The organism is Undibacterium sp. Ren11W (assembly GCF_049340485.1).
Classification (GTDB): Bacteria; Pseudomonadota; Gammaproteobacteria; order Burkholderiales; family Burkholderiaceae_D; genus Undibacterium.
The window spans coordinates 1,151,429-1,266,771 of sequence record NZ_JBMPPB010000001.1; the positions used below are offsets into that span (position 1 = coordinate 1,151,429).

The window sequence follows — 115,343 nt, forward strand, 5'->3', positions numbered from 1 at the left end:
CATCGCCAACGTCAACATCGGTCCCTCTGGAGCTGAAATCGGCGGTGCCTTCGGCGGTGAAAAAGATACGGGCGGCGGCCGTGAATCGGGCTCCGATGCATGGAAAGCCTATATGCGCCGCTCCACCAACACCGTCAATTACAGCAACTCCTTGCCACTGGCGCAGGGCATCAGTTTTGATATCTGATTAATTGCTCTCTGATGTAAATAGTCAAATCGCCACTTATGTGGCGATTTTTTTATCAGGAAAATATTCAGCGCCAGACCATCATAGGATTAAAAATTCCACTAACTTAGATAAATCGACCGGATATAGACCTGATTGATGCTTTCAAGTCTGAGCATCCCTATCAAGTTTCTGCAAATACGCTAACTTATCTGCGATCTTTATTTCCAAACCCCGTGGCACAGGGTGATACCAATGTTGCCCTTCTAGACCTTGCGGCAAATAAGTCTCACCGGCGGCATAGGCATCCGGTTCATCGTGCGCATACCGATAAAGTTTGCCATATCCCAGTTCTTTCATCAGCTTGGTCGGCGCATTGCGCAAATGCTCGGGAACGGCTCTGGAGCTATCTTTAGCCACCAAGGCTCGCACCGCATTGTAAGCCTTATAGGCCGCATTTGATTTCGCGGCACAGGCCAGATAAATCACTGCCTGCGCCAAGGCTAACTCGCCTTCAGGTGAACCAAGACGTTCGTAGGTTTCGGCCGCATCCAAAGTAATGCGCAAGGCGCGCGGATCAGCCAAGCCTATATCTTCACTCGCCATTCTGACGATGCGCCGGGCCAAATAACGCGGGTCGGCACCGCCATCGAGCATTCTGACCATCCAGTAAAGAGCTGCATCCGGGTTAGATCCGCGTACCGATTTATGCAAGGCCGATATTTGATCGTAAAATGCATCGCCACCTTTATCGAAACGACGTAAGGCATCCCCCAAGCATTCGGCGAGCAAAGCAGCATCAACCTGCGTTAAATTTTTAACGCTTGCCGCACGCGCAGCAATATCAAGGTTATTCAATAGTTTGCGACCGTCACCATCAGCACTGCTGATCAAACTGGTTTTAGCATCCGGCGTGAAACTCAGGCCCGCCAATTCAGTTTCACAGGCCTTATCGACCATGGTGGCAAGATCTTCTTCGCTTAAGGATTTGAGCACATACACGGAAGCGCGCGACAACAGGGCGCTATTGACTTCAAATGAGGGGTTTTCTGTAGTCGCACCGATGAACGTGAATAAGCCACTTTCCACGTGCGGTAAAAAAGCGTCTTGCTGACTTTTATTAAAGCGATGCACCTCGTCGACAAACAAGATGGTACGGCGTTGGGAATTTGCCTGCAAGATCTGAGCGCGTTCGACCGCCTCGCGTATGTCTTTAACGCCAGAGAGAACCGCAGACAAAGCGATAAACTCAGAATTAAAGGCGTCCGCCATCAGTCTGGCCAAGGTGGTTTTTCCTACGCCTGGCGGCCCCCACAATATCATGGAATGCGGCTCGCCCGACTCAAAGGCGACTCGTAAAGGCTTGCCTTGACCTAGCAAATGCTGCTGACCAATGACATCCTCTAGCGTTGCCGGTCGCCGCCGTTCAGCTAGTGGGATATTCCGTGTTACTGGCCTCATTGCCGAAACACTTCCGCACCGGATGGAAGCATAAATTTAAATTGATCTATCTTAAAACTAGGATTTTTCTCGACATTTATTAAAGTCACCAGAGAAATCTGTCCAAAACTATCGCGTAACTCCAGCGCCATAGGCAAGCCGTCTTTCATGCCGATACCGATATGTTCAAACTGGCTATCTTTGGCTTTGGGAGTAGCATCTAACCATTCCACGCCTTGTTTAGTACCTGCGTCCTTAAGATGAAAGTTCTTTTCCAAATCGCTATTGCCAAATAAAATCGCCGCAGGACTAGCACCGAGCGCGCCGTTCAAGTCTTTGATTGTCACCTGATTCAAGTCTTTATCGTAGATATATAATTTGTCGCCATCCGTTTGCAAACTTTGCTCGTAGGGCTTGATATAGGTCCAAATGAATTTACCTGGGCGGGAAAAGCTAAAAGTTCCGCTAGCCGTCTTGCTAATTTTCGCTTTGCCATCGACCAACTTAATCTGCTGTTGCGAGAATTCGCCTTTGGCACCTTTGGTATTGGCGACGAATGCCTTAAATTGCTCTAAGGCATTGGCATTAGCAATCAATGGCGCGGCCAATGTCAGCATCATCAAGCGCATCAAGATCTTTTTACTCAATACGCGACTTAGCACTAAGTGCCTTGCTGTTGGTTGACTCATCTTTTGTTCTGCACTGTTCATATTTTTCCAGCTTAATTCATGTCTGGGTCAAGATTGACCCTCGTTTCAGGACCGTAAAGATAAGGATTTCGCCGATTATTCGGAATTCCCAACTGGCACCAGAATCTCACGATTTCCATTCGATTGCATGGTAGACACCACACCGCTTTGCTCCATTTGCTCCAGCAGACGGGCGGCGCGATTGTAGCCTATGCGTAAATGACGCTGCACCAAGGAGATCGAAGCGCGTCGATTTTTCAAGACTATCGCCACCGCCTGGTCATACAAAGCATCGGCTTCATTCCCGCCCTCGCTGACGGGAGCACCGTCGCCCCCCTCTTCTAATACGCCACCTTCTAAGATACCCTCGATGTAATTTGGTTCCCCTTGCGCTTTCAGATGCTTGACGACACGATGAACTTCCTCATCTGAGACAAAGGCACCATGCACACGTACCGGCAGACCAGTACCGGGTGGCATGTACAGCATGTCCCCCATACCGAGTAAGGACTCCGCCCCCATTTGATCAAGAATAGTCCGGGAATCAATTTTACTACTCACCTGAAAAGCGATACGGGTAGGAATATTTGCCTTAATCAAACCGGTAATGACATCAACCGATGGGCGCTGCGTTGCGAGAATCAGATGCAAGCCCGCGGCGCGCGCTTTCTGGGCGATCCGGGCGATCAGTTCTTCCACCTTCTTACCGACGACCATCATCAGATCCGCCAATTCATCAATAATAATCACGATGGTCGGTAATTTTTCCAGTGGTTCTGGCGCATCAGGTGTGAGACTAAAAGGATTAGGGATGTGTTCTTCGCGTTTTTCTGCCTCAGCAATTTTAACGTTGTATCCCGCCAGATTTCTTACCCCTAGCTTGGACATTAACTTATAACGTCGCTCCATTTCGGCAACCGCCCAGTTAAGCGCATGGGCCGCCTGACGCATGTCTGTGACCACGGGTGCCAATAGATGAGGAATACCCTCATACACAGACATCTCCAGCATTTTAGGATCGATCAAGATCATGCGTACATCGTTAGGATCAGACTTATACAGCAGTGAGAGTATGGTCGCGTTAATCCCCACGGACTTCCCTGAGCCAGTGGTACCCGCCACCAATAAATGCGGCATTTTAGCCAGATCCGCGACCACCGGGTGTCCAGCGATATCCTTACCCAAGGCAACGGTCAGACTAGAACTGCTATCATTATAGACTTTAGACCCCAAAATTTCGGTCAATCGCACGATCTGACGCTTGGGATTAGGCAACTCCAATCCCATGAAATTTTTACCTGGTATTGTCTCAACCACCCGTATCGAAGTCAAAGATAATGAACGCGCTAAATCGCGCGCCAAACCGACTATCTGACTGCCTTTAACGCCGGTCGCAGGCTCGATCTCATAACGAGTAATAACTGGACCTGGATAAGCCGCAATGACCTTAGCCTCCACCCCAAAGTCTGAGAGTTTCTTCTCGATCAAACGACTGGTAAATTCCAAAGTCTCAATACTGACAGTCTCCTGCGTGACAGGGGCCTCGTCCAACAGCGACAAGGGAGGTAAATTACTGTCAGGCATATCGTTAAATAACGAGACCTGTCTTTCCTTCTCTATACGTTCGGATTTTTGCACTGCCACCACCTGTGGTTCAATCCGGACCGGAGGCGCTTCGATGATTTTCGCACGTTCCTGAACGACGACTTCCTGTCGTTTTACTGCTGCAGTCTGCCCGACCCGTCGATCTTGCCGTGCAGTATATTTGTGAAGAACGAACTCAAATGCCACTTCTATAGACTTACCGACATTTTCGGCAATCTGCAACCAGGACATCTGAAAATACAAACTGAGACCTAAAGCGAATAACAGTAACAACACCAAAGTCGAACCGGTATTGCCAAATTGGGTTAGTGCAAAGTGCCCGATAACTTCACCAAGAACACCTCCAGGTGCCAAAGGCAAAGGGATACTCATCGTATGCATACGTAAATACTCTATCGCCATGCTCCCCATTAACAGGAAAGCAAAACCAATTATTTGTATATATTTTTCATATTCATGAGCATCTTCGGTTTTTTCCTCCGACAAGATTTGCCGGGATAATTGTCGGTAATCCTTCCAGACCAATCTGAGCAAAACCACGCTAAACCACCATGCTGACAATCCAAACACATACAAGAGAACATCTGCAAACCAAGCCCCCGCTCGTCCACCTATGTTATTGAATTTAAGCACTTCGCTGGCATGCGACCAACCTGGGTCAAGCTTAGAATAGGTAAATAAGATCAGGACTAAATATGTACTCAATGCTGCGAACGCTATCCATCGCACCTCAGCCAATAGATTGACGAGACGATTTGGCAAAGGTGGCGCAGGTTTATTGTTGCGATTGCGAGTATAGGCTTCGTTGGTATTAGTCATAAATCGTAAAGAAAACAGCCAGCCACGATTGTAGGGCAAAAAGCCAGATAAGATACATCTGTAATTTATTATCTTATTGAAACTAAAATAGTTCCAGCAAACGCTTTAGCCTCGCGCCACGCGCCTGAGTCATGGTATTCGTCTATAATTGCGCTCAACTTTAAACAGCGATTCAGATTCAAAGGAACATCTTGGAACCATGAAGATGGTCGCTATCTATTTGTTGAGTTGTCTGCACTTACTCGTTAATTTAATCTCCTTTTCAGGCTCTATCATGTCGACTCCGAAACACGCTCATGTCTTAATTCTTGGTTCTGGCCCAGCAGGCTACTCTGCCGCAGTGTATGCCGCCCGCGCCAACCTAAAACCTGTGCTGATCACTGGAGTCGAGCAAGGTGGTCAATTAATGACAACGACGGACGTAGAAAACTGGCCAGCAGACCCAATGGGGGTGCAAGGTCCAGAGCTAATGCAAAGGTTTTTGCAACACGCTGAACGTTTTAATACAGAAATTATTTTCGACTATATTCACACCGCAAAATTAGATGAAAAACCAATACGATTGATCGGTGATCAAGCTCAATATACCTGTGACTCGTTGATTATTGCCACTGGTGCCTCGGCACAATACTTAGGCCTGTCTTCCGAACAGGCATTCATGGGTAAAGGCGTCTCTGCATGCGCAACCTGTGATGGGTTTTTCTATCGAGGCAAAGAAGTCGCCGTTGTAGGGGGCGGGAATACTGCGGTAGAAGAAGCCTTATACCTGTCCAACATCGCCAGCAAAGTTACCGTTATTCATCGACGCGACAAATTCCGTGCTGAAGCTATTTTAATTGATCGATTAATGGCAAAAGTGGCCGAAGGCAAGGTAGAAATCAAATGGAATCACACCTTGGACGAAGTCACTGGTGACGATAGTGGTGTCACCGGCATCCGCATCAAATCAATGATCGATGAAGAGACTAGCTCGATACAATTGCACGGTGTTTTCATCGCGATTGGCCACAAGCCTAACACCAGCATTTTTGACGGCCAATTAGAAATGCATAATGGCTACATCAAAACAAAAACCGGCACAGAGGGCATGGCAACCGCCACCAGCGTTCCAGGCGTATTTGCGGCTGGCGACGTACAAGACCACGTCTACCGTCAGGCAATTACGAGCGCGGGTACCGGATGCATGGCTGCGCTCGACGCTCAGCGCTTCCTCGAAGAATAAGTTTTTTCGACTCGCCTTATGTCAGCCGCAATAAAGACATTTGCTGACCTGAAAAATTTGGGTCAGCAATTAAAACGCCAACAAGAGCTGCAGCAAAAAGTTGAACTCGAAAGAGTAAAAAACTTAGCTCAAGCGAAGCGAGAAGCGAATATTTTTCGCGCAACCGTTGGCGCTACCAAGCCAATAAAAAGTGAAGCAAAACACATCCCTTTAGTTAAGCGACCAGCCCCCCTTCCCTTTCAGCATTTGGCAGACGAGCGTTCAGCTTTACTGGAATCCTTGTCGGACGATTTTGACGCAGACTCATTACTCGAAACAGATGATGATCTCAGCTACACCCGACAGGGCATAGGAATAGACGTAGCAAAAAAATTAAGGAAAGGCCATTGGGTGATTCAGGCCGAACTAGATTTACATGGTATGCGGCGTGACCAGGCCCGCGACGCCTTAGCTGATTTTCTACGTCAATGCGGGCGAACTGGTAAGCGCTGTGTCCGCATCATTCACGGGAAGGGACTCGGCTCCGTCAATAAAGAGCCAGTACTGAAGAAAAAAGTCAGAAACTGGCTAATACAAAAAGACGAAGTTCTCGCCTACAGCCAAGCCACAGCCGCAGATGGTGGCTCAGGTGCATTAATCGTATTACTGAAAGGCTAGACAAACAACCTGCCAGTTAATTACGGAACTTCCCATCCTTACTAATCACAGTCATGTCGACGTATTTAGAACCATTGTGACTGCTAGGTGAAAAAGCCACATCAAAGCCACCAGTATCGTAGTTACCAATATTGATAGTCTCCAGGGCAGAAATTAACCGATCTCTACTGAGATTCCGACCAGCGCGCTTCAAGCCCTCAACAAGTACTTTGGCAGCAATAAACCCTTCAAGACTAGAAAAATTTAATTCTTGTATTCCGGCTTTATTCATCGCTTTCGTGTACTCCGCAACCACCGGAGTAGCCAGATGCCAGGGAAATGGAACTACTTGTGAAATAACAACCCCGGGTCCCTCAGCACCTAAGGTATCGGCCAAGGCTTTACTTCCTACAAACGAGACATTGTAAAACTGCCCAGTATATCCCGCCTTACGCATGTCCTTAATGTAAGCAGAACATGAAGCATATGCGCTAATTTGTATGATTACATCGGGCCGCTTTGGCAGTATTTTCTCTACAGCCTTAGCGACCTCAGTGCTGTTTCGCTCTACCGTTGCCACCTCTAACATCGGTACATTCAACTTTTTCAAGGCGCGCTCTACGCCAGCAAGGCCAGCCTTACCGTATGCATCGTTTTGATAAAAAACGGCAATATTTTTTAAGCCAGTCTTGACCAAACGATCAACCAAGTGTTCAGTCTCATCAAAATAACTGGCTCGAATATTAAAAATTTGCTTATTAAATGGCTCGCGCAGTGACTGAGCACCTGTAAAAGGCGCAAAAAAAGGGACTTTTGCTTGCGTAAATATCGGCAGAGCAGCATTACTAGTCGGAGTTCCGACATAACCGAACAGGGCAAAAACCTCATCAACTTCAATTAATTTTTTAGTGTTCGCAGCAGCCAGATCTGCTTCGTATTTGTCATCGAGTTTTATTATCTCGATTTTCCTACCAAATACCCCTCCCTGTGCATTCACCTGATCAAAGTAAGTTTTCGCGCCGGCATGTAGCTGAATTCCTAGTTGAGCAGCGGGACCAGAAAAAGCAGCGGACTGACCTAAAATTATTTTGTGATCAGTAATTCCTACCTCCGCTGATGCTGGGATCGCCATAGATGTTGCGGCAGCACCAATTAAAAGTCTGGACAAAAAAATACGTCTATTGTTCATAAGTTAGTACCCATCGATTAGAATATTAAACGGCCTCGGGTCCGGTTTCGCCAGTGCGAATACGAATAACTTGCTCAACATTTTGCACAAAAATCTTACCATCGCCGATTTTTCCTGTATGAGCAGCCTTAATAATCGCATCCACGACCTGGTCGCAAATTTTGTCGTCAACGACTACCTCAAGTTTAATTTTAGGCAGAAAATCGACGACATATTCGGCACCACGGTACAGTTCAGTATGTCCCTTTTGACGCCCAAAGCCTTTTACTTCTGCCACGGTTAAGCCAGTCACACCGACCTCAGCTAAGGCCTCGCGAACTTCATCTAATTTAAAAGGTTTGATTACGGCAGTAATCTGTTTCATCTCTACTCTCCAGGAAGATTCACACCCAGCATAGGTACTTCATAAAAATAAGCATTAACGGCATTGAGCCTGTAGACCCAAATAACAAGCCGAGCTATTTATTTACTACAAAAAATTAATCGAGAAATTTAGAGGTAATAGGATATCGCCAATCGCGCCCAAACGCACGATGGGTCACCCGTATTCCAACCGGCGACTGTCGCCTTTTATATTCATTAATCTTAATCAAACGTGTAATGCGCTCGACATCTTCAATCCTATATCCAGCCTCAACAATCTCGGATCTCGATCTATTTTCTTCCATATACAAACGCATAATGCCATCCAAAATATCATACGGAGGCAGAGAATCCTGATCAGTTTGATCCGGCCTCAATTCGGCAGAAGGAGCTCGGGTTAGAATACGTTCCGGTATCACTGAGGACAGACTATTCCGATATTCGCAAAGACGATATACAAGTGTTTTGGCAATATCCTTAATCACTGCAAAGCCACCCGCCATATCACCATATAAGGTGCAATATCCAACCGCCATCTCACTCTTATTACCCGTCGTCAATACAATTGCGCCATGTTTATTCGACAGCGCCATCAAAATCGTACCACGTATCCGCGCCTGGATATTTTCTTCGGTGGCATCCATCGGCAACCCGGAAAACTCTTGTTTGAGCGTTGCATTAAAAGAGGCGAAGCAGTCATTAATAGAAATTTCATCATAACGTACACCAACACGCTGAACCATATCGCGGGAATCAAACAAAGAAATATCCGCGGTATATGGTGATGGCATCATTATCGCTCTAACCTTTTCCGCTCCTAGTGCATCAACCGCAATCGCGAGTGTCAACGCCGAATCGACCCCGCCAGACATTCCAATCAAGACATGTGGGAAACCGTTTTTCGTAACGTAATCACGCACGCCTAACACCAAGGCTTGATAAATCTGCGCCTCGACATTTAGAACAGTTGAGATTTCTCCGGTCATCGGTGTTGCGCCATCGAACTCTATAACTTGCAGATCTTCCTCACAATGTTTAAGGCTGGCGCAAAGCACTCCGTCTTGGCGCATTACAAAAGAATTCCCATCGAAAATGAGTTCATCCTGACCACCGACCAAATTTGCGTAGACTAATGACATTCCCTGCATCGCTACATTTGCTCGCATGATATCCAAACGTTGATGCGGTTTACTCATATGGAAAGGGGACGCATTCGGCACCAATAAGACTTCAGCTCCGGCCATCTTAGCTTTACTCGGAGCATGAGGATGCCATGTGTCTTCACAAATATTAATTCCGAATTTTGTTCCCCTTACTGAGAATACGACAGGCTGATCCGACTCGACAAAATACCGTTTTTCGTCAAATACCATATCATTCGGAAGATGGTTCTTACAATAGGTAAAAGACACATCACCGTTTAACAAAACCGAAACCGCATTAAAACGTAATCCATTTTTCTCAAATGGATGTCCAACCAAAACATGGACATTAAGAAACTGCTGTAATTTAGCAGCTAATTTCAACATAGCCTCTGCAGTTTTCTCATAAAACGCAGGACGTAACAATAGATCTTCCGGCGGATAACCGACCAAGGAAAGTTCCGGCGTCACAACAATGTCGGCACCCTGCTTAAACGCAACTTGTACGGCTTGAAAAATTTTTTCAGCATTGCCGGGTAAATCACCAACAATACTGTTAACTTGGGCAATAGCAACTTTTACTGTCATAGTGGCTTACATCGTCTTTAATCAGATATTTAATAATAGAAATGAACATTCCTACCGTGCAGACATATTATCGCATGAGCATCATCAATTCTCTGAATGATGTTGGTCAGAAACAATGGGATGCATTAATACAATCACAAAATAATGCGAATCCTTTTCTCTCATTTGCATTTTTAAACGCTCTCCACGAATCAGGCTCGGCGTGTGAAAAAACGGGGTGGAAAATGTCCTACTTGTGCCTATGGCAACAAAATCAGCTGGTTGCTGCTATCCCTTTATATGAAAAATACCATTCCTACGGTGAATATGTTTTCGACTGGGCCTGGGCGGATGCTTACCATAAGAGCGGTCTCAATTATTATCCAAAATTACTCAGCGCCATCCCCTTTACACCAGTAAGCGGAAATCGCCTTATTGCCAAAGACCCTGATGCGCGGCGCGCTTTATTGGTCGAACTTGTAAAATATCAACAATCTGAGAATTTTTCGTCAACACATATACTGTTTCCATCTAATCAAGAAACAGAGTTATTGGGTAAAGCAGGATACTTAATACGAGAGGGGATACAATTTCACTGGAAAAACAATACTTATTTAAACTTCGAAGAGTTTCTTTCTACGCTTGAGCCCAAAAAAAGAAAAAATATTCGAGCTGAGAGACGCAAAATCAAACAAAGCGAAATTGAATTTGAACATATAAAGGGGAGCGAAATGACGCAACTCAACTGGGAAATTTTCAAACAATGTTATGACCAAACTTACATCGATCATCACTCATCACCCTATTTGAACCTTGACTTTTTTTATCGCATTGGTGCCACTATGCCAGAAAACATTCAACTCGTTTTCGCGAAAAAAAATGGACGCACAATTGCAGCATCTTTATTGATACACGATGAGACAACAGTTTTTGGCCGATATTGGGGTTGCCTGGAATCTATTCCTTGCCTTCATTTTGAGACAGCTTATTACCAGGCAATAGACTTTTGCATCAAGAATAAAATCGAAACATTTGAGGGGGGAGCACAGGGGGAGCATAAAATGGCACGCGGTTTTCTCCCGCAAAAAACATATTCAGCACATCATCTGAGAGAACCTAGATTCTCAAATGCTGTCGCAAAATTTTTAGAAAGAGAAAAAATAGGTATTGCTCATTATTTGTCTGACCTAAACGAGCATACACCGTATAAACTCATGCTCAGAGATGAACTTACATAAGCTCACAAACAAAAGCTTGAATTTTCATGCTCGTCAGGGCATGCTGTAGAAATGATACCGAACACCAGCCTCCCAACTTCTTACAACGCAACTAGCCCACAAATACGAAGAGTAGGACGGTTCTCCATTACTGAGAAATTGGGTAATGGTTCAAACGGCACTGTATATTTAGGACATGATCCGGTAATCGACCGTGCTGTTGCAATAAAAGTATTATCTCCGGGTGTAGGCATAACCGATAAAAAGCAGCGCGAACAGCAATTCATCAATGAGGCGCGAGCAGCCGGAAGACTCTCACATCCGAATATTGTTACTATTTACGATGCATCCACTGAGGGCGGCACCACTTTTATCGCGATGGAATTCCTGCATGGCAAAGACTTAAGAGAGCTAATGGAAAGCGGTAACCGTTTCGATATCATCGAGACGGTTAATATCATTTGTAAAGTTGCCGAAGCATTAGCATATGCACACGAACACGGCGTAATTCATCGCGACATTAAACCCGCAAATATTTTCATTCTTCCTAATAAGCAACCAAAAGTGCTTGATTTTGGAATCGCGCGCGCACCGAATCGTGTACTTGACGACAAAGGCAATCCCGCCGAGACCTTATTCAATAACAACATACTTGGAACCCCCAATTACATGTCACGTGAACAGGCATTAGGGCAACAAGTCGACGCCTTAACTGACGTTTACTCACTCGGTGCCGTCATGTACGAAATGCTGACTATGCAGAAACCATTTCAGTCCCACAACATCGATAAACTTCTGTATCAAATTGCCAATAAAACGCCTAAAGCACCAATAGAAATTCGACCAAGCATTCCTGAAAAACTATCGTATATTACAATGAAAGCAATGCAAAAAGATCCGGCAGCACGGTATAAAAATGCTGCCGAGATGGCACAAGCATTGCAAAAAATAATCGATCGAGATAGTCGCCTTAAACGCAGGAGACCAAATAGTGACAAGTCAGCTGAACTCGATGCACCAGTAAAACAAGCGAAAACCAAGCTATTTTGGTTAAGCTGTATTGCACTAGTAATTGCGATTGGTGCATTAATTATAGTGACGCTCCGTTGACACTTCTCTAGAAATGAAAAAAGGCACAGGTATTGTGCCTTTTTTCATTTCTTTAAATGCCAGTACAAATCAACAAGCACTCAGAACCATTTAATTATTCTTTGGATTTTTTGTAATTCGCGACACCATCAAGAATTTCTGTTTTTGCATCTTCTGGTCCGCCCCATCCTTCGATCTTGACCCATTTTCCTTTTTCCAGATCTTTATAATGCTCGAAAAAATGCTGAATTTGGCGCAAGCGCAATTCATTCATATCCTCAGGCTTTTGCCAATGAGTATATATCGGCAATATTTTATCAATGGGAACCGCCAGGACCTTACCATCGCTACCAGCTTCGTCCGTCATTTTCAGTATCCCGATTGGGCGACACCGCACAACGACTCCAGGTATTAGTGGAAATGGTGTAATTACCAAAACATCAACCGGATCACCATCGCCAGCGATCGTTTCAGGGACGTAACCATAATTACATGGGTAATGCATTGCGGTACCCATAAAACGGTCAACAAAAATCGCGCCGGACTCTTTATCAACTTCGTATTTAATCGGATCGGCATTCATCGGAATTTCGATGATCACGTTAAAATCGTTGGGGAGATCACGACCAGCTGGGACTTTATTCAAGCTCATATTGCTCTTTCAATGTAAAAATTCGGATAATATTGGGAAGATTATATCTAGTTTTCTGTGTAAATTGTGCATTGCAGCAGCAACCAAGCTATTACATGGTCGCAATCGCACACAAGCGGTAATGTTTTGCGGCTTCATCGGACTGTCCTAAAGCCTCATGCAATTGTCCCAATTTGAGGTTTGCTTCTCTCACAGTTCTTGATTCAACTGCATCAGATAAAGCTTGCTCAAGATGCCTTTGAGCTTTACCCCATAATTTTTGTTTAAAACATAAAACGCCAAGCGTCAGCGCCAACTCTGGATCATTTGGTCGTTCTTTTTTCCAATTTTCACAATGCTCAATTTGAGTTAATAAAGAGGCAGCACCCTCTGACGAACATGCGTCACGATATGCTCGCATTAATCGATCATCCCAATTCTCAGCTAACGCTTTTTCCACAATTACTCTTGCATCGTCGTGCAAACCGCTCGCATTGAAAAATGTCGCTGCAGTAAACGCAACGAATCGCGTTTTACGATCGGAAGCAGGTATCTCAAACCAAACGCGACGCAATGACTCTGCATCATGGCTTTGATTTCTAAGCATATCTTCATAAGCCAATTCTCGCAGGCGGCTAGATAACGCAGGATGCAGAGCATGATGCTTATCCAGTGTCCGTACCAATTTCAAAACCTCGGGCCATTTCTTGGCTTGCTGATTCGCCTTCAAAGACCAGCGTAAAACCTGAATGTGTCGAGTGCCACTCGCATTGAGTTCTTTTACAGCAGCCAATGCATCTTCTGCCTTATGTTGATCGACCAACAACTCAGTCATACTGACCAGACGAGCGGTCTTGTAGTTCGTATCGTTTTCTATACTAGAAAACCAAGTATCCCGCCGGTCAAACTGACTCATAAAATGAGCCGCTCGGGCACCAATCAAGGCTGCCACTGCCGCATTCTCAGGCAAATTTATAGCATTTGTTGCCGCTTTTTCTGCGCGGCCAAAACGCCCCTCAAACAGCGCTTTTAATGCCTCACGTAGAGCCTTATTGCTATCCCTCTCGCGTTTATTTTTACGATATGCTGCAACCTTCTCCGGCATTTCTTGTGTCGCCACTAGCGTACGCAACAAAAAATAAGTCATGACAAATATCAATAGCGTTAAGAACAAGAAAAAGTTCAGAGACAAATCAACTCTATATGGCGGGTAAAAAAACACTACATTGCCCGGGTTAAAACGAGCACCTATCGCCAGACCAACTGCCAGGGAAAACAGAATCAGAAGCCGAATAAAAATGCGCATATTATGGCTTCACCTTATAGTTTCGAACAGCGTTAAGGCTATCTGACAAAGTTGGCATTTCTATCGACAAATTACTCGCTTGGACCTGGCGAAGTAAGGATTGAACTGTTTGCGCTTGCTTAGCCCGGGTATCAAAATATTTGGATAAGGCATCTTGGGCGGCAATCATGTCACTGCGAAATGCATCTTCATTGCGTGACAACAGAGCTAGACGCGCATTCAATAAACGCAATTTAAGATTTTCACGTGCAAAATAGCCCTGTGACGGTGTCAGTAACAAAGCATCAGGCGTTTCGACGTTACGAACCCGCATCAACTGTTTAACTTCTATCATAATCTCACTAAAAAAACTCTGCCACGCATCCTGAAGACGCATGCTCCATGTATTTTCGGAGATATCGTCGTTGCTTTGTTTCGGATCATTTTTTGAATTTGAGCTCGACGACTTAGGCAACACACGTAGTGGTGCCTTCGGTGCAAGCCCTGTCGCAACGACCTTTTCGTCTGCCCATAAAGGAATATGATCAACCTGTGCGATCACACTATCGAGACGTAATGCCACCCCTGTCAAATCCAAGGCAGGCAAAGATTTTAGTTTATCTACATCCTTGGCAATCGCACGGCGGATAGAAATAAACTGAGGTTTCTCAGATTTTGCTAAGCGGCTATCTGCGTTTTGCAATGCAATAATAGCTCCCTGCACATTTCCAGCCAATTGCAATTGCTGACTAGCCGTCGCCAACACCTGCTCAATTTCTGCCAAGGCCCACTCATCACGATTTTTTGATAAATCTTGATATAACTGTTCGAGTGCTAACTGTTGGCTCTGAGCCTCATTTTGTTTACTCTCTAAAATCGCAACTTTACCCTGAATTTCTTTTGAGCCGTCATACACGGTTTTGGCAAGCAGTTTAGTTTCGCTACTATTAGTTTCAGCGCGCTGCAAACGCAAGGCGACCTCTTCCCGCAAACTTGAGATCTGCGTTTGTGAGGTCCACCAGTGTATGCCCAAAAAGACGGTCACGGCCCCCAACATGAGGTAAACGGGTTGCGTCCAAACTATTTTTTGGCTAGTTGTAGGCTCAGATAAAACAGATGCTGGCAGTTGTTTTAAATCCGAGTCAGTCGAATTTGCCGTCGATGCGGCGTCGTGGGGTAATTGCTGTTCGCTCATAGTTAAGATTGTAACGCGACAAGCAGACGTTCGTCGCCTGATCCTGTCAGGGTAATGGATATAAATCCAAGTATTTTCGCAGTTTCTGCAATACGAGCATGCGGAACAAGTATATGTTGATGTTGCATTTTTGCCACGCCACCCACCAAATCAATTTGGCCGGCCCACAACAACATGGTTTTAAGTACCTCAGAACTAGTCACTACCCATGTATTTTGTTGAGACAGAAAATCGTTCAAACACTGCTGCCGTGGCACACTAAACTCAGGCGTCACGCGGCAATAAGCGGCAACCTGAACCACCGCAATCGATTTGGATCTAAGCGCATCCGCCAACAATTCACGACCAGTCTCACCTCGAACAATCAATACACTGCGATCTTTCAGTTCAGCTATATCGAGTTCATCTAACAAGGTTTCCGAGTCCGTGCGCTCTGGATTAGTCGGACTAATAATACGTGCATTGATATCGGTAATGCCGTGCGCTGCCAACGCGGCACGGCTACCAGCCCCCATAACGGCAATTGTTACTTTTTGCGGCCAGCTCTGTATATAAGAAAATACGACATTGACTGCATTCGGACTAACGAAAGCGACCATTGCGAAATCCGATAACCGAGCAAGACACGCTTTCAATTCTGTGTCATCAGACAACGTCCGAATTTCCAGCATAGGAAATATTTCTGGTTTGCGTCCAATCGCGGCTATCTGCGCGGCAAATCCGCTGGCTTGCGCCAACGGTCTGGTAATGATGACCGACTCAGCTTGCACAATATTTTGCTTAATCTCTTGCATTAAACCGCGGTTCAATTCGGGCATTGATTTCAATTCACTCTGTAATTTGCTCTTTGCACACCGCCAATATCGCCTCTGCATCTTGCGACGACAAGGCCTGAACCACGCTTAAACCAAGCTCCAAATACGACTCAGCCCGACCACGAACTTCAGCACTAACAACCCGCTTACCGTCCGGGGTAGCAACCATGGCACGCAAATGCATATGGCCATCGAGCACGGTGGCAAAAGCTGCTAGCGGAATCTGACAACTACCACCAAACGCCTTCGATACCGCACGTTCTGCACTTACCGCTTGCGATGTAGGCAGATGATTAAGCGGGGCCAGACAAGCCACTAAGTCGGGGCGATTGGCAGCGATCTCAATTGCCATCGCGCCTTGGCCAGCGGCTGGCAAACTTTGCTCTGGCGCTAGAAATGCACGTATTCTTTCTGGCAGCCCTAGCCGCTTCAATCCAGCTGCAGCCAAAATAATTGCCGCGTAATCACCTTGATCTAGCTTGCGCAAACGCGTATCGAGGTTACCTCGAAGAGGATGTATAACTAAGTGCGGATACCGCGCAGTAATAAGTGCCTGACGCCTTAAGCTACTAGTGCCAACCACAGCACCAACCGGCAAATCATCCAGAGAAGCATACTCATTCGAAACAAAAGCATCACGGGGATCCTCACGCTCCAGAATTGCAGCCAATGCGTAGCCTTCCGGTAAATCCATAGGGACGTCCTTCAAGGAATGCACTGCAAAATCTGCGCGCCCTTCTGCCATGGCAACTTCCAGTTCTTTTACAAAAAGCCCTTTGCCTCCGACCTTAGAGAGCGCTCGATCGAGAATTTGATCACCACGCGTGGTCATACCCAAAATTTCTATAGTGCATGCCGGATACAAAGTAGCTAATTGATCTCGCACATATTCGGCCTGCCACATAGCCAAACGACTTTCACGGGAGGCAATGATCAATTTTGTCGGCGGAGAATAGGTCAGTACGGCTGCTGTCATTTTTCAATTAAAGTATAAATATTTGAAACGTAATTTTAGCACGCAGCACCATCCTTTCCTTGACAAAAAAGCGCTACAGACGGCATTATGCGGATATGAATCAAGCAAAACTACTTTCAAATTTGTGCTGGCGCAGCGTTTAAGCCTAGGGGCGGCGCACCCGGTTACAAAGTAATTAAAAAATCAGATCCTAGCGATCTAATCAATGCCGCCACACTGAGCGGCATTTTTTTCGCCACTCCACTCAAAAAAACGACTAATTAAGCCTCAACCCTTACGGAATATACGCATGAGCGACGATAAAAAACCCTCTTCTACACCGACAGAAAATACGCAACATCTCATCCTGACTGGTGACCGACCGACCGGCCCCCTGCATTTGGGGCATTTCGTTGGTAGCCTTCGTAATCGGGTTCTGTATCAGCACCAATATCAGCAGTACATCATGATCGCTGATGCCCAGGCACTGACAGACAATATGGATGATCCTGCCAAAGTACATAACAATGTGCTCGAAGTCGCATTGGATTATCTGGCGGTTGGCATAGACCCTTGCAAATCGACTATTTTTATACAATCGCAAATTCCTGAACTGACCGAACTTACTTATTACTATATGAATTTGGTCACCGTAGCCAGACTAGAGCGCAATCCAACCATCAAACAAGAAATAGTATTACGCAATTTCGAAAGAGATATTCCAGCGGGATTTTTCACCTATCCGGTCAGTCAGGCGGCCGACATCACAGCCTTTAAGGCCACCTTAGTGCCGGTGGGAGACGATCAGATCCCGATGATAGAGCAAACTAATGAAATCGTAAGGCGCTTTAACCGTTTGGTTAAACAAGACATCTTGCTCGAATGCGAAGCCCTGGTGCCGGAAATCGGACGTTTGCCAGGCATAGATGGCAAAGCGAAGATGAGTAAATCACTAGGCAATAGCATTAATCTAGGTGCGAGCGCTGCCGAGATCAAAGCCGCGGTTAAAAATGTCTATACCGACCCTTTGCATTTACGAGTAGAAGATCCAGGTCACTTAGAAGGCAATGTTGCATTCATTTATTTGGATGCATTTGATCAGGACAAGATCAGCTTGCAGGACATGAAGGATCATTATGTGCGCGGTGGGCTTGGTGACAGCAAGGTCAAGCAAAGACTTGAGGCTGTCTTACAAGATATGCTGACACCGATACGTGAACGCCGTCAAGAATATGAAAAAGATCGCGCACAGGTTCTGCAAATGCTAAAAATCGGCACCGAAAGGGCCAGAGAAATCGCTGCAAAAACCACCGATGAAGTGAAAGCTGCACTAGGATTAAAGCACTTCTAATAAAACGATCAACAAATGGAACTCACCCTCGCTTCGGCCCGTGCTCTGCACCTCGCAGCGCAGGGCTTATTAAATTCCACGCAAAAAATCGCCACCAAAGCCGATGTGCTGCAATGCATACGCCAAATGTCAGCACTACAAATCGACACCATCAGCGTGGTGGCGCGCAGTCCGTATCTGGTGTTATGGAGCCGGCTCGGCCAATATCAAAACAATTGGCTCGATGAACTGTTGGCAGAAGGTGCTATTTTTGAGTACTGGTCACACGAAGCCTGCTTCCTCCCCATCGAAGATTACGCTTTGTACCGACATCAGATGGTGTCGCCACAAGGCTTAGGCTGGAAATACAACCATCGTTGGATGTCTGAAAACGCCAGCCAGGTTGAGCATATACGTCAGCACATTCTTCAACACGGAGAGACGCGCTCAGCCGACTTTGAACGCAAGGATGGTAAAGCAGGAGGCTGGTGGGAATGGAAGCCGGAAAAACGCTCCCTGGAAGTACTCTTCACCACAGGCGAACTAATGGTCGCCAAACGCCATAATTTCCAACGTATCTATAACTTGCGAGAACGAGTCCACCCTCAATGGAGCGATAGCCGCGATTTACCAGAGCAAACAACTTGCCAGCAACAGCAAGTCTTAAACGCAGTCAAAGCCATGGGGATTGCAAAAGCTGCGTGGGTTGGAGACTACTTCCGCATGGATAAATTAGCATCCGCAATCCTCGCCGAACAGCTGGTGCAACAAGGACGCTTAATCAGCGTGCAGGTGACTAACTGGGATCAAGCTGCGTATGTTCATCCTGAGCATGAAAAATTATTGCGACTAGCCGACCAAGGCCAACTTAAAGCGAGTACTACCCGCATACTGTCCCCCTTTGACCCAGTGGTCTGGGATAGAAAACGTGCGCTAGAATTATTCAATTTTGAATACAAGCTCGAATGCTATACACCAGAGGCTAAACGCCGTTATGGCTACTTTAGCTTACCAATCTTGCGACGTGGCGCCCTTATCGCACGTATGGACGCCAAGGCACACCGGCGTGACGGCAGATTCGAAATTAAGGCATTACATCTCGAACCGGGAACACGCATCAGCCAAAGTTTGATCAAGGATTTATCCATTACCATCAAAGACTTCGCAGCCTGGCATAAATGTACGAGAATCGAACTGCACGATTGCAACTCTGCGCAATGTTTAGTCTTACTCAAACAAGCAATCTAAGCCACTACGAAGCCGCATGAAAGTCAACGATCGCAAACATCCGCTGCCACTCACCAGGCTTTCCGCCCACTAGCTAGCCTGACGCGCAATACCCATGCGGCTGACACAAGTGGCATGCCTGGGAGCCGCACCGCATATACCTGAGCGGGCCGATAGGCCGGAAACCCGCATGGGCTATGCGCGCTTGGCCGGTTATACATGCAAAATCTATACATAGCCATCACCACTTAGCCCACGATTGAACAAGTTAAGACTCTTCAAATCTGAGACGGCTTCGCTTAGGCAGATTTCGCACTCGTCTGCGACACCATTTACGCTCAACACTGCGCCGGCAGCAACAATAAAAAAGGGAAGCAAGTTGCTTCCCTTTTTAATCAAAGATCAGATCAAAAGATGATCAATATTCGACTTTCACCTTAACGCCTGAGTAGGCACTTTGACCATACAGGCTGACATAGATATACCCTACCGGTGGATTTGTGACCAGGATGGACTCATTATTACCCGCTGTATACGAGCCATAATTGTAGTAATCACGGGTAGCCCAAGCTCCTAGGGTATTGACAAACAGATCGGCATTCCCCGTTCCGCCTGAAGTCGTAATCCGTATCTGCTTGGTACCGGCAGGAACATACAAATACATGTAAGAATAGTCGCCAGCGCGCCCGGATAAATTACTTCTGACGCAGTTCTTATCGAGTGCCTGTGCCGCTCCCGGACATTCAGGCAAACTACCGCCTGACTGAATCACAATGTTCTTACTAGTAATCGCTTTACCGCCGCTATTATCCGTCACCGTCAATGTTACCGGATAGGTACCTGCTGTCGCATAGGTTTTCGAAGGGTTGGCAGCACTAGAGCTAGTGCCATCTCCAAAAGTCCATGCTCTGGATGCGATCGTACCGTCACTATCGGTCGATTTATCGTTGAATGCCACTGTCATGCCAGATACGACGTTGCTGAACTGAGCAACCGGCAAAACATTGACCGGAGTACTGCCGACAATCGTGACTGTTTTACTAGTCGCTGACTTGCCACCACTATTATCGGTGACAGTCAAACTCACAGTATAAGTCTTTGCTGTCGCATAGACATGACTAGGACTAGCCAGAGTGGAACTAGATCCATCACCGAAATCCCACACGCGGGAAGCGATCGTGCCATCACTATCAGTCGATGCATCAACGAAACTAGCCGCCATATTGGACACCGAACTACTGAAATTAGCGATAGGCAAGACATTTCCACCTGTGCCACTTGGGCAACCGGGCAAAGATGCATTATTCACACATGGCAACCAGGCTTTGAAATCCGCATCCATACTGGTATTCATTGCCGAGCCGTTCATGTAACTGGTGTATCCGCTATAGTTACCGGGACGGAAATAGCCCAAAAGATTGGACACCTTGGTGCGCTGCTTCTCAAACATGTAACGCACTGCCAGGTAACCCCAGTAATAAACACGCGTTTGCCCAACACTGTAATCATTCTGGAAGATTGTGCTCAGTGGAAAAGTGGCCTTTGCTGCTTCTGTTTGAGCACCAGTATCGGCCAGATTGCGATATGAGTAAGAAACATACTCAGCAAAACCCTCGGTCCACCAAGTCGACTTTACCGACATGCCTAAATCAAAGTCCCCATACATATCGAAACGACCGTCTAGGTAATGGATGTACTCATGCGTCAAATTCCAGATCTCAAATTTCGGCAACATCCATTCAGCTTGATACGCAATGAAACGCGGCTGATTTCCAACTACGTCTGGGCTACCTTCCAAATACATACCGCCATTGTTTGTATCAATACCGTAGATCGCGCCAGCATAGCGTTTGTAGTCGGCGCTACTATTAAATACCACCATCTCTAATTGGGTATTATTATCTTTCGCCACCGGAATATTGCCGCTGGCAACCATTTTATGGAAGTAACCTTCTTCGCCACCAACGATATTACAAGCTTCAGTCATTTGGGCATCGGTCAACGCTTGCGCACGCAGACGTAAGGTCGGGCTGCATGACTTAGACTTAGGCAAGACTTCTTTGTCTAAGCGCGCTACAAAATCGCAAAGATTGTAGTAACTGCAGTTTGCCTTATCGAAATAGTCAATCATCTCACCAACCCCCACCCATAAGGATGCGGTAGTACCAGTGACATTGCTACGATCTATTATTAGCTTAGCCTTAGATTTGGCGGCCATCTTAATTGCGCTGGTGTCAGCATATTGCAAGAAACGACCTAACTCACGTCCTGCATTGGCGACCAGATATTCATTATCTCCGCCTAACTGTGCGAAGTTAGCGTTAACGAAGTTGTACAGAGTATCAACGATAGAAGTGTCTTTTGCGATCAAAGCCTTAAAATCATCATTTTGATGAGCCCGAAACAAGACAGCAAAGGTGCCGTTTACGGCCGAACGCATCCACCAATAAGCGTTATAAGTAGAATTATACGAATTTAATAAACGTTTAACGACTGGCCCCAAGAAATGGGCATTCTCCCCGGCACTATCAATGAGGGTAACGAATTCTGACAACACTTCGCCGTGAAGATCATTAACCAGGCCAAAATTACCGTTATTCACAAACGCATCCATGGCCGGCACGATTGCAGCCTTCATTTTTGCACCATAGACCCCCGTGTCAGCGCTGTTATACCAATTCACAAAATAACCAGCCCGCAGGAACAATACCAATTGCAAAGTACTCGCTGAGTTAGTGCCGTTATAGCTAGCGGCGTTCGCCTTGAGTCCATCGGCGATCGTTACCATTTGCGCTTCATTAAAGACCTTTCCAGCCATTGCGCCTTTTAAATTAAACAAGTCATTAATGCAAGCGGTGCTAGAGCCGGTCACCGCATTGAGCAAAGCCGAACCGGTCACGATATAGAGATTCGGATCACACGCAGCCACTGCCCCTTGTGCGCCCAAAATACCTCTGGCACCTTTGGCCAATACCGCTGTCGATGTATTTTTTGCCAAAACTGAAGGACGCTTCAAAAAATCAGGCCCATGAGTGGCCAAGGATCCATAACTCTCGCGTGCGTTCGCTGCGTGTGGCATTTTAGGGCCGCGTTCGTTTGCCTTCATTGATTTATGCTGATGATGCTCGCCACGATAGAGATTTTCCGAGCTTCCCGCGGTGCCAGCGACACCAGCACGCAGTGTGGCACCGGATGGCGCTGCCATTGCGGAGTCTGAATAGGCCATAAATGCTGCTGAAATCGCAGCAAAGCAGATCGCCAGATTCAAATTCGGTTTGATTAAAGTAGTTGATTTCACTAATGATTCTCCAGTTATTTTTATATCGTTTTTGGTCCAGACCTATCTCAGAAAAACTGCAGCATACTTTTCGGATAGGACAAACCGGCCTGTTGGATCTTGTTTTTATTTGGCAGAATTTTTCCCCAAAAAAACTTCCTGGGTTTACAGATAAAGACATCACTCAGCTGCCATACCTCATTCAATTCAAGCTTGATCTGCTCAAGAGGGTACTTACTTATCTCTCACAAGGAGCTTGAATCTAACGGAGTCGCGACGCAGAAAATTCATACAGCGGCTCGTCGCAAACTTGATGTCTAAGTTCTGGCATGGAAATAAATCACTCGCCAGCAAGAACAGAAAAACTAATCAAAACCCCGTTGAAATATATTATCAATATTTTTAATGGATATCGAAAGAATATTGTAAGCATGTGTTTCGACTGTCTTATTTACAACGCAAAAATTCGTTCTTTCACAATAGTCAATGCTTTATAGATAATCATTTACAATGATATGTACGGATTAAATTCCATTGAGAAATAAATTTCGTATTGACTGCCTCGCCGGTATTCTCTGGCCGAACAAATAGCACTCAAAGGCGCACTAAAACAGCGTTTATGAACCTCAACAAAACGAAAATGATGCCTAGTCCGGCGCGCAATCTGCATGCGGCTTACTGGCTAGGCATGCTAGAAACCCGCGTAAACAGTGCGCGTTGGCGGCATAAACGTGCGTCTTATTTGGAGGCGTCGATTAGTCTGCATCTTGCTCTAAAACCATTTCACAGCAACATGCGTACTCTTTTTTGGATTTCCAACTCAAACAAACCGAACAAAAGCTGTCCCACTCTCCACCCTGCTTCAGGTTGTATCTAAAAAACAATCATCACTACAAGGAAATATCTCGCAATATCAATGCCTTAGCACGGAGATTTTTCATTTCAGGTAAAATCGCGCCCATGAATCCTTTACCGCAAAATCTGTTCTCGTTTCCCCGTTTTCGTCCCGAAGTGGGTGGTAGCAATGCCGCGCCCTTTTTACCTATGTCGCGCGCCGAAATGGATGTGCTCGGCTGGGAAAGTTGTGACGTTATTTTAATCACCGGCGACGCCTACATCGACCATCCAAGTTTTGGTATGGCACTGGTCGGCCGCCTGCTCGAGCAGCAGGGTTTCCGGGTCGGCATTATCAGTCAGCCGGACTGGCATTCAGCCGAGGCTTTTCGCGCCTTGGGCCGCCCGAATCTATATTTCGGCATCACCGCTGGCAATATGGACTCGATGGTCAATCGCTATACGGCCGACCGCAAGATCCGTTCTGACGACGCGTATACGCCCGATGGCGAACCGGGCAAACGCCCCGATCGTGCGGTAGTCGTGTATGCGCAGCGCGCGCGCGAAGCATTTCCTGACAGCACCGTGGTGATAGGCAGTATAGAGGCGAGTTTACGACGTATTGCCCATTACGATTATTGGTCGGACAAGGTTAAGCGCTCGGTGTTGCCTGACTCTAAAGCCGACATTCTGTTGTTCGGCAATGCCGAACGCGCACTGGTCGACCTGACACACCGTTTGGCCGCTGGCGAACCAATTAAGTCTATCCGCGATTTACGCGGCACCGCCTTCATGACGCCACCAAACTGGCTGCCAGACGAGGACTGGGCCGAAATCAATTCTATCAAGATAGACACCCCCGGCAAGGTGGAGAGTCACACCAATCCTTACGAAATGATGCCGGAAAAAGATGCCAAATGCGCCACCGGTGAAGCTGGTATTGATGCTGTCGATGATACTAATGCAGCCGATGTCGTCAAGCAGCAAGCGGTACGCATCATGAGTCGCGAAGAACGCCAGCTCATGCTACGCGACAAGCACAACAAAACCGTGATACGCCTGCCGTCGTTTGAAGCGATCAAGGATGATCTGGTGATGTACGCACACGCCTCCCGGGTCTTCCATCTGGAAGCCAATCCTGGAAATGCGAAGGCGCTCTCTCAAGGCCACGGTGAGCGTGATGTCTGGATCAATCCACCACCATTGCCACTGGCGATGGATGAGATGGATGGTGTGTTTGATCGCCAGTATGCGCGCGCACCTCACCCAAGTTACGGCAAGGCACGCATCCCGGCCTGGGAAATGATACGTTTCTCCGTCAATATCATGCGTGGATGTTTTGGTGGTTGCACCTTTTGCTCGATTACCGAACATGAGGGACGAATAATCCAAAGCCGCTCCGAGCCTTCCATCCTGCGCGAGATTGAAGAAATCCGCGACAAGACCAAAGGCTTTACCGGCACTATTTCTGATCTTGGCGGCCCTACCGCGAATATGTATCGTCTAGCTTGCAAAGACAAAAAAATTGAAGAAACATGCCGCCGGCTATCCTGCGTCTATCCTTCAATCTGCAGCAATCTGGGTACTGATCACAGCAAACTAATTTCGCTGTACCGCAAGGCGCGTGCCGTACCTGGTGTGAAAAAAATTCTGATCAGCTCAGGCCTGCGTTACGATCTGGCAGTACGCTCGCCCGAATATGTCAAAGAATTGGTAACGCACCATGTCGGTGGTTTGCTCAAGATCGCACCTGAACATACCGAAGCGGGTACTTTATCGAAGATGATGAAGCCTGGCATCGGCGCCTATGACGAGTTCAAGGCGATGTTTCATAAATACTCGAAAGAAGCCGGCAAAGAACAGTATCTGATCCCCTACTTCATCGCGGCTCATCCTGGCACCACCGATGAAGACATGGTCAATTTGGCCTTATGGCTGAAGAAAAATGATTTTAAGCTCGATCAGGTACAAACCTTCATGCCAACCCCGATGGCGCTGGCAACCACCATGTATCACACCCGCAAAAATCCCTTGAAAAAGGTGACGCAGGATTCGGAAGTGGTCGAGACTGCCCGCTCAGGGAAAATCCGTAAATTTCACAAAGCCTTGCTGCGTTATCACGCCCCTGAAAACTGGGAAATGATCAAAGAAGGCTTGCTGCGTATGGGGCGTAGCGACTTGATAGGCAGTAGCGAAAAACATTTAATTTCATCGCGCCCACCAGTAATCCCGGTAGCGACGAACACGCATACCAAACCGGGTATCAAAACTGGACGAACCGTCAACGCCACGCCAGGTAATGGCACGCGCAGTGTGGCACCGAAGATGAATACTTACGGCAATAAACCAGGATCGCAACTGGCACTTAAAACGTCCAGCAAGGTCTCGCCTAAGTCGAATCCAAATTCAGCGAACAAAACAGCTCACCAAGCTACAGCACGCCCCGCTCTCGCCTATAACTCCGCCAAAGCAAAACCAGCGAGTGCGCGAACCGGGCGAAAATAGAATAAAAATTATTCAAAAACCGCTTACGCAGTATCCATGCGGCCTCCAGGCCGAAATGCCTTGGAAAGGCGCATGGATACTGCGCATTAAAAAATAGAATACTCTAAAAATACTAGGCGCAATGACTACTCGCGCTCACCGTTTCTTTGTACTGTTTTAAATAGAGCGCACATTCAATCGATATTGATTTTTATTTGCCAAATTTTGGCCACGCATAGTCAAGCATAGATGACATCAATAGCCGGTTTTCATGACGAATTCGAGCGCCTTAAGCGTTCGCAATAAATCAATATGGCGAGTCAATACAGGCGCGAATCCAAATTCTAAAATGTGCTGAAAATTAAACTCACCAACCGCGCCCTCATAGGCCATAGACTGAACGATCAAATAGCCGTGTTTGTGAACGACGGCGATTCTTTTCTGGCTCTGATCCTGGTGATTATCCAATAGCGCAATTTCCAGACTATATACGAGCAATCGGTCTCGTATCATCTCGGTTAGGCTGTTCCAGTTTGCCTCATTCGTATCTTGTGCTTGATATACAAAGACAAATTCATGAGGGCGGACAATTTCACCTTGGGGCGCATCACCTCCGATTAATGCTGTATCAAACAATGCATTACCAGCATTCGTAAAGTGATAAGAAAATACTGTATTTCCGTGCATGAGATAGCTTTGTATAAATTGAGTAGCGATGCCTTAATTGAGATACATCGTCACTTAGAATTAGCGAGAAAATGCGCCCTCATCAATAGTTGATGCGGGCGCAAAGTTGGTTCAGATTAAAATGGATATGCTGGCGATAGCGTTTCGATATCTAGCCATGCACCGGTGCTCAACTGATTCCCTTTTCCAGCTGCTAGTGCATAAAAAGTCAAAGGCGCAATATCGAGTTTAAGGTCGCTGATGGAATCCAAAGATTTTTGATCCAAAGGTATGCCATAGGCAGAAAAATACTTGCGCATATCCTTGCCGATAATCTTAGAGCTCAGTACATATAGCAGGTCGTGATTAGTGATGGCATTGGTGGTATAGCGCCCCATGCCATACTTGGTGGCGTTCGCCACGGTCCAATCCTTAGACACCAAACGATCGCCCTTGGTCAGTAAAGTCAGGTACTCGAGCGTCGCATCCGGTGTTGGCAAAGCCATGCCACGACGGTATTTGGTGTATAAGAATCCCAATTGAAAATGCACCGCACGCATGGCATTCTGACCGCCATTCCAAAGCTTGTTTTGCATGTCCAGACGCAGCGCTTCATCAGTCTTGCCTGTGGCACGGCTATCTAATATGAATTGATACAAGCCTCTATGATCGATACGATCACCATTTACATCGGATCCGATCATACCGTACTGACGTAAGGCCGAGGCACTGGACAATATATTGTTATCGCATTCGACCACGCAGCCTGCCGTACCTGGTGGCACGATGTGATGCACCCTTTGCACGGTATTGTGACCCAATTCATGCCACCAGCCCCAACCAGCGGACAAGCCAGCAAAACCATCTGAAGGATTGCCTGAGCAAAGGAAGCCGCAAGCCGCGATCCAACCAATGAAATGCTGCACGCCAGGCGCCCTATGCATCACACCATCACAAGTCCACGTGAGATCAACACACAAGCCACTGACCGCCGGCGACATAGACATATTGCTGTAACCATTGGCGACATGATTCGAATCAAAAAGGCGCGCTCTGAGATTATTCAGGACATAGTCTTTAGGCTCGACATTACCAATTACACTCAATGCATAGGCATTGGTCTGGTGCACTTCACCACCGACAAATTTGTTGGTCTGCCAGCCAAAGGTTTTTGACTTAATTGCGGCAGAAGCGGCATCTATTTCGGCCTGACTCATATCTTTAGTAAAGTCAAAATGACCATACTTAGCCACACCCTTGACCTTCAGTTTGACGACACTACCAGCGCTAAGGCCGCTGTAATTGAGATATAAAGGGCCGCCAAACGGTGTCACAAACAGATTATCATTGGCAGCTGCAAGCGGTACATTAAATGACATAGGACGACGCGGGCGTGCATATTTCGTACCATCGCTAAGCGGGTTACCGTAAGAACGGGCATAGCCAGATTGTACGCCTAGAGTCCCGCCGGCAGCATCGAGTATCTGCACGGTGACGGTCTTGCCTGGAATCGCCGCCCGACCAATCGCAGTAATGCCACTGCCCTGGGCGATCGTCACGTCAATCACTTCCCAGTCAGTACTTACTGGAATATTTTGCGCCTCTTTAGGCATGAAATCACCATAACCTAGCGGGGCAATCGAAGTCTTGTTGCGGTTGAAAACCACCCAGGAATCGGAGGCATAAGCACGTAAAAAGTCGGTCGCCGTGGCGCGCTGCGCCGGCGGCATTTTGCCGTATTTATCAATACTCGGACGCCAGAGATCGGCCCAGAGCACAAGTTTTTTATGTAAATCCATGGTAGGCATCTGAAACAGATTTATGCCCTTGCCATGCAAGCTGGCCAACTCGCTGTTAATTTGTAAAATGGGATTGGTCGGCGATGCATCCGCTACAAAATCCCAATCCAGCTTGTCATCCATGAGTTTTTGTATCGTGACGATCAAAGTCCCCATCTTGTCAGCGCGCGCCATGCTATCGGCAACCGTCCGGCTGGCACTAATGGCTAGACCGGTCGCGCCCTGAAAATAATTACCTGGATAGCCGCCCAACTCCATCCCCATGGCATTGGCCACCTTGCGCCCAGCCGTAGATTCTACCCAGCTCGGAGCCATATAGATCACTGACTTACCAGCGGCAAGATACTTTTGCACGAGCTGAGTCAAGCCCGCTGTGTCTTTGGTGCTACCACCAAAGACCATTAAATCGGCGTTTTGCCAGCATGTGTTATTGACATCGGTCAGATCACAGCTCTGCTCGGCACCAGCGCTCCCCAGACGCGTCAACAGCGCACGTACATTATTCGCGCTATAGCCAGCAGTGGAAAACTTTACCGTGCCTGGTAACGCGGTATCAGGGGCGCCATTTATCAACCAAGTGACGGCACGCGTAAATAAAGGGAAATGTTGCTGTTGATTGGTCGTGCCAGCCATCCAGGCAAGCACGTCAGCACCATACGCCATGGCGCGACCACTACCAACCTGGGATAAGGCCGCCATGCCATTCCCGCTATCGGCCGCGAGGAAGCTCATTCCTGAAGTGGAGTTTTGTAAGGAGACCGAAATACTGCTATTGCCAAAGGTCAGCGCCTGAGTCAGATCCGTGCCATTTTTTTGCAATATCTTGGTCAAAGTGGAAGTCTGAAAAATTCTTACCTCGAGCGCGATGTTTTGCGCCTGCTGCAACAAGGTCAACTTTGCCGAGGCATCGAGACCGCTAGCATCACCACTGATCATCGCTTTTGCAATGCTATCATCGACGACAACCGGTGGTATGCCGACAGTAGGAGGGATAACTACTGGTGGCACTGCCGTAGGTGGCGCTGTCGTAGGTGGCACTGCCGTAGGTGGCGCTGTCGTAGGCGGCACTGTCGTAGGTGGCACTGTCGTAGGTGGCACTGTCGTAGGTGGCACTGTCGTAGGTGGCACTGTTGTAGGTGGCACTGTTGTAGGTGGCACTGTCTCTGGGGGAACAAAATTTGGCGGTGTGATACCCGGTGGACTATTTGGATCGACCGCTGGAGTCGTTGGCACTACTGTCACCACGTGCGCAGGTTCATCACTAACACTATCTGGGTTTGGAGCAGGAGTCGCTACATTGGCTGGGTCCGCATTGAAAATATGCAGTGCGTCACCGCTACCACAGCCAGTCAGGAAAATTGTCGCCGCAAGCAGCGAAAAAAGAATTTTATTATTCATGTCTACTTTCTAAGTCCAAAAGCAGGGCACAGAACTACCTCTGGCCCCAAATCAAAGCAAATTCTAAAATCCTATAAACGGAGTGCAAGCGATTTGCGGCGCCTGTGATATTAGACAAATGTTTTTTTCGATAAAGGCAGGAGAAGACCGCGCATTTATGAACACGCGAGTTTATGCAAGGCAATTTTTTACGTCAATTGCCCTTTGGTGCAAATCAGATGGCTACTTTGTAAGCATTTGTTACTGCATTGTTTAAAGGCGGGCAGTGAGAAATACGTGTATTGACGACGAACCTGTCGTTGATGGCTGATCGAGGTGCGAGTCACAATCATGTGGCTCAATTTTTATCGATGAGAAGTATTCACCTTCAAAAATTAATGGCAAGTGATGTCAATTATGCGAGGAAATTAATAACCGGATGGATATAATTGGGGCTTACACAAGACCGTTCCAGCTAGGCGTGCAGCCGAAAATATAAAGCGAGTCCAACAAGGTGAGAAAAATGACGCTTGGGCCATTTTTGCGTAGATCAAAGTCTTTTAACAAAACCATCCAAACATTTTATATTGCCCCCAATTGTCTCGCTGCAAGGACTAATTGCGCAACTGAAGACACTTCCATTTTCTCCATGATGCTTGCGCGCTGAGACTTAACGGTGCGTTCAGAGTTACCCAATAGAAAAGCGATTTGTTTATTCAATTGTCCTCGCACCACCATATTAAATACTTCAACTTCCCGCGCGCTTAATTTTGCATACCGCAAACGCAACGTGGATAAATCGCCACGTTCACCCACGAACTCTCGATAACGCTCTAGTGCGCCTTCGATCGCGGAGACTAGCTCATCCTTTTGCACTGGTTTGCTTAGAAAATTATCGGCACCAGCCTTCATCGCCCTGACGCTCAAACCGATATCACCGTGTGCAGTCAAGAAAACAATCGGTATATGGCTATGATTTTTGTTTAAATGTTCCTGCAATTGAAATCCATTTGTAGTGGGCATATTCATGTCCAATAATATACAACTGAGTTCATCGGGTATTGGCGCTTCAAGAAACTCCGCTGCAGACTCATAGGTAACAACCCGGTATCCACAAGCGCTTAACAATCGATACAAGGCGATTCGCAACGGCGTATCGTCATCAATCACGTGAACTAATGGCAACGACATATCATTCATCAGGCTCAATCAATTGCAAAGGTAAAGAGAAATGAACGACGGCTCCATCGACACCATTTTCGGCCCAAATTTTACCGCCATGCGCCTGAACAATGGCTTCTGTAATCGTCAATCCCAAGCCCATACCCTTTGTTTTCGTCGTAAAGAAAGAGTCAAATACTCGCTCAATATTTTCATCAAAACCGATACCCGTATCCACCACGGAAACACGTGCATTGGTTTCATCAAGTGTAGTAAAAACCGAAATACTACGCCTGACTCCGTCAGCCTCATCGATAGCATCCAAGGCATTCAGAATCAAATTTACCATTACCTGTTGTAACTGCACGGGATCTGCACTAACGATCAAAGTGGTGAGAGCAAGTTCCTCGATTAGTTGAACTTGCCGCATCTTCGCTTCACCAGACAAAAATTTTAATACTTTTTGCACCATGGTATTGATGTTCACGCTTTTATTTTTTGACTCGGACTTGGTCAACAAACCTCGCATACTATTAATCAAATCACCTGCCCGAAGATCATCTCGTTTGATATTCTCCAAAATTTCTTGAATCATGTCGAGTTGAGGCGGAGTGTGAGTTAAAAACACTTGCGCCGCTTCGGTATTACTCAAGATAGCAGCCAAAGGTTGTATCAACTCGTGCGCTATCGCTTCTGAATAAACGGTTGCTGTGAGCTGCCTGTTCATAAAAGCAATTTGTGCCAGGCGATGACGAGATTGAGCAACTGCTACTGTGCGACGCTTCCTCTCCACAAGCAAAGCGCCCAAAAGACACAGCAAGACAATAATGACACCAAGCGTAACAATAATCTGCGTGCGATAAAGCTCCCATACATTGGGTGCATAGAAGCGCAATTCACTATCCTTCGGATAGTTTTTCTTTTGAATACTCCAGTGTTTTAGCTCTCGCCAATCAAGCAAAGAGATGAAACTTGATTTACTCACAGAAAGCGAAGATATTTTTTCTCCTGCCAGTACTTTATTGAGTAACTCTGCGGTTTCCTGCCCTTGAATACTAGCCTCAAACGAAATCGCCCCCAACGTACCCGAACCAATTAAACTGGGATTATCTACCAATACTGGGGTATTGCTACTCTTGAGTATGGCCTGCAGAGCGTCACTGTTGGAGACGTTTCTTAAACTGCCATCAATAGTAAGCATCGTAAAATAAACCACCGTATTCTTAGGTAAGCTCCTCGTCCTCTGCTGAAGCTCCTCCAAGCCTAAACCACGCAGGTCAATAATATCTACCTGCGCAGCCAAACGGGCTATTTCATCCGGCAAATCGGTTCTATAGACATCATGCGCAGGTGTGTTTCCTATAATTGCAATGTGCGTTGTTTCTGGTAAAAGTGTCTTTGCCAACTTCACGATATCTGAGAAGCCAGCTTTGAGAGTTTTACCTCCTACGTTGTCAGGTAAGGAAATTTTTTTTATCTCGCTATCACTTGCAAGCGTGAATAAAATGGGCGTCTCTGGCCACAGGCTTTTCTGACGCTCCAAAAAATAATTGAGTACCGTTTGTCCTATCACGACAACCGCATCAATTTTAATATTTTTGTATTTTTCCTTGAGCCAGGCATCAAGGCGATGTTGATATTCTAAGGAATGAAAACGAGATAAATCCAAATTCTCTTCATAGATAATGACAGGATCGCCACGCCCTGCATTTAATTTAATCTTGAAGGAAGTGTAAAAATCGTAAAGATAGGGGGAATTCATCATGTCAGGACTGACAATCAAAATCGATTTTTGATCTCGGCTCTCAGCGTGTACCAAGATTGAGCAGCAAAGAAAACTCAACACCACATAAACTAGTCGACGCAACAAAAATTCCGTCATAACTGATACCATTTAGTGAGCAGTTTTCGAGAAAAGTGATGTGAGCATTTCGACTCTGAGCAAATAATTATTCAGAGTCGAAATATAAGGAAAGTCTACACCAGGCCTAGTCTTTTTATCGGTTCTGTTACGTGATGAATAAAATCAAGCCACCCAAAGGCGGGCATTTCTAAACATGCGCATCCACGGGGAATCCTCACCCCAACCCTCTGGATGCCAGGAATTGAGTACCGAGCGGAATACCCGTTCGGCATGCGGCATCATCACGGTAAAACGACCATCCTCATTGCTCACCGCGGTAATACCCTGCGGTGATCCATTTGGATTATAAGGGTAAGCTTCGGTCGTCTGGCCCTGATTGTTCACGAAGCGCATTGCTACTTGCGCCGCCTTGATGTCACCGGTAATCGAGAAATCGGCAAAACCTTCACCATGCGCAATCGCGATCGGTGTTTGCGTGCCGGCCATGCCTTGCATAAAGATAGATTTGGACTCCATCACTTCGACCATGGCAAAACGGCCTTCAAATTGCTCCGATTTATTCTTGGTAAACTTCGGCCACGCTTGAGCTCCCGGTATGATGGATTTCAGATTACTCATCATCTGGCAACCATTGCAAATACCTAAACCAAAGGTATCGGTACGATTAAAAAATTCTGAGAACTGCTCGGCCATCATGGCATTAAACAAGATCGTTTTCGCCCAGCCTTCACCGGCACCCAACACGTCGCCGTAAGAGAAACCACCGACCGCAATTAAGCCTTTAAAGTCAGACAAACGGGCACGCCCAGAGATCAGATCGCTCATGTGGACGTCGACCGCGGTAAAGCCGGCCTTATGCATCACGTAAGCCGTTTCGATATGAGAATTGACGCCCTGCTCGCGCAAGATCGCGATCTTAGGCCGCACCCCGGTGGCGATATACGGCGCAGCAATATCGAGTTGCGTATCAAACGTAATCTTAGGTTGCATACCTGGATCAGTCAGATCAGCCAAACGCGCATACTCGGCATCGGCACAAGCGGGATTGTCACGTATACGGGCGATTTGCCAGCTGGTTTTGCTCCAGATCTGATGCAAGGCGCTGCGTGACTGCTTGTATATTTCTTTGGCGTCGCGCGTGAATGCGATGTTACCGCTAGTATTTGGCTTACCTATGATGTGGCTGCAAGCGCCCAGATTGTGTGTGCGCAAGACATCCATGACTTCTGAACGTTGTTCAGTACGTACCTGTATCACAGCCCCGAGTTCTTCATTAAACAAGGCACGCAAAGTGAGGTCATTACGACGCTCGGAAACTTGTCCAGCCCAGTTTTTGGCATCACCTTGATCAGCAGCATGCTCGCTTTCCATGGTCAGGATATCGAGGTTGATATCGAGACCGCTGCGACCGGCAAATGCCATCTCACACAAACTGGCATACAAGCCGCCATCTGAGCGATCATGGTAAGCCAAAAGTTTGCCTTCCGCATTCAATTGCTGTATCGAGGCAAAGAATGCTTTCAAGTCTTCCGCGCTATCAACGTCCGGAGTCTGATCACCGAGCTTTTGCATAACTTGCGCAAAACAGGATGCGCCAAGACGATTTTTACCACGGCCCAGATCGATCAGGATCAGACTAGTATCGCCGGCATCGAGCTTGATTTGCGGCGTCAGTGACTTACGCACATCGTAGACAGGCGCAAAAGCAGAAATAATCAGAGATACCGGTGAGGTCACTGATTTATCGACGCCTTCATCTTTCCATGTGGTACGCATCGACAAGGAGTCTTTACCGACAGGAATACTAATACCCAGTGCTGGGCACAAATCCATACCAATCGCCTTGACGGTATCAAACAGAGCTGCATCTTGGCCAGGTTGACCGCAAGCGGCCATCCAGTTAGCGGATAATTTAATCTCAGAGATATCTTTGATTGGCGCAGCTGCGATATTGGTGATCGACTCACCTACTGCCATACGTCCGGAAGCCGCGGCATTAATAACCGCCAGAGGTGTGCGTTCGCCCATAGACATGGCTTCGCCCAGATAGCCTTCCAAACTCATCGCTGTGACTGCACAATCAGCCACTGGCACCTGCCAAGGACCGACCATTTGATCACGCACTGAAGTAGCACCGACAGTGCGGTCACCAATGGTAATCAAAAAAGATTTATCGCCGACGGTAGGCAAACTTAGTACGCGCTGCGCTGCCTCTTGTAAATCCATACCGGTAAGGTCGATTGCTGGGAAGTCATTGGCGACGTGTTTAACATCCCTGTGCATCTTAGGTGGTTTACCTAACAGCACATCCATCGGCATATCGACCGGTGTACTATCTTGCTCCGGATCGATGACCTTGAGTTGACGCTCTTCAGTCGCAGTACCAACTACCGCGAACAGGGCGCGCTCACGTTCACACAAATACTTAAATAACGGCAGACTTTCTGGTGCAATTCCCAAGACGTAACGTTCTTGCGATTCATTGCTCCAAATTTCTTTCGGTGCCATGCCGCTTTCTTCCAGCGGTACTTTGCGCAAATCAAAAATCGCACCGCGTTTGGCATCATTGGTAATTTCCGGGAAGGCATTCGACAAGCCACCAGCACCAACATCATGAATCGACAAGATAGGATTATCGTCGCCCATTTGCCAGCAAGAGTTAATCACCTCTTGCGCCCGGCGCTCCATCTCTGGATTGCCACGTTGGACAGAGTCAAAATCGAGATCTGCAGTATTGGTGCCAGTTGCCATCGAAGAAGCGGCACTACCTCCCATACCTATGCGCATACCAGGGCCGCCGAGTTGTATCAGCAAACTACCAACAGGTAAATCGTTCTTATGCGTATGCTTATGCGAGATATTGCCGATACCGCCAGCAATCATGATAGGTTTGTGATAGCCATGTACCGTGCCGCCTACGTTTTGCTCATAGGTACGGAAATAGCCACCCAACACAGGACGACCGAATTCATTATTGAAAGCGGCGCCACCGAGCGGTCCCTCTATCATGATCTGCAAAGGTGAAGCGATACGATCTGGCTTACCATAGATTGCTGCAGCACCATCGGACGAAGCCGTTACGTCACGGGTGTTTTCCCATGGTTGCACGGCATCCGGCAGCATCAGGTTAGACACGGTAAAACCGGTCAATCCAGCTTTAGGACGGGCACCACGGCCAGTTGCCCCTTCGTCGCGAATTTCACCACCAGCACCAGTCGAGGCACCAGGAAATGGCGAGATCGCAGTCGGGTGATTGTGTGTCTCCACCTTCATCAAGGTATGAGTCAGTTCCACAGTTGCCTGATATTCATTACCTTTGGCTGCACCGTTCGGATAGAAACGCGTCACCACAGCGCCTTCCATAATGGAGGAATTATCACTATAGGCTACGACTGTGCCTTTAGGCTGCAGCAAATGGGTATTCTTGATCATGCCAAACAAGGAGATATCCTGCTCAACACCATCGATAGTCCAGTCTGCATTAAAAATCTTATGACGGCAATGTTCGCTATTGGCCTGAGCAAACATCATTAATTCTACGTCGGTAGGATTCCGTTTGGCGCTGACAAAAGCATTCACCAGGTAATCGATTTCATCGTCAGACAAAGCTAAACCAAGTTCGGAATTAGCATGCAATAAGGCCGCTTTACCGCCACCCAATACATCAACGAATTCCAGCGCCTTGGCATCTAACTCTGTAAATAAACCGCGGGCGGCTTGAATATCTCGCAACACCATTTCTGTCATACGGTCATGCAAAATGGCGATGACTGCTTGCTGTGAGGATTCTACAAGCTTCTTAGCGCCGCCAAGCAAGCCAGTTTTCACTTGTATAAAATATTGTACGCCGCGCTCTATGCGTTTAATGTGTGACATGCCGCAATTATGTGCAATGTCAGTGGCCTTGCTTGCCCATGGCGATATCGTGCCGAATCGAGGAATGACTACAAAGCTCTCACCTTCCTCCGAGCCAGCAAAGGCATCACCGTAGGTCAATAAGGCATTTAAGCGATTCGTATCGTCGTCGCCTAGCACTACAGACGATTCAATAAAGTGGCTAAATCTAGCGCTAACACCGACTATGCTTGCATCAACAGCTTGCAAGTGCGACAGTAAACCTAGGGAACGAAAAGCAGACAAGGCATTAGAGCCTGGCAATATCAACATGGCGTGAGAGTAGTTGAGGCAATGAGCAGACAGATCAGCGAGGATCGCGGCCACATTGCGGGGTGAATCAGAAAGACCGAATTATACCTTGATGCGGACATAGGCTCCAGTGCGTTCATCAAGGATTAATTGTTTGCATACTTAACAATAGAGAAAAAATTGCGCTTCCAAACAACGCAAAACGCATTCTTGCTTCTCCATTAGGATTAATTGCAATTTCCCTGAGGTGGAATAATTGCCCATGAAAGCCTTAGCGCAGCAAAAGTATTTGCTCGATCGGGAATGATGCTTAATTGCTCCTGTTCTCTTATTTGCGGCCAATCCCTCTTTAGTGGCGTCAACATATCGACATTCGGGTCCCAAACTACCAAAGCACCGCAATTACTCAACTTATTTTTTGAAATCCAGGGACTGATAGTTAAATCCCCCTCGATCAGCACCCGAGTATCAAAGCTACTTTCAAAGCTTGCGACCCCAGCTTCCCAAGGCGTACCGACAATAAAGCGTAGTGGTTTACCTGGAAAAGCAAGCCTCCATTTTTGATCTAGTTCCCTAGCCAACTCAGGCCCCGGGTAACTGGCTCTGGCATATTTATTTGTCAGTTGATGCCATCCCGCCGTATTTTTCGCGGCATAAATCGCACCGAAAAAACTCATTAACAAGATCCATGCAATTAGCCAACGAGGACTCCAAAGCACATCAATACGAGCTGACAACAATTGCACAAATATCAATCCACTGAGTGGAAACATTGCAGTCGCCCACATAGGATGTAGATAACTACCACTCAAACCGAGCACAACCGTGATGGCAAATGGTCCCAGGCCCATGGCCCATAAAAAACGCTGATTAAGTCGGCCAACTTTAGACGCCATTGGAGCATTTAGATTAACATCAGGCTGGACATGCTTGCCTCGAGCACACCAAACACCCACACAGATAAGCACTAGATGCACCAAAACCTGCATCCCTACATAAGAGATAAACCGCTCACTCCAACTGGCATTCAACGACAAATCCCCTAACCTATCATTCATGTAGTGAATGGGTGCAAAATCATGCTTTACCAACCAAAACAGATGCGGTCCTAGCACTGCAAAAAAAGCGATAGCAGCCAGCGATATATTTGTAACGCTTAGGTAACGCCGAGCCTCTTTCTCCCACATTAGCAGAACCACGCAGGCCAAGGGTAAGAATGCAGCGCTGTATTTACTTAAAGTAGTAACGCCCAGCGCGGCACCAAAAAAAATCCAATATCGCGCCCGTCCATCAGACACTGCAAAATAAAACGCACTCACCGTTAGCGCCCAAAACGGTATTTGCGCAACATTGTGGTTGTAATCAGGCGCGTACATATTGTAATAAATAAGCGTTGACTGCAAAAACAAGGCAATGACGCCGCGTTTAGCGCCAAAAAATCGTAGTGCCAGCGGCCAGACAGCCAAAATTGCGATGCCGATAGACAGTGCACTGGGTATAAATAAAGCGAAAGAATTACGCCCAAAAATTAATTCACTTAGATAGATGCCCCATGCCGGCAATGGCGGATGTTTGTAATAACCCAGCTGAGGCACCTGTGCCCAAGTGGTCATCTCTATTACATCCAAGGGTGGCGTGTGATGACCTAGAATGGGAACCAAAGTCCAAAAAATTACTACAAAAGCCAGTAAAAAATAGAAGATCGTTCGTGTCTGCGGTAAAACACTTGGCGTAACGCCCTCGCTTACCAATGCTGTAATTGATTGAGATTCCTGCATTTTTTGGTATTCACTCATGAAAGGAAAGAAATGATAGTTGGGCGCAGCAATTGCCTCTGCTAAAAGACAGATAAGAGTATTCCATAGGCGCGAGCGCCATTATAATGTGGCGCAGTGCAAATCGTATTAAAACCTAAGCATCAACGACACGAAGAAAATTCAATGACATTGTCCCTGCCGCCACTACCAGCCAAACAAACTCGACCGGCATCAGCAAAGATCAGTTGTGTCGTTCCTGCGTACAACGAAGCAAAACACATTGCCAATTTCTTAGTGGATTTGCAAAAGACGCTCGCTGCTTTTACTAGCAATTACGAAATCATCGTCGTCAATGATGGCAGCACCGACAATACAGCGGAGATGGTGGCAACGGTTGCAGCCGACTGCGCGGTTCGCTATCTGAGTTTGTCGCGCAATTTCGGTAAAGAAGCGGCCTTATCGGCTGGAATAGATCATGCCAAGGGTGATGCTGTTATTTTACTTGACGGCGACTATCAGCACCCACTAGAACTGTTGCCAGAAATGCTCAAGCTGTGGGAGGCGGGATATGACATGGTGTACGGAGTTATTGCAGACAGGCGCCATGAGTCCCTCTTAAAAAGATGGGGAACCGGCCTTTTTTACAATCTAATGGAGCGCGACTCGGTGATCAACATCCCAAGAAACGCTGGTGACTTTCGCTTATTGGATCGCTGTGTTGTTGACGCATTGCGCCAACTTCCTGAACGAAACCGTTTTATGAAAGGTCTATATGCCTGGGTCGGATACAAAAGCGTAGCCCTGCCTTTTGTCCCATTAGATAGAGCCTCTGGCGTTTCGAGTTTTCGTCTACGAGGTTTAGGTAAATTAGCCCTAGCAGGGATTACCGCTTTCACTACCCTACCTCTCAGAGTATGGAGCGGGATAGGAGCATTAATATCCATTGCCTCGATCTTGTACGCGCTCTACGTGATGCTTGAAACCCTATTTTTTGGTAACCCTACACCGGGCTGGGCCACATTAACCGTCAGCCTAATGTTTTTTTCTGGCGTTCAATTATTTTCAATCGGGATTCTGGGAGAGTACTTAGGACGAGTCTATGAGGAAGTAAAAATGCGTCCACTCTATTTGATTGCTGAGGACCTGGATCACGGAAGAACAGATTCGCCCGCGCAATCAATTATTACATCTTCAGAAAATTCACCATCGTGAGTTTAATAGAATTTAAACGCATATTGCGTTTTGCCGCAGTCGGCTTGAGTGCCGCCGCGATACATTACGTGAGCGTAGTCATATTAGTTGAAACGCTAGCCACCCCGCCTTTATTGGCAAATATCGCAGGTTTTTTTATTTCTTTTTGGATGAGTTATTTCGGGCATAGGTTTTGGACCTTTGGTGATCACGCTAACATGAACAATAGTTCATTTTTACGTTTTTTTGCGACGGCTTCGCTTGGCTTCGGAATGAATGAATTATTATTTTATTTAATGCTTGCTCACACCGCAATTCCATATACTATTGCTCTTGCACTAGCGGTATTTACGGTGGCGATGTCAACTTATTTCCTCAGTCGCTTGTGGGCATTTCGTTCTCAAACGGCACAACACTCATGAGTGACGACAAAACGGTTTTTGCGCTGTGTGTAGACGATTTTGGACAGCATGCAGGTGTTGATGCATCGGTTTGCGAGCTTCTGCAATTAAATCGTATCAGTGCAGTTAGCTGCATGAGCGGAGCTCCGAGATGGGCGTCCCATTCTGCACCCATGTTACGCGAACGAGAAGCTTGTGCTGATTATGGACTACACTTCAATCTCACAGAAGACTTCGGCTCAAGGTCAGGCAGCAGCTTATCAGGCTTAATATTGCGCAGTTATCTTCATCGATTAGAACCGCAAGGTTTGCGCACTATGCTACAAACGCAACTCGACTCATTTGAAAACGCATTGGGCCGTACACCTGACTTTATAGATGGACATCAGCATATTCATCAATTGCCTATGGTGCGAGACGCTCTACTCGACATCGTGGAAAAGCGTTATGCAAATATCAAGCCATGGATACGCAATACGCGCCCGGCAAATCCTGGATGGGGAGGAAAAACAAGAATACTCAAGTACTTGGGTGGGATCGCACTTCACGAAGAGTTAAATCAGAGAAGAATACCGACCAATCGTGATTTTGCTGGAGTTTATGGCTTTGATACTGAAAATTACGCTAAGTGCTTTGAAGAGTGGTTAAAATTCACTAGCTCGGCAACGTTGATCATGTGCCATCCAGCGACGATGCTTGACGCACATGATCCAATTTCCAAACAACGACTGATAGAGCACAGTTTTTTTAGCTCCGAACTTTATATTAAGATGCTAGATCGCTACCAAGTTAAAATCGAACGCATGTCCTCGATATTAAGTGCTAAAAAATAAAATATTTTAACTAATATAGTTAAACAATGACAAAGACGAAGTTTTAACGAAAGACTGTTGTGCCGCTTGTAACGTGAACTCTTGTTGTTTTAACTCACTAATCGCCTTCACATAGTCTAGGTCCTGCAACTCTGATAATTCTTGTTTATATACTAGTCCAATACCGTCACCTGACTCATCAAGTGTATCAATTTCTTTTAAACTTGTACCCATATTAGTTCGAGAAGTAATGACATTGGAGAGTGACGCATCGACATTACTATTCGCTTGCGCCAAGCCAGCCGACAAGTTGGCTTTTGCAGATAGGGAGCCAGATGAAGTTCTCAAAACGTTGATCAAATCAGTCAAAGTCTCGAAAATATTTTGATTTCCCGCTTGAATCGAAAAACTATCGCCAACACCCGGAGCCGTGGGCGTATCAGTGATATTAACTTTAATACCGTCGAAAACAATAGGATTGCCGCTAGTATATGGCTGAGCACTAAGGACATTAAGTCCAGTAGTTTTATCTAAAATATCGAAATTTGTAGCTGATGAAAATTTTATCTCATAATTATTTCCGGTAAGTAAAGCTGAGTTAGCGATACTTTCGCCTGAAATAACCCCTTTGCCCAAATTCGCAGAATTTGCAGCGACCGCAAAGGCAGTTTTGCTGGTGCGAATATTGCCAAATATGGCAGGACCTACATCCCCCATTGCGATTTGCCTAGAAGTATCAGCCTGAACAAATCGTTGCCCTTGATCTCCAACGTAATTAGCGCCATTCGCGGTTTTCACATAGGGCAAAACAGTATTTGTAAAACCGGAAAACATGTAATTTCCCGTTTCATCCGTCGAATTCGCCAAACTCAACATTTGATCAAGATTTCCTTGCAATTGGGTCGCGATATAGCCCCTATCCGCATCGGTCAACGAGCCATTACCAGCATTAACAATCAATGTCTTCACACTTTGCAAAGTAGTGGTCACGCTCGCAAGCGTATTCTCCGCGCCATTAAGCGCATTTTTTCCATTACGTCTATTTATCGCATATTGATCATTCACCGAGTCTGATTGGCTAATGACCAAGGCGCGAGCTGAAGCAATAGGATCATCAGATGGGGTCAATATTCTACGACCAGTGCTCATCTGTTGATTCGTTTTATTTAAGGCGACCTGCAGATCACTGATCCGTGCTGCACCAGAATCGTAGATTGTGCTTGTGCTAATACGCATAATAATACCTCTAATCTTTATCTACCCAGAGCCAATAGCGCGTCAAATAATTGACTAGCAATTTGCATTAATTTACCCGCTGCTTGGTAAGCTTGCTGGTAACGAAGTAAGTTAGCAGCCTCTTCATCAAGATTAACCCCGGAATCCGCTTGCTGTGCTTGCACCGCCTGCTCAAGCAGCTTTGTCTCTGACAAATTTGTCACTTCTAATTCGTGGGTTTTATTTCCAACAAAACTTACGAATTGTGCGTATGCGCCTTGAAAACTCGTAGTTTTACCTACCAAGGTATTTTGAGTCTGCAATTTTCCAAGCAATAAAGCGTTCCGATTATCTCCCGATCCATTACTATTTGGCGAAATAGTAAAGACATCACCGGTAGCAGGCGCGCCTGTCACATTAAAACTAGCACCACTAACGTTAACGGTAGCGCCACTGGTATATGGCACAGGCGTACCCGCCACATACGGACCATACTGGGTTGTTGCACCATTGACAGTGACCGACACGCTAGAGCCTACAGGGAATCCAGTAAATGCGTTAGCCGAAAAAGTTAAGCTAACAGGTGGTACAAATGATCCGGCTGAAAAAGTTGAGTCAATCACACCGGGACTAATTTTCCCTGTTCCCGTGTTAGTACTTGGAAAATTTGTAGCAATTGGCGCGGCAGCGGCCAACTTCGAAGTATCGTTGATGGCGACACCAAAACTACGTACGCCGGCAGCAGTCGGACGAATTAAAAATTCATCACCGTTAGTAGGCGCTACTGCAGGTGCATTGAATGAAACTCCATCAAATATAACAGGTAAGGTCGGCGACAAAGGTGGCGTTGTAGAAGCGCCATCTGACAAACGCGTAATCTGATAATTTCCAGCCAAATACTGAACGCGATAATCGCTTGTGGTTAATGCACCAACGTCAACAATATTTGCCGACATATTGCCCGTTGCTCCATTATTAGTTGCGCTTGGCTGCGAGATAGGCACACCAACTTTGAAGAAATCACCGCCTAAAGCACCATTTAAGTCCTGTCCTAATTTGTGTTGGTCATTAAATGTAGTAGCCAAACCAATTGCAACTCGCCCTAAGGAATTCTCCGACACATCCAGCGAGTTTGCTCTAAAACTAAAAAGTCCTCCTAAACGCCCTCCGGTCAAACTATTTTCCGAAATTTGAACCAAAGTACCATTGGTTTCATAAGCGACTTCGAGCCTAGAAGGATCGGTTAAAGAACTTGTAACTTGCAAGCTCGACGCCTTACTGCCTAATACCAGAGGCTGGCCAGTTCCCATGAAAATATTAACTTTTCCACCTTGAGGAACAACTGAAACGTTCACCAATTTACTCAGTTCAGTAATGATGTTATCACGATGGTCTAAAAGGTCATTCGGAGCGCCACCTACACTTTGAGTCCGCTCTATGGTTTCATTTAACTCAGCGAGTTGACCCGTATAACTATTTATTGTGCCGACTGAGTCTTGAATTTGCCCGTTAACACCGTCACGGAGTTGATCGATACGATTTTGTAAGCTCTGTAGCCTGGCAGTGAGAGCGGAGCCAGAAGATAAAACAGATTGTCGAGCAGCAGCGCCTGCCGTTCCATTCGGAGTTGTTGCTAGATTTTGTACTGAATTAAAAAACTCTTGAATAGCTGGAGATGCTCCAGCCTGCGGATCGGCCACCAGGTTATTTATTTGCTTAATCTGACTAAAATAGGCGTCGGCATAATTTTGGGAGGACTGCGTTGAGTTAACTTGCTGACCTATAAACGCATTATAAACACGTCTAATTTGATCAACTTTTACACCCTGCCCCAGAAAAGAGCCACCATTGCCTTGAGGCTCGGCTGCGCTTTGTACTATAACTTGACGGTTATAGCCCGGTGTTGCGGCATTGGCAATGTTATGCCCTGTAGTTGCAATGCCCACTTGCGCTGCCAACAGTGCACTTTGCCCTATCCCCAATACATTGGTACCCATGATTAAACCTATTCAGTCTACTTGCGTTAACAGTTTTAACAATTCTCTATTAAGTTAACGGGGAGAATACCAAAAACTTTAATCAGAGAAATTGCTCTTATTATGCCGACAATGTTTGTTTAATAATTTTTGAAAGTTTCATTGCGTACTGAGGATCTGTCGCATAGCCTGCTTTTTGTAAACCAAAGGCAAAGCTGGTTGCGTCTTTCGCATTGGCAATTACATTTTCGTAACGCGGATTCTTTGTCAACAATTTTGCATAGTCTTTAAATGCATCGCTATACGAATCATAAGCCTTAAATTTTTGAATTTTTCGGCTAGCAACTCCATCAATATACTCTGTCGTGACAGCTTCAACCGTTTTCCCTTTCCAGGAACTAGTGGCCTTCATGCCAAAAATATTGTGGCTGGCCGATCCATCGATGGCTTTAATTTCCCTCTTACCCCAACCACTCTCAAGAGCGGCTTGTCCTAACATAAATTTAGCTGGTATCCCAGTTTCCAAACTAGCCTGCTCCGCATGCGCGGCGAGTTTTTGTTGGAACTCCTTCACATGTGCAGGAACACCCTTATTTAATCCAAATGTATCGACAGAGTCGATTTTTTTTTCAAAATTTGCTTGCTTCAGATAAGAGTCTAAACCGTTCAAATTCTTTAAGCTCGCTTTACTATCACTACTTAATGAAGAATCCACGCCCAAAATTTGATTCCCGGCATTATTTGAGAGTTGTCGCACCAATGCATCTGCCAAGCCTATGCCTCGGTTTGACATATTTTGCGATAGTTGCTGGTCGAGCATAGAAGTGTACATCCGACTTTGTTCGTTTTCGAAAGGGCTATCTTTACTCTCAGCCTGCCGCATAGATTTGAGCATCATATTCATAAATAATGCTTCAAATTGCTTGGCTGCCGCCTTTAAGGCATCAGGCGACTTTTCTCTCGCAGATTGTTTTAACTCATCGAGCCCCTTACTATCGAACGCTAGCTTATCTGATAAATCGGCACGGCCTATCATGATTGATCCTTAGATAATTTCCAAATCCGCATGTAAGGCACCCGATGCCTTCATTGCCTGCAAGATGGCCAGTAAATCCTGCGGTGTAGCACCGATAGAATTAAGTGCTTTTACGACATCACTAAGAGAAGCTCCGGCTTTAAGCACCATTAACTGTCCAGCATCCTTAGCGATCGTAATATTCGAATTTGCGGTACCAGCGGTCTGCCCACCTGCCAATGCATTTGGTTGACTAACTGCATTATCAGTATTAACGACTATAGACAAATTCCCATGTGAGATTGCGCAGGTATCAAGTGTGACAGATTGATTCATAACGATAGAGCCTGTGCGTGCATTCAATATTACCTTAGCCGCATTCTGGGCTGGTGTTACCTCAATACTTTCAAGTGCACCTAGAAAACTAACGCGTTGATCATTGCTTGCTGGAGCCTTCACTTGAATCACTCTACCATCCACCGCAGCAGCTGTATCAACACCGAAACGCTTATTGATAGCCTCGACAACCCTACTTGCTGTTGAAAAATCTGAAGTATTCAGTTCCAGCTGTATGATATTTCCATGTCCCAAGACAGATGCAACGGCGCGTTCAACTGTCGCGCCAGAAGATATCCTCCCTACGCTTAAATGATTTATTTGCGCCTTACTTCCATTGGCCGACGCACCAACACCGCCAACCAAGACGTTTCCTTGCGCCATACCATAAATTTGATTATCAGCGCCCTTAAGAGGCGTCATCAGTAAGGTACCGCCTCGCAAACTTTTAGCGTTTCCGATTGAAGACACTGTGATATCCAAGGTCTGCCCTGGTTGAGCAAAGGGGGGAAGTGATGTAGTCACCATAACGGCAGCAACGTTTTTCAGTTGCAAACTAGTACCGACTGGTATGCTTACACCTAGTTGCTGCATCATATTAATAATACTTTGCACAGTGAATGGTGTTTGAGTAGTCTGATCACCACTACCATCTAGCCCAACAACTAAACCATAGCCTATCAATTGATTCTGCCGCACTCCTTGAATTCCGGCTAAATCTTTCAAACGTTCAGCGCCAGCGTCAAATGTCGTCAACCCTGCACACAAACACACTGCGAGCGAAATCTTGAACGAGGAGAAAAATTTACAGATCATCACGATGCTCTTAAAGTTGGACTACAAAGGAATAAAACTCAGAAAAAACCGTGTTAAAAGAGAGTTCATTTCCGCGACATCAACATGACTAGTAGAGCGATATTCGAATCTAGCATCAGCCACTTGAGTAGATGCGACTAAATTTCCAGCGGCGATAGTTAGAGGGTTAACAACACCCGAAAAACGTACAAATTCAGCCCCTTTATCAAAGGCAATTTGCTTCTCGCCACTGACTAGCAAATTACCATTTGGAAGAACATCAATAACAGTGACCGCGATTGTTCCAGTAAAGCTATTGCTAGCAGTTTCTGCCCCCTTTTCATCAAACTTGCTTGATGAAGTGGTCGAAATCGACGCCTTTGCTAAAGTAGCAGCAGGAATACCAAGTACAACGGGGGCCGAAAATGAGGCTCCGCCAGATTTACTTCCTGAACTTGCAGCCGCCTTTCCTGCCGAGGTTTTTTCACTGATAGAGACTGTCATCACGTCACCGATCAACCTCGCCCTAGAATCTTCAAACAGAGGTCGATAAAATGCTGATTGAAAAATCGCCCCATTCATCTCACGTTGTGGCTTCGCGGATTGTGGTTGTACGGTCATAGGTTGATGCACAATAGGCGTGGGAGTGACAGCACACCCAGAAAAGCAAGCACCAAAACATAAAGCCATAAAAATAGTAATTTTCATCATTCCCTCAACATCAAGTTAATAACTACAATTGCGAAAGTCTTTGTAGCATCTGATCTGACGTCGTAATTGCCTTACTATTGATTTCGTAAGCCCTTTGCGTCTGAATCATATTCACCAGTTCTTCAGCCACATTCACATTCGAAGTTTCCACCGAGCTTTGTATCAGAAGCCCAGCACCGTTCGTACCTGGCGTGTTGGTACCTGGATTACCGGAAGCGGCGGTCTCCACATATAGATTCTCGCCCATCGACATCAAGCCAGCCGGATTAATGAATGTCGCAAGTTGAATAGAACCGACCTGCACCGGGGAGCTCGACCCTGGCTGAGTAACCGACACGGTACCATCTCGCCCGACCGTAATACTTTGTGCATTGGCAGGTATAGTAATAGCTGGTTGAATCACAAAACCACTAGCCGTCACCATTTGACCTTGGCTATCAACTTGAAAAGAGCCGTCCCGTGTATAGGCGGTCGATCCATCAGGCATCAAGACCTGAAAAAATCCTTGACCACTAATAGCCAGATCTTTGCTATTTCCCGTTTGCTGTAGGTTCCCTTGAGTAAAAATACGCTCGGTCGCAACTGGACGAACACCGGTCCCGAGTTGCAAGCCCGATGGCAATTGCGTTTGCTGAGAACTCTGGGCACCTGGTTGGCGTATGTTTTGATACAGCAAATCCTCAAACACAGCACGTGAACGTTTAAAACCTGTTGTGCTCACATTTGCAAGGTTATTCGTGATCACGTCCATCTGCGTCTGTTGCGCATCTAGACCTGTTTTTGCTATCCATAATGAACGTATCATTTTATTCTCCCTATCTGCAGAGGCTATGAAGCATACAGTGACTCCATACCGCTAATAATCTCAGCCGAGATTGAAAATTTGGCCCGCTTTTGCAGCATTACTCTCAGCGTTGCTCAATAATTTCATTTGCATTTCGAACGAGCGAGCCAGATTAATCATGCTAACCATAGCCTCAACCACGTTCACATTACTTCCTTCTAACATGCCACCAGCTACCGTCACATTTAGATCGGTATCCACAGCAACACTATCTTTGGTTTTAAATAAACCGTCGTCGCCCCTTACCAAGTTTTCCTCGGGTGGATTGACCAACTTTAAGCGCCCTATCACTTCCACTGCATTCGGTTTGCTTCCTGTGGGGACAGTCGACACTGTGCCGTCTTTCGCAATCGCAATAGAAACATCTGGAGGAATCGTAATCGGACCGCCATCTCCAAGAACGTTCAATCCACTCTGCGTCTGTAAAACGCCGTTCTCACTTACTTTTAAACTGCCATGCCGTGTATAAGCTTCAGTGCCGTCGGCCTTCTCTACTACCAACCAGCCCTTACCCTGAATTGCAAGATCCAACTCACGCCCAGTACTCTGCAGACTTCCTGTAGAGAAATCTGTACCGACCGTCGCATCAACAACAAACGATCGGGTAGGCAGCCCTGGTCCCAGTATCGGTACAGCCCTGAACGAGTCGAGCTGAGCACGAAAACCTGTGGTCGTCGCATTGGCAAGATTGTGTGACGTGGTGGCTTGTTGCTCCAAAATATGCTTGGCCCCAGTCATCGCGGTATAAATTAAGCGATCCATGACATCTTTCTTAGGTAGCCAATTAATTTAGCAAATTTTCGTTCATACCTTCACTCATTAGCGCAGATTCACCAAAGTCTGAAGTACCTGATCTTGGGTTTTTATCGTTTGCGCATTTGCCTGATAAATACGTTGCGCAGTAATCATATTCACCAATTCACCAGTTAAATCCGTATTCGAATCCTCGGTAGAACTTGCCACAAGCCCCCCCAAATTACCAGAGCCGGGAGAGCCAACTAATGGTTGACCAGAAGTAGCAGTTTCATTCCATTGGTTATCACCCAAAGGTTGCAAACCATTTGGATTGACAAAATTTGCCACTACAACTTGTGCTAAGACCCTAGTTGTTCCGTTGGTATAACTTCCAACGATAGAGCCATCCTTGGAGGTATTGAATTTGGATAATTTCCCAGACGTAAAACCATCTTGCTTCAGATAATTCACACTAAATTGAGATCCAAATTGGGTCGACCCGGTAAGATCATATTTCACCAAAAGAGGAGTTGAAATTGGCGTAACCGAGCCAGTATTTGGGACATCGATTCTGACGTCAAAAGCTAAAGGTGTAGATGCAGCAGATGGATTAACGACAGCCAATTTACCGAAGGCATCAAAACCAACTCGCCCTATGGAATTGGCAGGGGCAGGTGGTACCATTACAGGTAGGGTCGCAGGCGTAATTGGCGGGTAGACTCCATCCACGACAGTAAATACATCCCACTCTTTGGTAACTGGTGCGACAGGTGGAGGGATAACTGGCTTACTTTGCACATAAAAGGTCTGCAAAATATGGGGATTTCCCAAGCTATCGAACACCTCGACCGAAGTCGCTTTATTAAACGTGCTTGGATCATTGGGATTAAACGCTACTAATGTAGTAATAGGTGGGGTACCCGTTGTTTTTGGAACCAACTCACGAGAATCGAGGTTGACGCGGGTATTTATATTTGCCGTCTGATTTGCTGGCACGTCAGCAGTATTGATCACGATAGGAACCGCCGCGCCAGTAGAGAGTACCCCTTGCGCATCTGCGACATAGCCCGTCAACTGAGCGCCCTGCGCATTAACTAAGCCGCCATTCTTGTCCATCTGAAATTGGCCGTTACGACTATACGTGATCGCGCCATTAGTCGACATTCTAAAAAAACCGGCGCCGTTAATCGCCACATCCAAAGGATTATTCGTTCCTGTGATATTCCCTTGTGTAAATTGCTGGGCAACGGTGGCCAACCTAGTGCCGATACCGACATTATTAGTACCACCTCCACTAAGTGAGTTAGCATATACATCCGCAAACTGAGCTTGTGCCATCTTAAAACCTACCGTACTGGCATTCGCGATATTATTTCCAATAACATCTAGCGATTTCGACGCCGCATTTAGTCCACTCAAGCCTTGTTGAAAACCCATGATTTTCTCCTCTATCAATTATTTAGATGCAACGCCAAATGACCCAAAGATCAGTAAATTTGTTTTACGTCAGCCATGCCAATATTTCCAATATTCGCGACACTTAATTTCGCCCCCTGCGCACCTGCGCTGATACTAGAAACTACGCCGAAACCAAGGGTAGTCGCGTCAAGCTTCTTTTCAGCAGAACTTGCGGTCACTTCAAATTTATAAACGCCATTTGGCGCAATTGATCCACTATCGGTCTTGCCATCCCACGTGAGCGTATTCACACCTTCTGGCATAGCATCAGTATTAATAGTTTTCACCACCGATCCACTAGAATCGCGAATAGAAATACTTACTTTATCGGCAGCTTGCGGCAACTCCACGCCATAAATCGCCTTACCGTCATTCAGAGAGATCACATTCCCTGAAGCAATTACACCATGTCCTATCATGTTGGCGGCCTGTAGATTTTGGGCTGCCAAAAAATTTGTGTTCATCGAAGTAACGGTCGCATTTAATTTATCGATCCCCGTCACAGTTGACAACTGCGCCAATTGACTGGTTACTTGCGCGTTGTCCATAGGATTTAATGGATCTTGATTCTTCATTTGAGTAACCAACAGTGTCATAAATCTATCCTGGGCTTCTTGCGTTGAATTTTTAGCGGCACGACCACCATTCATAGTCGTTTGCAAGCTAGGGTCAACAGTATTTGTTTGCACGGTAGTCATAACTATCTCACTTTATGATGAATTACTGACCCAAAGTCAGTGTTTTTAACAGCATGGTCTTTGCTGCATTCATTGTCTCTACATTGGTTTGATATGAGCGTGATGCCGAAATCATATTCACCATCTCCTCAACAACGTTAACATTTGGCATCGCTACATAGCCCTTTTCATCAGCCAATGGATGTTTAGGGTCATACATCATTTTTGGAGGATTGGGATCCTCGACCACTTCACTCACTTTGACTGCGGTTGAAGTTGAGCTTATGGTCGGGACAGCACTAAACACTACCTGCTTTGCCTTGTAAGGCTGGCCATTTGAGCTTGTCACGCTGTCGGCATTCGCCAGGTTGCTCGAAACCACATTTAAACGCTGAGCTTGCGCACTCATGGCCGAACCCGCAACATTAAAAATATTAAATAAAGACATAATTATTGCCCCTGAATTGCTGAAAGCATATTTCTAATTTGCATATTAAGAATAGTTAAACTGGCTTCGTAACGCAGCGAATTTTCTGCAAACTGATTACGCTCGACATCCATATCAACCGTATTCCCATCCACATTCGCTTGCGCATTATTGCGATACAGCGCAGGTATACTTGCAGCACTTTGCGGATCCAAATGCGCTGCAGAGGTTTTTGCCAACGAAGATGTCTCTTGGCTAACGCCTTTATGTAGTGCATTATTCATCACTGCGCTGAAATCGATATCCCGCGCCTTATAATTGGGCGTATCGGCATTGGCAATATTTGATGCAAGTAATTGCTGACGCTGTCCTCGAACACTTAGTGCAAGTTCGTGAAAACGCATAAAATCATCCACCTTCCCAACCATATACCCTCCTCGAACAACTCAGCAACTAAATAACAAGAATCAAAACGGTTCTTTATATTTCTCATAGTAGATGCTCAAACTCTATTCAGATCGAAGGAGTAACGATGTAAATCCCCCGCTATTCCCCCATTCAAGATAAAAACCGAACGCTAACATTGCTACATATGAGTGGCATCGAGAATAGTATGGAAAAGTTGATTTTTTGCTTAATGCTGTGTGCATGCAATTTGGCAATAGCGCAGAATTCCGAAGCAACACAAGATTTAGTGCAATTAAAGTTGCTGGCAGAGGATTTTTTGAAACAACAGACTTTGAGTTACCCTGGCTTAATTGATATCAGCACAACGCAAATTGATCGTCGGTTAAAACTCCCAGCATGCGACAACCCGCGTCCATTTTTGCCATCGGGAAGCAGAATTGTAGGGAAAGTGAACGTTGGGATACGCTGCACTACGCCAAAGCCTTGGAGCATCTATCTTGCCGCTCAAATTAAGGTTAGCGGCGATTATTATGTAACTGCCAAACAAATTTCACAGGGACAAGCGATTCTTCCTACCGACATTCTCAAAGTGAGTGGAGAATTATCTACTTTGCCCGCCGGAGCAATTACGAATCCTGAACAGGTCGTGGGCAAATCGCTAAGCAACTCGCTAGCCTCAGGCAGCATCGTAAGATTGGATGCGATAAAAACAACTCCGATAATCCAACAAGGACAAAGTGTAAAAATTATCAGTGCTGGACCAGGATTTCAAGTTACAACAGATGGAGTCGCTTTAAATAGTGCGCACGAAGGACAAGTAGCCAGGGCGAAAACCATCTCTGGGCAAGTACTTAGTGGAGTCGCCAAACTAGCAGGTTCCATAGAAATCAATTATTAATTAAAATCTATTTAATGATTTCAATGACAAGCTGATAAAATATTTCTTCGAGTTATGTTAAAGTTTAAAATAACACAGCCGATATACAGAATGTAGATGTATATAAATACCACCACAAAGGGTGCTGCTGTGAAAATTGAAAACACATTAAATAAGACTGCCGAACTTACTCCAAGTCCGTTGCAGACGCGTACTGAGCGCTCTCCTGAGAAGGCCGAATCTACCAATACGCCCTCTCATAACGTACAGATTTCTTCGCTCTCCACCCAACTGCAAGCACTACAAAACACACAATCTAGTGGAACAGTGTTTGCGTCTAAAAAAGTGGAAGAAATCAAACTTGCCATTTCCGAAGGACGGTTCCGGGTAGATTCGGAAAAAGTCGCTGATGGCCTCTTAGAAACAGTTAAAGATTTACTTAACGCGAGAAAACGCTAGCCATGAGTGAGACCAATCTCTTTCCATCTAAATTGCACGAATGCTTGCTCGAAGAGTTAAGTGCTATGTCATTTTTAGCTGACTTATTAAAAACGGAAGAGACGGCACTCGTAGCCACTGATGTCGCAACGCTGAATAACTTAACGCAAGCAAAGAGTCAACAACTTGCCGCCCTGTCTATTTTAGAAAAAAAACGCCAATTTTACCTGAGTCATATGGGTTACTCTATTGATGCCAAAGGCATGCAAGATTTCCTAACCACGCAACAAGTTGACCGTACCATTTCAGAAAATTGGGAAAAATTATTGGACGTATCAGCCAGCGCAAAAGAAACGAATCGAACCAACGGCATATTGATTAACCGTCAAATCACCAAAAATCAAGGTGCGCTCAACATCCTTCAGCAAAATAATCCCGCTGGTGCAATGTATGGCCCGAATGGCCAGTCAACGAATAAGTCATCCTCGGGACGTGGATTTATCGTTGGTTAATTAAACAGAAAATTTTCCGATTTTTTTGCAAAAACATAAAGAATACTTAACTATTTTCTTTCTACAGCATTACCCACTGGCACCTCAACCACTTGCTCAGGAAGAATCGCCAAAATAGTTACGGTGACTCGACGATTTCTGGAGCGCCCTTCTACAGTATCATTCGACCCCACAGGCAATTTCGGCCCCTGCCCAACCGCAGTCATACGATTCTCATCGATACCATTTTCGGTAAACAAACGCACAACACTACTTGCACGCACCGCTGATAACTCCCAATTGGAGGGAAACATAGGATTTTTTATCGGAATATTATCAGTAAAACCTTCTACCTGAATCGCATGATTATCACTGATGAGTACGGAGGCTATAGCTTTGAGTGCGACATAAGAATCATCACTTAGTCGGGCCTCACCTGGCGCAAATAGAACACTGGCATTAATTTCGATGGTGACGCCCCGGCTAGTTTGCGTAACCCTAACTTTGCCCTCCCGCACCAGGGGTTCAAGCACTGCAAGAATATCCCTAGCAACACTAGTCATTTGATCTCGCTCCTTACGCAAAGGAGCCGCATTTTTTTGCTTAATTTGCGCGTTGGTATCGAGTTTTATCGTTTTTTCTATCGGCGCATCGGGAATCTTCCCTGAGGAAATCATGGCGTTTCCAAAGGCCCCAGTTAATGAATTAGAAAGAACCCGATACTTTCCTTCATTCAATGAAGAGATCGCATACATAACGACAAAAAACGCGAACAACAAAGTCATAAAATCAGCATACGACACCAACCAACGGTCATGTGTATCTGGTTCTTCCTGATATTTTTTCCGCGCCATTTATTTCTTCTGCTTACTGTTTATGGTTTAACAGTCTCTCCTCGACTATCCGAGGACTATCGCCTTGCGCGATACTGTAAAAAATATCCGCTAACATTTCTCGACGAACTACTTCACGACCTAGTATTTCTTTCAACTTATTAGCTACCGGTAGAAAAAATAGATTGGCTAAACCTACCCCATAGATAGTCGCAACAAAAGCAACTGCAATTCCGCTACCCAATTTACTCGGATCCGTCAAGTTTTCCATCACATGTATCAAACCCAGTACTGCCCCCAAAATACCTATGGTCGGAGAGTAGCCGCCTGCGGCATCCCAGACCTTAATCGCCTGACGTTGCTCCATCTCGTAGAAGGAAATATCAATATCCAAAATTTCCTTTAATCGGGCCGGATCGATACCATCAATGACGAGACGTAAACCCTTGCCGATGAATGGATCCTTGGAAGACTCCATATATTTTTCAAGGCTAAGGAAGCCCTCGCGGCGTGCTACAACGCTCCAAATCATGGCGTCCTGAACATTTTTTTTACTCGTATCCAGCGGCATACTCGCTATCCATTTCAGCATACGGACACCGCGAATAAAAGTAGGCATACGGCTTTGCAAGAGCACCGCCCCGATTGTACCGATCACGACGATGACGAATGCTGCCGGTTGCAACAACGATGAAATACTACCGCCTTCAATAGCCTGGCCAAATACGATGCCGCCGACTACCAATATCAATCCAATTAAGCTAGCCCAGTCCACGCTCTCTCCCTCAATGACACCCTTAATCGGGCTACAGCTTGACTATGAAGTTGGGAGACCCTGGACTCAGAAACTCCCATTACCGCCCCTATTTCCTTTAAATTTAGTTCTTGCTCATAATACAAACCCATCAAGAGTTTCTCGCGCTCGGGCAAACTATTGATCGCGGCTATCACTGCATCACGAAAATCACCATGCAAAAGGTTTTGCAGAGGATCGCCCGAGTCATCAGAAGAGTAATGATCAAGGAAATGCTCTTTGGTATCGGCATCATGAAAATCTTCGTAATAAACCAATTGATGGCCACCACTTTCACCCAACAATTCTTGATATTCAGTGAGCGACAATTTGAGTTGTTTTGCCACTTCGGTTTCTAAAGGCGGACGTCCTAATTTTTGCTGCAATGAGTTCATTGCATTTTCAATTTTCCGCATATTTTGGCGCACACCGCGTGGCAACCAATCGCTACTACGCAATTCATCCAGCATGGCGCCACGTATGCGTTGCACAGCATACGTCTCAAACTGGGCACCATGGTTATCTTCATAGCGATTTACTGCATCGAGCAGACCTATCATTCCAGCCTGCACGAGATCATCCACCTCTACACTAGGAGGCAGCCGCGCTTTTAGCTGATAAGCCAAACGTTTAACGAGTGGCGCATGCTCCGTAAGCAAGGAATTTTTATCTGATTTTCCGCTGGCGGTGTACATAAATTTTATATTTCCAAGCGAACACCTACGTCAGGTATTTTTTGTAAAGCCAGAGTTGATCGTGCTGTTAGAACGGATTCTGTAAAATGCTCAGCAAGTCGAAAAAAAGCCTGGGACGCGAGCGACTGCGGAAATGCATCAATCACAGAGCGCCCCAAATTTGCCGCTTTCTTCATGTGTTCATCGGCGGGAATATAACCGACAAAATGCAAGGGAACCGCCAAATATCGACTAGCAGCCTGAGCCATATTTGAATACACAAGCCTAGCTTCTTTTTCGGTAGACCCAGAGACCAGAACGCCGTAAGAACGCCGACCGACGCGATTGCTGACGCGTTTAATCAAGCCATAGGCTTCTTTTATACTGACTGGATTTGCCGAGACCTGCATTACGAGCTCACTTTCATCCAAGGACGCAAGTGGAAAAGCATCATTCATATCCACTTCACTGTCTACAATGACCAAACTAGAGCGATCCACCGCCAAATCAAACACGCGCGACAAATTACGAAAATTCTCAGGAAGTAGACTACTTGATGTTATCTCATACTTAGAGAGCATAGTCACAGAAAGCCCTGAAGATATAAGCTTTATTGCATTTTGTATTGTACGCTGTTGTTGTGCAACATCCAATAAGGTCTGATGTGGATCCGCATTGAGCCAGGCACCGACACTATTGCGCGATGATCTGGCATCGACCATTAATACCTGTTGCCCGTGCCTGGCGAGAGACGCCCCCAGGTTGACCAATACCGCGCTTTTCTCATCGTCGCGCAAGGCCGACAAAAAAGTCAACACTCTCGTCTTCGGCACTTCCAACATACGGCGCAAACCTTCCGCCTGATCAAATTTAGCCAAGACTATGCTCCTTCGAGTGTGAGCGCACAGTTTGATGTCCGAGCATGCCCGCATTCGCCATCAAAATAGGAAGTTCGTCATCCTGAAACTTGAAGGCCGAGGTTTCACGTTTTAGTTTGAATGCGCGGTCAACCAAGTACAGTTTATTTGCGACGTGCAAGTCCTCCGGCACCCGCTGCCCACTTGCGACATAAAAAATATTCAGTTTCTGACGTATCACAATATCCAGTGCGCCGCCGATTGTGGCAGCCTCATCGAGCTTGGTCAAAATGCAGCCCGCCAAGCCATTTCCCTGATACGCCCGCACCACTTCACTCAGAGTCTCACCGGTAGAAGTCGCATTCAAGCAAAGCAAACGCTTAACACTGGCATCGGCACCGGATAACATGGCAACCTGCTCGGTCACCATTTTGTCGCGCTGACTGACACCAACAGTATCAATTAATACCGTATGTTTATTCTTCAACTCAGAGAGTGCTATACGCAGATCGGCCTCATCTTTCACCGAATGCACCATGACACCTAAAATTTTTCCATATATTCGCAACTGCTCGTAACCACCGATACGATAGCCGTCGGTCGTGATCAGGGCTAATTTTGCAGGACCGTGCCGCATCACGCAACGCGCCGCAAGTTTTGCCGTGGTGGTGGTTTTTCCTACTCCAGTCGGTCCGACTAAAGCGTACACACCGCCCTTTTCCAGGATCTCACTCTCATTGCTGATGGTCGACAAATTGCTCGCTAACGCTGACTTTATCCATGCTAAACCATTCGAAGCCAATTCAGATTCAGGCAATTTATCAAGCAGATAGCGCGACAAACTTGCACTAAAGCCTGTTGCCAACATTTCTTTCAAGAGCATGGCCTTTTGTGGTTGTCGTTTTTGTGTATTCGCCCACGACAACTCCGCCAATTGCGACTCCAACATCCCGCGCATCGAGCGAATTTCACTCATCACATCTGCAAATTCCGCGGCATTCATACCACTAGCGTTATCAGTAGTTGGCAATCGCGTATTCGCATATTGATTTAGATCCACCGCAGAATTACCCCTTGGTGCAAAACTAGGCATAGACGGAACTGCCACAGCATCGATCGCCGGTGTCGCGATTGAATTAATCGCTGCGTCAGCCATCGCGAGTATCTCTACCCTGCCATCGACCACTCGATTGGATAAAATAACCGCGTCTGAGCCCAGCGCATCGCGCAACATGCGTATTGCCTCTCGCGACGTATTGGCTGTAAATTTCCTGACGTTCATAATTGACCTCCTACCAAACTAGTGACTTTAATTGTTTTTGTCTCAGGTATTTCTGCGTGCGACAACACTTTTAACTGCGGCAAAGTACGTTTCAGAAAGCGTGCAAGCAAGGCGCGCAACTGATTTGGGACAAGTAATACCGGGGTCAGTCCCAACTGCTCCTGATGCTGTGCAGCGGTCTCAGTTTGACTCGCTAAGGTATCGGCCAAGCCTGGTTCAATACCCGCACCATCTGGACCACTGGTCTGCAAGGCCTGCATCAACAAGCGCTCCAGGCGGTTATCCAGAGTCATCACGGTAAGCTCATTGCCAGACGGGAAAATTTGCTGCACGATGGCACGTCCTAACGCGATTCGTACATAACTGGTTAAGTCGTTTGCATCTTGGGTTTGCGCGCCGTACTCAGTAAGCGTTTCAATAATGCTGCGCATATCTCGAATGTGTACGCCTTCAATTAACAGGTTTTGCAGCACTTTTTGAACCACTGACAAGGGCAGTAATTTTGGCACCAGATCTTCAATTAACTTAGGCGTGTCTTTCGCAAGATGATCTAATAATTGCTGCACCTCATGGCGCCCCAGCAGTTCTGCGGCATGTGAGGTAATCAGATGATTTAAATGGGTGGCGATCACGGTACCTGCGTCGACCACGGTATACCCAAGTGCCTGTGCGTGTTCACGCATACTTGCCTCAATCCAGACCGCTGGCAAGCCAAAAGCCGGATCGGTAGTAACCACACCAGGCAAAGTGCCCGATACCATACCGGGATCAATCGCCAGATACTGCCCGCTATTGGCCTCGCCCACTCCTACATCCACCCCTTTTAAAGTGATTTTATAGGCCGATGGTCGCAACTCTAGATTGTCTCGAATATGCACGGGGGGAGAAAGAAAACCGACTTCTTGCGCGAATTTTTTACGTATGCCCTTAATCCTTCGCAATAACTCGCCACCTTGCGCTTTGTCCACCAGCGGGATTAAACGATAACCAACTTCCAGGCCCAAAGTATCGACCGGTAAGATATCCTGCCAGGTTGCTTCTTCCACTTCAGCAGTGCTGGCAGGCGCCTCGACTTTAGTTTCAACAGGAACTACCTCTTGCGCTTTTTTACTCAGCAAATACCCACCGCCGCCCAACACCGCCGCCAACAAGATAAAAGCGATATGCGGCATACCAGGAATAATCCCCATTCCACCAACGATGACTGCGGTGATTTGCAGCACCTGTGGTTTGGCAAATAATTGACCTATCAATTGTCCGCCAATATCTTGATCACTAGCCACTCTGGAGACCACCACACCGGCTGCGGTAGAAATGATCAAAGAAGGAATTTGTGCGACCAGACCATCACCAATTGCCAGCAGGGTGTAATTTTTGAGCGCTGTCGCGAAATCGAGATCATGCTGCACAATACCGACGATCAAACCACCGATCACGTTGATGATGGTCACCATAATACCGGCCACCGCATCCCCCCTGACGTATTTGCTCGCACCATCCATAGCGCCATAAAATTCGGCCTCTTGCGCCACTTCAGTACGGCGGCGACGGGCTTCTGGTTCCGCAATCAAGCCCGCATTTAAATCTGCATCGATCGCCATTTGTTTGCCGGGCATCGCATCTAAAGCGAACCTGGCACCAACCTCGGCAATACGTCCGGCACCTTTAGTCACCACGGTAAAGTTGATGATAGTGAGAATAACAAACACGACGATACCGACCGTATAGTTACCGCCTATCAAAAAATGACCAAATGCTTCAATCACTTTACCTGCGGCGTCTGGTCCAGTATGCCCCTCGGTGAGTACCACGCGCGTCGACGCCACATTCAATGACAATCGCAGCATGGTACTCACCAAAAGCACGGTAGGAAACACCATGAAATCGAGTGGTTTAACTGTATACAAACTGGTCAGCAAGACGATGATCGCCAGCGCAATATTGAAACTAAAAAATATATCCAGCACAAACGCAGGCAGAGGCAAAATCATCATTGCCAGCATCATGATAATCAGGATAGGCGCAGCCAGCGCCTGACCTGGTATTGCCGTCATCCATGCAGGGAATTTAAAACCATTCATACTTTAGCTTCCAACTGATTATTCGGGTCCAACTCTAAGGGCACCTGCAAATCGGAAGGCTCCAGCGGTCGCATCCCTCCATGCTGGCGAAATCCACGTAATTGAAATACATAGGCCAGCACCTCAGCAACCGCCGCATACAGACCTTCAGGTATTTCATCGCCCAGTTCGGTATGTGTAAACAGCGCACGCGCCAGTGGGGGCGCTTCCAGTAAGGGAATATTGTTTTCTTTGCCCAGCTCACGAATTTTTGCGGCGACCGCATCCGCACCTTTGGCCACCACTCTTGGCGCACCTAGCCCACCCTCCTTGTATTTCAAGGCGACTGCAAAATGCGTAGGATTGGTCACAATCACATCGGCGGTAGGAACTTCTGACATCATGCGTCGGCGCGCCATCTCGCGCTGCTGCTGCCGAATTTTGGCTTTTACCTGAGGATTACCGTTCGCTTCTTTCGATTCCTGTACGACTTCCTGATGCGTCATTTTCAATTTATTTGAGTAATGCCACATTTGATACGGCGCATCGATGGCGGCAATCAAAATGAGACCACCAACGATAGACAGGAAACAGACCCCCAACATAGATCCAAGATGCGCACTCCCCTGTTTTAAAGGTTCTAGCGCCAGACCGAAAATCGCCTCTTTCTGATGCGAGACCACGATCCACGCGATGCTGCCGACTAAAATAGTTTTCACGACAGCCTTAAGCAACTCGACCAAGGCTCGCACTGAGACCATATTGACCAAACCGGATAAGGGATTCATGCGCGAAAAATTCGGCTGCAAGGCTTTAGCACTAAACAACCATCCACCTATCAATAAGGGAGAACCGATGGCGACCAACATTAAAACCCCGGCAACTGGCGCAAATGCCAATAGAACTTCTTGCAGAGTAAGTGAAATATGGGTCAGCAGCATCGTCGAGTCGTACGCCAATGCGCGCTCCATGGACAAACCTGCGATCAAGGTATGACTCAGCTGCCGTATCAAACCCTCCCCCGCTACCCACAAAGAGCCACCGGCAGCGAGCAAAATAGTACAGGTCGACAACTCTCTCGAGCGCGGCACATCGCCCTCTTCCCGCGCCTGCTCTAGGCGCTTGGGTGAGGCCGGTTCGGTTCTCTCGAGATCGCTATCTTCGGCCATGGCCGACTCCAATTCATTTTCACTGACAGTCAAGACAAAGAATTGACAGATTTACAGTAAGGATTATTCGCGAAATCGCTTCGTGTACATGCCGCGAATAAATGATTAATTACCCTCTACTTCTCGGCATCACTTGCTTTTCAGCAAGAGCGAGTGGATCTAACATCACGAACTAAACTAATCGATTCGCTTACCTATTGGTCTGAAAGCAAGCAAAATCAGTAAAAGTCACATGAACATAATTAGGGAGCAAGAAAAAAACGACCAGGCCAGGTGCGCAGTATCCATGCGGCTTTCCAGCCTGCCTGGCCTGCAACCGGCGTGGATACTGCGTGACAGAGCAGGCATAGCTGCAGACCGCATGAAATATGCGCACTGGTCTTGCCATAGTTTGGTCAAAAAAAAATGAGCCCATTGCGGGCTCATTTTTTATTACAGATAATTGCAGATCAGTATCAAAACTGCAATTATTTATCTCAACTGCTTATGCCAGCTATCTATTTCAATTGGTCATTCAGCAAGGTCAGGATTTTACTTGATACGGCGGACTCTTCTGCCTTGCCCTCGTTATTGAGCACAGTAACGCGACTTAATTCGCCGCTCTCTTTCACCTGTACTCGATATTTCTGAGAATTTTTGGTCGCTTCACTGCTACCCCAAGAAAATAGCTTAGAGAGCATGCCGTCGCTGGCACCCTTGGTTTTCGCATCAATATCTTGATCGATATAACGGACAAAATAAATCCCTTGCGAGCGATCTCTATCCTCTACAGTAAAGCCCATACGATCCAAGGCAAGACCGACCCGGCGCCAAGAACGATCAAAGCCCTCATCAGTCTCGACATAACTCACCGTGCCATCTTTCAGCAGTTGTGAGCGTGGTTTTACAGTGGCCACCGTATTCACCGCAGCTTTAGCGCGCTCGCCATCAGAACCCAAGCGCACCATCAGGCGACTCAAAAATTCGGCTTCCAAGCCGCTATCGGAAGGCCTAGGCGTCCAGGTTGTGCCATCTTTTTGCACACCAACGACCACCTCTTGCGCACCACGATGACTGATGTATATTTCTACGTCGCCGTTGGGCGCACGTTCCAGACGGGTACGAAATTTATCCCGTTCTCCGGTTGAATACAGCGAATCTAAGACCTTGCCCAAAGTATTGCGCAACATGTCTTGTGGAATCTTCGCGCGATTTTCTGCCCAATCGGTTTCCATGATGCCAGCATCTTGTTTTTCTATGCTGATCAGGAAACCAAGATCTTGCCAAAAATCCTTCAACAATGGCCACAGGACTTCTGGCGTACGCTTAACGCTTAACCAGCGTTGCGAGCCATCGCGCTCTATCCGCATATCTTGAATTTGATTCGGCGCAATCATCGCGCTTGCCACCACCGGCGCAGCCGCTGACTTTTGCAAGTTATAGCTGGAAGCGGTAGCACTACCTTGGTTCGCTTCTGGAATTGCGAAGCGACTGTCTCGACGAATTTGCGTTAAATCAGGAGGAACTTCCAAAGCGACCGTACTTACTTTGCTGGCACTCTTGTAATCAATACGACTAGATTCAAACCCAGTTGAAGTGCAACCAGCTAAACCGATTACGCCAACCAGCAGCAAAGCACGATTCATCTCTTTATTAGCAACAAAGCTTTTTGCCATGTGAAAGTCCCTACGAATTATTATCAATTAAAATCAAACTTGGGCAAGGCCCAAAGGCCTACCAAAGAAAAAACTTATTTCAAAATACCAGATTCACGCATTGCAGCGCGCACAGGCTCATGAAATTGCTCAGACAAAGGCACTAAAGGTAAGCGCATGCCAGTCGGTATCAAACCCATCTCCATCATGGCCCATTTTACTGGCAGCGGATTTGGCTCTATGAATAATTTATTATGCAAAGGAATCAAACGATTATTGATCGCGATCGCTTCCTTGATATCACCGCGCATGGCAGCAGCACACAAGTCATGCATAGCGCGCGGCGCCACGTTAGCCGTAACCGAAATATTTCCTTTGCCACCGCAGAACATCAGGGCCATCGCCGTTGCATCATCGCCCGAATAGACGGCAAATGATTCTGGAGCCAAACGGATTAAATCAGTGTCGCGTGCAATATTACCACTGGCTTCTTTGACGCCGATAATGCCAGGCACTTGCGCCAAACGCAGTATGGTTTCGTTCGACATATCGGCCACGGTACGACCAGGCACGTTATACAAAATAACCGGGATATCAACTGATTCAGCGATTTTTTTGAAATGCTGATACATCCCCTCTTGGGTCGGGCGATTATAGTAAGGCACGACTTGCAATGAAGCATCGGCGCCGCTAGCTTTAGCGAACTTGGTCAAGACGATCGCTTCAGCCGTAGAATTACCTCCGGACCCTGCGATAATCGGTACCCGCTTATTTGTATGCTCGACTGCCACCCGTATTAATTCACAATGTTCTTCGACGCTGACGGTCGGCGATTCGCCTGTGGTACCGACGATCACAATACCATCAGTACCTTCTGCAATATGCCAATCGATTAATTTGCGCAGGCAAGGCAAATCAAGACTGCCATCTGCATGCATCGGGGTCACAATAGCAACCAGACTTCCTTGTATCATAGTCATGTTAGCGCGAGAAAAAGTAAAACCCTGATTGTAGCGGATCGTTCCCCTGTATGGGCGAGAATCGCTAGAAATTCACTGCAAAAGAGCCTCAAATCCTATCCTGATCGGCAGGATAGCCAGCCCCAGAGTCTAGCGAGCGCAGGCATATCCTTTGCAGCATGGCCGGAGCCGGTTTTTCTACGTAGCCATGCTCATAGGCGATGCAATGATTTTTTTGATTTGACATAGCATCAGACAGAAATTCTCGCAGAAGTTCCCCATTCCGCAATAAGAAATCAGGATTCTTCGGACGTCCGCAGGCTTCATTACCGAGCGCAAAAGTTTCGTAAATCAAGACGCCTCCATCATTCAAAGCGACATTTAAATGCGGAAACAAGGGTCTATGCAGATAATTGGTGACGATGATGCCAGCAAACATAGCGGGCTGAAACGGCCAATTGGCCGCTTCAGCGGCATAGCCGTCAACCGGCGCCTCCAGATCAAACTGGAAGCAACGCGCACCCAAGGCCTCCAAAGGAGCCAGTAAGGCCGCATCCTTATCCAGCGCCCACACTTCATACCCAGCATCAAGCAAGAGTCGCGTATGCCTTCCGCTACCGCACGCCAGATCAAGTACCGGCCCGGCATCCCAAGGTATCAGCGGCAGAAACCGACGCACCCAAGCAGAGGCGACCGAGGCTGTTGCCGGGTTCGAATCAAAGGTATGCGCCATAGTCATGACTTTAATTGGCAGCTGAGAATACAATTAGCCGAGTAAGAAACTAAAAGGCGAGATCAGTAACTGCAACAACAAATTGGAGACCAGCATCACTGGTGCCATCCAAAATTGCAGAACGTGCAACATCACCAGACCCATGACGATGAAAAAACCGTAAGGTTCAATTTGGGCAAATTTATGCGCCATCTTATAAGGCAATAAACTCACCAAAATTCGACCACCATCTAAAGGCGGAATAGGAAACAAATTAAATGCAAACATCACAAGATTTGTAAGTACGCCGGCTCTCGCCATGCGCAAAAAAAAGTCTTCATCAACGCCCATAGAGCTTAATGACAAGGCAAAAAATAGCCAAAGAAAAGCCATTAAAAAATTCGCAGCCGGTCCGGCCAGAGATACCCAGGCCATATCACGCTTAGGATGGCGTAAGTTGGAAAAATTCACCGGCACCGGTTTCGCATAACCAAACAAAAAAGCACCGCCAGTCGCCACATACAAAACAGCGGGTATCACGATAGTGCCAAACGGATCTATGTGCAGCAAAGGATTTAAGCTGACTCGGCCTTGGCTATACGCTGTCATATCTCCGAAATATTTCGCAGCAAATGCATGTGCAGCCTCATGCAGAGTAATCGCGAAAATGACCGGTAAGGCATACACCGCGACGGTTTGTATCAGTTCATTCATGTATAGCTTTTCAACAAAGGAGAATTACAAAAAAATAAAACACTAGATGCTATGTCACAAACCAAACAAGCCTACATCGCCTCTGCCCTGACGTATCAGCTCAGGAGTTTCCTTGGTCATATCGATCACGCTAGTTGGCACCAGACTGCAGGCTCCACCGTCGATCACCAGATCGACTAATTTCTCCAGGCGCTCGCGAATAACTTCTGGGTCAGTCAGCGGTTCATCTTCATTCGGCAAGATCAAGGTAGTGCCGAGCAAAGGCTGCCCCAACTCTTCGAGCAAAGCGTGGGTAATGCAATTTTCTGGCACCCGCAAACCGATGGTCTTACGCGATGGATGGCTGAGGCGTCGCGGCACTTCTTTGGTCGCCTCCAAAATGAAGGTATACGGCCCGGGCGTGGCCGCTTTCAGCAATCTGAACTGGCGATTATCCACCTTGGCATACACGGCAATTTCAGACAAATCTCTGCATAACAAAGTTAAATGATGCTTGTCGTCGACCCCGCGGATACGCCGCAAGCGCATCACTGCATCCTTATCATCCAGATGGCAGACTAAGGCATAGCAGGAGTCCGTAGGCAAGGCAACGATACCGCCCTGATGTATCATTTGCACTGCCTGTTTAATCAAACGCAATTGCGGATTATCGGGATGGATTTGAAAAAATTGACTCATAAAAGAAAGGCCTTAACCGTAAGGCTAAGGCCAGAATGTAAACCGACGATTATTTTAAATTCTGTAAAGCAGCTATACGCTGCTCCATAGGAGGATGAGTAGAAAACAGTGCGCCCCAGCCTGGTTTATCATTGATACCGGCAGCGGCCATAGACTTAGGCAATTCGCCCGGCGTCATACCACCCAAGCGCGCCAGCGCATGGATCATCGGCAACTGGTTGCCCAATAATTTGGCCGAACCGGCATCAGCACGAAACTCACGCTGACGCGAAAACCAGGCTACGATCATCGAGGCGGCAATGCCAAAGATCATTTCGCAGACGAACACGGTAATCATATAACCGATACCTGGCCGGTCATCATCGCCATTACGGAACACCGCCTTATCGATCGCGTAGCCAACCACTCGCGCTAAAAATACCACGAAGGTATTTACGACACCTTGTATCAAGGCCATGGTCACCATGTCGCCATTGGCGATATGCGCAATCTCGTGCCCTAGAACCGCTTCGATTTCTTCTTTATTCATACTTTCGAGCAGACCGGTAGAAACCGCCACCAAAGCAGAATTTTTAAATGCCCCAGTAGCAAAGGCATTTGCCTCGCCCTGATACACAGCAACCTCAGGTGTAGTAATCCCGGCACGCTCAGCCAAAGTTTTAACCGTACCCACCAGCCACAATTCGGTACTGGACGAGGGCGCATCGATCACCCGTGCTCCGGTCGACCATTTAGCCATAGGCTTACTGATCAACAAAGAGAAAAATGCACCAACAAAACCGACTACCAGCGAGAAGCCCATCAGACTAGTCAGATTGAGTCCATTGGCGGTGAGATAACGATTCACCCCAAATAAAGACAAGACCAGCGACATCACCAACATGACGGCTAGATTCGTCGCCAAAAATAAGAAAATACGTTTCATGCGTATACCCTTCCAAAGTAATGTTTAGACCAATTTATTGCGGCAGAGTAGCAGTTAAAAACCGCGCTGACTATAAGTTGGACAAATAGGAGTGCTAGATGAGGTCTTAGCAAGAAAAATCAAGCACAGAATAACTTATTCTAGCCAATCGTTCCAGACAGGAATGAGCTCTTTGGCGAGCGGCGGCAAACAACCCAAATCCGGCAGCATCTCATCGGGAGCGTGAAAATCCGAGCCGCGTGAAGCCATAAAACCGTAGCGCTTCGCTACCTTGGTATATTCGTGATACTGAGCCACGGTATGACTGCCAGTCACCACTTCAATCGCTGCGCCACCATAAACCTTAAATTCACGGAAAAACGCATCAAAAGCGATAGCGCTCAAATCATAGCGCCCTGGGTGCGCGACTACAGCAACCCCGCCAGCACGACGTATCCACCCCACTGCTTCGGCCAATGTCGCCCATCGATGAGGAACGAAACCTGGCTTACCTTCGGTTAAATATTTCTTAAATACCGCCGAGACGTTTTCACAGACCCCAATCTCAACCAAATAGCGAGCAAAATGCGAACGTGAAATTAAATCAGGATTACCGACATACTTCAACGCCCCCTGATACACATTCGGGATGCCGACTCGGGCTAAATCAGCCGCCATATCTTCGGCGCGTCGTTGCCGCCCCGAGCGTGTCATGACTAAGCCAGCCAATAGATCTTCATTGGTTTCATCGACATTTAATCCGACTATATGGATAGTGCGCCCAGCCCAGGTTACCGAAATTTCTAAGCCGGTGACAAAGCGCATCCCAAGATCAATGGCGGCAGCCCGTGCCTTAGGGATACCACGCACTTCATCATGATCAGTTAAGGCCCAGACATCGACACCGTTTGCCGCCGCTCTTGCAGCAACCAGGTCGGGCGCAAGCACCCCATCGGAAATGGTGGAGTGACAATGAAGGTCAACATTGAGCAGGGGCGACAGCATGATTTGGCAAACAAAAATACAGATATTCCATTGTACTCCGCCAAGCGTGAACGCGCTGCATCGCAGCATTCGCCATTTTACTAAACACCTTAAAAAACCAGCTTGCGGTCTCAGCCCTAGATCTTCATTTCCAATTTTAGAGTCCAGGTGGTATAGGTTTTGGCGACGCTATTGGCAACATGATAGACGCCACCGGTGGTAACTACACTGCCACTCTGATAATCGTCCGCTTGAAAATTATTTGCCGACAAGCGCAACTGCAGGCTAGGACTAAACTTCCATAAACCGTACACGTCAATCTGTCGCTTTATTCCTGTGCTAGTAATTTGCGTATCACTGCTCTGGGTCTCGTAAGAGGGGGTCCAGTTAAGACTCCCGCCCAGAGTTAACGGCAAGCCTGCTGCGCGATAATCCAAACCCAGATTCGCCGTTTGCACCGGCTGCTGATCTAAACGATTATTCGGTCCCGCGATATCGTCCACTTTTGACCAAAAATGGCTGTAGTTACTACGAAAATCGATCGCAGGCGCAGTCGGGAAGAACTCCTGGAGCTGGAACTTCGCCTCCAGCTCTATGCCAGACGCTAAGGCATGCCCCACATTAACCGGCGAGGACACCCAGCGTGGTCCAGTAATCGTATTGACCAACTCAGTACGGCGCCGTATCAAATCGTCGATACTACGCACAAACAGATTAGCGCTCATGATTCCGGCCCGGGTCAAATAATGCTCGTAGGCGAGATCAACTCCTGTCGATAGCTCAGGCTTAAGTGCAGGATTACCGTTACGGTCAGGTTTAGTCGGACTATTTACCGAAGAAATGCTAGGGATGGCAATCAAATCATTCAGGCTTGGTGCACGATAGCTACGAGTCAGACTCATACGTATCTGATCTTTGCTGGCGCCGGACAGTCGCCATACTGAATGCAGAACCGGACTCCAGACGCTGCTGGTGTTTTCCACCGCAGCGCCGGATGGTGCCACGCCACTACTGCTAGTACGGATACCTTCCCAGCGCAAACCGGCATACGCCGACCATTGCGCACTCAGATCGAACTCATCTTGCGCGAAAATCGCCACTCTACGAGTACTGGCATCGAGATTATCGCCAGAATCAGCAAACTGCGGCTGTCCATTCTGTAAGGAAGTACGGGTTTGGCTGCGCTTTCCCGCCTCCAGATCCAAGCCCACGGCCAGGCTATGGCTCTCACCTAAAGCGCGGTTGTATTTACCACCAAGATTAAGACTACTGTCGTGCGTATTATTTACATCCGAAATTGTGTTCAGTAACAGTCCGCCTGCATCATATTCGTTACGCAAAGAACTGCTTTCCTGACGCCCGGCACCACCACCCAGTTTCACCATCAACTTGGAATTATCAGAAAATTTATGCTGCCAATTACTAAAGCCGCGAGCAAAACTATTTTCGGACTGTCCTGTAGCGTGGGCGCTAGCATATTGCGCACCGGCCTGCGGTGTCTGCGTCAACTCACTGAGGCTAGTCGATTGACTACGCGAGTTCATGAGAAAAGGCTGCAGCATCACGCTATCGCCATTCTCGAAACGATAGCTCAAGCGCGGCGCGAACTGTAAGCCCTGGGAATGGCGCGTACTCTGATCGAAGATATCTTGCGCCAAAGTGACCTGCCCTTGTCCATCCTTTTCCAGATTATGAGTGAGCGATTCGTCCAACTGCTGATTACGAAAGATAGAGCCGCTCAGCGCATAAGATAAGTTCCCGACTTGCCCCGGATAAGTGAGGGAAATATTCGGGGCATGTCGATCTTGCTCAAGACTATCGGAAATTTTAAGCTCAATATCTTTCTGTTTGTACTCTTCTCGCAAAACAATATTGATGGTTCCTGCGATTGCCTGCGTGCTGTATTCGGCCACCGGACCACGTATCACCTCAATGCGTTCGACCTGATCAGGCGACAAACTATCCATGGAAAACCCGCGTGGTGCCGGTTCACCGTTAAGCAATATCTGCGTATAGCCACTGCCCATGCCACGCATGCGAATATCGCCACCACGCCCTGGCCTGCCACCTATCGTGACACCTGGCAGGCGTTTTAAAATTTCTCCTATCGAAGCGTCACCGTTTCTGTCCAGCTCCTCACGCCCAAACACCAATTTTGAGGCTGTTGAGCTACGACGGGTTTCAAGATCAGATTGACGTGTCGCATTCACAGTGACACTCTGTATGGTTTCGACATTCGCAGCCTTAGCTGCTTTGGCTTTACTTTTATTCTGTGGAGAAGGATCCACCTGATCGTTTTTTTCTAATTTCTCAGCTTTATTAGAAGGGATGTCGGCCTCATCGCCCTTGGAAGTGGGCGTGACTACAAGCGACTGGGCGCTACTTGAAATAGGAAAAGAAAACGCAGCACTAAAAGCCAGTGCAACAGCATGTAAGCGGAAATTCGGTGGCATAAAATAATTTTAATCTCTACATTAGGACTGGCGAGCCCGAATAAAAATATCCACGCATGGCTGGTCCGACCAGGCACATTGTATTTTTAAAACGGCCGTACACGCGAGCGTTTTACCATGAAGTTTTGTATAGAATTGAAACAAACACATTCTGGCTGTTACTTTAGGATACGCACCAGCAAAATACCTACGAAAATCCACCCTGCCCCACACGCATATTCCACGCGCCTCGCCAGCCTATCTGCCCGCAAAGGCGCATGGAATATGCGCGCTGGCAGGGGCACTAACAGCACACCAAAATAAAAAAGGCCCGTCACCAAACAGCGACAGGCCTTTATTCAAAGCACACTTCGCAAGAAGTGCGCAGCAAGCAGATAATTAATCAGTACCAGCCAGATTCAAATTCAATTGCGAACGTAAAATATCTTCGGTATCAGGACGTGGACTATTTCTAGCCGCTTCCAATCTATCCAGATAGGCAGAAGTGACGTCACCGGTAATGTAGTGACCGTCAAAGCAGGAGGCCTCGATACTACGCAAAGCTGGATTCACATCCGAGATCGAGCGTTTCATGGCGTCGACATCCTGATACACCAAGGCGTCGGCAGTGATCTCGCGGCACACTTCATCAATGCTACGACCGTAAGCGATCAACTCGCTGCGGGTAGGCATATCGATACCATAGACGTTAGGAAATTGTACCGGAGGCGCGGCAGAAGCGAAGATCACACGGCGTGCGCCAGATTCGCGCGCCATCTGTACGATCTCACGACTAGTGGTACCACGCACGATGGAATCGTCGACCAGCAAGACACTCTTACCTTTGAATTCAGAACCGATAGCATTGAGCTTTTGACGCACCGATTTTTTACGAATGGCTTGACCAGGCATCATGAAAGTACGACCGATATAGCGGTTTTTGATAAAACCTTCGCGATAATTCAAGTTCAATTTCAGCGCCAACTCCATCGCCGACGGACGCGATGAATCAGGAATCGGCATGACCACATCGATCTCGCCGTCACTGATCTGACTACGCACTTTTTCGGCCAGGTATTCGCCCATTTTCAGGCGCGTCAGATACACCGAAGCACCATCAATAATCGAATCCGGACGCGCCAGATACACGTACTCAAATGCGCAAGGATTCAGGGTCGGGTTCTCAGCACACTGCTCGTTAAACATTTGACCGTCGACATCGATGAAGATCGCTTCACCTGGATCGACATCGCGCACAAACTTAAAGCCCAGACCTTCCAATGCGACCGATTCACTGGCCAACATGTATTCTGTACCTTTTTCGCTGCGAGAAATTCCCAGGCATAAAGGACGGATACCGTAAGGATCGCGAAATGCCAGCAAGCCATAACCGGCAATATGCGCCACCACCGCGTAAGAACCACGCACGCGTCTATGTAACATCGCTACCGCTCTGAACAAGGCAGCCGGATCGAGCGAATAACCGCTGGTGACTTCCTGAATCTGATGCGCCAGAATATTGAGCAAAACTTCTGAATCGGAATCCGTGTTCAGATGACGCATGTCATTCTTAAACAGTTCGATCTTGAGCTCTGCAGCATTGGTCAAATTACCGTTATGCGCCAGCACGATACCAAACGGTGCATTGACATAAAACGGTTGCGCTTCTTCTTCGCTGGTAGAACCGGCGGTTGGATAACGCACCTGACCAATACCAACATTACCTGGCAAAGAGCGCATATTTCGGGTACGAAACACGTCTTTGACCAGCCCATTAGCCTTATGCATGGCAAATTTATTACCATGACTAGTGGCGATACCAGCTGCATCCTGACCGCGATGCTGCAACAGCAGCAAAGCATCATAAAGCAATTGATTAACGGGATTATTTGAAACTACGCCAACGATGCCACACATGCTGGACTCCTAAAAAACAAATTAAAAACGAATTCGGAAAACTACAAATTGGTGCAGGATTTAAACTAAGTGCGCTCAGAACTTCACGTGATCAGTCACAGAACCGGGCAAAAATGGCATCGCAGTTTGCACCGCAGTCTCTGCCATAGCGCTAAACAAGGCATCCTTCCAGAACGCCTGCTGCGGGATCGCGGTCATGCCGCAGATAAGGACCAGCGCCATCACGATCACGCAACCTCGCGCCAAGCCAAACAAGCCACCCAGACCACGGTCAGCCAAAGACAAACCGCTCGCCTTGATCACCGCGTCGACTGCCAGCATTAACAAATACATTAGCAAACGCACGCCAATAAACAAGATTAAAAACGAAACAATCAAACGCAGCATTTGCCCCGGCACCACCGCTGGCAGCCATGCGGCCAGCGTGGCCCCGTAGGCGTTGGCTAGCACCAGTGAGACTACCCAACTGATCAATGAAAGTATTTCTTTGATCAAGCCGCGCATCGTGCTGATGACAATGGAACACAGCAAAATAAACAGCAGCAAGTAGTCAAATAAAGTCATCGCACTTTAATCCTGGCTAGCATCAATTCGGAATCAGGGTGCCGCCTAAACCGAGCTTACTCAATTTCAGACGCGCCTTTTCAGCCTCTTCTTTTGAGTTAAACGGCCCCACCCGCACCCGTATTTTTTCACCGGAAGTCGTTGCCACTTTTTGCGTATACGATTTAACACCGCCGGCATTGAGCTTGGCTTGCAATTCAGCGACTTTTTCTTGTGTTGCCAATGCCGCCACCTGCACTACGTAATGCGATGCAGGTTTTTCTGTCGCATCGGTTTTAGTGGCAGACTTACTTGCGGGTTTTGCCTCGAGTATCGCCAGTGCGCGGGCAGCTTCATCCCCACTATCGGTCTTCACCTCAGTTTTATTGCTGCTGGCAGTGGCTTCAGTATGGCCCGGCTGAGCTGGTGTCTTTGTTGGCGTTGCGGCGACTTGCTGCGCACTCACTTTGGATGCAGTTTGCTTATCGGACTTAGGATCAAGCTTAGGTTCAGACTTAGGTTCCGACTTAAAGTCGGCCTTAATATCCGAACGCGCACTCTGTGCTTTCGCATCAATACTACTGCTATTGCCCAGATCTTTTTTTGGCAGCGATAATGCCGCAATAGCACTAGGATTTTTTGCGGTAGCCGAGCTACTTAATTCTGCGCTTTTCGGCTGTTTTTTATTTTCGCTGGCACCAGGCGCAGTAATGATTTCTTCACCGCCATCGGTGCTATCGAGCGCACTCGCAGAGCGACGACTAGACTCATCGGCACCACGGCCACCTTGTTTAGCCCGTTCCAGCGGCGCAGGTAAAGGCGAGACTTTGTCCTTGGACGGGATCTGAATATTAATATCATCAGCCAAAGGCTTGGGCTCAGAGTCTAGCAACATAGGCAAGCCTATGATGGCAGCCAGCACCAAAGCCAAGGCACCAATCAGACGCCGTCTGGCACGTTTTTTTTCAGGTAAAGCCGGATCTTCTGGCTTTTCCTTACGTGCAGCTTTGCTAGCTCGCGCACTGCTTTTCTTATCACCACGCGCAGAACTTGTCTCGTCCTCGGAACGCGAGCGAAACTCGCCGCTATCCCTATCCTCAGATGTTTCTTGCTTTTGCTTGAACAGCGAGAGTAAACCCATGGGCAGATATATGATTAGTTAAGGAATTTCAAAGTCTGACAGTGCCGCTTTGCCATGAAACTCTTAGTGATTTCGGGATTTTCTGGCTCTCATGACACCAGCAACGGTGAGAAAAGATCCAAAGACCGCTATTCTATCATTTTCACCGGCTTTGCTGAGTGCAAAGGCATAAGCTTGCTCGGGGGAGGAAAATTCTTGAATGCTATGTTCAGTATCTTGCAATACCTGCGCCTGTAAAAGCTCTTCACGCAATTGCGCCGCAGTAGCAGCGCGTGGCAAGGGCAAATCACAGACACACCAATGATCGATTTTGCCCTTCATTTTATCAATGACACCGGCTATATCCTTATCGAGCATGCTGCCAAACACGGCATAGGTATAGGCATGAAAGCCCATATTGTCGAAATTTTGCGCCAGCGTGGCAGCCGCATGCGGATTATGCGCAACATCCAGCACCACGGTAGGACGACCGGGCATGACTTGAAAACGCCCCGGCAAGTCGACCATCGCCAGACCATTGCGCACCTCTTGCGCACCGACCGGCAAGCGATCGCGCAGCGCCTCTAAGGCCGCCAGTACCGCAGAGGCATTTAACAGTTGATTAGCACCGCGCAGACTAGGGTAACCCAGTGAATTGCGACGTTGCTCACGGCCGGCGAAATTCCATTGCTGCTTATCGCCGTTGTAATTAAAATCGCGCCCAAACAGCCACAAATCTGCATCGATCTCTAAGGCATGATCGATCAGGCTTTGCGGCGGCAAAGGATCGCTGCAAATGGCGGTTTTGCCAGTGCGGAAAATACCGGCCTTTTCAAAGCCAATTTTTTCCCGTGTATCACCCAGATAATCGACATGATCGATGTCGACGCTGGTGACGATGGCGACATCGGCGTCGATCACATTGACTGCATCGAGACGCCCGCCCAAACCAACCTCAAGGATCACCACGTCGAGCTTGGCGTCCGCCATCAACTTACAAATGGCCAGAGTGGTGAATTCAAAATAGCTCAAAGAAATATCCGCGCGCGCCTCCTCGACCAATTGAAAAGTATCGACAAACAGGTGATCGCCGAGCATTTCACCATTGATGCGGGCCCGCTCGTTAAAATCGAGAAAATGCGGCTTGCTATATAAACCGACACGATAACCGGCTTGCAGCAAGATTGCTTCCAGCATGGCGCAGGTGGAGCCCTTGCCGTTGGTACCGGCCACCATAATCACCGGACAGGTATAAGCAATGCCCAATTGTTCTTTGACGGCGGCGACCCGCGCCAACCCCATATCGATTTCTTTAGAGTGGCGCGTTTCTAGCAAGGAGAGCCAGGCGTTTAAGGTATTTGGAGTAGTTTGCATAAGATGAAAAAAGCCCGAAAAACCTTATTCCATGCCTAAATCATCCGTGCACTTTGTCGGTTTCGCTTGCCGTACGTTTGTACTGTCTGCGCTTCACCTTCGCGTTCACGAATGATTTAGAAATGGAATTGACAGGCAATTCGGGCTAATTGAAAAAAGAGAAAATTTAAGCGACAGCGTCGGCTGGCTGGTTCTGCAACAGCGCCAGCAAACGGGCAATTTCTTCGCGCATATTACGTCTATCAACGATCATATCTACCGCACCTTTTTGCACCAAAAATTCAGCGCGCTGAAAGCCTTCTGGCAGTTTTTCACGTACGGTGTTTTCGATCACGCGTGGCCCGGCAAAGCCGATCAGCGCTTTAGGTTCGGCAATCACGACGTCACCCATAAAGGCAAACGAGGCCGAAACGCCACCCATGGTAGGGTCAGTCAACACCGAAATGAAAGGTAGTTTTTTTTCTGATAATTTAGTCAGCATGGCGGTAGTTTTTGCCATCTGCATCAGAGACAACAAACCTTCTTGCATACGCGCACCACCGGTCGCTGTAAAGCAAATGAAAGGGACTTTTTGCTCAAGCGCTGCCTGCACGCCACGCACAAAACGTTCGCCTACCACCGAGCCCATAGAGCCACCCATGAAGCCGAACTCAAAACAGGCCATGACTAAAGGCACACTCATGATGGAGCCGCCCATCACCACCATGGCATCGGTTTCACCCGTAGTTTCCAGGGCGTCTTTGAGACGATCCGGATATTTTTTACTGTCTTTGAACTTTAAAGTATCAACCGGCAAGACTTCTTGCCCAATTTCATAGCGACCGCCGGCATCGAGCAAGGCGTCGAGACGCTCACGTGCACTGATACGCAAATGATGGCTGCATTTAGGACAAACATGAATATTTGCTTCCAGATCAGAACGGTAGAGCACCGCCTCACAGGACGGGCATTTAACCCACAGTCCTTCTGGCATGGACTTACGATTTGAAGATACCGAGCGCTGTATGCGCGGTGGAAGTAATTTTTCTAACCAACTCATATATTTCTCCTAAATTCGACTTACCGGCAGATCTTGCCGATAAGCACCATCTTTTTCTTTACTACCGTCCTGCGTCTTCTTACTGACGCAGAGAATAAACGGGTTCGGCGCGTATTTTACTCGTCCAAAGCCTGTCTGACACCAGAAATAAATGATTTCACTGCGGCAACTGCATTCTCAGGCGCAGTATTTTCCAGCTCTTGGATGATACGCGAACCTATCACCACCGCATCCGAGACCGTAGAAATCGCCCTGGCTGTAGCCCCGTCGCGGATACCGAAACCCACGCCCACCGGCACTTTCACGTGTTTTTTGATGCGCGGCATCATCGCCGCAACCGATTCGAGATCGAGCGTTCCAGAACCCGTCACACCTTTGAGGGAGACATAATACACGTAACCGCTGGCAACTTTACCTACTTGCTCTATGCGCTCATCGGTCGAGGTCGGCGCCAGCAAAAAGATGGTATCCATCTGGTTTTGCTGCATTTTATTGGTAAATTCCTCACATTCTTCGGGTGGATAATCCACCACCAGCACACCGTCGACACCAACGTGCGCCGCTTGTGCGATGAAAACGTCCTGTCCCATACGCTCGATAGGATTAGCATAACCCATCAACACTACCGGGGTAATTTGATCATGCAGACGAAACTCGCGCACAAACTCCAGTACATTGCGCAAACCCACACCGCGCAACAAGGCGCGCTCTGAGGCGCGCTGTATCACAGGGCCATCGGCCATAGGATCAGAAAACGGCACGCCTAATTCTATGATGTCGGCACCGCCCTCGACCATGGCATGCATCAAAGGTACGGTCAGCTCGGGCGCAGGATCACCTGCTGTGATAAACGGAATCAGGCCTTTTTTATTTTTTGCTGCCAATGCAGCCAGACATGCTTGTATTCTTGACATAGCGATCTATCCATAAGTGCAACTGCGCCGGGCAGATGCAAAACAAAACACGAAAAAAACATACCCCCCACTAGTATTTTTTTAATGCGCAATCAGTACGTGCGCACTAAGCCTAGTTGATGAGATATATAAGGGGAGTATATTCATTCAGCGATACAGGGAGCAAGCTCTTGTGCTCCTAGCGCCAGTTCTCTCAATAAAAATTTAAGCCTGCTTTTTCAGCCACGGTATGCATATCTTTATCGCCACGCCCTGACAGATTAGCCAGAATGATCTTATCCTTAGGCCAGGTCGCGGCCAATTTCGCCGCATAGGCCAAAGCATGACTCGATTCCAGCGCCGGGATAATTCCCTCGATGCGACAGCAATCATGGAAAGCCTTGAGCGCCTCGGTATCGGTAATCGTGACGTATTGAGCGCGACCCAGATCTTTTAACCAGGCATGTTCAGGGCCAACACCAGGATAATCCAAGCCAGCCGAGACCGAATGCGTCTCTATCACCTGACCATTTTCATCCTGTAACAGATAGGTGCGATTGCCGTGCAAGACGCCAGGCGAACCTGCCGTCAGCGAAGCAGAATGCTTGCCTGACTCCATACCCTCACCGGCCGCTTCAACACCAATCAATTGCACATCTTTTTGATCGATATACGGATAAAAAATCCCCATGGCATTCGAGCCGCCACCGACACAAGCGACCACCGCATCCGGTTGACGCCCGGTCATTTCCGGCATCTGCCACAGACATTCCTCACCGATCACAGATTGAAAATCGCGCACCATCATAGGATAAGGATGCGGGCCGGCCACCGTACCGATGATGTAAAAAGTATTCTCTACGTTGGCAACCCAGTCGCGCATGGCTTCATTCAAGGCATCCTTGAGGGTCTTGGAGCCTGATTCTACCGGCACCACGGTCGCCCCCAAAAGCTTCATGCGATACACGTTTTGCGCCTGACGCTTCACGTCTTCTGAGCCCATGTAAATCACACACTCCAAACCAAAGCGGGCGCAGATGGTAGCGGTGGCGACGCCATGCTGACCAGCCCCAGTTTCGGCAATCACGCGTGGCTTACCCATGCGCTTGGCCAGCAAAGCCTGACCGATCACGTTATTAATCTTGTGCGCACCGGTGTGATTCAGATCTTCACGCTTGAAATAGATTTGCGCGCCGCCCATCATTTCTGACCAGCGTTTGGCGTGATAGACAGGGGATGGACGACCTACATAATGCTTGAGCTCATCGCGGAATTCGGCTAAAAACTCGGGGTCATGCTGATATTTTGCGTAAGCCTGTTTCAACTCGCTTAAGGCATGCGTCAAAGTTTCCGAGACAAAGCTGCCGCCATAGGTACCGAAATGGCCGCGCGCATCGGGGAAATTATAAGTTGCCGCATGGTAGATCGCTTGCGGTTGAAGTGCCTGACGCTCGAATTGAGTGTCGAGTGGGGATAATTCTTTCATACTAGTCCTTGCGAATGTTTTTTTGGAGGTCGCACTCAGGCGACGCACTCCTGATTGTCAGCCAGTCTGACTGCGGCGATAAATGCGCGCATTTTGGCTGCATCCTTGATACCTTTCGCGGCCTCGACACCACTACTGATGTCGACCGCAAAAGGTCGAACACGGCTGACCGCGTCAGTCGCGTTTTGTACGCTCAAGCCACCACTTAAAACGACCCGAGGCGCGAGTTCTTTTGGAATGAGAGACCAATCAAAAACCTTTCCACTACCACCGAAACTATCGACAAAGGTGTCGAGCAATAAGCCACTAAATAAAGGGCTATGCGCACGACACTGCGCTTCATATTCTAACAAATCCGCACTACTTGTGTCCGCTTTCACCCGAAATACCCGCATAAAGGGGCGATTCACGGCACTGGCGAGTTGATGACAGTGCTCCAGCGTCTCGTCACCATGAAATTGCAGCATCTGCAGCGGTACTTGCGCCAGCACCGCAGTTAATTCCGCCACACTGGCGTTCACAAACAAACCGACCGACATCACAAAAGGCGGTAAACCGACCAGCAATTGGGCGGCAGCGGCAGGATTTACATAACGAGGACTAGCCGGATAAAACACCAAGCCCAGCGCATCGACACCCGCAGCAATCGCGTCCTGCACATCTTCAGCGCGGGTAAAGCCACAGATTTTTATTTTAGTTCTAGAATTCATTTTATTTTTTCTATGCCGCTATCTTCACTGCAAAAAACACTTTGCGCATCTTACCTCATCGCCAGCCTTCAGTAGTCCGTCAATCAATCGCTATACACGAGGCGAAAAAAAACCATGCAACGTACATCGCATGGTTTTGAGACTGAAAGTGCAAAATTCAAAAATAAGTCAGGCAACTTTCTGTTCATCGAAAAATTGCGCATCCTCGGTAGAGCCGCGTAAAGCGGTAGTCGAAGAATGGCCTTGCTGTATCACCTGAGTCACAGCATCGAAGTAGCCGGTACCGACTTCACGCTGATGTTTAACCGCAGTAAATCCCTTTTCAGCCGCCGCGAACTCCGCTTCTTGCAGTTCAACAAAGGCCGACATCTGCCGTCGTGCATAGCCATGCGCCAGATGAAACATACTGTAGTTCAAAGCATGAAAGCCCGCCAAGGTAATGAATTGAAATTTATACCCCATCTTACCCAGCTCTTTTTGAAACTTGGCGATGGTCGAATCATCCAGATTTTTCTTCCAGTTAAACGAAGGCGAGCAGTTATACGCGAGTAATTTACCAGGAAACTTAGCGTGTATCGCCTTGGCAAAGGCCTTGGCAAACTCTAGATCGGGTTTTGCTGTTTCGCACCAGATCATATCGGCGTAAGGTGCATAGGCGAGGCCGCGCGCGATCGCTTGTTGCAAGCCGGGCGTCGTTTTATAGAAGCCTTCTACACTACGCTCACCGGTCAAGAATGGCTGATCATACGCGTCAATATCCGAGGTAAGCAAATCTGCTGTTTCTGCATCGGTACGTGCCAACAAGATGGTCGAAGTACCCATGACATCCGCAGCCAGTCGCGCGGCATTGAGTTTTTCTATCGCTTCGCGGGTAGGCACCAGCACCTTACCGCCCATGTGTCCACACTTTTTAACCGAGGCCAACTGGTCTTCAAAATGCACTCCGGACGCACCGGCTTCTATCATAGACTTCATCAATTCGAAGGCATTTAAGACGCCGCCAAAACCAGCCTCAGCATCGGCGATGATGGGCGCAAAAAAATCGATGTCGCCCTGGCCTTCCGACCATTGAATCTGGTCGGCGCGCGTCAAACAGTTGTTGATGCGCTTCACCGCCAAAGGTACCGAGTTGGCGGGATACAGAGATTGATCTGGGTACATTTCACCAGCCACATTGGCATCGCCCGCCACTTGCCAACCAGACAGATAAACTGCCTTCAAGCCCGCCTTCACTTGTTGCATGGCTTGATTACCAGTCATGGCACCGAGTGCATTGAGATAGGATTCTTTATTGAGCAAGTTCCATAATTTTATCGCGCCATTTTTCGCAAGAGTATGCTCAAGCTGGAGCGAGCCACGTAGATTAACGACATCAGCTGCAGTGTAATTTCGTTCAATACCGATCCAACGAGGATTGATATCCCAATCGTTTTGAACCTCTGCAATTTGTTGTTCGCGTGACGCCATGATTTCGCTCCTGATGGGAAAATTTTATTGCCTACTATTGAAAGAAATAATAGGATATTTTCCGCATAGCAGCAATGTCTTATATAAGACATATAATTATTATTTATTCCTTATAAATCAATTAGATAAATGCGTAATTCCACATTGTGAAAACAACTTTCTTAAACTGATAAATAAAATTTGTGCGTACGCCACTAACTTTTCACAATATGGAATAGTCACTTCACATTACAAAAGTTGGTGAAACACCTGCATAGAAAAAGATTATTTTGTTTCAGGCGTAAAAATCTGACAAATCGCAAACTTAGCTTTTTGCACCTCGATTAAATGCGCACTCGCTTTATTCGGACAAAAAAATGCATATCACTTCTATACCAATACCATCTGGGCTAAAACGACATGCATCTTTCAATTTGCTGCGACTAAATTGCGCAGCAAATTTGCCTGCAATTTCGTACAATCTTGGGTCGCTTCGCGCACTATGGGCCTAAGCGACCTAAGGTTTTTGCGACTTCACCACTTGCATCGCACCGGCAATCAGACCGCTGATATCGCTCAAATTCGCTGGCACAATGATGGAGTTATTGGTCTTAGCCAGATTACTAAATGCCGCCACATACTGCTCGGCCACCTTCAGATTTACCGCATCGGCGCCGCCAGGCTCACGGATCGCGCTCGCGGTTTTACGTAGCGCTTCAGCGCTGGCTTCGGCAATGGCCAAGATCGCTGCGGCCTGCCCTTGGGCGCGATTGATAGAAGCCTGCATCTCGCCTTCCGATTTAGCAATGGAAGCCTCGCGCTCACCGGTGGCGATATTAATTTGCTCTTGCTTACGACCTTCAGAGGCGGCAATTAAGGCGCGTTTTTCTCGCTCGGCCGTAATTTGCGCCTGCATCGCATGCAAAATTTCCTTAGGCGGGGTCAGATCCTTGATCTCATAACGTAGCACCTTGACGCCCCAGTTGGCGGCAGATTCATCAATCGCATTGACGATGGTGGTATTGATGTGATCGCGTTCTTCAAAGGTTTTATCCAATTCCATCTTACCGATCACCGAGCGCAAGGTGGTTTGCGCCAATTGCGTAATCGCGGCGATGTAGTTGGATGAACCGTAAGAGGCGCGCATAGGATCGGTAATCTGAAAATACAAAATTCCGTCCACCTGCAACTGTGTGTTGTCGCGCGTAATACACACTTGCGGCGGCACATCGAGAGGGATTTCCTTGAGTATGTGCTTGTAGGCGATTCTGTCGATAAACGGCACCACGATATTTAAACCAGGGCCGAGAGTGGCATGGTATTTACCCAGACGCTCGACCACCCATGCATGCTGCTGCGGTACGACATTGACAGTTTTAACCACGAATACTATGGCTAAAATAAATAAAATAAAGGCGACGCTTCCAAAACTTTCCATAATATTTCCCTGTGATTTTTACGATAAAAACTTAGGCTAACAACGGTATTGCTTGCTTACGATGGTCTTACCATTAAACGACTTCCAACAATTTCCACGATCACAAACACTCCGGCAGCGGGTGCAGAATGCTGTAATTCGACATCCCACATCGCACCTCGATACATAGCCCGTGCAGTAAACCTCCCACCGCCCTGATCCTGCCATTGCGCGACGCTGATGCTTTGCCCTATATCCATATTCACATCAGGATTGCGACTGGCATCCTGACGTTCACGCCAGCCATATTTACTTTTATGCAGTAACACGGTAGCCAAGGCACCTACCACGGCTGCGCTCAGCATTTGTATCTCGGTGCCGGCACCAAATAGTGCGATCAAAGCACCCGCCACCAGACCGATGGCGATCATCAACAAATAAAAGGTGCCGGTAAATAGCTCGAGTATCACCACCAATCCCGCCACTGCCAGCCAACTCATCCATGCATTCATAGTTTCGATCTCTCCCTGACTAAGTTAAATTAATCCAACTTGGTTTAACTTCTATAGTTTCTATTATTAAAAGCAATTGGTCATCGGTAATTTGCTCACAAAAAAACCCTCGTCATCATCAATGATGAGCGAGGGTTTTTCTGTGAATTATTCTCGAAGTTTTAATCTTTTTCTTATCACTATTACTATGCGTGCAGTCTAGCGTATTTATATAAAAAAGCAAAGTTTGAAACTAAAAAGCACCGTCATGCAATACATGACGGTGCTTTGATTCAAGCATACCGCTAGAATTTTGACTTACTTATTTGCCAAAGCAGCCAATTGCTTCCAGGTGTCGATCACGGAATCAGGATTCAGGGAAATGGTTTCTATACCCTCATTCATCAACCATGCCGCAAAATCAGGATGATCCGATGGCCCCTGGCCGCAAATACCGACGTACTTACCGAGCTTACGGCAAGCGGCAATCGCTTGCGACAACAAGGCTAATACCGCAGGGTCGCGCTCGTCAAAATCTGCCGCCAATAAAGGCATGCCAGAATCTCTATCCAAACCCAAAGTGAGCTGAGTCAGATCGTTGGAGCCAATCGAGAAACCATCGAAATGCTCTAAGAATTGCTCAGCCAAAATAGCATTGGAAGGAACCTCGCACATCATGATCAAGCGCAAGCCATTTTCACCGCGTTTCAGACCGTTCTGACCCAGCAAGTCGACGACTTTTTGCGCCTGACCCAAGGTACGCACGAAAGGCACCATGATCTCAACGTTAGTGAGGCCCATGTCATTGCGCACGCGCTTCATGGCCAGACATTCCATCTCGAAAGACTCAGCGAAATCGGATGCCAGATAGCGCGCTGCGCCACGGAAACCGAGCATAGGATTTTCTTCATCCGGCTCGTAACGCGATCCGCCTATGAGTTTTTTATACTCATTGGATTTAAAGTCTGACAAACGCACGATGACTTTTTTCGGCCAGAATGCAGCAGCGATGGTTGCCACGCCTTCGGCCAATTTATCGACATAAAAGGCTTTTGGCGATGCATGGCCGCGCGCTACCGATTCAACCGCTTTCTTCAGGGCTGGATCGATATTCGGATATTCCAAAATCGCTTTTGGATGGACACCGATATTATTGTTGATGATAAATTCTAAACGGGCCAAACCGACGCCTTCGTTAGGCACCGACTGGAAATCAAACGCCAGTTGCGGATTACCGACGTTGAGCATGATCTTCAAAGGCAATTTCGGCAACTCACCGCGAATTTCTTCAGTGACTTCGGTCTCGATCAAACCGTCGTAAATCTTACCTTCGTCGCCCTCAGCACAAGAGACCGTTACCAGCATTCCGTCTTTCAGCGTATCAGTCGCGTCACCGCAACCAACCACCGCTGGCACACCGAGTTCACGCGCGATTATCGCAGCATGGCAAGTACGACCACCACGATTAGTCACGATCGCGGCAGCGCGCTTCATGACTGGCTCCCAGTTAGGATCGGTCATATCAGCCACCAACACGTCGCCCGGTTGTACGCGCTCCATCTCAGACGGATCATGAATCACACGCACACGACCAGCACCGATCTTTTGACCAATGGCGCGACCAGAGGCGAGCACAGTACCGGTACCCTTGAGACGGAAACGCTGTTGCGCATCAGTCGATTTCTGTTGCGATTTCACTGTTTCTGGACGCGCTTGCAAAATATACAGCTTGCCATCGCGACCATCTTTACCCCATTCGATATCCATCGCACGACCATAATGCTTCTCGATGATCACGGCATATTTCGCCAGTTCGACCACTTCAGCATCATCGAGGGAATAGCGGTTACGCATTTCTACCGGCACATCGACCGTCTTTACCGAGCGACCCGCCTTGGCTTCACCGGTAAATTCCATTTTGATCAGCTTAGAACCAATATTGCGACGTATCACAGGCAACTTACCCAATTCCAGCATAGGCTTGTGGACGTAGAACTCATCCGGATTAACCGCACCCTGCACTACCGTTTCACCCAGACCATAGCTCGATGTGATGAAAACCACATCCTTAAAGCCTGATTCGGTATCGATCGTAAACATCACGCCAGCCGCGCCCAAATCGGAACGCACCATACGCTGCACACCAGCCGACAAAGCGACTTCAGCATGGGTGAAGCCTTTGTGCACACGGTAGGAAATCGCTCTATCGTTGTACAGCGAGGCAAACACATGTTTCATCGCCTCCAATACATTGTCGATACCGACTACGTTCAAGAAAGTCTCTTGCTGACCAGCGAAAGAAGCATCTGGCAAATCTTCGGCGGTGGCCGAAGAGCGCACCGCGAACGACATCTCGGCGCTCGAATCGGCCACCAGTTTATTGTAGAACTCTTCGATTTCTTTTTGCAGACGTGGCTGAAATGGTGTGTCTATAATCCATTGACGGATTTCGGCACCGGCTTTCGCCAATTCGCGCACATCTTCGATATCTAGCGTAACGAGACGATCGGCGATGCGTTGCGCCAGTGGCGCGCCACCGTCTTGGCTATGCGATAAAAAGTCGCGGAAAGCTTGCGCCGTGGTGGCAAAGCCACCCGGAACCCGCACTCCTGCATTAGCCAATTGGCTAATCATTTCGCCTAATGAGGCATTTTTACCGCCGACGGATTCAACATCCGTCATGCGTAAATGCTCAAATAAAGCGACATACGTAGGTTCTATACTAGCCTCAGTATTTATTGCGTTGGACATAACAACCTCTTTTGATGGTAAGAAATCTGTGCTGCGGCGACTTTGTCGCTTCGCCTGGCTGGCATTTTTTGTTATTCTAGGTACCAGAGACGAATATGCTGCTGTTGCGTCATTTTACCTTGTGTAATGCAAATTTTAGCCATACCGAAAAGGTATTTACCCTCTTTTTCTTCGGTTTTCCGATAAATTATTTTCACCCCAATTTTTATTCAACAAGAAAAACTCTCCATGTCCGACGCCAAACACCCTGTGCTGCCCTCCGCCAATCGTACTGTGTTCTTCGTATCCGATGGCACCGGCATCACCGCAGAAACTTTCGGCCACTCTGTTTTGACGCAGTTTGACCTCAAATTCAAGCAAGTTCGCCTGCCTTTCATTGACACTATGGACAAGGCCTATGAGGCGGCACGCAAGATTAACGATGCCTATCACGCCGAGGGAAATCGTCCCATCGTGTTTTCCACCTTGGTCCAAGCACAATTGGCTGACGTTGTTTTTAAAGCCAATGGCATGCACATGGATCTGATCCAGACCTTTGTGGCACCGCTGGAACATGAGTTAGGAGTGAAATCTACCCACACGGTAGGCCGCAGTCACAACATTGCCGATAGCGAAGAATATAAAAATCGTATCGAGGCGATCAATTTTTCCCTGGCACACGATGACGGCCAATCGAATAAAAATCTCTCGACAGCGGACGTCATACTGGTAGGTGTCTCGCGCTCCGGCAAGACCCCGACTAGTCTGTATCTGGCGATGCAATATGGGATTAAGGCCGCCAATTACCCTTTGATCCCCGACGATTTCGAGCGCGGTCGCCTACCTTCGGTACTGCCAGAATTTAAAGCGAAAATGTTTGGCCTGAGTATCGCGCCGGAACGTCTGTGTGAGATCCGCAATGAACGCAGGCCTGGCAGTAAATATGCCGCGCTGGAAAATTGCCGTTACGAGGTGAACGAAGCAGAAGCGATGATGAAACGAGAAGGGATACGCTGGTTATCCTCGACCGCCAAGTCGATAGAAGAGATCGCCACCACGATTTTGCAAGAGATTAAATCGGATATAAAAATTTACTAAAGAATAGCGGTGATATTTCGCAAAGAACAGATACTCCCCCTATGTATTTTCTTTAATCTGGCTGCTTGCGCATAATCTATGTGCGCAAGCAGTTTTAACATAAGTCGATTTTAGGGGAGTATGTGTTTATGGCTATCTTTCACTAAGGGTCTTAGTGAAAGATCGTGAAAGTTTTAGCGAGTGTTTACGGTTTTTATAAAAGCGGCTTACTGACTCTGCCGAACTTGTTCAAAAAAGCAAATCGCCGCACTCGCCGCCACGTTGAGCGACTCGATTTCCGGACGTTGCGGTATCGTCACCGTATGCGTGGCCATCGCCATCAAATCGTCCGCCACGCCCTGCCCTTCATGTCCGAACAACCAAACTACAGGCTGATTCAGATCGACCTGATAAATCGTTTGCTGCGTATGTGAACTGGTCGCCAGCACCGGGATCGTGGCAGACTCCAGTAAGCTAGACAGATTGACGTTTTCAAAAATATTTAAGAGAAAATGCGCGCCCATGCCGGCCCGCATCACTTTCGGTGACCAGGCAAACGCCGTACCGATACTGCAAAAAACGTTCTTGATGCCCGCTGCTGCTGCACTACGCAAGATAGAGCCAAGATTGCCCGGATCTTGCAGATTATCCAGCACCACCGAGCACTGCGACAACTGCGCCGGAAACTCAGGGCTAGGCGTAGCGACAATAAACATCAAACCTATGCCATGCTCCACCTGGCTCAGCGCATGATACAGCGCATCCGGCATGCAAATCGTTTGGGTGCCGGATGCCAGGCAGCGCGCCACCACCGGTGCCACCTCATGATGCTGCGCACTGCTTTCGGAGACGATACACAATTGCGGCTCGCCTAAATGCTGCCAGTAAGCCTGACATAAATGCACACCATCCAGCAAAGTGCGGCCAGACTTGCGACGCGCCTGCGAGCTAGTGGCTAGCTGTTTGAGTTCTTTATATAGCGGATTATCGCGTGAGCTAATTGATTTCATTACTTCAACAAGGCCTTTACCGGCGCATAAGATTTTCTGTGAATCGGAGAGACGCCGTGCTCGCGCAAGCGCGCCAGATGCAAGGCAGTCGGATAACCCTTATGCTGATCCAGCGCATAGTGCGGATAGACCAGATGCAGTTCCGCCAGTCTATGGTCACGCGCCGTTTTTGCCAAAATAGACGCAGCGGAAATCGCCGCCACCTTATCGTCGCCTTTGACGATCGCTTCAGCACGCAGCTGCATGACAGGACAACGATTGCCATCAATCAAGGCCAAGGTCGGCGTCACCGCCAAGGCTTCTATGGCACGACGCATCGCCAGCAGACTCGCTTGCAAGATATTAATCTCATCGATTTCTTGCTCCGAACATTCGGCCACGGCCCATGCCAGCGCGTATTTTTTGATTTCTATCGCCAGCAGATCGCGCTTGGCTTCGGACAGTTTTTTAGAATCGCGCAAGCCTGCGATGGGATGGGCAGGATCAAGTATCACCGCCGCCGCCATTACTGGTCCGGCCAAAGGGCCACGCCCGGCTTCATCCACGCCACAGATCAGCTCGCCTGCATAAGCATCCATAGAAAAGGCTAATTCCGTCTTACTCATCTAAGTTACTCATTAAAAAAAACTTTCAGTTTTTCTGCATCTAAAAAATAATGGCAGATTTGTTGCGACTCAGCGCCGTCTTTTTGGCCTAGCAGCACTGGTACTAATTCATCATACTTGGCCAGCAAGTCTGGCGCCGCCTCGGTATCGAGATCGATGACTTTGACCTCAAAAGCATGCGCTGTCTGGTAAGGCAGCAATTGCTGCAGCATGTCATCACACAGATGGCAATAGCTGCGCGAATAAAGTGTGAACTGTATCATCCTGAGTTTGCCTAAGTGCTAAAAAACCATGGTAAGGGATATACTCCCCTTAAAATCAAATAAAACCCGTGCTTTGCGCATACAGGTAGTGCGCAGTACAAATATACTTACGGTAGTATGCCAAAAACACGCATCCTCACGCGCTGCTTCACGTGCTGCTTCACGTGCTTTGTCATGCACGGCAATATGGCGACATTATAAATCCTGTCTAGCTTGTCCCTGAATAAAAAAAGCTGCCCGCATTTTCAGCGGGCAGCTCTGCTTGTTCACTAGCAAGGTTTTCTATTTATGGCGCCACCGGACGTATCGGCACAAACTGCGCAGCATCACCGCGTCGCACCAACAACACCACCGCTTTTTTCGTATCTATTTTGGTCAGCATGGCGGCAAATTGCTTGGCATCTTTGACGTCAATATTATTCATCGTCAGGATAATGTCTCCCGGGCGCAATCCCACTTGTGCAGCAGGACCATCAACCGTATCGATAGACACCCCAACGCCTCCGGGCATTTCTTTTCTCTGCGCATCCGTCAAATCTGAGACATAGATACCCAAGGCATTAGTCGCTTGCTCTTTCTTGGATTTTTTATCGGCTTTCTGTGCTGATTTATCCGCTTCGACTTCAGCAATGGTGACATTGACTTCACGTGCTGCACCTTTACGCCAGATCGAAACGACTGCCTTACTGCCGGGTTTGGTAACGCCGACCATTCTCGGTAAATCACTGGATTTTTCGACTGCGACGCCATTAAATTTCAGGATCACGTCGCCGTCTTGCAAGCCAGCTTTTTCTGCAGGACCACCGGACTCTACCCGTGAGACCAAGGCACCTTGCGCCTTAGGCAGACCAATAGACTCGGCAACTTCTTTCGAGACCTCGCCGATTTGCACGCCGATGCGACCACGCGTTACCTTGCCGGAAGACTTCAGTTGCTCCACCACCCGCATCGCTTCATCGATAGGAATCGCAAAGGATATCCCCATGTAACCACCGGAACGGCTATAAATTTGCGAGTTAATCCCTATCACTTCACCGCGCATATTAATCAGAGGGCCGCCAGAGTTACCTGGATTGACCGCCACGTCAGTTTGTATCAATGGCAAATAATCACCGGTATCACGCGCCTTGGCAGAAACGATACCGGCTGTCACGGTGTTATCGAGATCAAATGGCGAACCGATTGCGATGACCCACTCGCCGGCCTTAATTTTTTCCGAATCACCGATATTCAAACGCGGTAATTTTGTGCCTTCTATCTTCAACACTGCGACGTCAGTACGCTTATCGGCACCGATTACTTTGGCCTTAAACTCGCGCTTATCGGTCAATTTAACGTAAACTTCAGACGCACCATCGACCACATGGGCATTGGTCAGCACATAACCATCTGGCGTGATGATGAAACCGGACCCGACCCCGCGCGGCACTTCCTCTTCTTGCGCTTGTGGTGCTTTACGATTTTTGGGGGCCGGGGCCTGCTTCGGCATAGGAGCACCAAAGAAGCGGCGGAAAAACTCTTGCATCTGCTCGTCTTCCATGCCTGGCATCGCCTGCCCCTGCATGACTTTTTCAGTGGTACGGATATTCACTACGGCCGGGCCGGTTTTCTCAACCAAGTCGGTAAAGTCGGGCAAACCGGCAACCGGAGCTGCCATCGCTGCGGGCGTCAAACCGAGTACGCCAGGAGCAATCACTGCCACTGATGCGCTCAAGACCGCGGTCGACAAAAGCGTGGAACACAAAGTAGAAATACTTTTTCTATTTACAAAAAACTGAGATATTGTCATCGTCGTACTCTCACTTTCTCACTTAGATTTAAATTCAATTGAGTTAATCACCTGCTTAATCGCCGCCAGAGGCACCTCACCCACCACCGTCAGCCAATAATCAGCCTGACGTTTACCCATGATAGTCATCGCCCCCTGCTGTAAATTACCCTCGCTACGGTTGTCCGCATCCGGCTCAATAAACACGGAGATACTCGAGATTCCATCAGAAAAAATCATCTGTATCACCTGATGCGGTTTTGCGGCTTCAGACTTTGCAGTAGCCGCATTGGCGGCAATCGCTGCAGCAGAAAGAGGAATCAGCCTACGCATTTCACGGGTCTTTTTAAATCCTGCTGGCAAAGATTTAACAGTCCATCCAGAATTGATATTGGCCTGCACCGTCAAATTTTCAAGCTGCCATTGCGCCGTATTTGGAAAACTCGGTTTCAGATGGGTCTTATCGACTTCGCCGATAGCCACCTGTGTAAAGGCGATTTGTTCTATCACCTCTTGTTTGACATTCACGGTCTGCGCTCTGAGCAACAAACCTGAAGCAGCCTCTACGCAGAGTCGATAGCCATAACGCAAAGCATCCTTAGGCTCTAAGCTCAGGGTCTGGCAAGCCAAGCCCGCTACCCGACTAAGTTCGGTCTTTTTGATGTTGTAAGAATCGGGCAAGCTGCTCAAATTATTTGTCAACAAAGCAGGAAACACCTCTTGAGTGACATTTTTTTCAACTTGCACGGTTTTACTTTCGGGCAAATAGCAGCTCACCTCATCATTGCGGCGCAGATATTCGCGCGGCTTGCCATCGAGTATTTCCAACTTCTCTAACTCGCCATGCGCATCAACTATATGGAAAATACGCGAGGTGCGGATTTGATTGGCTTGCTGATAGATGAAGGTGCCGGAATAATTGAGCTTTTGCGCCGCAAGCTGTGCCTTGCGCAACATAACTTGTGCTTCCTGAGCCTCCGCCGCTTGCGCCTGCAAGACAGGTAGCGTGAGCACAGCGCAGAACCATGCGAGCAGCCACGACAGAGATTTTAAAGACGGTAATGCCATAGTCATTTATTTCTCGTTAGCGCGCGATGCGGTTGCAACTGCGTTGGCACGACTCACATATTGCGGGCCATTTGCCATAGACGGTGAGAATTTTTGATGCGCCAGCAAATAACTATCGAGGCGCGGATCCCGCAACATCTCGATTTGATTCTCACTCTGGGCGACAGGCTCAGAACTGAGCAGATTCGAGGCCAGTTGCACGCCAGAATTTTGCGTCCCTGCAGCCATATTCGCCGGTACATTGAGTCTTGCCATTTGCATGCCTGCAGTAGAAGGCGCGCCAAATAGCGGGATAATTTGCGGTGCCATCAAAAATGCAACTGCGGCAGCAGCAGCCATACTCGTCATCGCCATATAACGGGCTATCCCTTGCTTAATTGGGGACGCAGCGGGAGCTAGCTGAGTGCGCGCTTTCGGCGCCAGCAAGACTGGTTCTGCATCAAGCATAGCTGAAAATTTTGCTGAGAAATCAGGGCTCATTGAGATCGCCAGATCGTCGGAACGCAGCACATCGCCAATTTGGTGATAAATATCCCATGTCTTGCGCTCATCAAGCTTGCTGGCATCGGCCAAGCTTGCCAACGCCGCATCCAATTGCGCATTGCTAAGTTCGCCATCAAGCAAACTGGAAATGCTTTGATAATCGATGTTTTCTGTTTTCATGATCGGTCCAAATAAGGTCTTGCAATTACTGCTAATTCTGTCAATAACGCTGAGTTTTTAACCTACCAGCGCTGATCTAAACTCGTGCCCAATAAGGGCCTCAACTTTTGAGCGATTGATTCGCGCGCTCTAAAAATGCGACTGCGAACCGTGCCTATCGGGCACAGCATGACTTCGGAAATTTCTTCATAACTCATTCCTTCAATCTCCCGCAACGAGATGGCATTTCGTAATTCTTCAGGCAGTGACATCATTGCTGCATTGACGACTTCTGCGATCTGCTTACTTGCCAGCAAAGACTCTGGCGTATTCATATCTCTTAGTCCATCAGCATCGACAAAAGTTTCAGCTTCTTCGATATCGGCATCGGTCGAAGTCGGAGCGCGGCGACCTTGCGAGACCAAATAATTTTTTGCCGTATTGATGCCTATCCGATACAACCAGGTATAAAACGCAGCATCACCCCGAAAATTTGCCAAAGCGCGATACGCTTTGATAAACGATTCCTGCACCACATCTTCGGCCTCAGCCTGATCATGGACGAGCCTAGACACGAGCCGCATTAATTTCCTTTGATATTTGGAAACCAGAAGCTCAAATGCCTTTTTATCGCCACGCTGGACCCGCTCAACTAGGAGCTGATCAATTTCGCGTTCTGTCGTCACTCACACTTTCCCATGTTGTTCATTCGCCGAAACGACAATCCAGCACATATCAGCACACTACAATTACGCCAAGTATTAAGTAGACACTGAAGACTGTTCAAAAGTTCCCGGACGCATCTTCAAGAAGTCGATCTTGTTCGCGATACGCATGCCGCGTCATCCATCTTAGCGCGATCGCCAACTTTCTAAAGTCATCCGCACTGACACTATCACGCAATACAGGAATTACCACACTCGTCATATCTGGCAAACGCAAATGCAAAATCAAAAAATACTCAGAGCAGCTACTTTGTACGTCTAAGCTCACTAACAAGGAGGATATCACCTCGTGTTTTGCATTCTGCCAGCGCAAGATAATGTCACCAGTCTCGGATATCTCCAGATAAGCCCTGCGTCGCCCGACTAAAAATTTAAATAAAGCCAAGGAACTAAGCCCCAACGTCAAAACCAGCAGCAAACTACTGGACCACCATGCAAGATTCAGGTGATAGATCGCAAAGCCAAACACCGCGTTGGCGAGACCATACATCATCAACACCAGACACAGCAAGGTAGGCGATGGATGCAGTGTCATCGCAATTGCCATAGCAGCAGACTTAGTTGTGGTTACCGACATAGCTACAGGTTTCGCTATCAGAATAAAAAACGGCACTTCAATTTACTTAAAAATGAAGTGCCGGAATGCGACCAAAACCCCGGTCAGCTTATTTAATTATCAAACTAATTCACGCTATGCCACTTTACCGAAAATCAAGGTGCCGTTAGTACCACCGAAACCAAAATTATTCTTCATTGCATAATTAATCTGCATATCTCTTGCTGTGTTCGCGCAATAGTCGAGATCGCATTCAGGATCTTGATTAAAGATATTGATGGTAGGCGGCGAAATCTGATGATGCAGTGCCAGCACTGTCAAAATCGATTCCAAACCACCTGCACCACCCAATAAATGTCCAGTCATCGACTTGGTCGAATTAACAGTCAATTTATACGAGTGATCAGAAAAAGTTGCTTTAATCGCATCCGTTTCGTTTTTATCACCTAAAGACGTCGATGTTCCATGCGCATTCAGGTAATTGATCTGGTCTGGATTGAGTCCTGCATTTTTCAATGCATTGACCATACTGCGACGCGGACCATCCATGGTAGGCGTGGTGATGTGATAAGCATCCGCACTCATACCAAAACCTAACACTTCGGCATAGATTTTTGCGCCACGGGCTTTCGCATGCTCATACTCTTCCAGCACCATGACACCGGCACCTTCACCAAGTACAAAACCATCTCTGTCCTTATCCCAAGGACGCGATGCCGTAGTCGGATCATCATTACGGGTCGATAAGGCACGGGCAGAAGCAAAGCCACCTAAACCCAGGGGCGAAATCGTCGACTCGGCACCACCAGCAATCATCACATCAGCATCGCCATACTCAATCATACGAGCAGCCGAACCTATACAATGCAAACCAGTAGTGCAGGCAGTAACGATCGCCAAATTCGGACCTTTCAGTCCATATTTGATCGATAAATTACCCGAGATCATGTTGATAATCGAAGCAGGAACAAAGAAAGGTGTGATGCGACGCGGTCCGCGTGCGGTCAGAATATCCTTGGTTTCTTCGATTAATGACAATCCGCCGATACCAGAACCAACCACAACACCGATACGCTCGGAGTTTTCGTCGGTGACTATCAGACCACTATCTTGAAAGGCTTGAATCCCAGCTGCAATGCCGAAATGGATAAAAGTATCCATGTTTCGAGCTTCTTTAGCAGGAATGTATTCCTCAATATTGAAACCCTTGACTTCGCCAGCAATATGCGTGGTGAAGGGAGTAGCATCAAATTTGGTAATCGCTGCAATTCCGGACTTGCCTGCGGTGATTGCCCCCCAAGTGTCGGCAATATTATTGCCGACTGGGGTCACGCAACCAAGACCAGTAATTACTACACGACGTTTAAGCGTAAGGCTCAAGCGTTTCTCCTGGATTGAAAACGATGCGCCTGAATTAGGCTTTGACGTGTGCTGTAGCGTAGTCGATCGCTTGTTTCACCGTAGTGATTTTTTCAGCTTGTTCGTCAGGGATTTCCATTTCGAATTCATCTTCGAGTGCCATCACGAGCTCTACTGTGTCGAGTGAGTCTGCACCAAGATCATCTACAAAAGAAGATTCAATCTTGATGTCAGCATCAGCGACGCCCAGTTGCTCAGCGACGATTTTCCTAACGCGTTGTTCGATATCGGACATATGTGTCTCCAGTGGTGGTTACAGAAAGTGCGCGCATTTTAGCAGGTTTGCGCGCGAAAAAAGCAAATTTGCATTTTCCAAGAATATCTTCGGCTAATTCCTTCGAATTTCTCAGAAAACACCTTTAAAAAAACATTAACACAAATACATGCCGCCATTCACATGCAAGGTAATTCCCGTAATATACCCTGCTTCTGCGGATGCCAGAAAAACAGTTGCAGCAGCAATATCCTCAGGCTTACCCAACTTCGCCATAGGAATTTGTTGCAAAATTGCCGACTTCTGATCTTCCGTCAGCGCCTGCGTCATATCTGTGTCGATAAAACCAGGAGCAATGCAATTGACCGTAATATTGCGACTACCAATTTCACGCGCCAAGGCGCGACTCATGCCAGCCACGCCAGCTTTCGCCGCCGCATAATTCATTTGACCAGGATTGCCGGATGAACCAACTACCGACGTAATATTGATGATACGGCCATGTCTGGCCTTCATCATGCCACGCAGTACCGCACGAGACAGACGCCCAACCGAGCTCAGATTGGTCGCGATTACACTATCCCACTCATCATCCTTCATGCGCATCGCCAATTGATCTTGGGTGATGCCAGCATTATTCACCAGGATAGATAAGCCGCCGTATTCCTTTTGAATTTCATCGATCAGGGAGGTGCAACGCGGCACATCATTGACATCAAAGGCCACACCTTTGCCCGCCTCAGGATTAATTTCCTTCAGATACGCAGAAATTGCCTCAGCACCAGCGACTGAAGTGGCTGTGCCAACTACGGTTGCACCGGCACGTGCCAGCGCTACAGCAATCGCCTTACCTATGCCGCGCGAGGCACCGGTGACTAATGCCACCTGATTACTCAGTTGATTTGTCGTTACTTGCGTAATTGCTTGTGTGATTACTTGTGTCATTTAAGAAGTTCCATTACTTTATCCAGTGAAGCCTGATCGAACATAGCCTCCCCTACCAACTCTGCATTGATTCTTTTGGTCAATCCCGCCAGCACCTTACCTGGCCCGCACTCGATGACGTGAGTCACGCCACTAGCGCCAATTTTTTGCACAGTCTCAACCCAACGCACCGGGCTTGCTGCTTGCCGCACCAAGGCATCCTTGATGGCCGCAGCATCACTAAACACCGCAACATCGACGTTATTAATCAGAGTGATCGCAGGCTGCGAAAACGTCAGACTCTGCATATATTCACGCAACTTGTCCGACGCAGGCTTTAACAATGAGGAGTGAAATGGTGCCGATACCGGCAGGATCAAGGCTCGTTTTGCGCCTTTTTCCTTGGCGATCTCACAAGCACGCTCAACCGCAGCCTTACTTCCGGCAATCACGACCTGCGCCGGTGCATTAAAATTGACCGCCTCAACCACACCAATAGCCTGATCCACCATCGCTTCGGCACACGCGGCAATCACATCTTCATCACTTAAACCCAAGATCGCAGCCATCCCCCCTTGCCCTACCGGCACTGCATCTTGCATAGCCTGCGCGCGAAAACGCACCAAAGGCAACGCGTCCTTAAACGCGATGACACCTGCTGCAACTAAGGCTGAATACTCCCCCAAACTATGGCCAGCAACAATCACAGGGGGCACGCCGCCAGCACCTAACCAAGCGCGATAACAAGCAACCGCTGCGATCAACATCACGGGCTGCGTATTGGTCGTCAAATCTAGCGCCTCTTTCGGGCCCTCGGCAATCAACTTCGCAATATCAAAGCCCAGCACATCCGAAGCTTCGACCATGGTCTGCTGTACGATCGTATTTTCAGCAAATCCGTTTAACATACCAATGGCCTGCGAACCCTGACCTGGAAAAACAAAAGCAAATTTAGTCATAATAAAAGTTTAATGAATTTTATTTAATGGAAATTAATAAATGGTTTAACTTGCAGATCCATAGCAAAGTCGACATCGAAATCAACAAATAGGTATCACAGCACAAGAATGAACAAGGATCAATCAGCACTATGAAGAATTAGTATTCTAAAATTAATTTGCGGGCAAAAAAAATTTACATTTTGACGATGGCAGCGCCCCAGGTAAATCCGCCACCCACACCTTCCAGCATAACGGTTTGTCCTTTTTGTATGCGGCCATCTCTGATCGCCACATCCAAGGCCAGCGGTATCGACGCAGCCGAAGTATTACCATGCTGATCAACAGTGACAACCACCTTATCCATCGACATATTGAGCTTTTTTGCGGTGCTTTGCATGATGCGGATATTTGCCTGATGCGGCACCAACCAGTCAATTTGAGCGGCATCCAAACCAGCGATTTCCAACACTTCGTTCGCCACTTTTTCTAAGGCGCTGACCGCTAGCTTAAACACCGCCTTGCCATCCATGTACAAAAATGCACTACCATTGAGCACACCCGCATTGACATTACCGGATACACATAAAACGTGCGACTGACTACCGTCTGCATGCAATTTGGTCGCCAATACGCCAGGCTCGGTAGACCGCGACATAACGATTGCGCCAGCACCATCCCCAAACAAGACGCAAGTCGTTCTATCCTCAAAATTAAGTATGCGTGAAAACACTTCAGCACCAACCACCAGCACGTTTTTATGCGCACCGGTTTTAATCATACTGTCGGCCATTGCCATCGCATAAATAAAACCACTACATACTGCTTGCACATCGACCGCAGCGGCACCATTATTAATGCCTAATTTATGCTGAAGTACACAGGCGGTACTGGGAAATCCGCCCAAGAAATCGGGCGTAGAGGTCGCCAGAATAATCAAGTCAATATCATTCGCCTGCAAACTGGCAGCTGACAGTGCGCGCTGAGCCGCCACCAGCGCCAAGTCACTCGATGTAACCATAGGCTCAGCATAGTGACGCGCCGAAATACCACTGCGCGAGAAGATCCATTCATCCGAGGTTTCAATCCCATTGGCCGCTAATTGTGCAGTCAAATCCTGGTTGCTCACTCGCTTTGGAGGCAGATAACTGCCGGTTCCGATAATTTTACTAAAGAAAGTCATGCTGTCTTCTGTGAAATAGTTTCGTTGATTGGGGTAAGCTCACTTGCCGCAGGCATCAACAAGGCCATAGAGGCGGAAATACGCGACAACACGTCATTTTTTGCCGCGTCAAAAGCACGTTGTATCGCCCATTCATAACTGTATTTATCGGCCCCGCCATGGCTCTTAAACACCAAGCCCCGCAAACCCAATAAACTGCCGCCATTATAATTCGATGGATTCATGGTTGCGGAAATCGACTTCATCGCACCACGCGCAATCAAAGCACCCAGCATATTAAGCGGACTACTGCGAAAGGCATCAGTCAGCGTGCTTTTTACGAAACGCCCCATACCTTCAATCGCCTTGAGCGTGACGTTGCCAACGAAACCATCGCACACGACGATATCGGTAGTCCCTTTAAAAATGTCATTACCTTCGACATTCCCATAAAAATTCAATAAGCCGCGCTCATGATCGGCGCGCAATAACTCAGCCGTTTTTTTCACGACATCATTACCTTTAATATCTTCCACGCCAACATTAAGCAAACCTATACTGGGCTTAGGCTTATTCTCCAAAGCGGCAACCAGCGCCGAACCCATAATCGCAAACTGATGCAAATGCAAAGGCTCGCAATCGACGTTGGCACCCAGATCGAGCATATAGGTGGGTTGATTCTTTTGATTCGGCAAGATGCTGCAAATAGCAGGTCGATCAACTCCAGGCATTGTTTTGAGAACGTAGCGCGACACCGCCATCAAGGCACCGGTATTACCAGCAGAAACACAGGCTTGCGCGCGACCATCTTTAACTAGAGTAACCGCGACCCGCATCGAAGAATCTTTTTTCCTGCGCAGAGCGACTTCAATCGGATCATCCATGGTCACCACCTCGGTGGCATTCACAATAGAGATTCTAGGATGATTAAGGCAGCGATTTTTTTTAAGTTCAGCCTGAATAATTGCTTCAGCGCCCACCAGCAAAAATTCAGCATCCGGTTCGCGATTCACGAACGAGACAGCGGCTGCTACTGTAACTGAAGGGCCATGATCACCACCCATGCAGTCGATTGAGATTTTTATTGTCATGTAGTAATACTAAACTTCATCGAGAAGCCGCCATCTTAACAAGTTACGCAAGATAAAGGCCAATCGCATTGCGCTTTTTCACTCTAAGCCAAAAAACCATTAATACAAATGATTACTCCGACCACGATAAAATAAACAGCAAGCACGCAAATTTTAAGATAAAAAAAAGCGGCGTCAAGTACGAGACTCGCTACGCCGCTTCATCACCAAGAACGATATTACTCGTCGTTTTTAGTTTTCAATACTTTACGACCACGGTAAAAGCCAGTTGGGCTGATATGGTGACGCATATGTGTTTCGCCAGTTGTAGGCTCGATACTCAGTTGCGGCGCAACCAAGAAATCGTGTGAACGGTGCATGCCACGCTTGGAAGGTGTCTTTTTGTTTTGCTGAACAGCCATGATAACTCCTAATACTTAAAAAATGTTTCTAAAATTTAACACATTTGAATGAACAATGAGCACATCATTCATCAAAAATCCCTAACAATACTTCGACCTCAGTGTCTTTTCAGAATAATGCCACTAGGTACGCCCATTTATCTTCTTCAGCACAGCGAAAGGAGATGGCTTCTTACTCGCTCCTGCTTCAATCGCTGCCACTGGTGAGCTTGATGATACTGACGAATCAATTACGACATCAGGGCATACTGTATGCTTGGGCGATTGGGGTATTGCCAGCAGCGCCTCATCCTCGATCAAATCCATGATATTGAATGTTTTACTGCCTACTACTACATCAATCTCTTCATCTTCGATCAGCGCCTCTATTTCATCGGCATGCTCATCGTTTTTGGCGAGAATTAATTCTGAGACTGAGTCCACTTCAAACGCGTAGCTAGTGAGGCAACGTTGACACATCAACTGCACTTCACCGGCAACCGTCAAACGCAACAACGGATGCCCCATCTTTGCCATGCCGCCCTCAAGCGACCATGACAGCGCACCATCAGTAGCAGCACACTCGGCCGATAAGCGCGGCAAATCTGAGATTAAGATACTGCCATCGCGCCGCTCTTTGAGTTGGCTAAACGAGAAAGCGTCAATCACAAATGCTTGCATAGGATATTTGGACCCAGAAAACCTGCGATAATAACAGGGTTGCGGCTTATTAGTCAAAGACTTGCCGCAATAATCGACTCAACTAGCGTTTATTTGTAAAAAAATCACACAAAATGCCATCGACACCCAATAACACGCTACAGAACAAAGCCTTGAGTCATCCGCTCATTTTAGCATCCAGCTCAATTTACAGAGCCGAATTACTGGCGCGCCTGCGCTTGCCGTTCGAGAGTATCGCGCCAGAGATCGACGAAACTTCCTACCCACATGAAGCACCGGAGCAAACTGCACTGCGCCTGGCGCAAGAAAAAGCCATCGCAATTGCAAAAATTCGTCCGGAAAGCATCATTATAGGCTCAGACCAGGTCGCCACACTAGAGGGCGAACAAATTGGCAAGCCTGGCAATCATCAATTTGCCCTGCAACAATTGCAAAAAATGCGCGGTAAACAAGTTATTTTCCATACTGCGCTCTGCGTATTCGATGGCAGATCGGAACGCGACGCCAGTGCGCCACAAGTGCAACTACAAAATATACAAACCCTAGTGCATTTTCGCGACCTGAGCGACGCCGAACTGGATGCCTATTTACATATAGAGCAACCTTACGATTGCGCTGGCAGCGCCAAGAACGAAGCCCTCGGCATTGCCATCTTAGAAAAAATTATCAGCGAAGACCCGACTGCGCTCACTGGCCTACCCTTGATCGCGCTCACTAGCATGCTCAGAAAGCTAGCCGTAGCTTTCTTTAAATGAGGGAGTATCCAATATCTAAGCTCGCTTGCGCAGATAAATAGAGCGCAAACACTGCACCAGACCGGATACCCCTACCCAGTATAATAATTCAGCACAATTTAAAAGATTAAAGAGTACATTATGGCAGGCACCCTATACCTCATCCCTAACACCTTGGGACAAACCGAAGCCCAGCAAGCGCATTTACTGGCGCAAATCATTCCGGCTACCGTACAAAAGATGACGGCCGAGCTAACGCATTTTGTCGCAGAAAATGCCAAAACAACGCGCGCCTATCTGAAATTGCTCAGTCTGAGTCATCCTTTAGCTAAACCCATGCAAGAACTCAGCATTACCGAGCTCAATGTGAACACCCCGGCGGCGGCACTGGAGGCATTGCTCAGTCCGCTGCTACAAGGACATGACGTTGGACTGATCTCTGAAGCTGGCGTACCAGCAGTGGCTGACCCCGGCGCAAATTTGGTCAGACTGGCGCATCAACGCCATATCTGCGTGCGCCCTCTGGTTGGCCCATCCTCGCTGTTACTGGCGCTGATGGCAAGCGGCTTGAATGGCCAGAGTTTTGCCTTTCACGGCTACCTCCCTACCGATACCGGCTTGCGCGCCAAACGCATCAAGGAATTGGAAGAACGCTCCAAAAAAGAACTGCAAACCCAGCTATTAATAGAAACCCCATATCGCAACGCTGCCATGCTAGAAGCCTTAGCCAACACTTGCCATGCCAGCAGCTTAATTTGCGTCGCTACCGATCTCACCTTGGAATCCGAGAGCATACAGACGCTCAGCGCCGCCGACTGGAAGCAGCGACTCAAGGCCAATCAAGCACCGGACTTTCACAAGAAGCCGACTGTCTTCTTATTTTTGGCTAATCAGTAGCACACCAAGTGCAGCACCGCAGTGCACTCTGAATATACGACTAGAACCGACATCCATCCGGCCAAGATACAGGCCGATCTACCCCTACTGGAATTATTATGCTCATCCTCACCATCAAACAAGGCAAGGAAAAAAGTTTGCTGGAACGCCACCCCTGGATTTATTTATCCGCCATAGAAAGGGTCGATGGCAAATACGATGAAAAGATGAAGTCAGGCGCAACCGCCCTGGTGCGCTCCTCTTCCGGTCAATTTTTGGCGCGCGCCGGCTGGAGCCCCAAATCACAAATCCGTGCGCGGGTCTGGAGTTTCGACGAAAACGAGGCGATAGATCACGCCCTGTTTAAACGCCGGGTCAAGGCGGCCTTGGCTAAACGCAAAAAGCTAAGTGCAACGCCAGGCCGCCCGCAACGTCTGATCAATGCGGAAGAAGACGATCTACCAGGTCTAATCGTCGAATATCATGCCGTCAAACCGGGTTTTTTGAGTTGCCAGTTCGAGGCGGCGGGCGTAGACGCCTGGAAAGTGACTATCATTAAAGCCCTGATAGCAGAAACCGGATGCCCTAATGTGTATGAGCACACCGACTATTTAGTCAGAAAAGGCGAAGGTCTGGCACTCAATAATGGAGTTTTGGCGGGAGAGGAACCTCCGGAAGATCTCTCTTCTTTATAATGACTTAGTCAATCTTGATTGCGGCGTTTTTGCTGCGTTTTTTAAGCACTTCCTGTTCCGCATCAAGTCAGAGCAGCATCATGATAATCACAAGAAAAGCATCGTAGGGTAGAATTGCGCCTGCAATAGATTCTCCCTCTGGCGAGAGGTAAAAAAAGTAGCAGAATTCGCCACAATGAGACACTCAATTTAACAAAGTAGCACCACGTAACACTAGCCAACACCAGCACCCATTTTCGAATGGTAAAAATGCGACAGCATAGGCTTTTAAAATACAACGTGGTTCAAGGATGACAATGAAACGTGTAGATGATTTCCGCCTGAAATTTGGCAAGCAAGAACTGGTACCCATCATTATCGGCGGCATGGGCGTGGATATTTCCACCGCCGAATTGGCGCTTGAGGCGGCGCGTCTGGGCGGCATCGGCCACCTGTCCGACGCCATGATGGAAGACGTCTCGGATCGCCGTTTCGACACCAGTTTCGTCAAAGAAAAAACCAAGCAATACAAGTACAACATCAATAATTCGGACAAAACCGATATTAAATTTGATCTGGGACGCTTAGCTGAAGCGACCAAGAATCACGTAGGCAAAACCATGGAAGCAAAGCGCGGCGACGGTATGATTTTCGTCAACTGCATGGAAAAGCTGACCATGAATAACCCGCGCGAAACCCTCAAGGTGCGCTTAGCCTCTTCTTTGGATGCTGGCATCGACGGCATCACCCTGAGCGCCGGCCTGCACTTCGGCTCATTTGGCTTGATGGCGGACCATCCGCGTTTTCGCGATGCCAAGCTGGGCATCATCGTCTCTTCAGTGCGCGCGCTACAGATTTTCTTGCGTAAGAATGCCAAACTCGACCGTCTGCCTGACTACATCATAGTCGAAGGTCCTCTGGCCGGTGGTCACCTGGGTTTTGGTCTGGACTGGGCAAAATACGATCTACATACCATCATCACCGAAATCGCTCTGTATTTAAAAACCGAAAATCTGGAGATCCCTCTGGTGGCCGCTGGCGGCATTTTCACTGGTAGCGATGCCGTGTCTTTTCTGGAAAACGGTGCTGCCGCGGTTCAGGTCGCAACCCGCTTCACGGTGACCAACGAATGCGGCTTGCCTGCCGACGTCAAGCAAGAATATTTCAAGGCAACCGAGAGCAATATCGAAGTCAACACGATCTCGCCAACTGGCTACCCGATGCGCATGCTGACCAACACGCCGGCAATCGGCTCAGGCATACGCCCGGGTTGCGAGTCTTATGGTTATCTGCTGGACGGCAATGGCGGTTGTGCCTACATCACTTCCTACAACCGCGAAGTGGCGGCACATCCCGATGAAAAAAATATCGTGGTGATGGATAAAACCTGCCTGTGTACCCACATGCGTAACTTTAAATGCTGGACTTGCGGCCACTACACCTATCGCCTGAAAGACACTACCCGTCAATTGCCTGACGGTAGCTATCAATTACTGACGGCCGAGCATGTATTCCGCGATTACCAGTTTAGCGTCGATCACCAGATCGCCCTGCCTGCATAATTATGCTTAGCTCATCGTTGCGATGAACTAAGCATAAAAAAAGCCCGCGCATCAATGACGATGCGCGGGCTTTTTATTTCAGTTGTTTACACACTCATTTAAACGCCCATTACACGCCCATTTTTTCCAGCATGCCACCCAATTCGCGCAATACCGGCTCGAGCTTAGGATGCTGCGCCGCGAAGCGTGCCGACAATTCTTGCGAGCGCTCGCTCAAGGCCGAATAAATCGGATCATCCGGCACATCGGTATTGAGCACAGCATGAATATCCTGATTTAAGTTCAGCAATAAAGACTTCACATCATCATCGACGTGCTCGGCATTGAGCAAGCCTTCATGCAATTGCTTGAGCAGGCTTTTCAGTTTTTCTTTTTCCATTTTCAACTCCAAAAACAATCATTAAACACATTCTGCGATAAAGCCGGCGTTGGCCAACTGCGCATTCACAGCATCCAGTCTAGTCCGATTAGGTGCGAAACACCAGTACCACCGCTTCGGCAGCAATACCTTCTTCGCGTCCTAAATAACCGAGCTTTTCATTGGTCTTGGCTTTGATGTTGACGCACTCTTTAGCGACCTGCAGATCGGCGGCAATATTGGCGACCATGGCAGCGATATGCGGCGCCATCTTGGGTTGCTGGGCGATGATAGTAGCGTCCAGATTTCCCACCACAAAACCGGCCTGATGCAAGCGCGCTACCGCTTCGCGTAACAGCACGCGCGAATCGGCACCGGCAAACTGCGTATCGGTATCGGGAAAATGCCTTCCGATATCGCCCAAACCGGCAGCACCAAACAGCGCATCGGTAATTGCGTGTAATAAAACATCGGCATCCGAATGCCCGAGTAAGCCGGTGACATGGGGAATATCGACCCCGCCGATGATCAGCTTACGCCCCGTCACCAGAGCGTGGCAATCGTAGCCCTGACCAATTCTAAAAGGCGGAAAAGTAGAAGGCGTTTGATTCATTTGAGACTCACTATGCAATTAAATATGATGGAACTTAATGGTAGATTATGGGGGAGTATAGGGAAATAAGCGCAGATTGCGCAATAAGGACGTGCGCAATTGACTTAAATTTCATCATACTAGTAGAGAGTATCTAAGCTAGGAGAGCTATTAACATGCAGTTACTCCATCTGCCCACTCAGATAGCGCTGCGCCAGCGCCAGATCGGCTGGCAAGGTGACTTTCAGATTGCAGGCATGACCAACTACCAGCAGCGGCATCAAGCCCGCCGCCTCGATCGCACTGGCCTCATCGGTTACTTCACTGGCAGCAGCTAAGGCATCCGACAAAATTAGATAACGAAACATTTGCGGCGTCTGCGCCAGCCACAGACCATCGCGCGCGATGGTCTCAACCCGTCCCGCCACCACCCGTTTAACGGTATCAACTACTGGCAAGGCCAACAAACCACCGACCGCATGCGCACCCACCTCTTGTATCAAGTGCGTGATTAGCGCTGGCGTTAAACCGGGCCGGGCCGCATCGTGCACCAAGACCCAATCATCAAACGACAATTGCGCCGCCAAGGCCGCCAGGCCATTGCTGACGCTATCGCGCCGGGTGGCACCGCCGCAACGCAAGATACTGACATTCTCCATGCCGCTCAGGGCGGCATCGACATAGCCATCCTCGGGACTCACCACCACATAGGTATGGGCGATCTGTTTTGCCAGTAAAAATGCCTGCACCGTATGTCGCAAGATGGGCTGATCATCAATCTGCAGATATTGCTTGGGGGTGCCACCACCCATACGGGCACCAACGCCTGCGGCGGGGATTAAGGCCACATAACGCGCTGCGGGAAGAGAAGTAGGATTACTGGAAAGAGTCTGATTCACGCGGATTTAATTTTAATTAAGGTGATTAAGGTGATTAAGGAGATTTAATTGGGCTTATCGCCTGACAGCACGGGCAGAAACTTCAAAATACGTCAAAAAACTTCACGATCACCACTGAATAGGCCAACTCACTAGCCAGAAGCGCCCACTCTAAAAAACAGCGTCACCCGCTTCGTTTATAATTGAGCCTCATTTTAAAGCCAAATCCTTGTCAGGTGCACGTTCCCAGCAATTGCGCCGACTTAGATCTCAGTGTTTCGCTTCCAACCCAAGTTTTGCAGTCTATGTCATTTGATCTCGTCAAAGCTCTTCCCAAGCCCGGCAATCGTTTTGCTCTCCCTAATTTACACGGATCGGCCGATGCCTATGCGCTAGCAGTGAGCGCGCTCGCGCTGAAAACGCAAAAACGCATGCTGACCGTGTTTGTGGCCAATCCGGCCGATGCGCAACGCCTGCTCGCTGAAATCCCCTGGTTCGATCTGAGCCTGCGCTGCCATTTGCTGCCAGACTGGGAAACCCTGCCCTACGACGCCTTTTCGCCGCATCAGGATTTGGTTTCTGAGCGCCTGGCCACTTTGCATGAAATCAGCGCTGGTAATTGCGATGTGCTGCTGGTGCCCGCCACCACTGCGCTGGTGCGGATGGCACCGCCTTCGTTTCTCGCTGCCTATACTTTTTTCTTCAAGCAAGGCGAAGTACTCAATGAAGCGAGACTGAAGTCACAACTGACGCTGGCCGGTTACGCCCATGTCTCGCAAGTGATGTCGCCAGGCGAATACTCGGTGCGCGGCGGCCTGATCGACATTTTCCCTATGGGTTCGGTACTGCCATATCGCCTCGATCTATTTGGCGACAGCATAGAAACGATACGCACCTTTGATGCCGACACCCAGCGTTCACTGTATCCGGTACGCGAAGTACGCTTGCTACCAGGTCGCGAGTTTCCTATGGACGAGGCGGCACGCACAGGTTTCCGCAGCCGCTGGCGCGAGCAGTTTGAGGGCGATCCTTCGCGCTCCATGATCTACAAAGACATCAGCGGCGGCATCCCCTCGGCTGGCATAGAGTATTACCTGCCGCTGTTTTTTGACAGCACCGCGACTCTGTTCGACTACCTGCCCGAGCACAGCCATTTTGCTTTGCTCGGCGATATCGATGAGGCGATACAACGCTTTTGGGTCGATACCCGCTCGCGCTATCAATTCTTAAAATCCGACCGGCAACGTCCGGTGCTGGCGCCAGAAACGCTCTTCTTGCGCGATGAAGATTTTTTCGGCGCACTCAAATCGCAAGCACGCTGGGTCTTAAATAGTGGCGGCGCAGCTTCAGAGATATCGAGCTTCTTGCCGGATCTGGCGGTGAACCGGCGCGCCGATGATCCGCTCACGAATTTGCGGGCGTTTTTACTGCAGAGCAAGCAGCGCGTCTTAATCTGCGCCGAATCGCTAGGCCGGCGCGAAACCCTGCAACAGTATTTTAACGAATACGCGATCCCGCTCACTTTGTGCGAAGGCTATACCGACTTCATCACCTCGGACGCCAAACTGATGCTTGGTGTGGCACCACTGCATAGCGGCTTCGTGCTCGACGAAATTGCTTTCGTGACCGAGACTGAGTTGTATGCAGGGTCCGGCAAACGCATAGGTCGCAAGAAGCAAGAAGGCGTAACCCAGGTCGAGCACATGGTGCGCGATCTCTCCGAGCTAAAAATCGGTGACCCTGTGGTGCACAGCAATCACGGCATAGGCCGCTACATGGGCTTGATCAGCATGGATTTGGGAGAAGGCGAAACCGAGTTCCTGCATCTGGAATACGCCAAAGAAACCAAGCTTTACGTGCCGGTCGCACAGTTACACGTGATCTCGCGCTATTCCGGCGCATCTCCTGATGACGCGCCCTTGCATGCGCTGGGCTCAGGGCACTGGGAAAAAGCCAAGCGCAAGGCAGCGCAGCAGATCCGTGACACCGCCGCCGAATTACTCAATCTGTACGCGCGCCGCGCCTTGCGCCAGGGCCATGCCTTTGAGTTCTCACACAAAGATTACGAGGCCTTTGCCGACAGTTTTGGCTTTGAAGAAACCGCCGATCAGGCCGCCGCGATCACTGCCGTGATTGAAGACATGACCTCCGGCAAACCTATGGACAGATTAATCTGCGGTGACGTTGGTTTCGGCAAGACCGAGGTTGCCTTACGCGCCGCCTTTGTCGCCGTGATGGGCGGCAAACAGGTGGCAATCCTCGCGCCAACTACTTTGCTGGCCGAGCAGCACGCCCAGACCTTTGCCGACCGTTTTGCCAATTGGCCAGTGCGGATTGCCGAACTATCGCGCTTTCGCAGCGGTAAAGAAATCACGCAAGCTCTCAAGGGCATGCAAGACGGCACTTTGGACATCATCATCGGCACGCATAAACTACTGTCTGACGATATTAAATTTTCGCGCCTCGGTTTGGTCATCATCGATGAAGAGCATCGCTTCGGAGTGCGCCAGAAAGAAGCCTTAAAATCTTTGCGCGCCGAGGTCGATGTCTTGACCCTGACCGCGACGCCGATACCGCGCACCTTGGGCATGGCACTGGAAGGTCTGCGGGATTTTTCCATCATCGCCACTGCCCCGCAAAAACGTCTGGCGATCAAAACCTTTGTGCGCAGTGAAGATAACTCGGTGATACGCGAAGCCTGTCTGCGCGAACTGAAACGCGGCGGCCAGGTGTACTTCCTGCACAACGAAGTCGAGACCATAGAAAACCGCAAGGCCATGCTCGAAGCATTGATCCCCGAGGCCCGCATTGCAGTCGGCCACGGCCAATTGCACGAGCGCGATCTGGAGAAAGTCATGCGCGATTTTGTCGCGCAACGCTACAATATTTTGCTGTGTACCACGATTATCGAAACCGGTATCGACGTCCCTACCGCCAACACCATCATCATGCACAGAGCCGATAAATTTGGCCTGGCGCAATTGCATCAACTGCGTGGCCGCGTCGGCCGCTCGCATCATCAAGCCTATGCGTATTTGCTGGTGGCCGATGTGCAAGGTTTGACTAAGCAAGCGAGTCGCCGTCTGGACGCGATTCAGCAGATGGAAGAACTCGGTAGCGGCTTTTACCTGGCGATGCACGATCTGGAAATACGCGGTGCCGGTGAAGTCTTGGGCGACAACCAATCGGGCGAAATGCACGAGATTGGTTTCCAGATGTATTCAGACATGCTCAGTGAAGCAGTACGCTCGCTGAAAAACGGTAAAGAGCCAGATCTGGCGGCACCACTGTCGACCATGACCGAGATCAATCTGCATATCCCTGCGCTATTGCCGAATGATTTCTGCGGCGATGTGCATGAGCGTCTGTCCATCTACAAACGTCTGGCCAATTGCAGTAAGGCGGACGCCATCGACGACATGCAGGAGGAGATGATAGACCGCTTTGGCAAACTGCCCGATCCAGTCAAATCGCTACTAGAGACGCATAGATTGCGGGTCGCCGCCAAACCGCTGGGCATCATCAAGATCGATGCGCATGGCGAGGCAGTCACCCTGCAGTTTGAGCCGCAACCGCCGATTGATGCGATGCGCATCATAGAACTGGTGCAAAAAAATAAGCACATCAAACTTAATGGCCAGGACAAATTGCGCATCACGGCCAACATGCCCGACCTCGCGGCCCGCGTGACACAAATTAAACTGGCCATGCGCGCCTTGCAATAGACCAAAGCAGCGCACTAAATAACTCAATAAAATACTGAAGCCCACAGCATGAACCTGATCAACATTACCCTGCAAGCCTTGCGCGCCTTCGACCAAAATGATCTGGCATTAATACAGCGCATCGCTGATCTGAGCCAGACTCACAACACCCTGCAACTTTCGCCGCAGGCGGTGTGCCTGCAGCAAGCGGCATGCACGCCGGAACTGCAACAGCAAATCACGGCCGAGTGCGATGCTCTGCAGATAGACATCACCTTCGCCGCTAGCGAAAGAAAACTCAGCGACTTTAAACTGGTGGCGATGGATATGGACTCCACCCTGATCACCATAGAATGCATCGATGAGATCGCTGACATGCAAGGCTTGAAAGCCCAGGTTTCAGAAATCACCGAAGCGGCGATGCGTGGCGAGCTCGAATTTCAAGAAAGCCTGACGCGCCGTGTCGCTCTGCTGAAAGGTCTGGATGCGTCTGCCCTGCAAAAAGTTTACGACGAACGTCTGCAATTGTCACTGGGTGCAGACAAAATGCTTAAGGCAATCCAGCAAGCCGGATTAAAAACCCTGCTGGTATCGGGCGGGTTCACCTTCTTTACCGACCGCATGAAAACCCGCTTGACGCTTGATTACACGCATGCCAATGTACTGGAAATCGCCGATGGTAAACTCACCGGCAAAGTAGTCGGAGGGATTGTCGATGCCGACGAAAAACAGCGCACGGTAGCACGCGTCTGCGCCGAAATGGGGATAACCACTAGCCAGGCCATCGTCATGGGTGACGGTGCGAACGATCTGAAAATGATGAAAATTGCCGGCATGTCGGTCGCCTTCCGCGCCAAACCGGTAGTGCGCGCGCAAGCGGACGTGGCACTCAATTTTGTCGGCCTCGATGGCGTGTTGAATTTACTGCGCTAGTCTGCGCGCAGTAAATTGAGGGGTGGGAATCATATACTCCCCTCATTTTTTGTATAAATCGTGCGTTTGCGCATAGTCATAGCGCGATCTTGAAATATACCAGGCCGGAGTATGCTATAAATGTACTATGTACAACATTCGTACCACAGATAGACCACATCCACAAAAAGGCCAACATGACACAAGAACTCGTTTTGGACGAAAAGCTGCAAACCCTTAAAAATCTGGCCTGGATGCTGTATCTATTCCACGCTGCGAGCCTGGTGTTTTCTATGGGAGCCTTTTCCTGGATCCCGCTCATCATTAGTTACGTGAAACGTGGCGACGCCGCCGGCACCTTCGTCTACAGCCACCACACCTGGCAGATACGCTCATTCTTTTGGTATTTATTCTGGATGATCTTGGGTCTGGCACTGTTCATCAGCATCATAGGCATCCCATTAGCATGGCTGATTTGGGTAGGCGCATGGATATGGAAGGCCTACCGCCTGATCAAGGGCTTCGCCGATCTGAATGCGAATAAAGCGATGGACGTTTAACTGTTGCGGAATAAAAGAATTTTAAGCGACTTTTCTAGCAATTCAAGAACACACGGTAGCGCAGCGCCGTTCATGCGCATATCCAAGCCGCGCTGGACAGTGCAAATCAGAGGCTTTACCGGTTTTTGAGCAACCGTCAGGAATAATCGCAAATTGGGATTTTTTCGCACACACGTACGATCCACATTTTTCCAGCCATATCGACTGCGCAGGTAGCCCTAGCTTTTAAGCGCTCCTACGTCCCTAGTTTGTCGAAAAAATTTACACGCATTCGTCAGTCAAGATCGATGCAGATCCGAACGCATTGATTATATTCAACAAAAAATTTTGGCACACTTTATGCTTTGGAAACACTGGCAATAAATTTCCGCCAGCGCTAGCAAAACAACGGCAAAGAATATTTGCGGCAGATCATCCAATAATAAATAAGGGGAAGAATCATGAGTAACTTTTACAAGTTAGTCGCAGGACTGGCGCTGGCCTTGTCAGCCGCTACCTCCAATGCCAGCGTAGTCCTCAACAATCTATCGACAAGCGCCACAAATATATCCTTTGATATCGTCGGCAGCATCACAACGATCGGTTCCGGCTTCCAACATCAATTCGGTTTCGGACATGTATCCAACCCGGCTCTGGATTGGATTTCATCATTCAACGCTGGAGCCTCATCGATTAGCGTCAGCGCCCCAACGAAACAAGCAATTAACTATGTCTATGATTTAACCGGCAGTTATGGCGAAAGCATCTGGTCCTCATCTAGCACCAATTGGCTCCTCGGCGACCAAATTAACGTGCATTACAACTTGGTCGGCGCATTTAATTTGGTGAACTTCGATCCAAATGGCTTAGGATTCCAAGTCGGTTTCAGCGTTGGACCCGCCATAGAAAGTGCCAACAATATATTGAGCCTCCAGTCAACAGCGGTGCCAGAACCTATCACACTTGCTCTTTTTGGTCTTGGCTTGGCGGGCTTGGGACTGTCCCGACGCAAGAAAATTTGATACACCCCCCCCCTCAACTAGCATTCAAACAGCCTTCAAATAGCCCGTCGAGTACGGGCTATTATTTTGTCTATCGTGATTTCAGAACTAAAAGACCGAAGACTTAACAGTGCTTGCTTAGTGCGATCAACGTCTCACTGATACCGGAAAACATAAAAGCTCCTCATCCCTGCTCTTAGCTTTCTTGCGTCGTCTGCCAATAGCGAAAAAATGAATAAGTGCTGCTCTGGCAGCGGCTACTTTGGTGTGCATTGCCCGGTCAAAAATTGCAGAGCTTGGTGCTTCTCCCTAACTTTATACGCTACACTCATTATCGGTCGCACTAGAATTTAAGCCGATTTAAGTCATTAGTTCATGGAGTGACATGAATACTGAGCAAGCCGCCACAAATACCCCCCTGACTCGATTCCGACGCGTTCCCGCGACGGCCTTGCTCAACGCCTGGTCGCCGCAGGTTTTTTGGGTAACAGTGCTCACGCTGCTGCTGATCTTTGGCCACCTCCTTCCGGCAGCTAAATTTTTTGCTACGCCGGCCAACTACCTGCCGCTGCACACCTTACTTGAATTTATCTCGATGGCGGTTTCGGCGATGGTGTTTGCCCTCGCCTGGAACTTACGCAGGCAGTCGGGTAACAGCCACAGGATGATACTTGGCGCCGGTTTTCTGGCGGTCAGCATGATAGATTTCGCGCATACCTTATCGTTCGCCGGCATGCCTGATCTGATCACACCTAGTGATCCGGAAAAAGCGATTAATTTTTGGTTGGCCGGCCGTTACACGGCGGCAGCGGTGCTGCTTGGCGTCGCGATATTCCCCTTAAAACAATGGTCGATAAGACGTTGCAAAGCGGCCATATTGATCGCATTCGTGTTTGTCGGCATAGTCTGGTGGATGGGCTTAAACAGCGTCGGATGGCTACCTCGCACTTTCATCCACGGCCAAGGACTGACGGCGATCAAGATCGGTGCCGAATATCTGTTAGCCCTTTTGTATGGAGTCGCAGCCATACTGCTATACCGGCAAAGCAGGCGCATAGACAACGAGGATTTAAGATGGCTGGCAGCCGCCTCATGGGTGCTCGGCCTAGCTGAAATGTTTTTCACCCTGTATCAAGACGTCACCGACACCTTTAATTTATTAGGCCACCTGTATAAAGTCATCGCTTATATTATGGTGTATCTGGCGCTGTTCGCCGCAGGCGTACTTGCGCCCTACCGTGAACTTGACCTAGAACATGCACGTTTACAAACGCTCCTAGCTACAATTCCCGATCTAATTTGGCTCAAGAATGAACAAGGAATCTATATTTCCTGCAATAAGGCCTTCGAACGCTTTTTCGGCGCACGAGAATGCGAAGTAATCGGTAAAACTGATTACGATTTTGTCAGTCATGAGCTAGCTGACTCTTTCCGGAAAAACGATAAAGCCGCAATGGCAGCCAATCGACCCAGCGTGAACGAAGAATGGCTCAGCTTTGCTGCTGATAATTATCGAGGACTGTTCGAAACCACCAAATCAGCTATGTACACCCCTGACGGCAAGCTGATTGGCGTACTCGGTATTGCACACGACGTCACCGCCCGAAAAAACGCCGAAGACGAAATCAGAAATCTGGCTTTCTTTGACCCTCTGACACATCTGCCCAACCGTAGATTGCTGCTAGACAGATTGCAACATGCCCTGACCGCCAGCCTACGTAGTGAGAATAACGGAGCACTACTGTATATCGACATGGACAATTTTAAACCGCTCAACGATACGCTAGGCCATGACGTCGGCGATCTGTTACTACAAACCGTCGCCGAGCGCCTCACCAGCTGTGTCCGTGATGTCGATACCGTGGCGCGCCTGGGTGGCGACGAGTTCCTGATCATGCTCGACAACCTCAACAGCAAGATCGATGATGCGGCCAAACAAAGCGAGCTGATCGCAGAAAAAGTTTTACTATTACTCAGTCAGACCTACCACCTGGACGGCCACGAACATCACAGCACCGCCAGTATAGGGATCGCCTTGTTTACCGACTACCAGGGACAAAGCGGCATAGAAGAACTCTTAAAGCGAGCAGATCTAGCGATGTACCAGGCCAAGGCGGCGGGCCGTAATACCTTACGCTTCTACAATCCTGAAATGCAAGCGGCAGTCACTGCGCGCGCCGCGCTTGAGACCGATTTACATGAGGCGATACGCAGTCATCAGTTTGTTCTGCACTATCAGCCACAGATGGATAGCCTTGGTGCGGTCACTGGCTGCGAAGCGCTGTTACGCTGGCAGCATCCGCAGCGCGGTCTGGTGCCGCCGCTTGCCTTCATCCCGCTCGCAGAAGAATCCGGCATGATCGTGCCGATAGGCAGATGGGTACTTGAGACAGCCTGCCAACAACTAGTCACTTGGGCCACCCGCCCAGAGACCTCCCACCTGAGCATTTCAATCAATGTCAGCGCCCACCAATTCAGACAAGTGCATTTTGTCGATGAAGTGCTGGCTACTTTACAGCGCAGTGGTGCCGATCCACACAGACTCAAATTAGAATTAACAGAAAGCCTGTTGCTCACCGATGTTGAAGACGTCATCGCTAAGATGAATCAGCTTAAAAAGCACCAACTGGGATTTTCCCTCGACGATTTTGGCACCGGATACTCGTCGCTGTCCTACGTCAAGCGCCTGCCGCTCGACGAATTAAAGATAGACAAATCCTTTGTCAACGATGTACTGAACAACCCAAGCGACGCCGCAATCATCCGCATTATCATCGCCTTCGCCCAAAGCCTGGGTTTAGACGTCATTGCAGAGGGCGTAGAAACCCAGGCACAACGCGACTTTTTGGAGCAAACCGGTTGCCACCACTACCAAGGCTATTTTTTCAGCCGGGCGCTATCGAGCCAAGACTTCGACAAATTTATTGAGCACACGCTGAAGGTCTACAAAGAAAATCAAAGTGTCACAAATTGACCGCGCCAGCGCGCATATCCCATGCGGCCCGCAGGCCATGTTGCTCTGGAAGGCGCATGGAATATGCGCGCTGGCAGGGAGCCTAATTTAATCAAGCAACACCGAGCCGTCCGGGCCCCAGCGCACCTTGGTAATGCCCGGATCACTCTCTTCCAGACGTTTTGCCTCTTGCTCTTGTGGCGTCATCGCACCACGCTGCACTCTTAATTCATCGGCGAGCTGGCTATCTTCAAGTTCCAGATCACGGTGTTTTCCAGCGGCGAGTATGGCGTCTTTCAAGTCTTCGCTATTCCAAGGTTTGGCGATATAGCGAAATATTTCCGCTTCATTGATAGCACCTATGATGGTGTTGAAATCGGCCGAGGCACTGAGCATCATGCGTATTGCATGCGGTTGCAGCTGCTTGGTCAA

100 protein-coding genes (2 of these 100 running past the window's edge) are annotated in these 115,343 nt (G+C 48.0%); 24 read left to right on the forward strand and 76 right to left on the reverse strand.

Features of this window, described 5'->3' with window-relative positions:
• On the forward strand, positions 1 to 187 hold the end of the coding sequence (locus ACO0K8_RS05180) for an aldehyde dehydrogenase family protein (protein ID WP_422945549.1). Its footprint begins 1,331 nt before the window's first position; the window shows 187 of its 1,518 coding nt (coding positions 1,332-1,518); its start codon lies beyond the left edge, outside the window; the stop codon is at positions 185 to 187.
• A gap of 144 nt (positions 188 to 331) precedes the next feature.
• Here the strand turns inward: ACO0K8_RS05180 and ACO0K8_RS05185 are convergent, their stop codons facing one another.
• The 3 genes from ACO0K8_RS05185 to ACO0K8_RS05195 form a co-directional block, all read right to left on the reverse strand.
• Positions 332 to 1,627 carry a replication-associated recombination protein A gene (locus ACO0K8_RS05185; protein ID WP_422945550.1) on the reverse strand — a complete coding sequence of 432 codons (1,296 nt, stop codon included), beginning with the start codon at positions 1,625 to 1,627 and terminating at the stop codon, positions 332 to 334.
• Complete coding sequence (lolA, locus tag ACO0K8_RS05190; RefSeq protein WP_422945551.1) at positions 1,624 to 2,316, reverse strand: outer membrane lipoprotein chaperone LolA; 693 nt, start codon at positions 2,314 to 2,316, stop codon at positions 1,624 to 1,626. The genes ACO0K8_RS05185 and lolA overlap by 4 nt, the downstream gene beginning before the upstream one ends.
• A gap of 75 nt (positions 2,317 to 2,391) precedes the next feature.
• Complete coding sequence (locus tag ACO0K8_RS05195; RefSeq protein WP_422945552.1) at positions 2,392 to 4,719, reverse strand: DNA translocase FtsK; 2,328 nt, start codon at positions 4,717 to 4,719, stop codon at positions 2,392 to 2,394.
• 274 nt (positions 4,720 to 4,993) lie between these two features.
• Here ACO0K8_RS05195 and trxB point away from each other — a divergent pair, with 274 nt between their 5' ends.
• Together trxB and ACO0K8_RS05205 are read left to right on the forward strand one after the other, a co-directional pair.
• Positions 4,994 to 5,941: a thioredoxin-disulfide reductase gene (trxB, locus tag ACO0K8_RS05200; RefSeq protein WP_422945553.1), complete on the forward strand. Its 948-nt coding sequence runs from the start codon at positions 4,994 to 4,996 to the stop codon at positions 5,939 to 5,941.
• Positions 5,942 to 5,959: 18 nt separating this feature from the next.
• The gene (locus tag ACO0K8_RS05205; protein ID WP_422945554.1) at positions 5,960 to 6,598 is read left to right on the forward strand and encodes a Smr/MutS family protein; all 639 of its coding nucleotides are present in this window, start codon (positions 5,960 to 5,962) and stop codon (positions 6,596 to 6,598) included.
• 16 nt (positions 6,599 to 6,614) lie between these two features.
• Here the strand turns inward: ACO0K8_RS05205 and ACO0K8_RS05210 are convergent, their stop codons facing one another.
• From ACO0K8_RS05210 to ACO0K8_RS05220, 3 genes are all read right to left on the reverse strand, one after another.
• Complete coding sequence (locus tag ACO0K8_RS05210; RefSeq protein ID WP_422945555.1) at positions 6,615 to 7,766, reverse strand: ABC transporter substrate-binding protein; 1,152 nt, start codon at positions 7,764 to 7,766, stop codon at positions 6,615 to 6,617.
• Between the two features lie 25 nt (positions 7,767 to 7,791).
• Positions 7,792 to 8,130 carry a P-II family nitrogen regulator gene (locus tag ACO0K8_RS05215; RefSeq protein WP_126129150.1) on the reverse strand — a complete coding sequence of 113 codons (339 nt, stop codon included), beginning with the start codon at positions 8,128 to 8,130 and terminating at the stop codon, positions 7,792 to 7,794.
• A gap of 115 nt (positions 8,131 to 8,245) precedes the next feature.
• A complete protein-coding gene (locus ACO0K8_RS05220; RefSeq protein ID WP_422945556.1) occupies positions 8,246 to 9,859 on the reverse strand; it encodes an NAD+ synthase in 1,614 nt (537 codons plus the stop codon).
• A gap of 41 nt (positions 9,860 to 9,900) precedes the next feature.
• Here ACO0K8_RS05220 and ACO0K8_RS05225 point away from each other — a divergent pair, with 41 nt between their 5' ends.
• Positions 9,901 to 11,076, forward strand: coding sequence for a GNAT family N-acetyltransferase (locus ACO0K8_RS05225; protein WP_422945557.1), 1,176 nt, complete (start codon positions 9,901 to 9,903; stop codon positions 11,074 to 11,076).
• Between the two features lie 51 nt (positions 11,077 to 11,127).
• Positions 11,128 to 12,165: a serine/threonine protein kinase gene (locus ACO0K8_RS05230; protein ID WP_422945558.1), complete on the forward strand. Its 1,038-nt coding sequence runs from the start codon at positions 11,128 to 11,130 to the stop codon at positions 12,163 to 12,165.
• 94 nt (positions 12,166 to 12,259) lie between these two features.
• On the opposite strand, the gene ppa is transcribed toward ACO0K8_RS05230, so the two are convergent.
• From ppa to hemC, 5 genes are all read right to left on the reverse strand, one after another.
• Positions 12,260 to 12,796 carry an inorganic diphosphatase gene (ppa, locus tag ACO0K8_RS05235; protein WP_126129146.1) on the reverse strand — a complete coding sequence of 179 codons (537 nt, stop codon included), beginning with the start codon at positions 12,794 to 12,796 and terminating at the stop codon, positions 12,260 to 12,262.
• 91 nt (positions 12,797 to 12,887) lie between these two features.
• Complete coding sequence (locus ACO0K8_RS05240) at positions 12,888 to 14,081, reverse strand: heme biosynthesis protein HemY (RefSeq protein WP_422945559.1); 1,194 nt, start codon at positions 14,079 to 14,081, stop codon at positions 12,888 to 12,890.
• A 1-nt stretch (position 14,082) separates the two neighbouring features.
• Positions 14,083 to 15,255: a uroporphyrinogen-III C-methyltransferase gene (locus ACO0K8_RS05245; RefSeq protein WP_422945560.1), complete on the reverse strand. Its 1,173-nt coding sequence runs from the start codon at positions 15,253 to 15,255 to the stop codon at positions 14,083 to 14,085.
• 2 nt (positions 15,256 to 15,257) lie between these two features.
• The gene (locus ACO0K8_RS05250) at positions 15,258 to 16,073 is read right to left on the reverse strand and encodes a uroporphyrinogen-III synthase (protein WP_422945561.1); all 816 of its coding nucleotides are present in this window, start codon (positions 16,071 to 16,073) and stop codon (positions 15,258 to 15,260) included.
• A gap of 10 nt (positions 16,074 to 16,083) precedes the next feature.
• Positions 16,084 to 17,046 carry a hydroxymethylbilane synthase gene (gene hemC / locus ACO0K8_RS05255; protein ID WP_422945562.1) on the reverse strand — a complete coding sequence of 321 codons (963 nt, stop codon included), beginning with the start codon at positions 17,044 to 17,046 and terminating at the stop codon, positions 16,084 to 16,086.
• 289 nt (positions 17,047 to 17,335) lie between these two features.
• Here hemC and trpS point away from each other — a divergent pair, with 289 nt between their 5' ends.
• On the forward strand, positions 17,336 to 18,376 hold the full coding sequence (trpS, locus tag ACO0K8_RS05260) for a tryptophan--tRNA ligase (RefSeq protein ID WP_422945563.1): 1,041 nt from the start codon (positions 17,336 to 17,338) through the stop codon (positions 18,374 to 18,376).
• Positions 18,377 to 18,391: 15 nt separating this feature from the next.
• Positions 18,392 to 19,603, forward strand: coding sequence for a winged helix-turn-helix domain-containing protein (locus ACO0K8_RS05265; protein WP_422945564.1), 1,212 nt, complete (start codon positions 18,392 to 18,394; stop codon positions 19,601 to 19,603).
• 397 nt (positions 19,604 to 20,000) lie between these two features.
• On the opposite strand, the gene ACO0K8_RS05270 is transcribed toward ACO0K8_RS05265, so the two are convergent.
• The gene (locus ACO0K8_RS05270) at positions 20,001 to 22,880 is read right to left on the reverse strand and encodes a collagenase (protein ID WP_422945565.1); all 2,880 of its coding nucleotides are present in this window, start codon (positions 22,878 to 22,880) and stop codon (positions 20,001 to 20,003) included.
• Positions 22,881 to 23,903: 1,023 nt separating this feature from the next.
• Here ACO0K8_RS05270 and ACO0K8_RS05275 point away from each other — a divergent pair.
• Positions 23,904 to 26,198 carry a YgiQ family radical SAM protein gene (locus ACO0K8_RS05275; protein WP_422945861.1) on the forward strand — a complete coding sequence of 765 codons (2,295 nt, stop codon included), beginning with the start codon at positions 23,904 to 23,906 and terminating at the stop codon, positions 26,196 to 26,198.
• Positions 26,199 to 26,432: 234 nt separating this feature from the next.
• On the opposite strand, the gene ACO0K8_RS05280 is transcribed toward ACO0K8_RS05275, so the two are convergent.
• The 6 genes from ACO0K8_RS05280 to ACO0K8_RS05305 form a co-directional block, all read right to left on the reverse strand.
• Positions 26,433 to 26,864, reverse strand: a complete 432-nt coding sequence (locus tag ACO0K8_RS05280; protein WP_422945566.1) for a hypothetical protein — start codon at positions 26,862 to 26,864, stop codon at positions 26,433 to 26,435.
• Positions 26,865 to 26,980: 116 nt separating this feature from the next.
• Positions 26,981 to 30,040: an ImpA family metalloprotease gene (locus ACO0K8_RS05285; protein WP_422945567.1), complete on the reverse strand. Its 3,060-nt coding sequence runs from the start codon at positions 30,038 to 30,040 to the stop codon at positions 26,981 to 26,983.
• 561 nt (positions 30,041 to 30,601) lie between these two features.
• Positions 30,602 to 31,219, reverse strand: coding sequence for a response regulator transcription factor (locus tag ACO0K8_RS05290; protein WP_422945568.1), 618 nt, complete (start codon positions 31,217 to 31,219; stop codon positions 30,602 to 30,604).
• Positions 31,212 to 32,945 carry an ABC transporter substrate binding protein gene (locus ACO0K8_RS05295; protein ID WP_422945570.1) on the reverse strand — a complete coding sequence of 578 codons (1,734 nt, stop codon included), beginning with the start codon at positions 32,943 to 32,945 and terminating at the stop codon, positions 31,212 to 31,214. The genes ACO0K8_RS05290 and ACO0K8_RS05295 overlap by 8 nt, the downstream gene beginning before the upstream one ends.
• A 261-nt stretch (positions 32,946 to 33,206) precedes the next feature.
• Positions 33,207 to 37,211: a phosphoribosylformylglycinamidine synthase gene (purL, locus tag ACO0K8_RS05300; RefSeq protein ID WP_422945571.1), complete on the reverse strand. Its 4,005-nt coding sequence runs from the start codon at positions 37,209 to 37,211 to the stop codon at positions 33,207 to 33,209.
• A gap of 206 nt (positions 37,212 to 37,417) precedes the next feature.
• Complete coding sequence (locus ACO0K8_RS05305; RefSeq protein ID WP_422945572.1) at positions 37,418 to 38,986, reverse strand: glycosyltransferase family 39 protein; 1,569 nt, start codon at positions 38,984 to 38,986, stop codon at positions 37,418 to 37,420.
• Between the two features lie 144 nt (positions 38,987 to 39,130).
• Between ACO0K8_RS05305 and ACO0K8_RS05310 the strand changes: the two genes are divergently transcribed.
• Genes ACO0K8_RS05310 through ACO0K8_RS05320 form a run of 3 tightly spaced genes read left to right on the forward strand, consistent with a single transcriptional unit; the run spans position 39,131 to position 41,372 of the window.
• Positions 39,131 to 40,159, forward strand: coding sequence for a glycosyltransferase family 2 protein (locus ACO0K8_RS05310; protein WP_422945573.1), 1,029 nt, complete (start codon positions 39,131 to 39,133; stop codon positions 40,157 to 40,159).
• Positions 40,156 to 40,560, forward strand: coding sequence for a GtrA family protein (locus ACO0K8_RS05315; RefSeq protein ID WP_422945574.1), 405 nt, complete (start codon positions 40,156 to 40,158; stop codon positions 40,558 to 40,560). The genes ACO0K8_RS05310 and ACO0K8_RS05315 overlap by 4 nt, the downstream gene beginning before the upstream one ends.
• Positions 40,557 to 41,372, forward strand: coding sequence for a ChbG/HpnK family deacetylase (locus ACO0K8_RS05320; RefSeq protein ID WP_422945575.1), 816 nt, complete (start codon positions 40,557 to 40,559; stop codon positions 41,370 to 41,372). The genes ACO0K8_RS05315 and ACO0K8_RS05320 overlap by 4 nt, the downstream gene beginning before the upstream one ends.
• 6 nt (positions 41,373 to 41,378) lie before the next feature.
• Here ACO0K8_RS05320 and flgL read toward each other — a convergent pair whose 3' ends face one another.
• The 11 genes from flgL to flgB all read right to left on the reverse strand — a co-directional run bounded on the left by flgL (position 41,379) and on the right by flgB (position 51,968).
• Complete coding sequence (flgL, locus tag ACO0K8_RS05325) at positions 41,379 to 42,587, reverse strand: flagellar hook-associated protein FlgL (protein WP_422945576.1); 1,209 nt, start codon at positions 42,585 to 42,587, stop codon at positions 41,379 to 41,381.
• A gap of 17 nt (positions 42,588 to 42,604) precedes the next feature.
• Entirely contained in the window at positions 42,605 to 44,563 is a 1,959-nt protein-coding gene (gene flgK, locus ACO0K8_RS05330) for a flagellar hook-associated protein FlgK (protein ID WP_422945577.1), read from the reverse strand.
• 100 nt (positions 44,564 to 44,663) lie between these two features.
• Positions 44,664 to 45,578, reverse strand: coding sequence for a flagellar assembly peptidoglycan hydrolase FlgJ (gene flgJ, locus ACO0K8_RS05335; protein ID WP_422945578.1), 915 nt, complete (start codon positions 45,576 to 45,578; stop codon positions 44,664 to 44,666).
• A gap of 9 nt (positions 45,579 to 45,587) precedes the next feature.
• Positions 45,588 to 46,709, reverse strand: a complete 1,122-nt coding sequence (locus ACO0K8_RS05340) for a flagellar basal body P-ring protein FlgI (RefSeq protein ID WP_422945862.1) — start codon at positions 46,707 to 46,709, stop codon at positions 45,588 to 45,590.
• A 21-nt stretch (positions 46,710 to 46,730) separates the two neighbouring features.
• The gene (locus ACO0K8_RS05345; protein WP_422945579.1) at positions 46,731 to 47,396 is read right to left on the reverse strand and encodes a flagellar basal body L-ring protein FlgH; all 666 of its coding nucleotides are present in this window, start codon (positions 47,394 to 47,396) and stop codon (positions 46,731 to 46,733) included.
• A 25-nt stretch (positions 47,397 to 47,421) separates the two neighbouring features.
• Entirely contained in the window at positions 47,422 to 48,204 is a 783-nt protein-coding gene (flgG, locus tag ACO0K8_RS05350) for a flagellar basal-body rod protein FlgG (protein WP_422945580.1), read from the reverse strand.
• Positions 48,205 to 48,264: 60 nt separating this feature from the next.
• Positions 48,265 to 49,005 carry a flagellar basal-body rod protein FlgF gene (flgF, locus tag ACO0K8_RS05355; RefSeq protein ID WP_422945581.1) on the reverse strand — a complete coding sequence of 247 codons (741 nt, stop codon included), beginning with the start codon at positions 49,003 to 49,005 and terminating at the stop codon, positions 48,265 to 48,267.
• Positions 49,006 to 49,062: 57 nt separating this feature from the next.
• Positions 49,063 to 50,415, reverse strand: coding sequence for a flagellar hook protein FlgE (flgE, locus tag ACO0K8_RS05360; RefSeq protein WP_422945582.1), 1,353 nt, complete (start codon positions 50,413 to 50,415; stop codon positions 49,063 to 49,065).
• A 50-nt stretch (positions 50,416 to 50,465) separates the two neighbouring features.
• Positions 50,466 to 51,134, reverse strand: coding sequence for a flagellar hook assembly protein FlgD (locus ACO0K8_RS05365; RefSeq protein WP_422945583.1), 669 nt, complete (start codon positions 51,132 to 51,134; stop codon positions 50,466 to 50,468).
• Positions 51,135 to 51,156: 22 nt separating this feature from the next.
• The gene (gene flgC, locus ACO0K8_RS05370) at positions 51,157 to 51,561 is read right to left on the reverse strand and encodes a flagellar basal body rod protein FlgC (RefSeq protein WP_422945584.1); all 405 of its coding nucleotides are present in this window, start codon (positions 51,559 to 51,561) and stop codon (positions 51,157 to 51,159) included.
• Between the two features lie 2 nt (positions 51,562 to 51,563).
• On the reverse strand, positions 51,564 to 51,968 hold the full coding sequence (flgB, locus tag ACO0K8_RS05375) for a flagellar basal body rod protein FlgB (protein ID WP_422945585.1): 405 nt from the start codon (positions 51,966 to 51,968) through the stop codon (positions 51,564 to 51,566).
• A gap of 185 nt (positions 51,969 to 52,153) precedes the next feature.
• On the opposite strand from flgB, the gene flgA reads away from it, so the two are divergent.
• From flgA to ACO0K8_RS05390, 3 genes are all read left to right on the forward strand, one after another.
• The gene (flgA, locus tag ACO0K8_RS05380; protein WP_422945586.1) at positions 52,154 to 52,846 is read left to right on the forward strand and encodes a flagellar basal body P-ring formation chaperone FlgA; all 693 of its coding nucleotides are present in this window, start codon (positions 52,154 to 52,156) and stop codon (positions 52,844 to 52,846) included.
• A gap of 129 nt (positions 52,847 to 52,975) precedes the next feature.
• The gene (gene flgM / locus ACO0K8_RS05385) at positions 52,976 to 53,284 is read left to right on the forward strand and encodes a flagellar biosynthesis anti-sigma factor FlgM (protein ID WP_422945587.1); all 309 of its coding nucleotides are present in this window, start codon (positions 52,976 to 52,978) and stop codon (positions 53,282 to 53,284) included.
• A 2-nt stretch (positions 53,285 to 53,286) separates the two neighbouring features.
• Positions 53,287 to 53,775: a flagella synthesis protein FlgN gene (locus ACO0K8_RS05390; RefSeq protein WP_422945588.1), complete on the forward strand. Its 489-nt coding sequence runs from the start codon at positions 53,287 to 53,289 to the stop codon at positions 53,773 to 53,775.
• A 50-nt stretch (positions 53,776 to 53,825) separates the two neighbouring features.
• On the opposite strand, the gene motD is transcribed toward ACO0K8_RS05390, so the two are convergent.
• From motD to ppsA, 27 genes are all read right to left on the reverse strand, one after another.
• A complete protein-coding gene (gene motD, locus ACO0K8_RS05395) occupies positions 53,826 to 54,608 on the reverse strand; it encodes a flagellar motor protein MotD (RefSeq protein ID WP_422945589.1) in 783 nt (260 codons plus the stop codon).
• Positions 54,609 to 54,621: 13 nt separating this feature from the next.
• A complete protein-coding gene (locus tag ACO0K8_RS05400) occupies positions 54,622 to 55,362 on the reverse strand; it encodes a flagellar motor protein (RefSeq protein WP_422945590.1) in 741 nt (246 codons plus the stop codon).
• Positions 55,344 to 56,075 (reverse strand): RNA polymerase sigma factor FliA, encoded by a 732-nt coding sequence (locus ACO0K8_RS05405; RefSeq protein ID WP_422945591.1) that lies wholly within the window; start codon positions 56,073 to 56,075, stop codon positions 55,344 to 55,346. The genes ACO0K8_RS05400 and ACO0K8_RS05405 overlap by 19 nt, the downstream gene beginning before the upstream one ends.
• A gap of 5 nt (positions 56,076 to 56,080) precedes the next feature.
• Positions 56,081 to 56,932 (reverse strand): MinD/ParA family ATP-binding protein, encoded by an 852-nt coding sequence (locus ACO0K8_RS05410; RefSeq protein ID WP_422945592.1) that lies wholly within the window; start codon positions 56,930 to 56,932, stop codon positions 56,081 to 56,083.
• Positions 56,925 to 58,193, reverse strand: coding sequence for a flagellar biosynthesis protein FlhF (flhF, locus tag ACO0K8_RS05415; protein WP_422945593.1), 1,269 nt, complete (start codon positions 58,191 to 58,193; stop codon positions 56,925 to 56,927). The genes ACO0K8_RS05410 and flhF overlap by 8 nt, the downstream gene beginning before the upstream one ends.
• Positions 58,190 to 60,274 (reverse strand): flagellar biosynthesis protein FlhA, encoded by a 2,085-nt coding sequence (flhA, locus tag ACO0K8_RS05420; protein ID WP_422945594.1) that lies wholly within the window; start codon positions 60,272 to 60,274, stop codon positions 58,190 to 58,192. The genes flhF and flhA overlap by 4 nt, the downstream gene beginning before the upstream one ends.
• Entirely contained in the window at positions 60,271 to 61,422 is a 1,152-nt protein-coding gene (gene flhB, locus ACO0K8_RS05425; protein ID WP_422945595.1) for a flagellar biosynthesis protein FlhB, read from the reverse strand. Before flhB ends, flhA begins: the two co-directional genes overlap by 4 nt.
• Positions 61,423 to 61,919: 497 nt before the next feature.
• Positions 61,920 to 63,077 (reverse strand): outer membrane protein assembly factor BamC, encoded by a 1,158-nt coding sequence (gene bamC, locus ACO0K8_RS05430; protein WP_422945596.1) that lies wholly within the window; start codon positions 63,075 to 63,077, stop codon positions 61,920 to 61,922.
• 74 nt (positions 63,078 to 63,151) lie between these two features.
• Positions 63,152 to 64,030 (reverse strand): 4-hydroxy-tetrahydrodipicolinate synthase, encoded by an 879-nt coding sequence (gene dapA / locus ACO0K8_RS05435; protein ID WP_422945863.1) that lies wholly within the window; start codon positions 64,028 to 64,030, stop codon positions 63,152 to 63,154.
• 94 nt (positions 64,031 to 64,124) lie between these two features.
• On the reverse strand, positions 64,125 to 64,748 hold the full coding sequence (locus ACO0K8_RS05440; protein WP_422945597.1) for a class I SAM-dependent methyltransferase: 624 nt from the start codon (positions 64,746 to 64,748) through the stop codon (positions 64,125 to 64,127).
• 33 nt (positions 64,749 to 64,781) lie between these two features.
• Positions 64,782 to 65,441 (reverse strand): site-2 protease family protein, encoded by a 660-nt coding sequence (locus ACO0K8_RS05445; RefSeq protein ID WP_422945598.1) that lies wholly within the window; start codon positions 65,439 to 65,441, stop codon positions 64,782 to 64,784.
• 54 nt (positions 65,442 to 65,495) lie between these two features.
• Positions 65,496 to 66,119, reverse strand: a complete 624-nt coding sequence (locus ACO0K8_RS05450) for an L-threonylcarbamoyladenylate synthase (RefSeq protein ID WP_422945599.1) — start codon at positions 66,117 to 66,119, stop codon at positions 65,496 to 65,498.
• Positions 66,120 to 66,168: 49 nt separating this feature from the next.
• Complete coding sequence (gene htpX, locus ACO0K8_RS05455; protein ID WP_422945600.1) at positions 66,169 to 67,044, reverse strand: protease HtpX; 876 nt, start codon at positions 67,042 to 67,044, stop codon at positions 66,169 to 66,171.
• Between the two features lie 135 nt (positions 67,045 to 67,179).
• On the reverse strand, positions 67,180 to 68,016 hold the full coding sequence (locus tag ACO0K8_RS05460; RefSeq protein ID WP_422945864.1) for a 3',5'-nucleoside bisphosphate phosphatase: 837 nt from the start codon (positions 68,014 to 68,016) through the stop codon (positions 67,180 to 67,182).
• A 128-nt stretch (positions 68,017 to 68,144) separates the two neighbouring features.
• Positions 68,145 to 70,460 (reverse strand): TonB-dependent receptor plug domain-containing protein, encoded by a 2,316-nt coding sequence (locus tag ACO0K8_RS05465; protein WP_422945601.1) that lies wholly within the window; start codon positions 70,458 to 70,460, stop codon positions 68,145 to 68,147.
• Between the two features lie 378 nt (positions 70,461 to 70,838).
• Positions 70,839 to 72,356 (reverse strand): amidophosphoribosyltransferase, encoded by a 1,518-nt coding sequence (gene purF / locus ACO0K8_RS05470; RefSeq protein WP_422945602.1) that lies wholly within the window; start codon positions 72,354 to 72,356, stop codon positions 70,839 to 70,841.
• A 75-nt stretch (positions 72,357 to 72,431) separates the two neighbouring features.
• Complete coding sequence (locus ACO0K8_RS05475; protein WP_422945603.1) at positions 72,432 to 72,920, reverse strand: CvpA family protein; 489 nt, start codon at positions 72,918 to 72,920, stop codon at positions 72,432 to 72,434.
• A gap of 22 nt (positions 72,921 to 72,942) precedes the next feature.
• The gene (locus tag ACO0K8_RS05480; RefSeq protein ID WP_422945604.1) at positions 72,943 to 74,040 is read right to left on the reverse strand and encodes an SPOR domain-containing protein; all 1,098 of its coding nucleotides are present in this window, start codon (positions 74,038 to 74,040) and stop codon (positions 72,943 to 72,945) included.
• A 63-nt stretch (positions 74,041 to 74,103) separates the two neighbouring features.
• Positions 74,104 to 75,393 (reverse strand): bifunctional tetrahydrofolate synthase/dihydrofolate synthase, encoded by a 1,290-nt coding sequence (gene folC / locus ACO0K8_RS05485; protein ID WP_422945605.1) that lies wholly within the window; start codon positions 75,391 to 75,393, stop codon positions 74,104 to 74,106.
• 166 nt (positions 75,394 to 75,559) lie between these two features.
• Positions 75,560 to 76,432, reverse strand: a complete 873-nt coding sequence (gene accD / locus ACO0K8_RS05490) for an acetyl-CoA carboxylase, carboxyltransferase subunit beta (protein ID WP_422945606.1) — start codon at positions 76,430 to 76,432, stop codon at positions 75,560 to 75,562.
• A gap of 116 nt (positions 76,433 to 76,548) precedes the next feature.
• Complete coding sequence (gene trpA / locus ACO0K8_RS05495) at positions 76,549 to 77,346, reverse strand: tryptophan synthase subunit alpha (RefSeq protein WP_422945607.1); 798 nt, start codon at positions 77,344 to 77,346, stop codon at positions 76,549 to 76,551.
• Between the two features lie 193 nt (positions 77,347 to 77,539).
• The gene (gene trpB, locus ACO0K8_RS05500) at positions 77,540 to 78,811 is read right to left on the reverse strand and encodes a tryptophan synthase subunit beta (protein WP_422945608.1); all 1,272 of its coding nucleotides are present in this window, start codon (positions 78,809 to 78,811) and stop codon (positions 77,540 to 77,542) included.
• A gap of 35 nt (positions 78,812 to 78,846) precedes the next feature.
• Positions 78,847 to 79,521, reverse strand: a complete 675-nt coding sequence (locus tag ACO0K8_RS05505) for a phosphoribosylanthranilate isomerase (RefSeq protein WP_422945609.1) — start codon at positions 79,519 to 79,521, stop codon at positions 78,847 to 78,849.
• A gap of 168 nt (positions 79,522 to 79,689) precedes the next feature.
• Complete coding sequence (gene aceA / locus ACO0K8_RS05510; RefSeq protein WP_422945610.1) at positions 79,690 to 80,988, reverse strand: isocitrate lyase; 1,299 nt, start codon at positions 80,986 to 80,988, stop codon at positions 79,690 to 79,692.
• Between the two features lie 496 nt (positions 80,989 to 81,484).
• Positions 81,485 to 82,405: an SPFH domain-containing protein gene (locus ACO0K8_RS05515; RefSeq protein ID WP_422945611.1), complete on the reverse strand. Its 921-nt coding sequence runs from the start codon at positions 82,403 to 82,405 to the stop codon at positions 81,485 to 81,487.
• 56 nt (positions 82,406 to 82,461) lie between these two features.
• Positions 82,462 to 82,896 carry an NfeD family protein gene (locus ACO0K8_RS05520; protein WP_422945612.1) on the reverse strand — a complete coding sequence of 145 codons (435 nt, stop codon included), beginning with the start codon at positions 82,894 to 82,896 and terminating at the stop codon, positions 82,462 to 82,464.
• A gap of 297 nt (positions 82,897 to 83,193) precedes the next feature.
• Positions 83,194 to 85,626 (reverse strand): phosphoenolpyruvate synthase, encoded by a 2,433-nt coding sequence (ppsA, locus tag ACO0K8_RS05525; protein ID WP_422945613.1) that lies wholly within the window; start codon positions 85,624 to 85,626, stop codon positions 83,194 to 83,196.
• Between the two features lie 228 nt (positions 85,627 to 85,854).
• Here ppsA and ppsR point away from each other — a divergent pair, with 228 nt between their 5' ends.
• Entirely contained in the window at positions 85,855 to 86,703 is an 849-nt protein-coding gene (gene ppsR / locus ACO0K8_RS05530) for a posphoenolpyruvate synthetase regulatory kinase/phosphorylase PpsR (RefSeq protein ID WP_422945614.1), read from the forward strand.
• A 206-nt stretch (positions 86,704 to 86,909) separates the two neighbouring features.
• Here ppsR and ACO0K8_RS05535 read toward each other — a convergent pair whose 3' ends face one another.
• From ACO0K8_RS05535 to ACO0K8_RS05610, 16 genes are all read right to left on the reverse strand, one after another.
• Positions 86,910 to 87,692 carry a TrmH family RNA methyltransferase gene (locus ACO0K8_RS05535; RefSeq protein ID WP_422945615.1) on the reverse strand — a complete coding sequence of 261 codons (783 nt, stop codon included), beginning with the start codon at positions 87,690 to 87,692 and terminating at the stop codon, positions 86,910 to 86,912.
• A complete protein-coding gene (rnhB, locus tag ACO0K8_RS05540) occupies positions 87,692 to 88,297 on the reverse strand; it encodes a ribonuclease HII (RefSeq protein WP_422945616.1) in 606 nt (201 codons plus the stop codon). Before rnhB ends, ACO0K8_RS05535 begins: the two co-directional genes overlap by 1 nt.
• Positions 88,298 to 88,302: 5 nt before the next feature.
• A complete protein-coding gene (locus ACO0K8_RS05545; protein ID WP_422945617.1) occupies positions 88,303 to 88,560 on the reverse strand; it encodes a glutaredoxin family protein in 258 nt (85 codons plus the stop codon).
• A 286-nt stretch (positions 88,561 to 88,846) separates the two neighbouring features.
• Positions 88,847 to 90,349: a DegQ family serine endoprotease gene (locus ACO0K8_RS05550; protein ID WP_422945618.1), complete on the reverse strand. Its 1,503-nt coding sequence runs from the start codon at positions 90,347 to 90,349 to the stop codon at positions 88,847 to 88,849.
• Between the two features lie 18 nt (positions 90,350 to 90,367).
• Positions 90,368 to 91,402, reverse strand: a complete 1,035-nt coding sequence (locus ACO0K8_RS05555; RefSeq protein WP_422945620.1) for a MucB/RseB C-terminal domain-containing protein — start codon at positions 91,400 to 91,402, stop codon at positions 90,368 to 90,370.
• On the reverse strand, positions 91,403 to 92,059 hold the full coding sequence (locus ACO0K8_RS05560) for a sigma-E factor negative regulatory protein (RefSeq protein ID WP_422945621.1): 657 nt from the start codon (positions 92,057 to 92,059) through the stop codon (positions 91,403 to 91,405).
• Positions 92,060 to 92,121: 62 nt separating this feature from the next.
• On the reverse strand, positions 92,122 to 92,724 hold the full coding sequence (gene rpoE, locus ACO0K8_RS05565; RefSeq protein WP_422945622.1) for an RNA polymerase sigma factor RpoE: 603 nt from the start codon (positions 92,722 to 92,724) through the stop codon (positions 92,122 to 92,124).
• Positions 92,725 to 92,821: 97 nt separating this feature from the next.
• Entirely contained in the window at positions 92,822 to 93,340 is a 519-nt protein-coding gene (locus ACO0K8_RS05570) for a protein YgfX (RefSeq protein WP_422945623.1), read from the reverse strand.
• A gap of 114 nt (positions 93,341 to 93,454) precedes the next feature.
• On the reverse strand, positions 93,455 to 94,699 hold the full coding sequence (gene fabF, locus ACO0K8_RS05575) for a beta-ketoacyl-ACP synthase II (RefSeq protein ID WP_422945624.1): 1,245 nt from the start codon (positions 94,697 to 94,699) through the stop codon (positions 93,455 to 93,457).
• Positions 94,700 to 94,733: 34 nt separating this feature from the next.
• The gene (gene acpP, locus ACO0K8_RS05580) at positions 94,734 to 94,973 is read right to left on the reverse strand and encodes an acyl carrier protein (RefSeq protein ID WP_126129081.1); all 240 of its coding nucleotides are present in this window, start codon (positions 94,971 to 94,973) and stop codon (positions 94,734 to 94,736) included.
• Between the two features lie 135 nt (positions 94,974 to 95,108).
• Positions 95,109 to 95,897, reverse strand: a complete 789-nt coding sequence (fabG, locus tag ACO0K8_RS05585) for a 3-oxoacyl-ACP reductase FabG (protein ID WP_422945625.1) — start codon at positions 95,895 to 95,897, stop codon at positions 95,109 to 95,111.
• Positions 95,894 to 96,835, reverse strand: coding sequence for an ACP S-malonyltransferase (gene fabD, locus ACO0K8_RS05590; RefSeq protein ID WP_422945626.1), 942 nt, complete (start codon positions 96,833 to 96,835; stop codon positions 95,894 to 95,896). Before fabD ends, fabG begins: the two co-directional genes overlap by 4 nt.
• A 175-nt stretch (positions 96,836 to 97,010) precedes the next feature.
• Positions 97,011 to 97,997, reverse strand: coding sequence for a beta-ketoacyl-ACP synthase III (locus ACO0K8_RS05595; RefSeq protein ID WP_422945628.1), 987 nt, complete (start codon positions 97,995 to 97,997; stop codon positions 97,011 to 97,013).
• Positions 97,994 to 99,067, reverse strand: coding sequence for a phosphate acyltransferase PlsX (gene plsX / locus ACO0K8_RS05600; RefSeq protein WP_422945629.1), 1,074 nt, complete (start codon positions 99,065 to 99,067; stop codon positions 97,994 to 97,996). The genes ACO0K8_RS05595 and plsX overlap by 4 nt, the downstream gene beginning before the upstream one ends.
• A gap of 218 nt (positions 99,068 to 99,285) precedes the next feature.
• Positions 99,286 to 99,468, reverse strand: coding sequence for a 50S ribosomal protein L32 (gene rpmF, locus ACO0K8_RS05605; RefSeq protein ID WP_126129076.1), 183 nt, complete (start codon positions 99,466 to 99,468; stop codon positions 99,286 to 99,288).
• A gap of 123 nt (positions 99,469 to 99,591) precedes the next feature.
• Positions 99,592 to 100,128, reverse strand: a complete 537-nt coding sequence (locus tag ACO0K8_RS05610; protein ID WP_422945631.1) for a YceD family protein — start codon at positions 100,126 to 100,128, stop codon at positions 99,592 to 99,594.
• A gap of 113 nt (positions 100,129 to 100,241) precedes the next feature.
• On the opposite strand from ACO0K8_RS05610, the gene ACO0K8_RS05615 reads away from it, so the two are divergent.
• The 4 genes from ACO0K8_RS05615 to ACO0K8_RS05630 all read left to right on the forward strand — a co-directional run bounded on the left by ACO0K8_RS05615 (position 100,242) and on the right by ACO0K8_RS05630 (position 103,974).
• Complete coding sequence (locus ACO0K8_RS05615; RefSeq protein ID WP_422945632.1) at positions 100,242 to 100,883, forward strand: Maf family nucleotide pyrophosphatase; 642 nt, start codon at positions 100,242 to 100,244, stop codon at positions 100,881 to 100,883.
• 120 nt (positions 100,884 to 101,003) lie between these two features.
• A complete protein-coding gene (locus tag ACO0K8_RS05620) occupies positions 101,004 to 101,759 on the forward strand; it encodes an SAM-dependent methyltransferase (RefSeq protein ID WP_422945633.1) in 756 nt (251 codons plus the stop codon).
• A gap of 98 nt (positions 101,760 to 101,857) precedes the next feature.
• Complete coding sequence (locus tag ACO0K8_RS05625) at positions 101,858 to 102,433, forward strand: SAM-dependent methyltransferase (protein ID WP_422945634.1); 576 nt, start codon at positions 101,858 to 101,860, stop codon at positions 102,431 to 102,433.
• Between the two features lie 296 nt (positions 102,434 to 102,729).
• Positions 102,730 to 103,974 carry a nitronate monooxygenase gene (locus ACO0K8_RS05630; RefSeq protein WP_422945635.1) on the forward strand — a complete coding sequence of 415 codons (1,245 nt, stop codon included), beginning with the start codon at positions 102,730 to 102,732 and terminating at the stop codon, positions 103,972 to 103,974.
• Between the two features lie 109 nt (positions 103,975 to 104,083).
• Here ACO0K8_RS05630 and ACO0K8_RS05635 read toward each other — a convergent pair whose 3' ends face one another.
• From ACO0K8_RS05635 to ispD, 3 genes are all read right to left on the reverse strand, one after another.
• Complete coding sequence (locus ACO0K8_RS05635; RefSeq protein WP_422945636.1) at positions 104,084 to 104,353, reverse strand: DUF4404 family protein; 270 nt, start codon at positions 104,351 to 104,353, stop codon at positions 104,084 to 104,086.
• Between the two features lie 88 nt (positions 104,354 to 104,441).
• Complete coding sequence (gene ispF / locus ACO0K8_RS05640; RefSeq protein WP_422945637.1) at positions 104,442 to 104,945, reverse strand: 2-C-methyl-D-erythritol 2,4-cyclodiphosphate synthase; 504 nt, start codon at positions 104,943 to 104,945, stop codon at positions 104,442 to 104,444.
• Between the two features lie 161 nt (positions 104,946 to 105,106).
• On the reverse strand, positions 105,107 to 105,823 hold the full coding sequence (gene ispD, locus ACO0K8_RS05645) for a 2-C-methyl-D-erythritol 4-phosphate cytidylyltransferase (RefSeq protein WP_422945638.1): 717 nt from the start codon (positions 105,821 to 105,823) through the stop codon (positions 105,107 to 105,109).
• A 284-nt stretch (positions 105,824 to 106,107) separates the two neighbouring features.
• Here ispD and mfd point away from each other — a divergent pair, with 284 nt between their 5' ends.
• The 5 genes from mfd (at position 106,108) to ACO0K8_RS05670 (ending at position 114,932) form a co-directional block, all read left to right on the forward strand.
• Positions 106,108 to 109,527 carry a transcription-repair coupling factor gene (mfd, locus tag ACO0K8_RS05650; RefSeq protein WP_422945639.1) on the forward strand — a complete coding sequence of 1,140 codons (3,420 nt, stop codon included), beginning with the start codon at positions 106,108 to 106,110 and terminating at the stop codon, positions 109,525 to 109,527.
• Between the two features lie 48 nt (positions 109,528 to 109,575).
• A complete protein-coding gene (serB, locus tag ACO0K8_RS05655; RefSeq protein ID WP_422945640.1) occupies positions 109,576 to 110,439 on the forward strand; it encodes a phosphoserine phosphatase SerB in 864 nt (287 codons plus the stop codon).
• Between the two features lie 176 nt (positions 110,440 to 110,615).
• On the forward strand, positions 110,616 to 110,978 hold the full coding sequence (locus ACO0K8_RS05660; RefSeq protein ID WP_422945641.1) for a DUF4870 family protein: 363 nt from the start codon (positions 110,616 to 110,618) through the stop codon (positions 110,976 to 110,978).
• A 440-nt stretch (positions 110,979 to 111,418) separates the two neighbouring features.
• A complete protein-coding gene (locus tag ACO0K8_RS05665; RefSeq protein WP_422945642.1) occupies positions 111,419 to 111,979 on the forward strand; it encodes a PEP-CTERM sorting domain-containing protein in 561 nt (186 codons plus the stop codon).
• 364 nt (positions 111,980 to 112,343) lie between these two features.
• Positions 112,344 to 114,932: a bifunctional diguanylate cyclase/phosphodiesterase gene (locus ACO0K8_RS05670; protein WP_422945643.1), complete on the forward strand. Its 2,589-nt coding sequence runs from the start codon at positions 112,344 to 112,346 to the stop codon at positions 114,930 to 114,932.
• Between the two features lie 87 nt (positions 114,933 to 115,019).
• Here the strand turns inward: ACO0K8_RS05670 and ACO0K8_RS05675 are convergent, their stop codons facing one another.
• Positions 115,020 to 115,343, reverse strand: the 3' portion of a protein-coding gene (locus ACO0K8_RS05675; RefSeq protein ID WP_422945644.1) for a response regulator. Its footprint extends 207 nt past the window's final position; the window shows 324 of its 531 coding nt (coding positions 208-531); its start codon lies off the right edge, out of view — the gene reads right to left on this strand; the stop codon is at positions 115,020 to 115,022.

What these genes read in the sequence shown, in the direction of transcription:
- purF (WP_422945602.1), bottom strand. Translation starts at nt 72,356, where the DNA reads ATGTGTGGCATCGTTGGCGTAGTTTCAAATAATCCCGTTAATCAATTG.
- ACO0K8_RS05620 (WP_422945633.1), top strand. Translation starts at nt 101,004, where the DNA reads ATGGCAGGCACCCTATACCTCATCCCTAACACCTTGGGACAAACCGAA.
- trpS (WP_422945563.1), top strand. Translation starts at nt 17,336, where the DNA reads ATGAGCGACGATAAAAAACCCTCTTCTACACCGACAGAAAATACGCAA.
- ACO0K8_RS05340 (WP_422945862.1), bottom strand. Translation starts at nt 46,709, where the DNA reads ATGATCTGTAAATTTTTCTCCTCGTTCAAGATTTCGCTCGCAGTGTGT.
- ACO0K8_RS05290 (WP_422945568.1), bottom strand. Translation starts at nt 31,219, where the DNA reads ATGAATGATATGTCGTTGCCATTAGTTCACGTGATTGATGACGATACG.
- ACO0K8_RS05610 (WP_422945631.1), bottom strand. Translation starts at nt 100,128, where the DNA reads ATGCAAGCATTTGTGATTGACGCTTTCTCGTTTAGCCAACTCAAAGAG.
- plsX (WP_422945629.1), bottom strand. Translation starts at nt 99,067, where the DNA reads ATGACAATAAAAATCTCAATCGACTGCATGGGTGGTGATCATGGCCCT.
- flhA (WP_422945594.1), bottom strand. Translation starts at nt 60,274, where the DNA reads ATGAATGGTTTTAAATTCCCTGCATGGATGACGGCAATACCAGGTCAG.
- ACO0K8_RS05480 (WP_422945604.1), bottom strand. Translation starts at nt 74,040, where the DNA reads ATGGGTTTACTCTCGCTGTTCAAGCAAAAGCAAGAAACATCTGAGGAT.
- ACO0K8_RS05550 (WP_422945618.1), bottom strand. Translation starts at nt 90,349, where the DNA reads ATGACAATATCTCAGTTTTTTGTAAATAGAAAAAGTATTTCTACTTTG.
- ACO0K8_RS05630 (WP_422945635.1), top strand. Translation starts at nt 102,730, where the DNA reads ATGAAACGTGTAGATGATTTCCGCCTGAAATTTGGCAAGCAAGAACTG.
- hemC (WP_422945562.1), bottom strand. Translation starts at nt 17,046, where the DNA reads ATGACAGCAGCCGTACTGACCTATTCTCCGCCGACAAAATTGATCATT.
- rnhB (WP_422945616.1), bottom strand. Translation starts at nt 88,297, where the DNA reads ATGAGTAAGACGGAATTAGCCTTTTCTATGGATGCTTATGCAGGCGAG.
- flgG (WP_422945580.1), bottom strand. Translation starts at nt 48,204, where the DNA reads ATGATACGTTCATTATGGATAGCAAAAACAGGTCTAGATGCGCAACAG.
- mfd (WP_422945639.1), top strand. Translation starts at nt 106,108, where the DNA reads ATGTCATTTGATCTCGTCAAAGCTCTTCCCAAGCCCGGCAATCGTTTT.
- motD (WP_422945589.1), bottom strand. Translation starts at nt 54,608, where the DNA reads ATGGCGCGGAAAAAATATCAGGAAGAACCAGATACACATGACCGTTGG.
- ACO0K8_RS05240 (WP_422945559.1), bottom strand. Translation starts at nt 14,081, where the DNA reads ATGCGCATTTTTATTCGGCTTCTGATTCTGTTTTCCCTGGCAGTTGGT.
- ACO0K8_RS05405 (WP_422945591.1), bottom strand. Translation starts at nt 56,075, where the DNA reads ATGTACACCGCCAGCGGAAAATCAGATAAAAATTCCTTGCTTACGGAG.
- ACO0K8_RS05545 (WP_422945617.1), bottom strand. Translation starts at nt 88,560, where the DNA reads ATGATACAGTTCACACTTTATTCGCGCAGCTATTGCCATCTGTGTGAT.
- accD (WP_422945606.1), bottom strand. Translation starts at nt 76,432, where the DNA reads ATGAGTTGGTTAGAAAAATTACTTCCACCGCGCATACAGCGCTCGGTA.
- ACO0K8_RS05450 (WP_422945599.1), bottom strand. Translation starts at nt 66,119, where the DNA reads ATGAGTCAATTTTTTCAAATCCATCCCGATAATCCGCAATTGCGTTTG.
- flgA (WP_422945586.1), top strand. Translation starts at nt 52,154, where the DNA reads ATGGAAAAGTTGATTTTTTGCTTAATGCTGTGTGCATGCAATTTGGCA.
- fabD (WP_422945626.1), bottom strand. Translation starts at nt 96,835, where the DNA reads ATGACTAAATTTGCTTTTGTTTTTCCAGGTCAGGGTTCGCAGGCCATT.
- flgC (WP_422945584.1), bottom strand. Translation starts at nt 51,561, where the DNA reads ATGTCTTTATTTAATATTTTTAATGTTGCGGGTTCGGCCATGAGTGCG.
- purL (WP_422945571.1), bottom strand. Translation starts at nt 37,211, where the DNA reads ATGTTGATATTGCCAGGCTCTAATGCCTTGTCTGCTTTTCGTTCCCTA.
- ACO0K8_RS05295 (WP_422945570.1), bottom strand. Translation starts at nt 32,945, where the DNA reads ATGATGAATTCCCCCTATCTTTACGATTTTTACACTTCCTTCAAGATT.
- flhB (WP_422945595.1), bottom strand. Translation starts at nt 61,422, where the DNA reads ATGGCCGAAGATAGCGATCTCGAGAGAACCGAACCGGCCTCACCCAAG.
- ACO0K8_RS05230 (WP_422945558.1), top strand. Translation starts at nt 11,128, where the DNA reads ATGATACCGAACACCAGCCTCCCAACTTCTTACAACGCAACTAGCCCA.
- ACO0K8_RS05250 (WP_422945561.1), bottom strand. Translation starts at nt 16,073, where the DNA reads ATGCCCGAATTGAACCGCGGTTTAATGCAAGAGATTAAGCAAAATATT.
- aceA (WP_422945610.1), bottom strand. Translation starts at nt 80,988, where the DNA reads ATGGCGTCACGCGAACAACAAATTGCAGAGGTTCAAAACGATTGGGAT.
- ACO0K8_RS05440 (WP_422945597.1), bottom strand. Translation starts at nt 64,748, where the DNA reads ATGGCGCATACCTTTGATTCGAACCCGGCAACAGCCTCGGTCGCCTCT.
- bamC (WP_422945596.1), bottom strand. Translation starts at nt 63,077, where the DNA reads ATGGCAAAAAGCTTTGTTGCTAATAAAGAGATGAATCGTGCTTTGCTG.
- dapA (WP_422945863.1), bottom strand. Translation starts at nt 64,030, where the DNA reads ATGATACAAGGAAGTCTGGTTGCTATTGTGACCCCGATGCATGCAGAT.
- htpX (WP_422945600.1), bottom strand. Translation starts at nt 67,044, where the DNA reads ATGAAACGTATTTTCTTATTTTTGGCGACGAATCTAGCCGTCATGTTG.
- flgB (WP_422945585.1), bottom strand. Translation starts at nt 51,968, where the DNA reads ATGGTTGGGAAGGTGGATGATTTTATGCGTTTTCACGAACTTGCACTA.
- ACO0K8_RS05465 (WP_422945601.1), bottom strand. Translation starts at nt 70,460, where the DNA reads ATGCCACCGAATTTCCGCTTACATGCTGTTGCACTGGCTTTTAGTGCT.
- ppsR (WP_422945614.1), top strand. Translation starts at nt 85,855, where the DNA reads ATGTCCGACGCCAAACACCCTGTGCTGCCCTCCGCCAATCGTACTGTG.
- fabG (WP_422945625.1), bottom strand. Translation starts at nt 95,897, where the DNA reads ATGACACAAGTAATCACACAAGCAATTACGCAAGTAACGACAAATCAA.
- ACO0K8_RS05245 (WP_422945560.1), bottom strand. Translation starts at nt 15,255, where the DNA reads ATGAGCGAACAGCAATTACCCCACGACGCCGCATCGACGGCAAATTCG.
- ACO0K8_RS05210 (WP_422945555.1), bottom strand. Translation starts at nt 7,766, where the DNA reads ATGAACAATAGACGTATTTTTTTGTCCAGACTTTTAATTGGTGCTGCC.
- ACO0K8_RS05535 (WP_422945615.1), bottom strand. Translation starts at nt 87,692, where the DNA reads ATGAAATCAATTAGCTCACGCGATAATCCGCTATATAAAGAACTCAAA.
- ACO0K8_RS05635 (WP_422945636.1), bottom strand. Translation starts at nt 104,353, where the DNA reads ATGGAAAAAGAAAAACTGAAAAGCCTGCTCAAGCAATTGCATGAAGGC.
- ACO0K8_RS05305 (WP_422945572.1), bottom strand. Translation starts at nt 38,986, where the DNA reads ATGAGTGAATACCAAAAAATGCAGGAATCTCAATCAATTACAGCATTG.
- ppa (WP_126129146.1), bottom strand. Translation starts at nt 12,796, where the DNA reads ATGAGCTTGAATAAAGTCCCAGCTGGTCGTGATCTCCCCAACGATTTT.
- rpmF (WP_126129076.1), bottom strand. Translation starts at nt 99,468, where the DNA reads ATGGCTGTTCAGCAAAACAAAAAGACACCTTCCAAGCGTGGCATGCAC.
- ACO0K8_RS05615 (WP_422945632.1), top strand. Translation starts at nt 100,242, where the DNA reads ATGCCATCGACACCCAATAACACGCTACAGAACAAAGCCTTGAGTCAT.
- flgE (WP_422945582.1), bottom strand. Translation starts at nt 50,415, where the DNA reads ATGGGTTTTCAACAAGGCTTGAGTGGACTAAATGCGGCGTCGAAATCG.
- flgF (WP_422945581.1), bottom strand. Translation starts at nt 49,005, where the DNA reads ATGGATCGCTTAATTTATACCGCGATGACTGGGGCCAAGCATATTTTG.
- flgL (WP_422945576.1), bottom strand. Translation starts at nt 42,587, where the DNA reads ATGCGTATTAGCACAAGCACAATCTACGATTCTGGTGCAGCACGGATC.
- flgK (WP_422945577.1), bottom strand. Translation starts at nt 44,563, where the DNA reads ATGGGTACCAATGTATTGGGGATAGGGCAAAGTGCACTGTTGGCAGCG.
- ACO0K8_RS05520 (WP_422945612.1), bottom strand. Translation starts at nt 82,896, where the DNA reads ATGAATGCATGGATGAGTTGGCTGGCAGTGGCGGGATTGGTGGTGATA.
- ACO0K8_RS05670 (WP_422945643.1), top strand. Translation starts at nt 112,344, where the DNA reads ATGAATACTGAGCAAGCCGCCACAAATACCCCCCTGACTCGATTCCGA.
- ACO0K8_RS05665 (WP_422945642.1), top strand. Translation starts at nt 111,419, where the DNA reads ATGAGTAACTTTTACAAGTTAGTCGCAGGACTGGCGCTGGCCTTGTCA.
- ACO0K8_RS05310 (WP_422945573.1), top strand. Translation starts at nt 39,131, where the DNA reads ATGACATTGTCCCTGCCGCCACTACCAGCCAAACAAACTCGACCGGCA.
- ispF (WP_422945637.1), bottom strand. Translation starts at nt 104,945, where the DNA reads ATGAATCAAACGCCTTCTACTTTTCCGCCTTTTAGAATTGGTCAGGGC.
- ACO0K8_RS05560 (WP_422945621.1), bottom strand. Translation starts at nt 92,059, where the DNA reads ATGAAAACAGAAAACATCGATTATCAAAGCATTTCCAGTTTGCTTGAT.
- ACO0K8_RS05195 (WP_422945552.1), bottom strand. Translation starts at nt 4,719, where the DNA reads ATGACTAATACCAACGAAGCCTATACTCGCAATCGCAACAATAAACCT.
- ACO0K8_RS05220 (WP_422945556.1), bottom strand. Translation starts at nt 9,859, where the DNA reads ATGACAGTAAAAGTTGCTATTGCCCAAGTTAACAGTATTGTTGGTGAT.
- flgJ (WP_422945578.1), bottom strand. Translation starts at nt 45,578, where the DNA reads ATGATAGGCCGTGCCGATTTATCAGATAAGCTAGCGTTCGATAGTAAG.
- ACO0K8_RS05320 (WP_422945575.1), top strand. Translation starts at nt 40,557, where the DNA reads ATGAGTGACGACAAAACGGTTTTTGCGCTGTGTGTAGACGATTTTGGA.
- ACO0K8_RS05570 (WP_422945623.1), bottom strand. Translation starts at nt 93,340, where the DNA reads ATGTCGGTAACCACAACTAAGTCTGCTGCTATGGCAATTGCGATGACA.
- trxB (WP_422945553.1), top strand. Translation starts at nt 4,994, where the DNA reads ATGTCGACTCCGAAACACGCTCATGTCTTAATTCTTGGTTCTGGCCCA.
- ACO0K8_RS05225 (WP_422945557.1), top strand. Translation starts at nt 9,901, where the DNA reads ATGAACATTCCTACCGTGCAGACATATTATCGCATGAGCATCATCAAT.
- flhF (WP_422945593.1), bottom strand. Translation starts at nt 58,193, where the DNA reads ATGAACGTCAGGAAATTTACAGCCAATACGTCGCGAGAGGCAATACGC.
- ACO0K8_RS05205 (WP_422945554.1), top strand. Translation starts at nt 5,960, where the DNA reads ATGTCAGCCGCAATAAAGACATTTGCTGACCTGAAAAATTTGGGTCAG.
- ACO0K8_RS05625 (WP_422945634.1), top strand. Translation starts at nt 101,858, where the DNA reads ATGCTCATCCTCACCATCAAACAAGGCAAGGAAAAAAGTTTGCTGGAA.
- trpB (WP_422945608.1), bottom strand. Translation starts at nt 78,811, where the DNA reads ATGAAAGAATTATCCCCACTCGACACTCAATTCGAGCGTCAGGCACTT.
- ACO0K8_RS05265 (WP_422945564.1), top strand. Translation starts at nt 18,392, where the DNA reads ATGGAACTCACCCTCGCTTCGGCCCGTGCTCTGCACCTCGCAGCGCAG.
- ACO0K8_RS05445 (WP_422945598.1), bottom strand. Translation starts at nt 65,441, where the DNA reads ATGAATGAACTGATACAAACCGTCGCGGTGTATGCCTTACCGGTCATT.
- ACO0K8_RS05595 (WP_422945628.1), bottom strand. Translation starts at nt 97,997, where the DNA reads ATGACTTTCTTTAGTAAAATTATCGGAACCGGCAGTTATCTGCCTCCA.
- ACO0K8_RS05660 (WP_422945641.1), top strand. Translation starts at nt 110,616, where the DNA reads ATGACACAAGAACTCGTTTTGGACGAAAAGCTGCAAACCCTTAAAAAT.
- ACO0K8_RS05285 (WP_422945567.1), bottom strand. Translation starts at nt 30,040, where the DNA reads ATGAATAATAAAATTCTTTTTTCGCTGCTTGCGGCGACAATTTTCCTG.
- ACO0K8_RS05345 (WP_422945579.1), bottom strand. Translation starts at nt 47,396, where the DNA reads ATGAAAATTACTATTTTTATGGCTTTATGTTTTGGTGCTTGCTTTTCT.
- ACO0K8_RS05505 (WP_422945609.1), bottom strand. Translation starts at nt 79,521, where the DNA reads ATGAATTCTAGAACTAAAATAAAAATCTGTGGCTTTACCCGCGCTGAA.
- ACO0K8_RS05555 (WP_422945620.1), bottom strand. Translation starts at nt 91,402, where the DNA reads ATGACTATGGCATTACCGTCTTTAAAATCTCTGTCGTGGCTGCTCGCA.
- ACO0K8_RS05280 (WP_422945566.1), bottom strand. Translation starts at nt 26,864, where the DNA reads ATGCACGGAAATACAGTATTTTCTTATCACTTTACGAATGCTGGTAAT.
- ACO0K8_RS05275 (WP_422945861.1), top strand. Translation starts at nt 23,904, where the DNA reads ATGTCGCGCGCCGAAATGGATGTGCTCGGCTGGGAAAGTTGTGACGTT.
- ACO0K8_RS05185 (WP_422945550.1), bottom strand. Translation starts at nt 1,627, where the DNA reads ATGAGGCCAGTAACACGGAATATCCCACTAGCTGAACGGCGGCGACCG.
- ACO0K8_RS05475 (WP_422945603.1), bottom strand. Translation starts at nt 72,920, where the DNA reads ATGACTTTATTTGACTACTTGCTGCTGTTTATTTTGCTGTGTTCCATT.
- ACO0K8_RS05365 (WP_422945583.1), bottom strand. Translation starts at nt 51,134, where the DNA reads ATGACTACCGTGCAAACAAATACTGTTGACCCTAGCTTGCAAACGACT.
- ACO0K8_RS05515 (WP_422945611.1), bottom strand. Translation starts at nt 82,405, where the DNA reads ATGGAAAGTTTTGGAAGCGTCGCCTTTATTTTATTTATTTTAGCCATA.
- serB (WP_422945640.1), top strand. Translation starts at nt 109,576, where the DNA reads ATGAACCTGATCAACATTACCCTGCAAGCCTTGCGCGCCTTCGACCAA.
- trpA (WP_422945607.1), bottom strand. Translation starts at nt 77,346, where the DNA reads ATGTCAAGAATACAAGCATGTCTGGCTGCATTGGCAGCAAAAAATAAA.
- folC (WP_422945605.1), bottom strand. Translation starts at nt 75,393, where the DNA reads ATGCAAACTACTCCAAATACCTTAAACGCCTGGCTCTCCTTGCTAGAA.
- ACO0K8_RS05215 (WP_126129150.1), bottom strand. Translation starts at nt 8,130, where the DNA reads ATGAAACAGATTACTGCCGTAATCAAACCTTTTAAATTAGATGAAGTT.
- ppsA (WP_422945613.1), bottom strand. Translation starts at nt 85,626, where the DNA reads ATGTCCAACGCAATAAATACTGAGGCTAGTATAGAACCTACGTATGTC.
- acpP (WP_126129081.1), bottom strand. Translation starts at nt 94,973, where the DNA reads ATGTCCGATATCGAACAACGCGTTAGGAAAATCGTCGCTGAGCAACTG.
- ACO0K8_RS05390 (WP_422945588.1), top strand. Translation starts at nt 53,287, where the DNA reads ATGAGTGAGACCAATCTCTTTCCATCTAAATTGCACGAATGCTTGCTC.
- lolA (WP_422945551.1), bottom strand. Translation starts at nt 2,316, where the DNA reads ATGAACAGTGCAGAACAAAAGATGAGTCAACCAACAGCAAGGCACTTA.